The 114345-nt window shown below is 61.4% G+C and carries 106 protein-coding genes, 1 pseudogene and 1 riboswitch (2 of these 108 only partly in view); of the genes and pseudogenes, 55 read left to right on the top strand and 52 right to left on the bottom strand.

Features of this window, described 5'->3' with window-relative positions:
* Nucleotides 1-57, top strand: partial view of a polyribonucleotide nucleotidyltransferase gene (locus IPK17_RS17055; protein WP_343418894.1) — the final stretch only. The gene continues 2274 nt to the left of window position 1, outside the view; 57 of the gene's 2331 nt are visible here — the last part of the coding sequence; its start codon lies off the left edge, out of view; the stop codon is at nucleotides 55-57.
* A 107-nt stretch (nucleotides 58-164) separates the two neighbouring features.
* Here the strand turns inward: IPK17_RS17055 and IPK17_RS17050 are convergent, their stop codons facing one another.
* Nucleotides 165-1148: an aldo/keto reductase gene (locus IPK17_RS17050; RefSeq protein ID WP_343418893.1), complete on the bottom strand. Its 984-nt coding sequence runs from the start codon at nucleotides 1146-1148 to the stop codon at nucleotides 165-167.
* Between the two features lie 214 nt (nucleotides 1149-1362).
* On the opposite strand from IPK17_RS17050, the gene IPK17_RS17045 reads away from it, so the two are divergent.
* The 8 genes from IPK17_RS17045 (at nucleotide 1363) to IPK17_RS17010 (ending at nucleotide 9772) form a co-directional block, all read left to right on the top strand.
* Entirely contained in the window at nucleotides 1363-2646 is a 1284-nt protein-coding gene (locus IPK17_RS17045; RefSeq protein ID WP_343418892.1) for an AI-2E family transporter, read from the top strand.
* Between the two features lie 96 nt (nucleotides 2647-2742).
* Nucleotides 2743-2943: a hypothetical protein gene (locus tag IPK17_RS17040; RefSeq protein ID WP_343418891.1), complete on the top strand. Its 201-nt coding sequence runs from the start codon at nucleotides 2743-2745 to the stop codon at nucleotides 2941-2943.
* Nucleotides 2944-2950: 7 nt separating this feature from the next.
* Nucleotides 2951-3769, top strand: coding sequence for a class I SAM-dependent methyltransferase (locus tag IPK17_RS17035; RefSeq protein ID WP_343418890.1), 819 nt, complete (start codon nucleotides 2951-2953; stop codon nucleotides 3767-3769).
* A 158-nt stretch (nucleotides 3770-3927) separates the two neighbouring features.
* Entirely contained in the window at nucleotides 3928-5133 is a 1206-nt protein-coding gene (locus tag IPK17_RS17030) for a class I SAM-dependent methyltransferase (protein WP_343418889.1), read from the top strand.
* A 460-nt stretch (nucleotides 5134-5593) separates the two neighbouring features.
* Nucleotides 5594-7153 carry an L-glutamate gamma-semialdehyde dehydrogenase gene (gene pruA / locus IPK17_RS17025; protein ID WP_343418888.1) on the top strand — a complete coding sequence of 520 codons (1560 nt, stop codon included), beginning with the start codon at nucleotides 5594-5596 and terminating at the stop codon, nucleotides 7151-7153.
* A gap of 148 nt (nucleotides 7154-7301) precedes the next feature.
* A complete protein-coding gene (locus IPK17_RS17020) occupies nucleotides 7302-7775 on the top strand; it encodes a DinB family protein (RefSeq protein ID WP_343418887.1) in 474 nt (157 codons plus the stop codon).
* Nucleotides 7776-7890: 115 nt separating this feature from the next.
* A complete protein-coding gene (locus IPK17_RS17015) occupies nucleotides 7891-8418 on the top strand; it encodes a phosphoribosyltransferase (RefSeq protein WP_343418886.1) in 528 nt (175 codons plus the stop codon).
* A 160-nt stretch (nucleotides 8419-8578) separates the two neighbouring features.
* Complete coding sequence (locus tag IPK17_RS17010; RefSeq protein WP_343418885.1) at nucleotides 8579-9772, top strand: 30S ribosomal protein S1; 1194 nt, start codon at nucleotides 8579-8581, stop codon at nucleotides 9770-9772.
* Nucleotides 9773-9968: 196 nt separating this feature from the next.
* Here the strand turns inward: IPK17_RS17010 and IPK17_RS17005 are convergent, their stop codons facing one another.
* Together IPK17_RS17005 and IPK17_RS17000 are read right to left on the bottom strand one after the other, a co-directional pair.
* Nucleotides 9969-11078 carry a VHL beta domain-containing protein gene (locus IPK17_RS17005; RefSeq protein WP_343418884.1) on the bottom strand — a complete coding sequence of 370 codons (1110 nt, stop codon included), beginning with the start codon at nucleotides 11076-11078 and terminating at the stop codon, nucleotides 9969-9971.
* On the bottom strand, nucleotides 11075-12157 hold the full coding sequence (locus tag IPK17_RS17000; RefSeq protein WP_343418883.1) for a hypothetical protein: 1083 nt from the start codon (nucleotides 12155-12157) through the stop codon (nucleotides 11075-11077). Before IPK17_RS17000 ends, IPK17_RS17005 begins: the two co-directional genes overlap by 4 nt.
* A 131-nt stretch (nucleotides 12158-12288) precedes the next feature.
* Here IPK17_RS17000 and ppgK point away from each other — a divergent pair, with 131 nt between their 5' ends.
* Nucleotides 12289-13032 carry a polyphosphate--glucose phosphotransferase gene (ppgK, locus tag IPK17_RS16995; RefSeq protein ID WP_343418882.1) on the top strand — a complete coding sequence of 248 codons (744 nt, stop codon included), beginning with the start codon at nucleotides 12289-12291 and terminating at the stop codon, nucleotides 13030-13032.
* A 141-nt stretch (nucleotides 13033-13173) separates the two neighbouring features.
* Entirely contained in the window at nucleotides 13174-16308 is a 3135-nt protein-coding gene (locus IPK17_RS16990; protein WP_343418881.1) for a serine hydroxymethyltransferase, read from the top strand.
* 75 nt (nucleotides 16309-16383) lie between these two features.
* Here IPK17_RS16990 and IPK17_RS16985 read toward each other — a convergent pair whose 3' ends face one another.
* The 3 genes from IPK17_RS16985 to alr are packed head-to-tail and all read right to left on the bottom strand — an operon-like array spanning nucleotide 16384 to nucleotide 19776.
* Nucleotides 16384-16791 (bottom strand): HNH endonuclease, encoded by a 408-nt coding sequence (locus IPK17_RS16985; RefSeq protein WP_343418880.1) that lies wholly within the window; start codon nucleotides 16789-16791, stop codon nucleotides 16384-16386.
* Nucleotides 16788-17036 carry a hypothetical protein gene (locus IPK17_RS16980; protein WP_343418879.1) on the bottom strand — a complete coding sequence of 83 codons (249 nt, stop codon included), beginning with the start codon at nucleotides 17034-17036 and terminating at the stop codon, nucleotides 16788-16790. The genes IPK17_RS16985 and IPK17_RS16980 overlap by 4 nt, the downstream gene beginning before the upstream one ends.
* A 16-nt stretch (nucleotides 17037-17052) precedes the next feature.
* The gene (gene alr, locus IPK17_RS16975; protein WP_343418878.1) at nucleotides 17053-19776 is read right to left on the bottom strand and encodes an alanine racemase; all 2724 of its coding nucleotides are present in this window, start codon (nucleotides 19774-19776) and stop codon (nucleotides 17053-17055) included.
* An 80-nt stretch (nucleotides 19777-19856) separates the two neighbouring features.
* Here alr and tgt point away from each other — a divergent pair, with 80 nt between their 5' ends.
* Together tgt and IPK17_RS16965 are read left to right on the top strand one after the other, a co-directional pair.
* Complete coding sequence (gene tgt / locus IPK17_RS16970; RefSeq protein ID WP_343418877.1) at nucleotides 19857-20966, top strand: tRNA guanosine(34) transglycosylase Tgt; 1110 nt, start codon at nucleotides 19857-19859, stop codon at nucleotides 20964-20966.
* 51 nt (nucleotides 20967-21017) lie between these two features.
* Entirely contained in the window at nucleotides 21018-21956 is a 939-nt protein-coding gene (locus IPK17_RS16965) for a phosphate ABC transporter substrate-binding protein (RefSeq protein WP_343418876.1), read from the top strand.
* 458 nt (nucleotides 21957-22414) lie between these two features.
* Here IPK17_RS16965 and IPK17_RS16960 read toward each other — a convergent pair whose 3' ends face one another.
* The 3 genes from IPK17_RS16960 to IPK17_RS16950 form a co-directional block, all read right to left on the bottom strand.
* Nucleotides 22415-23302 (bottom strand): PIG-L family deacetylase, encoded by an 888-nt coding sequence (locus tag IPK17_RS16960; protein ID WP_343418875.1) that lies wholly within the window; start codon nucleotides 23300-23302, stop codon nucleotides 22415-22417.
* Between the two features lie 192 nt (nucleotides 23303-23494).
* Nucleotides 23495-25381 (bottom strand): alpha/beta hydrolase, encoded by a 1887-nt coding sequence (locus tag IPK17_RS16955; protein WP_343418874.1) that lies wholly within the window; start codon nucleotides 25379-25381, stop codon nucleotides 23495-23497.
* A gap of 17 nt (nucleotides 25382-25398) precedes the next feature.
* Nucleotides 25399-25647 carry a hypothetical protein gene (locus tag IPK17_RS16950; RefSeq protein WP_343418873.1) on the bottom strand — a complete coding sequence of 83 codons (249 nt, stop codon included), beginning with the start codon at nucleotides 25645-25647 and terminating at the stop codon, nucleotides 25399-25401.
* Nucleotides 25648-25767: 120 nt separating this feature from the next.
* Here IPK17_RS16950 and IPK17_RS16945 point away from each other — a divergent pair, with 120 nt between their 5' ends.
* The 12 genes and pseudogenes from IPK17_RS16945 to uvrA all read left to right on the top strand — a co-directional run bounded on the left by IPK17_RS16945 (nucleotide 25768) and on the right by uvrA (nucleotide 38579).
* Nucleotides 25768-26409, top strand: coding sequence for a helix-turn-helix domain-containing protein (locus tag IPK17_RS16945; RefSeq protein ID WP_343418872.1), 642 nt, complete (start codon nucleotides 25768-25770; stop codon nucleotides 26407-26409).
* A gap of 18 nt (nucleotides 26410-26427) precedes the next feature.
* Nucleotides 26428-27495, top strand: coding sequence for a potassium channel family protein (locus IPK17_RS16940; RefSeq protein WP_343418912.1), 1068 nt, complete (start codon nucleotides 26428-26430; stop codon nucleotides 27493-27495).
* Between the two features lie 79 nt (nucleotides 27496-27574).
* Nucleotides 27575-28054: a DinB family protein gene (locus IPK17_RS16935; RefSeq protein WP_343418871.1), complete on the top strand. Its 480-nt coding sequence runs from the start codon at nucleotides 27575-27577 to the stop codon at nucleotides 28052-28054.
* The gene (locus IPK17_RS16930; RefSeq protein ID WP_343418870.1) at nucleotides 28054-28632 is read left to right on the top strand and encodes a putative glycolipid-binding domain-containing protein; all 579 of its coding nucleotides are present in this window, start codon (nucleotides 28054-28056) and stop codon (nucleotides 28630-28632) included. The genes IPK17_RS16935 and IPK17_RS16930 overlap by 1 nt, the downstream gene beginning before the upstream one ends.
* 368 nt (nucleotides 28633-29000) lie before the next feature.
* Entirely contained in the window at nucleotides 29001-29426 is a 426-nt protein-coding gene (locus IPK17_RS16925) for a hypothetical protein (RefSeq protein WP_343418869.1), read from the top strand.
* A gap of 21 nt (nucleotides 29427-29447) precedes the next feature.
* Nucleotides 29448-29561, top strand: a riboswitch (glycine riboswitch).
* A gap of 75 nt (nucleotides 29562-29636) precedes the next feature.
* Nucleotides 29637-30029: a glycine cleavage system protein GcvH gene (gene gcvH / locus IPK17_RS16920; protein ID WP_343418868.1), complete on the top strand. Its 393-nt coding sequence runs from the start codon at nucleotides 29637-29639 to the stop codon at nucleotides 30027-30029.
* A 272-nt stretch (nucleotides 30030-30301) separates the two neighbouring features.
* On the top strand, nucleotides 30302-31636 hold the full coding sequence (gene gcvPA, locus IPK17_RS16915; protein ID WP_343418867.1) for an aminomethyl-transferring glycine dehydrogenase subunit GcvPA: 1335 nt from the start codon (nucleotides 30302-30304) through the stop codon (nucleotides 31634-31636).
* A 2-nt stretch (nucleotides 31637-31638) separates the two neighbouring features.
* On the top strand, nucleotides 31639-33114 hold the full coding sequence (gcvPB, locus tag IPK17_RS16910) for an aminomethyl-transferring glycine dehydrogenase subunit GcvPB (RefSeq protein ID WP_343418866.1): 1476 nt from the start codon (nucleotides 31639-31641) through the stop codon (nucleotides 33112-33114).
* 341 nt (nucleotides 33115-33455) lie between these two features.
* Complete coding sequence (locus IPK17_RS16905) at nucleotides 33456-34226, top strand: DUF3048 N-terminal domain-containing protein (RefSeq protein ID WP_343418865.1); 771 nt, start codon at nucleotides 33456-33458, stop codon at nucleotides 34224-34226.
* Nucleotides 34207-34899, top strand: a complete 693-nt coding sequence (locus IPK17_RS16900) for a DUF3048 C-terminal domain-containing protein (protein ID WP_343418864.1) — start codon at nucleotides 34207-34209, stop codon at nucleotides 34897-34899. The genes IPK17_RS16905 and IPK17_RS16900 overlap by 20 nt, the downstream gene beginning before the upstream one ends.
* A gap of 107 nt (nucleotides 34900-35006) precedes the next feature.
* Nucleotides 35007-35543, top strand: a complete 537-nt coding sequence (locus tag IPK17_RS16895) for a Uma2 family endonuclease (RefSeq protein ID WP_343418863.1) — start codon at nucleotides 35007-35009, stop codon at nucleotides 35541-35543.
* A 137-nt stretch (nucleotides 35544-35680) separates the two neighbouring features.
* Nucleotides 35681-38579: pseudogene (uvrA, locus tag IPK17_RS16890) on the top strand (excinuclease ABC subunit UvrA).
* A 64-nt stretch (nucleotides 38580-38643) separates the two neighbouring features.
* Here the strand turns inward: uvrA and IPK17_RS16885 are convergent.
* The gene (locus tag IPK17_RS16885) at nucleotides 38644-39051 is read right to left on the bottom strand and encodes a hypothetical protein (protein WP_343418862.1); all 408 of its coding nucleotides are present in this window, start codon (nucleotides 39049-39051) and stop codon (nucleotides 38644-38646) included.
* 95 nt (nucleotides 39052-39146) lie between these two features.
* Complete coding sequence (locus tag IPK17_RS16880; protein ID WP_343418861.1) at nucleotides 39147-39659, bottom strand: WD40 repeat domain-containing protein; 513 nt, start codon at nucleotides 39657-39659, stop codon at nucleotides 39147-39149.
* A 542-nt stretch (nucleotides 39660-40201) separates the two neighbouring features.
* Between IPK17_RS16880 and IPK17_RS16875 the strand changes: the two genes are divergently transcribed.
* Nucleotides 40202-41485 (top strand): Glu/Leu/Phe/Val family dehydrogenase, encoded by a 1284-nt coding sequence (locus IPK17_RS16875; protein WP_343418860.1) that lies wholly within the window; start codon nucleotides 40202-40204, stop codon nucleotides 41483-41485.
* Between the two features lie 137 nt (nucleotides 41486-41622).
* On the top strand, nucleotides 41623-43740 hold the full coding sequence (locus IPK17_RS16870) for a tetratricopeptide repeat protein (protein WP_343418859.1): 2118 nt from the start codon (nucleotides 41623-41625) through the stop codon (nucleotides 43738-43740).
* A 116-nt stretch (nucleotides 43741-43856) separates the two neighbouring features.
* Here the strand turns inward: IPK17_RS16870 and IPK17_RS16865 are convergent, their stop codons facing one another.
* Entirely contained in the window at nucleotides 43857-44273 is a 417-nt protein-coding gene (locus IPK17_RS16865) for a DUF1573 domain-containing protein (protein ID WP_343418858.1), read from the bottom strand.
* An 85-nt stretch (nucleotides 44274-44358) separates the two neighbouring features.
* Nucleotides 44359-44835: a c-type cytochrome gene (locus tag IPK17_RS16860; RefSeq protein WP_343418857.1), complete on the bottom strand. Its 477-nt coding sequence runs from the start codon at nucleotides 44833-44835 to the stop codon at nucleotides 44359-44361.
* Nucleotides 44836-45021: 186 nt separating this feature from the next.
* Here IPK17_RS16860 and IPK17_RS16855 point away from each other — a divergent pair, with 186 nt between their 5' ends.
* Nucleotides 45022-46260, top strand: coding sequence for a glycosyltransferase (locus tag IPK17_RS16855; protein WP_343418856.1), 1239 nt, complete (start codon nucleotides 45022-45024; stop codon nucleotides 46258-46260).
* A gap of 364 nt (nucleotides 46261-46624) precedes the next feature.
* Nucleotides 46625-47323, top strand: a complete 699-nt coding sequence (locus IPK17_RS16850; protein WP_343418855.1) for a hypothetical protein — start codon at nucleotides 46625-46627, stop codon at nucleotides 47321-47323.
* 108 nt (nucleotides 47324-47431) lie between these two features.
* Here the strand turns inward: IPK17_RS16850 and IPK17_RS16845 are convergent, their stop codons facing one another.
* A complete protein-coding gene (locus IPK17_RS16845) occupies nucleotides 47432-48199 on the bottom strand; it encodes a class I SAM-dependent methyltransferase (protein WP_343418854.1) in 768 nt (255 codons plus the stop codon).
* A gap of 75 nt (nucleotides 48200-48274) precedes the next feature.
* On the opposite strand from IPK17_RS16845, the gene queG reads away from it, so the two are divergent.
* From queG to IPK17_RS16825, 4 genes are all read left to right on the top strand, one after another.
* Nucleotides 48275-49405: a tRNA epoxyqueuosine(34) reductase QueG gene (queG, locus tag IPK17_RS16840; RefSeq protein ID WP_343418853.1), complete on the top strand. Its 1131-nt coding sequence runs from the start codon at nucleotides 48275-48277 to the stop codon at nucleotides 49403-49405.
* 47 nt (nucleotides 49406-49452) lie between these two features.
* Nucleotides 49453-49671 (top strand): heavy-metal-associated domain-containing protein, encoded by a 219-nt coding sequence (locus IPK17_RS16835; RefSeq protein WP_343418852.1) that lies wholly within the window; start codon nucleotides 49453-49455, stop codon nucleotides 49669-49671.
* Nucleotides 49672-49824: 153 nt separating this feature from the next.
* Nucleotides 49825-50373, top strand: a complete 549-nt coding sequence (locus tag IPK17_RS16830; protein WP_343418851.1) for a PadR family transcriptional regulator — start codon at nucleotides 49825-49827, stop codon at nucleotides 50371-50373.
* Nucleotides 50374-50391: 18 nt separating this feature from the next.
* Complete coding sequence (locus tag IPK17_RS16825) at nucleotides 50392-51132, top strand: CPBP family intramembrane glutamic endopeptidase (RefSeq protein WP_343418850.1); 741 nt, start codon at nucleotides 50392-50394, stop codon at nucleotides 51130-51132.
* 55 nt (nucleotides 51133-51187) lie between these two features.
* Here the strand turns inward: IPK17_RS16825 and IPK17_RS16820 are convergent, their stop codons facing one another.
* Nucleotides 51188-51676 (bottom strand): DUF5995 family protein, encoded by a 489-nt coding sequence (locus tag IPK17_RS16820; protein WP_343418849.1) that lies wholly within the window; start codon nucleotides 51674-51676, stop codon nucleotides 51188-51190.
* A gap of 256 nt (nucleotides 51677-51932) precedes the next feature.
* Here IPK17_RS16820 and IPK17_RS16815 point away from each other — a divergent pair, with 256 nt between their 5' ends.
* Together IPK17_RS16815 and IPK17_RS16810 are read left to right on the top strand one after the other, a co-directional pair.
* Nucleotides 51933-53060 carry an aromatic ring-hydroxylating oxygenase subunit alpha gene (locus IPK17_RS16815; RefSeq protein WP_343418848.1) on the top strand — a complete coding sequence of 376 codons (1128 nt, stop codon included), beginning with the start codon at nucleotides 51933-51935 and terminating at the stop codon, nucleotides 53058-53060.
* Between the two features lie 4 nt (nucleotides 53061-53064).
* Nucleotides 53065-53736, top strand: coding sequence for a hypothetical protein (locus IPK17_RS16810; RefSeq protein WP_343418847.1), 672 nt, complete (start codon nucleotides 53065-53067; stop codon nucleotides 53734-53736).
* Nucleotides 53737-53770: 34 nt separating this feature from the next.
* Here the strand turns inward: IPK17_RS16810 and IPK17_RS16805 are convergent, their stop codons facing one another.
* Entirely contained in the window at nucleotides 53771-54382 is a 612-nt protein-coding gene (locus IPK17_RS16805; RefSeq protein ID WP_343418846.1) for a Uma2 family endonuclease, read from the bottom strand.
* A 232-nt stretch (nucleotides 54383-54614) separates the two neighbouring features.
* Between IPK17_RS16805 and IPK17_RS16800 the strand changes: the two genes are divergently transcribed.
* Genes IPK17_RS16800 through IPK17_RS16790 form a run of 3 tightly spaced genes read left to right on the top strand, consistent with a single transcriptional unit; the run spans nucleotide 54615 to nucleotide 56593 of the window.
* On the top strand, nucleotides 54615-54791 hold the full coding sequence (locus IPK17_RS16800) for a hypothetical protein (RefSeq protein ID WP_343418845.1): 177 nt from the start codon (nucleotides 54615-54617) through the stop codon (nucleotides 54789-54791).
* A 33-nt stretch (nucleotides 54792-54824) separates the two neighbouring features.
* Entirely contained in the window at nucleotides 54825-55976 is a 1152-nt protein-coding gene (locus IPK17_RS16795; protein WP_343418844.1) for a sensor histidine kinase, read from the top strand.
* 5 nt (nucleotides 55977-55981) lie between these two features.
* Nucleotides 55982-56593, top strand: coding sequence for a response regulator (locus IPK17_RS16790; protein WP_343418843.1), 612 nt, complete (start codon nucleotides 55982-55984; stop codon nucleotides 56591-56593).
* On the opposite strand, the gene IPK17_RS16785 is transcribed toward IPK17_RS16790, so the two are convergent.
* The 12 genes from IPK17_RS16785 to IPK17_RS16730 form a co-directional block, all read right to left on the bottom strand.
* Nucleotides 56559-57608, bottom strand: a complete 1050-nt coding sequence (locus IPK17_RS16785) for a beta-galactosidase (RefSeq protein WP_343418842.1) — start codon at nucleotides 57606-57608, stop codon at nucleotides 56559-56561. The two genes, IPK17_RS16790 and IPK17_RS16785, sit on opposite strands and share 35 nt — an antisense overlap.
* A gap of 110 nt (nucleotides 57609-57718) precedes the next feature.
* On the bottom strand, nucleotides 57719-58675 hold the full coding sequence (locus IPK17_RS16780) for a glycoside hydrolase family 43 protein (protein WP_343418841.1): 957 nt from the start codon (nucleotides 58673-58675) through the stop codon (nucleotides 57719-57721).
* A 75-nt stretch (nucleotides 58676-58750) separates the two neighbouring features.
* Nucleotides 58751-59608, bottom strand: coding sequence for a site-2 protease family protein (locus IPK17_RS16775; RefSeq protein WP_343418840.1), 858 nt, complete (start codon nucleotides 59606-59608; stop codon nucleotides 58751-58753).
* 483 nt (nucleotides 59609-60091) lie between these two features.
* A complete protein-coding gene (locus IPK17_RS16770) occupies nucleotides 60092-60307 on the bottom strand; it encodes a CsbD family protein (RefSeq protein WP_343418839.1) in 216 nt (71 codons plus the stop codon).
* Between the two features lie 199 nt (nucleotides 60308-60506).
* On the bottom strand, nucleotides 60507-61799 hold the full coding sequence (gene nrfD / locus IPK17_RS16765) for an NrfD/PsrC family molybdoenzyme membrane anchor subunit (protein WP_343418838.1): 1293 nt from the start codon (nucleotides 61797-61799) through the stop codon (nucleotides 60507-60509).
* Nucleotides 61799-62638 carry a sulfate reduction electron transfer complex DsrMKJOP subunit DsrO gene (dsrO, locus tag IPK17_RS16760; protein WP_343418837.1) on the bottom strand — a complete coding sequence of 280 codons (840 nt, stop codon included), beginning with the start codon at nucleotides 62636-62638 and terminating at the stop codon, nucleotides 61799-61801. The genes nrfD and dsrO overlap by 1 nt, the downstream gene beginning before the upstream one ends.
* A gap of 11 nt (nucleotides 62639-62649) precedes the next feature.
* Nucleotides 62650-63837 carry a cytochrome c3 family protein gene (locus tag IPK17_RS16755; protein WP_343418836.1) on the bottom strand — a complete coding sequence of 396 codons (1188 nt, stop codon included), beginning with the start codon at nucleotides 63835-63837 and terminating at the stop codon, nucleotides 62650-62652.
* A gap of 13 nt (nucleotides 63838-63850) precedes the next feature.
* Nucleotides 63851-65284: a cytochrome c3 family protein gene (locus IPK17_RS16750; RefSeq protein WP_343418835.1), complete on the bottom strand. Its 1434-nt coding sequence runs from the start codon at nucleotides 65282-65284 to the stop codon at nucleotides 63851-63853.
* Complete coding sequence (locus tag IPK17_RS16745; RefSeq protein WP_343418834.1) at nucleotides 65281-65679, bottom strand: hypothetical protein; 399 nt, start codon at nucleotides 65677-65679, stop codon at nucleotides 65281-65283. The genes IPK17_RS16750 and IPK17_RS16745 overlap by 4 nt, the downstream gene beginning before the upstream one ends.
* Before the next feature lie 209 nt (nucleotides 65680-65888).
* A complete protein-coding gene (locus IPK17_RS16740) occupies nucleotides 65889-66569 on the bottom strand; it encodes a response regulator (protein WP_343418833.1) in 681 nt (226 codons plus the stop codon).
* Nucleotides 66566-66880: a sensor histidine kinase gene (locus IPK17_RS16735; RefSeq protein WP_343418832.1), complete on the bottom strand. Its 315-nt coding sequence runs from the start codon at nucleotides 66878-66880 to the stop codon at nucleotides 66566-66568. Before IPK17_RS16735 ends, IPK17_RS16740 begins: the two co-directional genes overlap by 4 nt.
* Nucleotides 66877-68322 carry a histidine kinase gene (locus tag IPK17_RS16730; protein WP_343418831.1) on the bottom strand — a complete coding sequence of 482 codons (1446 nt, stop codon included), beginning with the start codon at nucleotides 68320-68322 and terminating at the stop codon, nucleotides 66877-66879. The genes IPK17_RS16735 and IPK17_RS16730 overlap by 4 nt, the downstream gene beginning before the upstream one ends.
* Nucleotides 68323-68478: 156 nt before the next feature.
* Here IPK17_RS16730 and IPK17_RS16725 point away from each other — a divergent pair, with 156 nt between their 5' ends.
* The 10 genes from IPK17_RS16725 (at nucleotide 68479) to IPK17_RS16680 (ending at nucleotide 78118) form a co-directional block, all read left to right on the top strand.
* Nucleotides 68479-69000, top strand: coding sequence for a cytochrome c maturation protein CcmE (locus IPK17_RS16725; RefSeq protein ID WP_343418830.1), 522 nt, complete (start codon nucleotides 68479-68481; stop codon nucleotides 68998-69000).
* Between the two features lie 11 nt (nucleotides 69001-69011).
* The gene (locus IPK17_RS16720) at nucleotides 69012-71111 is read left to right on the top strand and encodes a heme lyase CcmF/NrfE family subunit (RefSeq protein WP_343418829.1); all 2100 of its coding nucleotides are present in this window, start codon (nucleotides 69012-69014) and stop codon (nucleotides 71109-71111) included.
* Entirely contained in the window at nucleotides 71108-71758 is a 651-nt protein-coding gene (locus IPK17_RS16715; RefSeq protein ID WP_343418828.1) for a cytochrome c-type biogenesis protein, read from the top strand. Before IPK17_RS16720 ends, IPK17_RS16715 begins: the two co-directional genes overlap by 4 nt.
* Nucleotides 71759-71840: 82 nt before the next feature.
* Nucleotides 71841-72467 carry a TlpA family protein disulfide reductase gene (locus IPK17_RS16710; protein ID WP_343418827.1) on the top strand — a complete coding sequence of 209 codons (627 nt, stop codon included), beginning with the start codon at nucleotides 71841-71843 and terminating at the stop codon, nucleotides 72465-72467.
* A complete protein-coding gene (locus tag IPK17_RS16705; RefSeq protein ID WP_343418826.1) occupies nucleotides 72464-72877 on the top strand; it encodes a hypothetical protein in 414 nt (137 codons plus the stop codon). The genes IPK17_RS16710 and IPK17_RS16705 overlap by 4 nt, the downstream gene beginning before the upstream one ends.
* The gene (locus IPK17_RS16700; RefSeq protein WP_343418825.1) at nucleotides 72877-74475 is read left to right on the top strand and encodes a c-type cytochrome; all 1599 of its coding nucleotides are present in this window, start codon (nucleotides 72877-72879) and stop codon (nucleotides 74473-74475) included. Before IPK17_RS16705 ends, IPK17_RS16700 begins: the two co-directional genes overlap by 1 nt.
* A 75-nt stretch (nucleotides 74476-74550) precedes the next feature.
* The gene (locus tag IPK17_RS16695) at nucleotides 74551-75312 is read left to right on the top strand and encodes a cytochrome c biogenesis protein (RefSeq protein ID WP_343418824.1); all 762 of its coding nucleotides are present in this window, start codon (nucleotides 74551-74553) and stop codon (nucleotides 75310-75312) included.
* Between the two features lie 13 nt (nucleotides 75313-75325).
* Nucleotides 75326-75469, top strand: a complete 144-nt coding sequence (locus tag IPK17_RS16690; protein ID WP_343418823.1) for a hypothetical protein — start codon at nucleotides 75326-75328, stop codon at nucleotides 75467-75469.
* A 196-nt stretch (nucleotides 75470-75665) separates the two neighbouring features.
* On the top strand, nucleotides 75666-77459 hold the full coding sequence (locus tag IPK17_RS16685; RefSeq protein WP_343418822.1) for a FeoB small GTPase domain-containing protein: 1794 nt from the start codon (nucleotides 75666-75668) through the stop codon (nucleotides 77457-77459).
* A gap of 233 nt (nucleotides 77460-77692) precedes the next feature.
* Entirely contained in the window at nucleotides 77693-78118 is a 426-nt protein-coding gene (locus IPK17_RS16680) for a FeoA family protein (RefSeq protein ID WP_343418821.1), read from the top strand.
* 28 nt (nucleotides 78119-78146) lie between these two features.
* Here the strand turns inward: IPK17_RS16680 and IPK17_RS16675 are convergent, their stop codons facing one another.
* The 7 genes from IPK17_RS16675 to IPK17_RS16645 all read right to left on the bottom strand — a co-directional run bounded on the left by IPK17_RS16675 (nucleotide 78147) and on the right by IPK17_RS16645 (nucleotide 86245).
* The gene (locus IPK17_RS16675) at nucleotides 78147-79145 is read right to left on the bottom strand and encodes a D-2-hydroxyacid dehydrogenase family protein (protein ID WP_343418820.1); all 999 of its coding nucleotides are present in this window, start codon (nucleotides 79143-79145) and stop codon (nucleotides 78147-78149) included.
* A gap of 6 nt (nucleotides 79146-79151) precedes the next feature.
* On the bottom strand, nucleotides 79152-80240 hold the full coding sequence (locus tag IPK17_RS16670) for a serine hydrolase domain-containing protein (RefSeq protein WP_343418819.1): 1089 nt from the start codon (nucleotides 80238-80240) through the stop codon (nucleotides 79152-79154).
* A 322-nt stretch (nucleotides 80241-80562) separates the two neighbouring features.
* Nucleotides 80563-80919 (bottom strand): STAS domain-containing protein, encoded by a 357-nt coding sequence (locus IPK17_RS16665; RefSeq protein ID WP_343418818.1) that lies wholly within the window; start codon nucleotides 80917-80919, stop codon nucleotides 80563-80565.
* On the bottom strand, nucleotides 80916-81368 hold the full coding sequence (locus IPK17_RS16660) for an ATP-binding protein (RefSeq protein WP_343418817.1): 453 nt from the start codon (nucleotides 81366-81368) through the stop codon (nucleotides 80916-80918). Before IPK17_RS16660 ends, IPK17_RS16665 begins: the two co-directional genes overlap by 4 nt.
* Nucleotides 81369-81387: 19 nt before the next feature.
* Entirely contained in the window at nucleotides 81388-84837 is a 3450-nt protein-coding gene (locus tag IPK17_RS16655) for a tetratricopeptide repeat protein (RefSeq protein WP_343418816.1), read from the bottom strand.
* A 20-nt stretch (nucleotides 84838-84857) separates the two neighbouring features.
* A complete protein-coding gene (locus IPK17_RS16650) occupies nucleotides 84858-86093 on the bottom strand; it encodes a PP2C family protein-serine/threonine phosphatase (protein WP_343418815.1) in 1236 nt (411 codons plus the stop codon).
* Nucleotides 86081-86245, bottom strand: a complete 165-nt coding sequence (locus tag IPK17_RS16645) for a hypothetical protein (protein ID WP_343418814.1) — start codon at nucleotides 86243-86245, stop codon at nucleotides 86081-86083. Before IPK17_RS16645 ends, IPK17_RS16650 begins: the two co-directional genes overlap by 13 nt.
* A gap of 161 nt (nucleotides 86246-86406) precedes the next feature.
* Between IPK17_RS16645 and IPK17_RS16640 the strand changes: the two genes are divergently transcribed.
* A complete protein-coding gene (locus tag IPK17_RS16640) occupies nucleotides 86407-87750 on the top strand; it encodes a cytochrome P450 (protein WP_343418813.1) in 1344 nt (447 codons plus the stop codon).
* Nucleotides 87751-87991: 241 nt separating this feature from the next.
* Here IPK17_RS16640 and IPK17_RS16635 read toward each other — a convergent pair whose 3' ends face one another.
* Entirely contained in the window at nucleotides 87992-89059 is a 1068-nt protein-coding gene (locus tag IPK17_RS16635; protein ID WP_343418812.1) for an SIS domain-containing protein, read from the bottom strand.
* A gap of 269 nt (nucleotides 89060-89328) precedes the next feature.
* Here IPK17_RS16635 and IPK17_RS16630 point away from each other — a divergent pair, with 269 nt between their 5' ends.
* The 5 genes from IPK17_RS16630 to murQ all read left to right on the top strand — a co-directional run bounded on the left by IPK17_RS16630 (nucleotide 89329) and on the right by murQ (nucleotide 94354).
* Entirely contained in the window at nucleotides 89329-90309 is a 981-nt protein-coding gene (locus tag IPK17_RS16630) for a nucleotidyltransferase domain-containing protein (RefSeq protein WP_343418811.1), read from the top strand.
* A 122-nt stretch (nucleotides 90310-90431) separates the two neighbouring features.
* Nucleotides 90432-91163 (top strand): GntR family transcriptional regulator, encoded by a 732-nt coding sequence (locus IPK17_RS16625; RefSeq protein WP_343418810.1) that lies wholly within the window; start codon nucleotides 90432-90434, stop codon nucleotides 91161-91163.
* Between the two features lie 136 nt (nucleotides 91164-91299).
* Entirely contained in the window at nucleotides 91300-92493 is a 1194-nt protein-coding gene (locus IPK17_RS16620; RefSeq protein WP_343418809.1) for a serine hydrolase domain-containing protein, read from the top strand.
* A gap of 79 nt (nucleotides 92494-92572) precedes the next feature.
* Nucleotides 92573-93457, top strand: coding sequence for an N-acetylglucosamine kinase (locus IPK17_RS16615; RefSeq protein ID WP_343418808.1), 885 nt, complete (start codon nucleotides 92573-92575; stop codon nucleotides 93455-93457).
* A gap of 21 nt (nucleotides 93458-93478) precedes the next feature.
* Nucleotides 93479-94354 (top strand): N-acetylmuramic acid 6-phosphate etherase, encoded by an 876-nt coding sequence (gene murQ, locus IPK17_RS16610; RefSeq protein ID WP_343418807.1) that lies wholly within the window; start codon nucleotides 93479-93481, stop codon nucleotides 94352-94354.
* A gap of 257 nt (nucleotides 94355-94611) precedes the next feature.
* On the opposite strand, the gene hutH is transcribed toward murQ, so the two are convergent.
* From hutH to IPK17_RS16535, 15 genes are all read right to left on the bottom strand, one after another.
* Entirely contained in the window at nucleotides 94612-96162 is a 1551-nt protein-coding gene (hutH, locus tag IPK17_RS16605) for a histidine ammonia-lyase (RefSeq protein ID WP_343418806.1), read from the bottom strand.
* A gap of 4 nt (nucleotides 96163-96166) precedes the next feature.
* On the bottom strand, nucleotides 96167-96733 hold the full coding sequence (locus IPK17_RS16600) for a methyltransferase family protein (RefSeq protein WP_343418805.1): 567 nt from the start codon (nucleotides 96731-96733) through the stop codon (nucleotides 96167-96169).
* A 75-nt stretch (nucleotides 96734-96808) separates the two neighbouring features.
* Nucleotides 96809-98101, bottom strand: coding sequence for an imidazolonepropionase (hutI, locus tag IPK17_RS16595; RefSeq protein WP_343418804.1), 1293 nt, complete (start codon nucleotides 98099-98101; stop codon nucleotides 96809-96811).
* Between the two features lie 269 nt (nucleotides 98102-98370).
* The gene (gene hutU / locus IPK17_RS16590) at nucleotides 98371-100026 is read right to left on the bottom strand and encodes a urocanate hydratase (RefSeq protein WP_343418803.1); all 1656 of its coding nucleotides are present in this window, start codon (nucleotides 100024-100026) and stop codon (nucleotides 98371-98373) included.
* Nucleotides 100023-101531 (bottom strand): glutamate formimidoyltransferase, encoded by a 1509-nt coding sequence (gene ftcD / locus IPK17_RS16585; protein ID WP_343418802.1) that lies wholly within the window; start codon nucleotides 101529-101531, stop codon nucleotides 100023-100025. Before ftcD ends, hutU begins: the two co-directional genes overlap by 4 nt.
* Before the next feature lie 139 nt (nucleotides 101532-101670).
* Entirely contained in the window at nucleotides 101671-102621 is a 951-nt protein-coding gene (locus tag IPK17_RS16580; RefSeq protein WP_343418801.1) for an isocitrate/isopropylmalate dehydrogenase family protein, read from the bottom strand.
* The gene (locus IPK17_RS16575; RefSeq protein WP_343418800.1) at nucleotides 102621-103139 is read right to left on the bottom strand and encodes a LeuD/DmdB family oxidoreductase small subunit; all 519 of its coding nucleotides are present in this window, start codon (nucleotides 103137-103139) and stop codon (nucleotides 102621-102623) included. The genes IPK17_RS16580 and IPK17_RS16575 overlap by 1 nt, the downstream gene beginning before the upstream one ends.
* Nucleotides 103140-103230: 91 nt before the next feature.
* Complete coding sequence (locus IPK17_RS16570) at nucleotides 103231-104487, bottom strand: 3-isopropylmalate dehydratase large subunit (protein ID WP_343418799.1); 1257 nt, start codon at nucleotides 104485-104487, stop codon at nucleotides 103231-103233.
* A 148-nt stretch (nucleotides 104488-104635) separates the two neighbouring features.
* Nucleotides 104636-105790 (bottom strand): homocitrate synthase, encoded by a 1155-nt coding sequence (locus IPK17_RS16565; RefSeq protein ID WP_343418798.1) that lies wholly within the window; start codon nucleotides 105788-105790, stop codon nucleotides 104636-104638.
* A gap of 252 nt (nucleotides 105791-106042) precedes the next feature.
* Entirely contained in the window at nucleotides 106043-108346 is a 2304-nt protein-coding gene (locus IPK17_RS16560) for a [LysW]-lysine hydrolase (protein ID WP_343418797.1), read from the bottom strand.
* The gene (locus IPK17_RS16555) at nucleotides 108343-109146 is read right to left on the bottom strand and encodes a [LysW]-aminoadipate kinase (protein WP_343418796.1); all 804 of its coding nucleotides are present in this window, start codon (nucleotides 109144-109146) and stop codon (nucleotides 108343-108345) included. The genes IPK17_RS16560 and IPK17_RS16555 overlap by 4 nt, the downstream gene beginning before the upstream one ends.
* A complete protein-coding gene (gene argC, locus IPK17_RS16550; RefSeq protein WP_343418795.1) occupies nucleotides 109143-110168 on the bottom strand; it encodes an N-acetyl-gamma-glutamyl-phosphate reductase in 1026 nt (341 codons plus the stop codon). The genes IPK17_RS16555 and argC overlap by 4 nt, the downstream gene beginning before the upstream one ends.
* Complete coding sequence (lysX, locus tag IPK17_RS16545) at nucleotides 110165-111046, bottom strand: lysine biosynthesis protein LysX (protein ID WP_343418794.1); 882 nt, start codon at nucleotides 111044-111046, stop codon at nucleotides 110165-110167. Before lysX ends, argC begins: the two co-directional genes overlap by 4 nt.
* Before the next feature lie 2 nt (nucleotides 111047-111048).
* Nucleotides 111049-111222: a lysine biosynthesis protein LysW gene (lysW, locus tag IPK17_RS16540; RefSeq protein WP_343418793.1), complete on the bottom strand. Its 174-nt coding sequence runs from the start codon at nucleotides 111220-111222 to the stop codon at nucleotides 111049-111051.
* Between the two features lie 335 nt (nucleotides 111223-111557).
* Nucleotides 111558-112406: a DUF5996 family protein gene (locus IPK17_RS16535; RefSeq protein ID WP_343418792.1), complete on the bottom strand. Its 849-nt coding sequence runs from the start codon at nucleotides 112404-112406 to the stop codon at nucleotides 111558-111560.
* A gap of 122 nt (nucleotides 112407-112528) precedes the next feature.
* On the opposite strand from IPK17_RS16535, the gene IPK17_RS16530 reads away from it, so the two are divergent.
* Nucleotides 112529-113308 (top strand): pirin family protein, encoded by a 780-nt coding sequence (locus tag IPK17_RS16530; RefSeq protein ID WP_343418791.1) that lies wholly within the window; start codon nucleotides 112529-112531, stop codon nucleotides 113306-113308.
* A gap of 270 nt (nucleotides 113309-113578) precedes the next feature.
* Here IPK17_RS16530 and IPK17_RS16525 read toward each other — a convergent pair whose 3' ends face one another.
* A protein-coding gene (locus IPK17_RS16525; protein WP_343418790.1) for an N-acyl-D-amino-acid deacylase family protein crosses the window boundary here: on the bottom strand, nucleotides 113579-114345 show its 3' portion. The gene runs 853 nt beyond the window's last position; the window shows 767 of its 1620 coding nt (coding positions 854-1620); its start codon lies off the right edge, out of view — the gene reads right to left on this strand; the stop codon is at nucleotides 113579-113581.

Below are 114345 nucleotides of genomic sequence, written 5' to 3'. Positions count from 1 at the left end.
CCAGCGAACGTGGTGATCGCGGCGGACGTCCTCCCCGCGACTAAGCCTCACCCCTAGCCCCTCTCCCTTGGGAGAGGGGGAAACTGCGCCGCCTAGCTAGGTGGAGTAAAATGGAGCGCGCCATCGATCACTCGATGGCGCGTTTTTTGTTTGGACGTTGGGCCTTACTGATGCCCGACGATCGTATGCGGGATATATGGTTCTTCGAGGTAGGCGACCTCATCGGCAGTGAGCTTGAGCGCCAGCGCGCCGATGGCTGTGTCGAGATGACCCAGTTTCGTCGCGCCGACGATGGGGGCGGCTACAGGATCTTTTTGCAGCAGCCACGCCAGCGCAATGTGCGCGCGGGGCACGCCGTGCTGATCAGCAAGTTCGGCCACACGATCAATGATGTGCTGGTCGGTCTGAGCCGTCTTATCGTATTTGCTCTTCGCAATCTGATCCGTTTCTGAACGCAAGGTGCTCTCGGTTGCACTGTCACGCGTCAGGCGACCAGAGGCCAAGGGGCTGTAAGGGATCACGCCGATCTTTTCCTCACGACAGAGCGGCAGCATTTCCCGCTCTTCCTCGCGGTAGATGAGGTTAAGGTGATCCTGCATCGAGACGAAGCGCGTCCAGCCATGTTGATCGCTGGTATAGAGTGCCTTTTGAAACTGCCACGCCCACATCGCGGAAGCGCCGATGTACCGCACTTTGCCCGCCCGAACGAGATCGTTCAAGGCTTCGAGTGTCTCCTCGATGGGGGTTTCATAGTCCCAGCGGTGGATCTGGTACAGGTCGACATAATCGGTCCCTAGGCGGCGCAGGCTGTGGTCAATCTCACTCAGAATTGCTTTGCGCGACAGCCCCGATCCATTCGGGTCTTCACGCATTTTGCCGTGTAACTTCGTTGCAATGATCACGTCGTCGCGCTTGGCGAAGTCCTTCAACGCCCGCCCGAGGATTTCCTCGCTCCGACCAATCGAGTAGATGTTGGCGGTATCAAAAAAGTTGATCCCCAGTTCGAGCGCATACTGGATGATCGGACGGCTGTTTTCCTCATCAAGCACCCACTTGTGAACCCAGCGGGTCGCGTCGCCAAAACCCATACAGCCCAGACAGACGCGCGAAACTTTCATCCCGGTTGAACCTAAGCGCACGTAATCCAAGTTTCTCTCCAATCAATGACTATTTTGGAACAGCCTATAGCTTAATACGCAGCACGGTTGTAGCGCTGAACTTGCGCCGCGTCAAACGTCGCTAACTGCTGGTTGCTGAGCTGAAAGCCTATCTCGCGCAGGGGTGAGAGCGCGACGTCGCGCAGTCATTCGGGTTAGAATAGAGTGATGCACGTTCTCATGTCACTCAACAGGAGCGCCCCGTATGACCGTCATCTCGTCGCCCCCGCCCGTAAGTTCGCCGCCGTGGTCGTCCGCCACCAAGCGCATTGTCAGCCTGATTCTGCTGGCGCTCGTCGGGATTGTGCTGTGGCAGGTGCTCGACGTTCTGCCCATCGTCGTCGTGGCGACCGTGCTGGCCTTCCTGCTCAGCCCGCTCACGTCGCTGATTCAGCGCTTTCTCTCCGGTGGTCGCGCCCCCGCCATTCTGCTGACATTCGTCATCGTGCTGGTCTTGCTGGCGCTGGTGCTGCTGGTGATCTTCCCCGTGATCTTCAACCAGTTCCGCGACTTCGCCACCGAATTTCCCGCTTTCATCGACCGCCTGCAAACCGATCTCGAAGCCTTGCTCAGCCAGCCGATCACCTTTCGCGGTGAACCCATTATTCTCAACGGTGTGCCGCTCATCCCGCTGGATGAGATTCGCGCGGCGCTCGGCTCGTCGGAGGGCGCGGAGTTTGTGCCGCTGGAAAGCATCGATCTGCTCGGCACGCTGCGCGGTTTTGTCTCGTCGCTGGCGGGGCCGGCCTTCAGCGTGGTCGGGCGGACGTTCACGGGTGTGCTCAACGTCGTGTTTCTGCTCACGCTGGTCTTCTACCTGATTCGCGACGCGCACAAATTCACCAATGGGTTGGTCGGCGTCACGCCAGAGTCGTATCGCGGCGATGTTCGGCGCATCCTGTTTGAACTCAAAGAAGTATGGAATGATTACCTGCGCGGGCAGTTGATCCTGTGTCTGTCAATTGGCATCCTCGTGCTGATCGCGGCGCTGCTGCTCGGCGTGCCCAACGCGCCCATGCTGGCGCTGATTGCGGGCATCACCGAGTTGATCCCGAACATTGGCCCGCTGATCGCGCTCATCCCGGCGGCGCTGTTCGCGCTCTTCTCGCAGTCGGCGACGCTGCCGTTCCTGTCCGGCGCGACCTTCATGCTGGTCGTGATCCTCGTGTGGGTCATGATCCAGAATATCGAGAACATTTTCCTCGTGCCGCGCGTGATGGGCGATTCGCTCAATCTACACCCGGTGGTCATTCTCGTAGGGGTGATCGTGGGCGCGAATATCGCCGGGCTGCTCGGTGTGCTGCTCGCCGCCCCGGTGATCGCCTCGATCCGCGTGTTCGCGCAGTATTTCTACGGCAAGCTGATGGATCGAGATCCGTTCCCGCCACCGCCGTCTGTCAAAACTCGACCGCTCGGAGTGGTCGAACGGCTGCGCGGCGAAATCAAGCGGCTGTCAAGCCGGGGACAACGCGCTAAAATAGCAGACTAGTGAAGCTCGACCCCCTCACCCCGACCCCTCTCCCACGCAAGCGGGGAGAGCGGAGGAACGATGGGCAAATCTGCACCTATTTATGGAGGATAAACCATGTCGAATAATGATGATGTGAATGTCGAGACGCTGGCGGAAACCGAAAGCTATGCCGCATGGCTGTCCCGCGAAAACGATGGTGAAATGGTCTACCACGTGGAACTGGGCGCGGTGACGCTGCATTTCTACCGCGAAGAGTGGGAAGAAGTCGTCGCGCTGATCGAAGCCGCGAACAAAGCGGGTTCGGGGCGGCGCTAAGCGCAGCATGACGTTGTACGAACGCCCGCTCATCGAAGCGATCGCCAAGCATCTGCCGCCGAGCGCCGCGCTGCTCGAACTGCTCGACCTGAACGGTGGCGCGATTGGCGCGATCCTCAGTGAAGCGCGCGCGGACCTCGACGTGATCACCGCCGTGCCCGCCGACGATAACAGCGTGGACGCGGTGGTCGCGTTTGACCGCGTGGTGGACGCGCCGTTCCTCGCGACGGCGCGGCGGGTGCTGCGTCCCGGCGGACGCTTGATCGCTGTGACCAGCGAGGGCGAAGCGCGCGCCAAACACGTCGAAGTGCTGGAAAACGCGGGCTTTCATCGCATCTTGGTGGAGACGGCGGTCGAAGTGGCGACGCCGCTCGATGGTGTGCTCCCGGTCGGTGTGCTGCTGCGCGGCGAGAAGCCGCACACCACCGACGATACGTTCGAACGCATCCGCGTGGCCTCGGATCAGGATGCGGCGGAACTGGATATGAACACCTATCGCGGGCGCTACGTGTATCTGCTCATCAAGCAGACGCCGAATAAGCCCATGTGGGCGATGCGCCCCGAAGAAGCGATCCACTGGGAGGCGGTGGGCATCGGCGATGTACTGCTGGCGTTCACCAGTCTGCCCAAGTCGGTCAGCTTTATGCAGCCCGCCGTGCTCAGCGGGTGGATTGCGGGCGTCAACAAGGTGGCCAAGTTCAAGCGCGATACGGTCGCGGGCTGGGCGACGCATGTGCTGCTCAATCCGTCGCTGGAACGCGTCGCCGGGCTGGAGGTCAGCTTCCGCGTGATCGATCCGCAAACGGCGGAAAAGCCGGATGAGTAATTACCCCTCACCCCCGACCCCTCTCCCACGCAAGCGGGGAGAGGGGCGCAAAGAATCCAACCCTACCCCTAAATCCCCTCTCCAGAGGGAGAGGGGACTTTGGGATCGCCGCATTGATCCCCCTCTCCACCCGGAGAGAGGGCAAGGGGGTGCGGTCAATGTTCACCCTTGAGTCGGTCGAGTGGCTGGCGTCGCCGGAGGGCGAGCGGGTGCTGGCGCGGCTGGCGGGCGAGAACCTGTCCGACGACCACACGCTGCGCCTGATCACGTCCCTGCGGCGCGATCTCTCGGCGGAGCGGGCGGGCGCGGCGCTGGAACTGGCGCGGCTGCGCGTCAAGGCGGTCGACAAGTTCGGCGCGGATGCGAGCAGGATGTTTTTCACCCGCGACGCGCTCGAACAGGCCAGCGATCCGCTGGTTCGACGCTGGCGCTCGCGGGTGTGGATCAAGTCGGATACGCCTTATCCGATGCTCGATTTGTGCTGCAGTATCGGCAGTGATACCGCGGCCTTAGCAGCGGCGGGTTTTTCTGTCATCGGCTACGACATCGACCCAATACGGGCTGAGATGGCACGCCTCAACCTCGCGGCTTTGGGTCTCGTGGCGCGCATCGAAGAATCCGACATCACTACACTCGTGCCAGAAAATTACGCGATGGCGTTTTTCGATCCCGCCCGCCGGGATGAGCATGGGAACCGCATCTATAATGTCGAAAAATACACCCCGCCGCTCTCTGTCATTGATCGCTTTACGCTCGGTCCGTGGGCGGTCAAACTGTCACCGGGGCTTCAGCGGGAGCAAGTTCAACCGTGGCTGGCACGCGGCGCGTCCTTGCATTTCGTCTCGGTACACGGTGATCTGAAAGAGGCGACGCTCAGTTACTGGGGATTAGATGGCCTCGATCATTCGGACTGGGCATGGTTGCTCACCGAGGACGCCGACTTGCATTGGGTCATAACAGGGGACATGCCGCCAGTTTCCATCAGTGAGCCGCATGCATGGCTGATCGAACCCGATCCCGCGCTCATTCGGGCGGGGCTGGTCGCCGATGCGGCGCTCAAGTTCAATGGGACGCAGCTCGACGAATCGATTGCCTATTTCACAACGGATACCAAGCCGGAGTCGCCGTGGGTGCGGGCGTGGCGCATCCTCGACTGGATGCCGTTCAATGGCAAGAAGCTCAAGGCGTATCTGCGCGAACGCAATGTCGGCACGGTGACCGTCAAGAAGCGCGGCACGGCGGTCACGCCGGAGACGCTCATCCCACAGCTCAAGCTGAAGGGCAGCGAGTCGCGCACGCTGGTGCTCACGCGCTATCAGGGGCAGCAGATCGTCATCATCTGTGAGGATTATCAACCGGAGTGAGTAGGCGCCGAGAATCGAAAAGGACGAGGCATGCCTCGTCCCTACGAAATGCTGCTGCGATGGCTTAACAATAGAGCGGGATGTGCGACCTGTGTGAATGGCGGCTTGAGTTCAGCGAGTTGCCATGTACAATGTGGTCTGCGATGTCAGGGTGCTCAGCGAGTGATGATGTGCCGCGCTCGTTGCGATGTGAGTGTGATGTTTCAGCGACGTGGCTGCGATGTGGCTGCTTTGGGTGTGTGATGTCAGCTACGATGGGGCTTCCATGCAGCAGAGATGTGGGTGCAGGGTATCTACGACGTGAAAACGGTGTCCACACGGGTCACTCATCGCGCTCTATTGTTAAGGTGATTGCTTCATGTTGTTATAATACGCCCAAAGTCTGCAAAATAGAATTGACAAATGTCATTAATTTTGTGAATTTTTCGTAAAGAAACCAAAATACACAAAGGGGATCTCAATGTTGACACCATTCCGCAATGAAGCACTGACCGATTTCACGCTGCCCGAGAACCGCGCCGCCTTCGAAAAGGCCATGGTCAAGGTCAAAGCGGAGCTGGGTCGAGAGCTGCCAGCGGTTATCAACGGTCAGGAAATCTGGAACGGCGAAGGCTTCGTCTCGATCAATCCGGCGCGTCCGGCGGAAGTGGTAGCACGTTTCCCGAAGCTCGGCATTGAACACGCCGAACAGGCGATCAAGGCGGCGGCTGAAGCCTTCAAGACGTGGCAGTACGTCCCGGTGCAGGAACGTGCAGGCTACATTCTGCACGCGGCGGGCGAGATGCGCCGCCGTAAGCAAGAATTCAACGCCGTGATGGTGCTGGAAGTCGGTAAGTCGTGGGCGGAAGCCGACGCGGATACCTCCGAATCGATTGACTTCCTCGAATATTACGCGCGGCAAGCGCTGCGCATCGCGGACAGCAGCGAGATGCTTATCCCGTACCCCGGCGAACAGAATGGACTGTATTACATTCCGTTGGGCGTTGGTGTGGTGATTTCGCCGTGGAACTTCCCCAACGCCATCGCCACGGGCATGACGGCGGCGGCGCTGGTGACGGGCAACACGGTCTGCTTTAAGCCCGCGGAGCCGAGCAGTTGGATCGCGGCGAAGATTTGCGAACTCTTCTGGGAGAGCGGCATTCCGCTCGGCGTGCTCAACTTTCTGCCCGGCAAAGGCTCAGTGATCGGCGCGCACATGGTCGAGCACCCGCAGACGCGCTTCATCGCCTTCACGGGGTCGAAGGAAGTCGGTTTGCGCCTGTTCGAGCAGGCCGGACAGACCAAGCCCGGTCAACTGTGGCTCAAGCGCACCATCCTCGAAATGGGCGGCAAGGACGCGGTCGTCGTCGACGAAACGGCCAACCTCGAAGCGGCATCGGTCGGCATTGTGCAGAGCGCCTTCGGCTTCCAGGGGCAGAAGTGTTCGGCGGGGTCGCGCGCCATCATCGTGGATTCGGTCTACGAGCAGGTGGTCGGGCGGGCGGTCGAACTGGCGAGCAAGCTGACGGTCGGCGCGCCGGATACGTCCGCGTGGATCGATCAGGGCCCGGTCGTGGATGCGAATTCGTTCAAGAAGATTCTCGATTACATCGAACTCGGCACGCAGGAAGGCAAGCTGCTGTTGGGCGGGTCGCCGATGGATACGCCGGACAAGGGCTACTTCATCCCGCCGACGATCTTCGGAGATGTCGACGGCAACGCGCGCATCGCGCAGGAAGAAATCTTCGGGCCGGTGCTGGCCTGCGTCCGCGCCAGCGACTATGACCACGCGCTGCAGATTGCCAACAGCACCGAATTCGGCCTGACGGGCGCGTTGTTCAGCCTCAACCGCCAGCGACTGGAACGCGCGCGCCGCGAATTCCACGTCGGCAACCTGTACTTCAATCGCAAATGCACCGGCGCGATGGTCGGCGCGCATCCGTTCGGCGGTTTCAACATGAGCGGCACGGACAGCAAGGCGGGTGGCCCGGACTACCTACTGCTGTTCACGCAGGCCAAGCTGGTCTCCGAACGGCTGTAGAATCTAACCTCACCCCCAACCCCTCTCCGAGCGGAGATTGAGGGGAGGAAATCTAACTGAACCCAGCGATTTGTAGGGGCGCACGGCCGTGCGCCCCTATTTGTCAGAACTCAGCGACCGCCGATAACTACTACCCACAGGTGCGCCCATGACCCCTGAAGAACGCCAACCCCTGATCGCCAAAATTCGCAGCTTTCCCGACGTGCTTGAGCTCACTGTGCGTAACATGACGCCCGAGCAGCTCACCGCCGAGGCGCTCCCCGGCGAATGGACGATTGCGCAGGTGGTGCATCACCTAGCGGATGCGCACATGCACGCTTATGCGCGCTTCAAGCACATTCAGGTCGAGGACTACCCGACCTTCAAACCGTACGAGCAGACCGATTGGGCGGAGACGCCCGAAGCACGTGACCTAAACATCGCCGACTCGCTGGCGATTCTGCGCGGGCTGCATCACCGTTGGGCGCGGCTGATGGAGTCGCTGACTGATGAGCAGTGGGCACGCAAGGGGCTGCATCCTGATCTCGGCGAGATCAGCGCGGAAGGGTTGCTGATCGGCTACGTGAACCACAGCCAGAATCATCTGCTGCAAATTGGCAAAACCTACGAGGCGCTGAAGTAACCAGACCACGCCAACATTAAGAGAGTCACGCAATCAACAGTGGATGGTTCACACAGCCTACCGGATTATGATAGAATAGCATTCTATTTTCCCGCTGGTCTCAAAGGAATGCAGTATGGATAGACCGGAAGGCTCTAGGCGACACGAAAGACTCACCTGGGAAGATGTCGACAAACTGGTCGATGTGCTGATCCCACAAATCCGAGCGGTCGGGTTGTTCACGGGGATGATCATGATCACGCGGGGCGGCGTGATCCCCGGCGGGATGCTGGCGGAAGCGCTCGGCATTCAACATTTGCTCACGGCGGCGGTCGACTTCCCAGCGGTGCAAACGCAGGGAGCGCCCGGACTTCTGGCCTGGCCTCAGTTCTTGCAGTTCCCGGAAGCGTCGTTGCTGGCGAATCGCCGCATTCTCATTGTGGATGATGTGTGGGGGAGTGGTCGGACGAGCATTTCGGTGCGTGAACGCGTGATTTCCGCGGGCGCAACCGGGATGACGTGCGTGCTGCACTATAATCCCTATCGTTCCTTGTTCACGCATGAACGACCGGATTTCTACGGCGCAAGCACCGACGCGTACATCGTGTATCCCTGGGAAGTGGATCGCGGGACGCGGGGAATTGCGCTGCCGGACATGAATTAGAAAACAGAGAATGTTTACGTCGTTCCGACACAAGACTGATATAATCAGCATAACATTTTCGTGAGTCATAATGTAGCGCGCGTGGGCGCTTTCGGGTTACAGACGGCAGTAATGTCTGTGTAGTGGTGTATTGGGTAATCTCTCGTAAGGTGAGTTTTCGATGGATATTTCAAAGCCCGGGGTGGAGCAAGATCAAGATTTTGCCAATGAATTTCGCGCTCTGCTCGATTCGTCGCTCGGTAGTTACAATCCGCCGCAGCGCGGTGAAATCCGCAATGCGACGATTCTGCAGATCGACGAACGCGAAGTCATTGTGGACATGGGGGCGAAGCGCGACGGGATTGTCCCGATTCAGGATCTGGAACGACTCGATCCGAAAGTGCGCGGCGACCTGCGCGTAGGCGCAGAAATCCCGGTGTATGTCATCAATCCGCGCGATCAGGACGACAATCTGATCGTGTCGATCAACATGGGTTTGCAGCAGTACGACTGGGAAAAAGCCCGCTCGCTGCTGGAGACCGAAGACATCGTCAAGGTGTCGGTTAAGGGGCACAATCGCGGCGGTATCCTCGTCCAGTGGAACCGTCTCGAAGGCTTTATCCCCAGCTCGCATTTGATGTCGATGGGCGCGTCCGGCGGGCGCGAATCGTGGGATGATCTGCTGAGCGCTGAACTCAACGTCAAGGTGATTGAAGTTGATCAGGCGCGGCGCCGTCTCATTTTCAGCGAACGCGAAGCGCAGCGTGAATGGCGCGCGCAGCAGAAGGCGCGCTTGCTGGCGGAACTGAAGGAAGGCGATATCGTCAAGGGCACGGTGACGGGCCTGCGCGACTTCGGCGCGTTTGTCAACCTGGGCGGGGCGGACGGCCTGATCCACGTCAGCGAATTGGCGTGGCATCGTGTCGATCACCCGCGGGATGTGCTGCGCGTTGGCGAAGAGATTCAGGTGTACGTCCTCAGCCTCGACCGCGGCGCGAACCGCATTGCGCTCTCACGCAAGCGTCTGCTCGACGACCCGTGGGAAGCCGCGGCGGAGAAGTACCACGAAGGCCAGTTGGTCGAAGGTACGGTCACGAATGTCGTCGATTTCGGCGCGTTCGTCGCGCTGGACGATGGGCTGGAAGGTCTGCTCCATTTGAGCGAAATGGGCGACGGTTCGCTGAAAGAACCGCACTCGTACGTCAAGAAGGGCGACCGCCTCAAGCTGCGTATCAGTCACCTGGAACCGGAAAAGCGCCGCGTGGGCTTCACGCAGCGCTGGGGTACGGAAGGCGGCGACCTGCCGCCGGAAGCGATGGCAGGCGCGGCTCCGACCGAAGCGCCGCCAGCCGAAGAACCTCCGGCTGCCGAGTAAGCAGAATCAAATCAAAACCCCTCTCCGCGAGAGGGGTTTTTGTTTGCCTAGATTCTGACCCCACCCCCGGCCCCTCCCCGAATTCAGGGAGGGGAGCCAACAGCGCTCGACAAACCGAAACAGTTTTCGTAGGGAAGCGATTTATCGCGTCCGTTGGCGTATGTCCAGGCTTTTGGGAGTGTCTCTTTAACACTGCTCAGGGGCAGGTTGGCGTCCACTCCAAGCCACCGTACACCGTGTCGATGATGGCATACAAGGTCGGATCGTACTCGGCGAGTTCGTCACGGGTGTTGATCGCGTTGTGAATGCCGTTGGTCGGAATCGCTTCCAGATTCGTGTTGAAGTAGTCCTGTACGCCTTCCGCCCAGTATTCTTCGAGGGTGCTGATGGCGTAGGTGTCCGCCCACAAGCCCTCGGCTGTTGCCGCCTGATAGGCGAGATCCAGCGCGGCGTTGAACTGCGGATCGACGAGGGCAATGCCCATGTCTTTCATGGTATGCGCGAACTCATGTACAAAGATGTTCTCGCCGAGGTAGGGATCCGTCGGGTAGCAGAGCACATTCTCCTCCGCGCCGGACATGAGCGGCACTTGCACGTTGCCGCCAAAACCGCGGGAGCGGGCGTTCCAATCCATGTTGGGGTCATCGCGCAGGAAGGCGTATTCGGGCAGATCGGTAATGCCCTCGTCTTCTGCCACGATGCCGATGATCAGCTTATGTTCAAGCATCTGCTCGACAACCTGCGGATGCGCGTCCAGCATGACCGCGACGACGCCCCAGGCCGCTTGCAGCGCCGCTTCCGGCACACGCGCCGAACTCGCGATCGGGATGCCCGCGTAAGCACACATGATTGCGTAGAACGGGTCGAGATCGTCGGCGGGTGTGACCGGACGTACGACGCAGCCTTTCGTCGGGTCGAAATCGGCGACGGTTCGGAGCGCTTCCGGGCGGTAGGTGAAATCGAGCGGCGAAGTGGGCGCGGCGAAGGGTTCGCCGATGATCACCACCGGGTCACCGCTGGTGCTGGCGATCACACGTGTGATTTCGTCGCCGTTCGCCGCGCGGATCACCCACTCGTGTCCATCATAGGTGGGCTGTGACATCGTCATCCCGGCGGCGATCTCGGTGTAGAACTGTTCCTGACAACTGTAGTTGATCCAGAACAGGCTGACCGAGTCGGTGCGGTAATTTTCGAATTCCAGCGTCACGTCGGCGTTCGTGCCGTTGCTGGAGCAGGTTTGCGCGCGGACTGGAGCAGAGAGGCTGCTCATGATTAGGAGCAGGGCACAGGTGATGAGAATTTTCACGCTGACTCCTCGGTAGGTATCGCAGGCGGAAAGATGAGATAGCTGGCGAACACGCCAGTCGCACCGCACAGCAAGGGCATCCCGGCCCACATGTGAATCGTCCACCACAGGCCGCGGCGATACAGCTCGATCCCCACCTGATTCAGCAGAAGCATGAACAGCAGGAAATAGACGAACGGCACGACGAAACTGAATAGGCGCAGACGTTCTAAGCGCGCGGCGGAGGGCTTGTAAAAGTAGAGCAGCGCATCGGCGAGGAGGCCCGTCAGCGGGGCGACCAGCAGCAGCCAGCGGAAGTTCGGCTCGGCGCGCATCTGCATCAGGAACATCAGCGTGCTGTTGATCGTGAGGATCACGGTGATGCTCCCGACGGGCAGTGACCAGCGGCGCAGCGCGAACAGAATCACTCCCATGAACATGGCCGATGCGACAAGCGCTGACCCGACACCGTAGCCATCGACCCAGCCTTGCCCGCGCGCCATCGGTGCGATCAGCGCGTTGGCGTTGCTGAAGGGGCTGATGAACATGGTGAAAAACGTCAGGGCGGAGAGCATGTACGCCAGTGTCAGCACGAGCGGCAGTAAGTCGCGCCAGCCGCGCGCGTGTTTACGCGCATACGCGGCGCGGATTGGCCCCGACCCAAAGATGAACGAACCCAGCGCGAGGATCAAGTGCGCAGGGCTGAGCAGCGCCTCGGTGTTGGCTTCGAAGCCGAACGCCTGATGCCAGAACATATCGAACACGCCGCCGAAGCCGAAGATCAGCACGCCGAGCAGTGAGACCATGTAGCCGGTGGGCAGCGCGCGCCACCAGTTATAGCCTTTGGCGACATTGCGAAAATGGGTAATCACGAGGAACAGGCCGACCGCCGCATAGCCGGAATACAACACGCCATGCCACGGCGTGAAAAACGTGCTGTCGACGCGCCCGTGATTGTGTGCCCAACCGTCGAGGAACAGCCCGCCGACGAACCACGCGCCCAGCAGCGTGACAATCAGGTCAAAGCGGACGCTGCCCGGCGGGCGCGCGGTGCGGCTGATGCGCGTCGGAGTCGAGAGCGGCTGATCGAGTGTGGCCATCGGCAGATCCTTTCGCATGGGTGACTATCGATTATACGCACAATGCCCGATAGGGGTGCAAAGTTCGTTTTTGCCGATTTTCGGGGGATTTGGCGATAATAGAAGTGGCTCTATCAAGAGGAGAGGATGACATGGCGATTCTCGGAATCGATATTGGCGGCTCTGGCATCAAGGGCGCCCCTGTAGATACCAACACAGGTACATTGCTGGCAGAACGTATTCGCGTTGAAACTCCGCAGCCTGCGACTCCGGAAGCAGTCGCCGATGGCGTGGTCGAGATCGCGCGTCACTTTAAGTGGGAAGGCTCGATTGGCTGCGGGTATCCCGGCGTGGTCAAACACGGGCGCACGCTGAGCGCGGCGAACGTCGACGCCGGTTGGGTGAATCTCGACGCCGAACACCTGCTCACGCAGAAGACGGGCTGCCGCGTCACGCTGATCAACGACGCAGATGCCGCGGGGCTGGCGGAAATGCGGTTTGGCGCGGGCATGAACAACCCGAACCCGGTCATGATGCTGACCATCGGCACGGGTATCGGCGCGGCGCTGTTCGTTAACGGGCATCTGGTGCCGAATCTCGAACTCGGCCACCTGATCATTCGCGGCAAGGACGCCGAAGATCGCGCGTCCGACCGCATTCGCTTAGAGAAGGAATTGAACTGGAGGCAGTGGGCGAAGCGCTTTAACGAATATCTGGCTTATTTAGATCTGTTGTTTTCGCCCGACCTGTACATTCTGGGCGGTGGCGTCAGCAAACGATTTGATAAATACAAAGAGTTCTTGCAGGCGAACGCCGAGATCGTCCCAGCGAAGATGCTCAACGAAGCGGGCATCATTGGCGCGGCCATGAACGCCGTCGAACACGAAACGCATTAGGAGCCGTGAGCCCGGAGCAGTTAGCTTGCAGCCCTTAGCGTGAGGCTAACTGCTCAACCTCCTGTTCGTCGCCCTCACAAGTATTTTGGGTGAGCCTCTGTTAAAATAAGCCTATGCCGTATGCTTATTAGGACTGCACCCATGCCCAATCACAGAGACTTTCTTTTCCGCGGCGAGCTCGCTGAGCTTGATCCCGATGTAGCGGAGCTGATCCGCCATGAAACCGCGCGGCAAGAGCGGTACTTGATCATGATTCCTTCTGAGAGCACCGTGCCGCAGGCCGTGCGCGAGGCGCTCTCCTCCTCCTTCCACAACATTTACGCCGAGGGCTATCCCCTCGACGAAACGCGCACCATGTCGCAGGCGGAAATCCTCGACTACAACGCCCGCCTGCCGGAATATCGCCGCGTGGCGGACAAGCGTTACTACAAAGGCACGGAATACGCCGACATCGTCGAAGCGTTGGCGCGGCGGCGCGCCGCGGAACTTTTCGCTACGCCGCAGTACCCCGCTGAAAAGCTGTACGTCAATGTGCAGCCGCTCTCTGGTGCTCCGGCCAACAGCGCGATCTTTACGGGCTTGATCAACGTGGGCGACACCATCATGGGGATGGACCTGCTGCAAGGCGGCCACCTGACGCATGGCAGCCCGGTCGCGCGCAGCGGCAAGCAGTATAAGGTCGCGAGCTATGGCGTCGACCCGGTGACGGAACGCCTCGACTACGACGCCATTCGCAAGATCGCACTGGAAGCCCGCCCGAAGATCATCATCGCCGGGTTCACGAGCTATCCCTTCGCGCCGGACTGGCAGGCCTTCAAAGACATCGCGCAGGAAGTTGGCGCATATTTGATGGCGGACATCGCGCACGTAGCCGGGCTGGTGATCGCGGGGGTGTACCCGTCGCCCGTCGGCATCGCCGATGTGGTCAGCTTCACCACACACAAAACGCTGGCAGGCCCACGCGGCGCGGTCATCATCACGCACCGCAGTGACGTGTCGAGCAAGGTGGATCGCGGTGTGTTCCCCGGCGAACAGGGTGGCCCGCATGTCCATGCGATTGCGGCGCTGGCCGTGTCGCTGCGCCTCGCCTACACTGATCAGTTCAAGCAGTTGCAGAAGCAGACGGTCGACAATGCAACGCGTTTAGCGGCCAAGTTGGAAGCCCGTGGTCTGCGCGTGGCCTATGGCGGCACGGGCAGCCACATGATTTTGGTGGATACCAAGAACGTGGTCGGCAAAGATGGCACGCCGTTGAGCGGTGACATCGCCGCGCGCATCCTCGACCTCGCGGGGATCGTGTGCAATCGCAATACCATCCCCGGTGACAGCAGCGCGCTCCGGGCGTCGGGCATTCGCCTGGGCACGCCGTGGATCACGCAGCGCGGTTTTGGCGACGCGGAGATCGACCAGTTGGGCGATTTGATCGCCGATTTGCTGCACGCCTGCGAACCGTTCAGCTACACGGGCAAGAAGCGCCCGGAACCGCGCGCCAAGGTCGATTTTGACGTGCTGCAGCGCGTCAAGAGTGGGGTGCGTGACCTCTCCGCCAGCGTGGGCATCGATACCAGCGCGGGCGACGAAGATTACCCGCATTTCTACTACATGGATCGCGTGGCGGATGTCGAAGACTGGACGACGCTGGCGATCCGTGACATTGGTCAGGCCGATGCGGGGCGCTTCCTGCAGTTCGCGCTGACCAGCGATGTGCTGGCGCTCAAGGCGGGCGAACAGCAGCCGACGCAGGTGCTGGAAGCCGATGGCTCGGTGATGGCACGCGGTGTGGTCGAACGGTTGGCGGAAGGCGGCTACCTGCTGCACGTCGAGTCGAACGGGTCACGCGTTGCAACCTGGCTGCGCGCGCTCTCCGATGGTTTTGTGCTGTGCGACCCGGTCGATCCGTATGCGAAAGCGCCCGGCCCGGTCGATGTATCAAGCTATGGGCAGACGGATCGTAACCGCCTGACCGTCCAACTGGCGGACGTGTACGCGCCCAAAGCCTACTATGTCGGCTTGAATGGCGCGCAGTTCGCCGGGACGAAACCCGCCGCGCTGCCGATCTTCCAGTGGACGGAACCCGCCGAAGGCGAGCCGAAGTCCACGCCGGTCACCGCGCTGCACAAGGAACTCGGCGCGAAGATGGCGCCGTTCGCGGGCTATGAGATGCCGCTCTGGTACAGCACAGTCAAGGCGGAACACGCAGCAGTGCGGACGGCGGCGGGCATCTTCGACGTGACGCACATGGGCGTGTTCGACGCGACCGGTGCAGGTGCGGCGGCCTTCCTCGATGCCGTGACGACCAATGACGTGTACAGCCTCGCGGTCGGCGAATCGCACTACACCTATCTGCTCGATGTGGACGGCGTGCCGCTCGACGACCTGATGATTTACCGCGTGGCGGACGAGCACTACCTGATCGTCGTGAACGCCTCGAACAACGATAAGAACTGGGCGTGGTTGAACGCGGTCAAGAACGGCGAAGTTGCCATCGACCGCGCCAACCCCGAACGGCGCGTCGCCGGGACGGATCGCCTCGTGCTGCGCGACCTGCGCGCGGAGTCGAGCGGGGCGGATCGGCGCGTGGATGTGGCGCTGCAAGGCCCGAACAGCAAGACGGCGCTGCTCTCGCTGGGCGCATCGGACGCCGACAAGAAGAAGATCAACGCGCTGCCGTGGGCGGGCGTGACGACGGCGAAGGTCGGCGAATACAACCTGATCATCAGCCGCACGGGCTACACGGGCGAACGGATCGCCTTTGAACTGTTCGTGCATCCCGATCAGGCGGCGGCGCTGTTCCGCGGCTTGATCGCGGCGGGCGTCACCCCGGCGGGCTTGGCCGCGCGCGACAGTCTGCGCACGGAAGCAGGGTTGCCGCTGTATGGTCACGAACTGGGCGGTGAACACGGCCTCAACCCGGCAGATGCGGGCTTCAGCAGCTACGTCAAGCTGAGCAAGCCGTTCTTCGTCGGCAAGCTGGCGTTTGCGCAGCATGAACAGACGCGCACGAGTCAGGTGGTGCGCTTCCGCCTGAATACGCTTGGCGCGCGCCCGCCGCACCCCGGCGATCTCGTCATGGATGCCAACGGGAAACTCGTCGGCTTTGTGACGTCGTGCAGCATCGACAGCGAAGGTTACCAGTTGGGGCAGGCGCTGCTCCATGAGGACGTGACTGCCGACGGCACGGCGATCCATGTGATGGTCGGCGCCACAGCGAGTCGGACTCCGGTTGCCGCTACTGCAACGGTCATCAGCCGCTTCCCAAGCAAGAAGAAGGCGTAAGTAAAAGCATCGGCGGGACGCGAGCAATCGCGTCCCGCCGAAGGAAAATAGCTGAAGATCACTAGACCTGTCTGCTTACGGATAGGTGCCCACTTTGATAAGGATATCCCGTTCCGTCAAACGATCTGGGGCATTCATTTGCAGCAGTTGAACCGTTACCCGCCCTTGTGCGGTAATGGGGTGGATGCGGTTGCCCACATGCTGGAAGTGTTCTTTCCAATGATCTCTGCGCGGATTAAAGAGCGGGACTATGCTGTCGTCTAGCGGGTCAAACGAGGCGAAATCGCTGCCTTTATGCCGGTTGCAGTCAAAGCAAGCTAAGCACAAATTGCTTTCATCGGTTTTGCCACCATGCTTTTCGGCACGAATGTGATCGACTTCATGTGGCATATAGCCATCGTCAGCGTGGAGATGGCAGTATTCGCAGCGGTGTTGTGCTCGCTCAAAGACCTGTCGGCGTAGTGTTTCGGAAATGTAGGTCATGGTTCGGACAGTTTAAGCCGCGCGTGTGCCTTCAACATGCGGACGAAGTGTTCCACAGACGCGAATTCATCCAACTCAACTTTCCCCTCAGCGCTCAGTTGACCCTCATCGTTCGCCGCCAATAAATCGCGGATGCGCTGCTGCGTTTGCTCGGACGGGCGAAACGCGATGATCGCTTCGAGCGATGGGGCAGATACTAAGAACTCGAAGACTTCTTCATGCGGCGAGACGCGAGTCACAGCCATTAGCCACTACTCCACACTAAGACGCTGAACTTATTGTACGCCGGAAACTTCCGGGACGACTGAAGACGAGGCTTTTATCATCCACCGGAAGTATCGCCTCGAAACCTATTTCCAGTGCCTTAACGTTAGAGTGCTGCGCTCGAAACGTGTGGTTTCGGCTGGTTGGGCTGACCACCGGGATCGTGCAGCTCACCGTCGCGGGGACGCGCGGCAGAATCCCGCACACCACCTCATAGTTGATCGTCCCGATGCGCTTGGCAATGTCGTCAGCGCTGAGCACGGCCTCGCCTTGCTGACCGAGCAGCACCACTTCATCGCCAATCGCCACCTCGGGAAGCGCGCTCACGTTGAGGATGGTCTTCTCCATGCTCACGCGCCCGATGATCGGCACAAGCTGACCATGCACCAGCACAAAGCCCCAGTTATTTGGCGCGCGCCGCAGCCCATCGGAATAGCCGACCGGGATGACGGCGACCTTTTCGTCGTCCTGCGCCGTGTAGGTGTTGCCATAGCCGACGGCGTGTCCCTTGGGCAGCGTTTTCACCTGCGCGATGGTCGTCTTCCACGACATCACCGGGCGGAACTCCGGCGGCAGCGGAACGAGTTCCGAGGGAGCGAGACCATACATGGCCAGCCCGACGCGCACTGCGTTGAAGTGATTCTCTTTGCTCGCCAGCGTGCCAGCCGAGTTGGCCGCATGCACATACTTGAAGCTGAACCCGGCGGCGCGCAGCGGCGTGAGCACCCGCTTGAACGTTTTGGTCTGTTCGGCGGTGTAGTCGACGCTTTCGTCGGCCATCGAGAAGTGCGTGTAAATGCCTTCGACTTCCAGATGATTCAGGTTGAGCATCGAACGGAAGAAGGGCACGGCATTGGTCGCCAGCACGCCGAGCCGCCCCATGCCCGTATCCACTTTGACGTGGACGCGCAGCACGCCGCCCGCTTCCCGCGCCGCGCGGTCGTAGGCGCGGGCGAGTTCAATGTCGTAGAGCGTCACGGTGATGTTCTGGCGCACGGCCTGCCGGATGGCTTGCACGGGCGTATAGCTCATGACGAGGATCGGCGCTTCGATGCCCGCGTCGCGCAGTTCGACGGCTTCGCTCACCGAGGCCACCGCCAGATATTCCGCGCCGTTGAGCAGCGCCGTCCGCGCGACCGAGACTGCGCCGTGCCCATACGCGTCGGCTTTGACGACCGCGAATAGCGTGACCGTGTTCCCGATGTGCGTCTTGATCTGGCGGACGTTGTTGGCCAGCGCGTTCAGGTCAATGTCGACCCAACTGGGGCGCGAATGGGCCATGAACGGCTGCGCCTGTTCGATGAACATGCTGCGCGGGAGCTGTTTCGCATCTTCAGGATTGGCGAGCAGCGCGGAGGTCACGAACTCCATGCGCGCGGAGGGCCCGCCCTTGATCAGTACAATGTCGCTGGAGGTCAACTGCATCTCGTTTTTGAGGCGTGCGACCGTGTCTTCGATGCTGTAGGTGATCACCACCTGCCGCCGATCCATGCCTTGATCGAGCGCGGCGCGTCCGGCGAGCGCGGCGTCCGGCCCTTCGGTCACAAACGTCTTGATGAAGCTGGCGGCGCGCTGCCCGACGAGGCGGTGCCCGCGCTGCGTATAATTGCCGAGACCGTCCATATCGCCCATGACGAAGATCGCGCGGCGCTGTTCGTCGGTCACGCTTTCCAGCCAGTCGAGCGCGGAGAGCGTCGACTGTGGATCGGCGCTGTACGAATCGTCGATCAGCAGCGAGCCGCCGACGCCGTTGAGCGGGTTCATGCGCCCGGGCAGGGGCGTCAAATTGGTGAGCGCCTTGAGCGCATCGGCGGGATCGATGTCGTAGTGGATGCCGACCGCCAGCGCCGCGAGAATCGAGTAGAGCTGGTGCTTGCCGAGCAGCAGGCTCCAGCGCCCGATGTAGCGGTTGCTGCCGAAGCGCACGTCAAAGCCCGTCCCCGTTGCGCCGACCACCACGTTATAGGCGGTTAAGTCCGCGCCGAAACCTTCGATGCCCATCGAGAGCACGCGAGCGCGGGTGCGCGTCGACATGCTGCGCACGCGGTCGTCGTCATAGTTGAGGATGCAGGTGCCTTTGGGCGACAGATATTCGACCAGCAGGCCGTTTTCCTGCATCAGGTGTTCGGAGTTTTCGAACAGGTCACCGTAGGCGGTGCCGACCTGCGTCACCACGCCGACCTGCGGCTGAATCGCCGAGATCATGTCCGCCATTTCGCCGGGTTGCGTCGCGCCCAGTTCCAGCACGACCATTTTGTGTTCCGGTGAGAGGCGGGCGAGGGTCTGCGGCAGGCTCATGCGTCCGCCACCGTCAGCACTGCTGCGCTGTACGGCAAAGCGCGTTTTGAGCACCTGCGTGATCGCTTCGACGGTGATGCTTTTGCCCGATGAGCCCGTCACGCCGATGACCTGCACGCCGAGCTTGTTCAGCACGTAATGCGACCACTTCATCAGGGCGACCTGCGTGTCACGGACGAGGATGATCGACACCCCTTCGACGTCAAAATCTGGCGGGCGCGTGCACAGCACCCCGGTCGCGCCGCGTTCGACGGCCTCCCGGATGTACTGGTGCCCATCGCCGCGGTCGGACTTGAGCGCGACGAACAGATTCGAATCGGTCGTGGTGCGCGAATCGAAGGAAAAGTCATTGAACAACTGCGCACCGGGTTCGCCAAAGGGCTGGCCGTTGGCCGCTTCGAGTAGGTCGTATAAGCTGATCATCGCTTCTTGCCAGTTTTAACCATGAGGCGAAACTTCTGATATAATCGGCCAACGCGTCTTTTTCTGGACGATTGCTTCCTATGTCATTTTATTTTGAAATCCTCAAAACCAAAAATAAGGCGCGCGCCGGGATCCTGCACACGCCCCATGGCGACATCCCGACGCCAGTATTTGCCCCCGTTGGGACGGCGGCGACGGTGAAGGCTGTGCCGCCGCGCGACCTCACCGAAATGGGCGCGACGCTCGTCCTTTCCAACACGTATCACCTGCATCTACGCCCCGGTTCGGAATTGGTGCGCGATATGGGCGGGCTGCACGCGTTCATGGGGTGGAACGGGCCAATCCTCACCGACTCCGGTGGATTTCAAGTGTTTAGCCTCGCCGACATCAACAAGATTGATGAAGACGGCGTGACCTTCCGCAGCCATCTCGATGGCAGCAAGCACCGCTTTACGCCCGAAAGCTCGATCAAGATTCAAGAGAATCTCGGCGCGGACATCATCATGTGTTTTGATGAGTGTCCGCTCCCGACGGATCGACGCATTGTCGAACGCGCCGTGGATCGCACCATGCGTTGGGCGACGCGCTGCCGCGATGCTCACCCCGATAATTCCGTGCAGGCCGTGTTCGGCATCCAGCAGGGCGGCATCTTCGAAGATTTGCGCCTGCAGTGCTCCGAACACCTGCGCACGCTGGATTTCCCCGGCTACGCGGTCGGTGGTTTGGCGGTCGGCGAGAGCAAAGGACAAATGTATTCTACGCTCGATTTCGCCGTTCCCATGCTGCCCGATCACAAACCTCGCTATTTGATGGGTGTCGGGGCGCCGGAAGATTTGGCCGAAGCGATTGTGCGCGGCATCGACATCTTCGACTGCGTGCTCCCCACCCGCATCGCGCGGCACGGCGCGGCCTTCACCTACGATGGCACGATCAACATGGGCAACCTCGCCCATGCGCGCGACGGTCGCCCGATTGATCCCGAATGCGACTGCTACACCTGCCAGCATTTCACCCGCGCCTATGTGCGTCATCTGGTCAAAGCCAAAGAGCTGTTAGCCCACTACCTCCTGAGTGTGCATAATATTCGCTTCCTCATTCGGCACGTGCGTGCCATGCGGAGCTCAATTCTGGATGGCTCAATCGACCAGTATGTCGAAAGCTTTTTGGGACGGTATCTCGCAACTGGCTAAACGATGACATCGAACTCTGCTATGCAGACAACTCAGGAACGCTAAGCGCGTATGGAAAAAGCCAGACGCGCTCTTGTCGTTGCCGCCTTGACGTTGGCAAGCTGCAGCGGGCAGATGCTGCCCGCCTCGACCCCGACGACCGAAGTGACGGCGCTGCGGATCTATGTGACGACGCCGCTAATCCCGCTGATCAACACGCTGACAGCGGCCTACAGCCGTGTCAATTCGGCGGTGGTCTTTGAAGTCAACACCGGCAATTACGAAGCGATGGTGGATCAAGTGCTCCTGCACGACGATGCCTATCTGCTGACGAATTACCTGCCGCCGGAAGAACTCGGCCCGATGATCGCGCTGCCGATTGGACAGGACGGCATCGCGGTGATCGTACATCCGGCGAACGTGGTCGGCAACTTGACCGTCGCGCGCCTGCGCAGCATCTATCAGGGCTGGATCAACAACTGGGCGGAACTTGGCGGCGCAGATCTGCCGATCACCGTGATCAGCCGCGAAGATGGTTCAGGGACGCGGTTGGTGTTCGAAAATCTGGTGATGGGGGATCGGCGGACGACGACGACCGCGCAGATCGCGCCGTCCAGCGCGGCGGTCGTGACAAGTGTGGCGCGCACGCCGGGCGCCATCGGCTATGTGTCGATGAGCTACCTCAACAGCAGCGTGTACCCCCTGCGCATCGAAAATGTTGCGCCGACCCTCGAAAATGTCGCCAACAATGCCTACCCGCTGCGCGCGCTGGTCTACTTCGCGGGGCTGCAGGAGCCGGAGACCCACTTTCGCAATTTCATCGGTTGGGCGCAGAGCCCCGATGGGCAGGCGGTGATCGCGCAGAACTACGCGCCGTTGTTAAATGAGGACGTGCGCCCGGGGGGCCGGCGGGGGGGGGCCCCCCCCCCCCCCCCGGGGGGGGGGGGGGGGGGGCCCCCCCCAAAACCCCCCGTGGATCACGGGGAGCGCTCGCAGCGACCACGCCCATGATGGTGTTGAAGCCCGCGAACAGCGACAGCAGAATCAGCACCCACATCGACATAAAGGCGATATCACGGTAGAAGCGCAAGCGGGTGCGCCGCTTTTCCATCTCAATTTCGGGGATGCGAATGCGGTAGAGCGCGCCCGCTGCTTCACTGTTCTTCGGGTTGACGCGCAGCACATTATCCAGACAGATCGAACTCTGATCGAGCGAATCGACGGCGACGCTCATCCACAGCCACGCATCTTCAAAATCACTGTCTTCTTCGATGAGATCGCGCAGCAATTCACGCGCTTCGCGGCGGCGATTCGTTTTGACGAGTTCAATCGCGTCGAGCAGGCGGTCAATGCGCGCGGCGGCGTCAGTGGATTCAGTCACGGGAATTGGCTCATTTCCCCAGCAGCCTCACCCCCTGACCCCCTCTCCGGGAGGAGAAGGGGAAACTGACCGGGGGAAGGGTGCGCATTTAGTCAGCAGCAGCTTGCAATTGGCGTCGGGCATCGACGGTGACACCCGCGAAGAGATCGGTTTCGTCGACGCGATTGTGCGCCGGGGCCGGCACGACGCGCGTAAAGCCCTGATGCGGCGCGAACCAGCGGCGGAGCGTCAACGGCATGCGCCACGTCGGGCCGCCGCCTAACTGGCTTTTGTGGCACTGGTTGGCTTCGTCCCAATGCGTGAAGTAGCGGCTCACGTCGAGATTGGTGTGCGTCGGTTCGACGTTTTCGAGAATCTTGACCAGATCGAGGTCTTTATTGCGTCCCAACTTGCGCGGGTCAATGCCGCGCAGGCGCAGCATCGTGATGCCGAGCTGAAGCTGGCGCTTGGGAATGCTGGAGTAGTACAGTTTTTGCGGCTTATAGCTGGGCTGCCCGGTGACGAAATTTGCATCACCCGCCAAGTGGAAGGCTTTGGTCGCGGCGCGCTGAATGGCAATGTGATCCGGGTGGCCGTAACCGCCATACTTGTTGAAGGTCACGACGACATGCGGCTGCACCTCGCGGTAAATTTCCACGCAGCGGCGCGTGACTTCGTCGACGTTGGCCTGCCACAGACATTCGGAGTCTTCGCAGGTGGGCGAACCCATCATGCCGCTGTCCTTGTAGCCGAGCTTGAACACTTCGGTGAGGCGCAGCTTCTGAGCCGCGCATTCGAGTTCGGCGAGGCGGAGTTCGGCAATCGAGTTGTAGCCTTGCAGCAGTTCCGGCGCGACGGTGCCGCGCTCCCCGTTGGTGGCGCAAATCAAATAGACGTCGACACCGGCATCGACCCACTTGGCGATAGCACCGCCAAGCCCAAAACTTTCATCATCGGGATGCGCGTAGGCGATCAACAGACGAGGTTTAGGATTCATGACCGTTCCAATAAGCTGAAGAGACGTGCGTCTCCCCATTATAGTCCAGCCTGCGTGGGATCAATATGGTATTGATTCGGGCTGTAGGTCGATGAGAAACATCGGCGGGGGCACTGTACACTGTGCCCCCGCCGGAGATATTCCGTCACCTACTTACCTCCACCCGAAAAGGGGTGAGCGCGGAGGTTTGAATTACGACGCTTGAATGGTCGCCAGCACGGGCAGGAAGATGCTCGCGAACAGTTGATCGCGCTCGCTGGGCAGCACCTGCAGGACCGCGAGCACGACTGTGCCGCCGTCGCTGGTCACGGCGACATCGAAGCTGAAGCCCTGCGTTGTCACCTGATAGAACGTCCACTCGTAGCTGCCGATGGTCTCGGTCGCGCCTTCTTCCAGAGGTGATCCGGTCTGCGAAGACAGGAGATCAACCGCCTGCTGCGGCGTGCCGGGGAACGCCTGAAGGATCAGCCCGCGCGTCGCCGACGCCGAGTCGATGTAGATGCCTTGGCCGCGATCTGCCCACCCGCTGGGAATCTCGCCCGTCAAGCCCATCGCTTCATTGGTGAAGGGCTCGAAGGTAACGTCAGTGACAGGCACCGCGAACTGCACGGGCTGCAGGTCGGCGATACAGGCGTCGTCGGGCGCGGTGGTTGGGTCGGTGATGAAGGCCGCGGCCATCGATGCGCCGCACGTGTTCGAATTGATCACGCTGTGGCCGACGGCCGGATATTCGTAGACGTAGCTGTTGCTCAGGTTCGCGGCGACTTCTTCGGCATAACTGAACGGCGTCACCGGGTCATACTGCCCACCCATGACCAGCGTCGGAATGTCGCTCACGACGGGTTCTTTGACACTGTCGTCGAGCGCGGGCACATCCCACGCCTCACACAGCGCAAATCCGGTCGTCTCCATCAACACTTCGAGATCGGCCTGCCCGCGATACTGCGGCGGCAGCGCTTCATAGGCCGCGAGCAGCTCTTCCGGCGTGCGCCCGATCAAGTCATCGGCACAGAACACCGAGTAATTCATGCCCCGTGACAATGCGTTGTAGGCGGGCAGTACCAAACCGCTCAATTGCGCCATCAGGTCGTAGCTGCCCGTGCTGACGTCATAGATCGTCTGCGGGAGGAGGGGCAGCAGCGAGGCCTGATACAGGAAGATGGCGAGATTGCCAAGCAGCGCATCGCCCGTGAGATACGCATCATAGGTTTCGCCGCTCAGCGGGTCGGTGATGCTGATCACCTGCGGGTTGGCGTTCAGTTCGTCGATGGTGTCGAACAGCACCTGCTGCAGATCGGGATAGGCGGCGTCACAGGCGGCGTCCGCGCTGCACGCCTGAATCAGGCGGGTGAGCGAATCCGTCACCGTGTCGAAAATGTCGATGAAGAAGCTGCGCGTGGTCGGCAGCACCGAGTCGATCACGACGCTGCGCACGATTTCCGGATAGTCACGCATGACGGCCTGCGCCAGCAGCGACCCATACGACACGCCCACCAGATTCACCTGCTCGTAGCCGAGCGCTTCGGTGAGGGCGGCGACATCCGCGGCGTTTTCGAGCGTGTTATACGCGGCAAAGTCGATGCCCTCCGCGGCGAGGCGCGCGCGGCACGCCAGCAGCGCGTCATACACGGCTTGTGCTGATGCTTCCGGATCGGGTTCGCGTTCCAGCCACGCCAGCATCGTCTCGGCATATTCCGGGCATTCGAGCGCGGGCTCCGATAAGCCCACGCCGCGCTGATCGAACACGATGAAGTCGCGCGTGTCATCGGCGAGGGTCGAGAAGCCGCCGAAGAGCGCAAATTCGGCATTCTCCGTCGTCTTTTCGCCGGGGCCACCGGAGAGCAAAATTACGGGGGCGGCATCCGGGTCACTGCCGCGCTGAATCACCACCGACAGGCGGATCGTGTCGCCGTCGGGCTGTGCGTGGAACTCGGGCACGACTACGAAGCCGCACTCGACGCTGCCGTCGGCGTCAAACGGACAGTCGGCAGGCTCAAAGCGCGGCACTGCGTCGTCTTGCGCGGCGACGGGGATCACCGCCAGCAGCAGCGCCGTGATGATGAAGATCAAGCTTTTCATGAGTCAAGACTCCCTGATTATTGAACGAGATCAGTCAAGATACGGGCGAGCACCAGAATCAGCGCGATGCCCACCACGGCATACGCCAGAATCTGGCTGCGTTTCGGACTGTTGGTTTCAATCCGGCGGGTTAAAGCGATCCCGCCGCCGATGACGCCCCACAGCAGGGCATCCAACAACTCTCCAGTGAGGAGATTCACCGCGGCCAACAGTAGAAAAATGATGATCAGCACCGGAGTAGCATCGGTCGGTGATTTGGTCTGCATTGCTCCACCTTGTCCAACATCCATCGTGCGTTTAAAATTCTTTTGCAACGTCAGCATAGCATGATCTGATTTTGACTGTCAAGACGTTGAAAATGATTTTTCAATGAGAGGTAAGCCCCGATGACTGATGAGCCAATCCGTCCCCAATCTGAGCACCTGATCACGGATCTGGAAGCCCTCAAGGTCTACTTTGACCCGGTGCGCCAGCGGATTTTGCGCGAACTCGTCGGCGAACCGCGCAGCATCCACGATATCGCCGCCGTGCTCGATGTGCCGTTCACGCGCCTGTACTACCAAATCCACCAGCTGGAAAAGCACGGCTTCATCCGCGTGGTCGAAACGCGCCCACTGGCGGGCGCGGTCGAAGAGAAGTTCTATCAGGTGACGGCCTATACCTTTCCGATTCACCGGTCGCTGCTCACGCTGGCGACGCCGGAAGGCGAGCAGGGCATGGAATACGTGATGAATGTCGTGCTCGACGAAACGCGCGCTGACCTGCGGACCGCGCTGCGCAGCGGCCTGATCAACATGGAGGTCTACGCGCCGCATCCGGACGCGCTGCTGTTCCGCCGCACGCCGCTCTACCTCACGCGGGAACAGGCGCAAACCTTTTTTGAGCGCTTATTGGATCTGGAAAAAGAGATGTTCGCGGCGCAGCAAATACCGGGCGCTGACAAACGGAGTTACAATTTCATCGTGGGTCTTCATCTATCGTCTGTAACCGCGGATGATCAGCCCGCGTCGGATGCTGAAGCTCAGTAGGAGAACCGCTTGTCGCAGATGCGCTTAGTCACCCCGCGGGGACGCCGCCGCATCGACCGCTTTGGTCGCATGCTGCGCGCGGCGTGGCGGGACACTTCGGCGCTGTGGCACGAGTTTCGCCGTCCCATCACGGTGTTCCTGCTGGCGACCATCGTCGGCGGTGTGATCTACGGCGAATTATGGGCGCTGGCGGGTCACGAACGCATCCCGCTCGTCGATCTGCCCTATGCGATGATTTCGCTCATGGTCTTCAATCCGGTGATCGATCTGCCGGACGAGCCGCATTTGATCGCGTTCTGGTATGTCATGCCCATCCTCGCCATTTACATCGTCGGGCGCGGCGCATCTGACTTTGTTCGCCTGTTTTTTGACCGTACCGAGCGCCGCAGCGCGTGGGAGGAGGCCGTCGTGTCGACCTATCGCAATCATGTGATCGTGCTGGGGATCGGGCATATTGGGCTGCGCGTGCTGCGGTCGCTGGCCGATATGGGGATTGAGGTGGTCGCGATTGACCTCGACCGTCACGAGCGGCTGGAACACGAGCTGACGCGCCTGAGCGTGCCGCTCATTATCGGCGATGGCCGCGCGCGCCACACGCTGGAACGGGCGGGGTTGCCCTTCGCCCGCGCGTTGATCGTCGCGACCTCCGAAGACTTCCTCAATCTCGAAGTGTGCGTACGCGCCCGGGAAATGAATCCGCAGGCACGGATCGTCGTGCGCATGTGGGATGACGAATTTGCCGCCCATCTCAAGAAGTCGCTCAACGTCGAGACGCTCAGCTCATCGGATCTGGCTGCGCCGGCTTTCGCCGGGATGGCGATGGGCGTGGATGTCGCGCCGACCTTCAACATTCACGACAAGGATTACAGCCTCCTGCGCTTACAGGTCGAAACCGAATCGCAGTTGGCCGGCAAGACGATTGATGACATTCAGAGCGAGCACGATATCGACATTGTGCTCCACGAGCGCAACAAGAACGTCGACGTGCATCCACCGGGCGATCTCACGGTCGAAGTCGGGGATAATCTCGTCATTTTCACTATCCATCACCAGATCCCCGAAATCCTCGCCCTCAACGCCAGATAGCGGTTGCTAGAAATAGAACTCATGTTCTATAATGTGCGTATATTGTGATTACGCTGCGCGCACCGTGCCCGGAGGCAGCATGACCGATCAACTGGTCGATTCGTGGATGATCAATCACCGCATCAACCTTTACCTGCTGGACGCCATCCCCCCGGATGCGCTGTCCGCTGTGCCCGTCGGCATGAAGGGGCGCAGCGTTGCCGAAATCTTCGCGCATCTGCACAAGGTGCGTGGGATGTGGCTCGAACCCGCCGCGCCCGATCTGGCGGTCGGTTTGCCCAAGCTGCCGACCAAGACCAAAGCCGACAAAGACGCGCTCACCAAAGACGTTCTCCGCGCTGCGCTGACACAGTCCGGCGAACGCATGGGCGCGCTATTTCAGCGCGGCGTGGAGCAGGGCAAGCTGCCCAACATCAAGCCGCATGTGGCGGGCTTCCTCGGCTATTTGATCGCGCATGAAGGCTATCACCGCGGCGAAATCGGCATGACGCTCACGCTGGCGGGGCAGCCCCTGCCGGATGAAGTCGCTTATGGGTTGTGGGACTGGGAGAAACGTTAATGGATCGCAATCTCTTGTGGACGCGCTGGGACAACACCGGTACAGAACTGCTCAATATTTCAGCGCGGGCGAACTGCTACGTGATCAAGAGCACACTGCTCGGCGTGATCGAAGGCGAGCCCATGCGCGTGATCTATCGCCTCTGCTGCGATGCGCACTGGCACATGCGCGAATTGGACGTGTACAAGTTCGTCGACGCGGGCGCGACAGTTGAGAGCGTGCACCTGCGGCGCGCGGAGGACGGCCGCTGGCACACCGCCGACGGCGAGCCGCTGCCGGAACTCGACGGCTGCCTCGACGTGGATCTGCGCGCGACACCTTTCACCAACACGCTGCCGATTCGCCGCCTCGGTTTGCAGCCGGGCAAATCGGCGGAGATCAACGTGGCCTATGTCGATTTTCCAACGCTGGAAGTCAGCCCATCACGCCAGCGCTACACGCATTTCGGGCGCATTGACGGGGTGCAGCACTACAAGTTCGAATCGCTGGAAGTGGATTTTGAAGCGGTGCTCCCGGTCGATGATGACGGCATCGTGCTCGACTATCCGGGGTTGTTTCGACGGATTCAATCGGCGTGACTGTAAGTTGATGCCCGCAAAGTGCTGCTGAAGATCGACAAGTGTGGTACTGAAGCTTTGACAAGTGTTCCTGCGCCACAAAAAATGTGAGGCGGAGACTGTGCGCGTCATCTCCGCCTCACTAGGCGAGGCTTTCGATAGGGGAAGAAGGTGCGGAAGTTTAGGAAGGCAGCGCACGAACTCCATGGGTTAAGACCGACATGGAAGTCGTCAAACTTGAATTTTTAGGCGACACCTATATAGTATGAGAAATCCTTCACGATCCCATGTGACACTTGTATCGCTTCATAGAGACGTTTGTCATATTAAGTAGACGGCGGTATCATCCCCGCCATCTTGTTCGCCTCAGTGCCCCGGAGTAAGACCCCATGCGCCAGTTTTTGACCGTTGACCGCGCCCACATCAACCATGACAGCCGCCTTCTCTCCTTGACCTCCAGCGCCGACCCCGTGCAGCAGACGCAGATCTCCATGCGGCGCGAGGGCGATCATCTGGCGATCTCCGTAAGCCTGAACGCGCTCGAATTTGCCCTGCGTCCCCGCTTCAGCGAATTCACCCGCATCCTTTCGCACATTCAACCGGTTGACGGCTTGAACACCACCCGGCAGGTTGGCACGGGGAACGCCTTCCTCGCACTTGGTCTGCATACCGACGGTTCGCTCATCGTGCGCCCGACCTTCGTCGCGGATGCGACCGGCTACCTCAGCTTCAATCTCAAGCTGACGGCGGATGTCACCAAGACCCTGACCGAGTGGATTGGTGGTAATGCGGCTCAGTTGCCAAAACAAGTGTAGTTCTGTAGAATTTCATCAATTCACGATGGTCGCGGAGAGCGCCCGCCCTTGATGGGACGGGACGCCGAAGGTGCAAGTCATCCGTCACGCTGGACGGATGGCGAAACTCTCAGGCTACAGGACGCGTCCATCGCATGAACTCTGAAGTCCGTTCGCGACAGAGGCACACAGCACCCTAACCTGTGTGCTTTTTTATTTCTAGGAGAGATCATGGCTTTCAACATTCCGTCCGACCTGAAGTACTTGAAAAGTGATGAATGGATTCGCATCGAGGGTGATACGGCTACGCTCGGCATTTCCGATTTCGCGCAAGACCAGTTGAACGACATCGTCTTCGTTGATCTCCCCGAAGTCGGCACGAACCTGCCCAAAGGCGGCACCTTCGGCGTCGTCGAATCGGTCAAGGCGGCTTCGGACCTGTTCAGCCCCGTGGAAGGCGTGATCACCGAAGTGAACGACCTGCTGCGCAAGAGCCCGGAAACCATCAACAGCGACCCGTATGGCAATGGCTGGATCGTCAAGCTCAAGGTAACGGGGTCGGTGGATAATCCGGATCTGCTGGACGCCGCCGCCTATACCGCGCATGTCGACGCGCGCGCGTAAAGCCAGTTAATCTGAGCATACCGCGCCCCTCTCCTCTAGGAGAGGGGTTGGGGTGAGGTTACCCAACGGACGCGGTTCAAAGGGTATGTAAAAAAGCGTTTGCGCTACCCCTCACCCTGCTTGCTGCGCAAGCCCCGGGGCCCCCCCCCCCCGCCCCCCCCCCCCCCAAGGGGTGAGGGGGATTAGACACCCTCTTCATCGCGTCCCGACGAACGAATTCCGACTGCCGGGACGAGGCGTTCCTCGTCCTCAAGATAGTTGTAGAGGCATCCATGAGCTATATCCCGCATACCGATGTAGAACGTCAGCAAATGCTGTCGGCAATCGGCGTACCGACCATCGAGGACTTGTTCGAAGCAGTCCCCGCGGCCTACCGATTCCCGAAACTCGATCTCCCGCCCGCGCTCAGCGAAATGGAAGTCCTCGCGGAGCTGCAATCGCTGGCGGAGTCGAATGACAGCGCCTACGATTTCAGCCTGTTCCGCGGCGCAGGGGCGTACCATCATTACACGCCCGCCGCGGTCAATCATATGCTGCTGCGCGGTGAGTTTTACACCGCCTATACGCCGTATCAGCCCGAAGTCAGTCAGGGCACGCTGCAGGCCATCTTCGAATACCAGACGATGATTTCGCAGCTCACGGGCATGGACGGTGCGAACGCCAGTCACTACGACGGCGCGACCAGCCTCGCGGAAGCCGTCACTGTGGCGCTGGAAGCCAGCCGCCGCAAGAAGAGCAAAGTCATCCTCAGCCCGTACATCAACCCGCAGTATCGCGCGGTCGCCCGCACCTATCATCAGGGCAACGACGTGACGTTTGTGGGCGATGAAGGCGCGGCGGAACTCAGCGACCTCGTCGCCATGATCGACGACAACACGGCGATGTTCGCTGTTGCGTATCCCAACTTCCTCGGCCAGATCGAGGATTTCAAGGGCCTGGCGGATCAAGTTCATGCGGCGGGCGCGCTGCTCGTGTTTGTGGCGAATCCGCTGGCGCTGGCGCTACTCAAGAGCCCCGGCGAACTCGGCGCTGATATCGTCGTTGGCGACGGCCAGACGCTCGGCATTCCGTTGAGCTACGGCGGGCCGTATGTCGGCTTCTTTGCCACCAAATTGGCGCAGATGCGCCGCATTGCCGGACGCATCGTCGGCGAAACGGTCGACAAGACGGGCAAGAAAGCCTATGTCATGACGCTGCGCCCGCGCGAACAGGACATCCGCCGGGAAAAGGCGACCAGCAACATCTGCACCAATCAGGGCTTGCTGGCACTGGCGGCGACCGTCTACCTGTCGCTGATGGGCAAGCACGGCCTGAAAAAAGCCGCGGAACTCAACTACCACAAGGCGCATTACGCGGCCACCCAGATCGCGAAGATCCCCGGCTACGAAGTTGACCAGTCCAAACCGTTCTTCAACGAGTTTGTGGTCAAGTGCCCGCGCCCGGTCCGCGAAATCAACGAGGTGCTGCTCGCCGAAGGTATCATCGGCGGGTACGAATTGGGACGCGACTACCTGTACCTGTATGACCGCATGCTGGTGTGCGTCACCGAAATGAATACGAAGGCCGAGATCGACGTACTGGTCGATATTTTGGGCGAGGTGAAGTAACGATGGATACGATTTACGACATCAGCGTCAAAGGCCGCGTCGGCGTCAAGCTGCCCGACTGCGATGTGCCCACCAGCGCGCTGCCCGCTGATCTGCTGCGCGATGAACTCGACCTGCCCGAAGTGAGCGAACTGAAGGTGGTGCGCCACTTCGTCAACCTGAGCTCGCTCAATCACAGCATCGACAAGGGCTTCTATCCCCTCGGCTCATGCACCATGAAGTACAACCCGAAGATCAATGAGGATGTCGCGCGCCTGCCCGGGTTTGCGCATCTGCACCCGCTGACCGATGATGAATCGGCCCAGGGGGCGCTGGCGTTGATGTACACGCTGCAGGAATGGCTGGCGGAGATCGCGGGGTTTGACGCGGTCAGCTTGCAGCCCGCTGCGGGCGCGCAGGGTGAACTCGCGGGCATCCTCATGATCCGCAAGTATCATCTGGATCGCGGCGATACCAAGCGCACCAAGATCCTCGTGCCGAACAGCGCGCACGGGACGAACCCGGCGACCGTCAGTATGGCGGGGTTGGAAGTGGTCGAACTGCCCTCGGATGAAAATGGCGATGTCAGCCTGGACGCGCTGCGCGCCGCCTGTAACGACACCGTCGCGGGCATGATGATCACCGTGCCGAGCACGCTCGGCCTGTTCGAAGCGCACATCGTCGATGTCATCAAGCTGGTGCATGCCTGCGGCGGCCTGATGTATATGGACGGCGCGAACATGAATTCGCTGCTCGGCATTGTCAAGCCGGGCGAGCTCGGCTTCGACGTGATGCACTACAACCTGCACAAGACGTTCTCCACGCCGCACGGCGGCGGCGGCCCCGGCTGTGGCGCCGTGGCGGTCAACACCAAGCTGAAGGATTTCCGCCCCGGCCCCGTCGTCGAAATCACCGAAGCGCCGACCGCGGACGAAGAAGCGCCGCTCTACGGGCTGGTCATGCCGCCCAAGTCGATCGGCCGCCTGAAGGCGTTCCACGGCAATTTTGGCATGCATGTGCGCGCCTACGCCTACATCGCGACGTATGGCGATCAGCTCAAGGAAGTGTCCCGGCATGCCGTGCTCAACGCGAACTATGTGCGCGCCAACCTGCGCGGCGTGTACCCGATGCCGTATGATCGCATTTGCGCGCATGAGTTCGTCATGGAAGGGCACTTCAAAGAAGCGCCGGATGTGCACGCGCTCGATATCTCCAAGCGCCTGATGGATTACGGCATCCACCCGCCGACCAACTACTTCCCGTTGATCGTGCCGGAAGCCCTGCTGATCGAGCCGACCGAAACGGAAGATAAGGCGACGCTCGACCAGTTCATCGACGTGATGAAGACCATCGCGCAGGAAGCGAAGACGCAGCCCGAACTGCTGCACGATGCGCCGCACGTCACGCCCGTGGGGCGCGTAGACGAAGTGCGCGCCGCCAAGCAGCTCGTGCTGTGCTGCCGTCCCGTCCCCGAATGGGAGGCTGTGCCGTCGCGGTAAAGTAGGCTCAACATAGTCACCAAATCAGGACGAGGCGCTGAGCCTCGTTCAAATTTGGTGAAAAGAGCTAACCTCACCTCCGACCCCTCTCCGAAAAGAGGAGAGGGGAGTGAAAGCGCTTAAGTCCCCTCGCCCTTGGGAGAGGGGATTTAGGGGTGAGGTTAGATAATAGGTCGCTTCTGAAATGACCTCATGCTTCGTCCTCTTTGTTTCACACCTTAGTTCGCCCTACGCCTTCTCAACGCTGACCAAAATCCCCTGTGCAAGCCCAAACGCGCGGCGTATACTTCTCCCCGCTGCCCAAACGGGCACTTTTTGTTCATTGGATCGTAAGGAATCGTATGCACCGGACAAGACGTTTTTCGCTCGTCATGGCGGTCACGGTCATCACGCTGGTGGTCGCGGCGTTTTCCGTGAGCGCGTCCGCGCCTCAGGACATTGACGCGTATCAGGATCCGCTGCCGGGGACGAACACCCCATCGCCAACCGCCATCTCCTTCGCGACGAACACCCCGTCTGGCCCCACGGCGACGCCGACCGAAACGCTCACGCCGTCCAACACGCCGACGTTTACGCTGACACCCACGCCGACCCTGACGCCCACAGCGACGTTCACGCCAACGTTCACGCCGTCCAACACCCCGACGGATACGCCCACCTTCACGCCCACGCCGACTCCGGTTGGGCCGGTGTCCTACCCGGAAGGCGTGAGTCCGCTGACGGGCTTGCCGTACCCGAACGAAGAGGCGCGCAACCGCCGCAACCTGATCGTCAAAATCAGCAACTACCCGCCGATTGTGCGCCCGCAGAGCGGCATTAATCAGGCGGATGTCGTCTACGAATACGAAGTCGAAGGCGGCGTGACGCGCTTAGCGGCGATTTTCCGCAATAACGCGCCTGATCATGTTGGCCCCGTGCGCAGCGGTCGCCTGATGGATATGGAACTCGTGCCGATGTACGAGGCGCTGTTCGCCTATTCCGGCGCGAGCGAACCGGTACAGAATCTGCTGCTGCATCAGGATTGGTCACTGCAAATTATCTCGCCGTCGATTGGCGATAACTGCGAAGAGGCGGGTTTCTGCCGCTTCCCCAATGGCGATCTGCCCGTTTGAGCACACGCTGTATCTCGATACGAATGTGCTGTGGGATCGCGCGACGCGCCGTGGCGTGAATACGGGCTACCGCGCGCGTGGTTTCGCGTTCAGCGAGACGCCCAGTCCCGGCGGCGAACCCGCGAACGACTTGCATGTCGAGTACTACGGGCAAATCGATGTGCGCTGGCAGTATCGCGAAGAGACCAACACGTATGTCCGCTACACTGACAATGCGCCGCACTTTGACGCCGCGGACGGTGAGCAGTTGTGGGCGGATAATGTCATCGTGATCGAAGTGCCGCATGAAGAACGCCCCGACCTATTTGAGTCGGAGAGCCGTTCGGCGTCGCAGCAAATCAATTTGTGGGATACCGGACGCGCGTATTTGCTGCGCGATGGTCAGTACTGGGAAGGCTATTGGCGGCGGCGCGACCGCGAACCCGGCACCGCGCTGGAGGTCATGTTTGGCGACAACACGCCGATCATGATGCGCCCCGGTCGGACGTGGGTGATGGTCACGCGCTGGATGAACTACGTGACGATCAGCACCGAGCGGCCGAACATCGAAGCGACGGCGACGATCATCGCCCTGACGCCGACCAATACGCCGTGGCCGACGCCGATCCCGCAGACGCCGGATCCCAACGCGCAGGCCGCCCCGGTCGAGGCGACGCCGACGCCCGCGAGCTAAAAACAGGACTGAGGTTCAAGGACTGAGTAGGGACGAGGCATGCCTCGTCCTTTTTGATTGCTGCCTGTATCAAAACGCCATTCCCATATAATGTGAACAGGGGGACTATGACAGCAGACAATTTTGCGCGTTTTGTTAGCGCACCAGAAAACTCAGATCGACGATTTGAGTTGATTGATGGGCAGTTGGTTGAGAAATTGCCAACGATGCTGCAAGGGGTGATTAAGGCGCAGCTTGGCGGTGAACTCGGCATCTATTTGCGCGAAAATCCAGTCGGTTGGGCCGGATTCAGTATCGAATATTCACTGCCTACCGATCCATTAAATGTGAGATCTCCGGACATATCTTTCACCCTCAAGGAAGGGCGAACACTTTTACGTGAGGGCTTTGTTCCGTACATGCCCGAAATTGCTGTTGAAGTTCAATTGCCGGAACAAAGCGATAGGTTCATGCAAGAGAAGGGCGATTACTATCTGGCACACGGGACGAAAATCGTGTGGATCGTCTATCCGCGCCAGCAGCTCGTTGAAGTGCTGACGCCAAGCGAGCGCCATCTCCTGACCATCAACGACATGCTGACGGGCGGTGGCGTGCTGCCGGGTTTCAGCGTGCCGATCCGCGAGATTTTTCCAAAAGTGGAGTAGCCTTTTCCATCCAATTGACTCCATCACATCCAATGCCCCTCTAATCATTGAGGGGTAGAATAGATGTTTGCAACACACCTTCCACAGGACTACAATTGTTAGAACGAATGTACACATTTTCCACTGGGGCAAGCTAAATGGCTCAGCAGGACAAGATCATCGTGCGTGGCGCACGAGAACACAATCTGAAGAACATCGATGTCGAGATTCCGCGTAACCAGCTCGTGGTGATCACGGGTTTGTCAGGGTCGGGTAAGTCCTCGCTGGCGTTTGATACCATCTTCGCGGAAGGTCAGCGGCGCTACGTCGAGAGTCTGAGCGCGTACGCGCGCCAGTTCCTCGGGCAGATGGAAAAGCCGGATGTCGACCAGATCGAAGGGCTGAGCCCCGCCGTCTCCATCGACCAGAAGGGCGTGAGCCACAACCCGCGCTCAACAGTCGGCACGGTGACGGAGATCTATGACTATTTGCGTCTGCTGTACGCCCGCATTGGCGTGCCGCACTGCCCGGTCTGCGGTGAAGAAGTCGTCGCGCAGAGCGCCCAGCAGATCGTCGACGAGATCAAGGCGATGCCGGATGGCACGCGCATTCAGGTGCTCGCCCCGGTGATCAAGAATCGCAAGGGCAATCACGAAAAGGTCTTCGAAGATGTGCGCAAGGGCGGCTTCGCCCGCGTGCGCGTCGACGGGGTGGTGCGCGAACTGGAAGAAGACATCTCGCTGGATCGCTACGGCATCCACAACATCGAAGTGGTGGTCGACCGTCTGGTGATTCGCCATTACGACGACGCGGAGTCGGAGGATGCGCGCTCAGCGGAGACGCGCCTGACCGACGCGGTCGAGACGGCGCTGGAAATGGGCGGCGGCGTGATCACCGTGAGCAATATGAGCTACGACCCGCCGCTGGACACGCTCTACAGCGAACATCTGGCGTGCGTGAATGGTCACGGCAGCATCCCGGAGATCGAACCACGCTCGTTCAGCTTCAACACGCCGAAGGGCGCGTGCCCAGAGTGTCAGGGGTTGGGCTTCCGGTTAGAGATCGATCCGACGCTGGTCGTGCCGAACCCTGATCTGACGATCAACGAGGGCGCGATTGAGGGTAACGGCTGGAACATGGAAGATGGCAGTTGGGGCGGCAACATCATGCGCTCGGTGGCGCACGAGTTCCACGTCCCGCTGAACACGGCGTGGCGCGAATTGACCGACGAGCAGCGCAACCTGTTCCTGTATGGCACGGGCGGCAAGAAGATCCGCGTGCGCTACACGTCGAGCAGCGGCGATCACCGCGAATACACCACCGCGTTCGAGGGCATCATCAACAATTTGCAGCGGCGCTACCGCGAGACGGAATCCGACTACATCCGCCAGAAGATCGAAGAGCTGATGTCGCAGATCCCGTGCAGCGCGTGTAACGGTCACCGTCTGCGCCCGGAATACCTCGCGGTGACGGTCGCCGGGCAGGCGATCCATCAGGTGAGCCGCCTCCCGGTGACGCAGTTGGTCTCGTGGGTGACGGATCTGCGGGGACGCAATGGCACGCCTGCGCTGCTCAGCGACCGTGAGCAGGAGATCGCCGTGCAAATCCTCAACGAGATCGAGGCGCGCGTGCAGTTCCTGAACAATGTCGGCTTGGGCTACCTCAGCCTCGCGCGCTCGTCAGGCACACTGAGCGGCGGTGAAGCGCAGCGCATTCGCCTCGCCACGCAGATCGGCAGTCGCCTGACGGGCGTGCTCTACGTGCTGGACGAGCCGTCCATCGGGCTGCATCAGCGCGATAACGGCAAGCTGATCGAGACGCTCAAAGAGCTGCGCGACCTCGGCAATACGTTGCTGGTGGTCGAACACGACGAAGAAACCATGCGCTCCGCCGACTACCTGATCGACCTCGGCCCCGGCGCGGGTGAGCACGGCGGCCATGTCATCGCGGCGGGCACGCCAGAAGAAGTGATGCAGGTCGAAGATAGCCTGACGGGCGCGTACCTCTCTGGTCGCCTGTCGATTGATGTGCCCGCCAAGCGGCGCCCCGGCAACGGCAAGTCGATTGTGGTGCGCAACGCGCGTGAGAATAACCTCAAGGGCGTCGATGTCGAGTTCCCGCTCGGTAAGCTGGTCTGCGTGACGGGCGTGAGCGGCAGCGGCAAAAGCTCCATCATGGTGGATGTGCTGTACCGGCGCATCGCGCAGGTACTCAACGGCAGCCGCGAGAAACCGGGCGCGCATGAGCGCATCGACGGGCTGGAGCAGATCGACAAGATCATCAACATCGATCAAAGCCCCATCGGGCGCACGCCGCGCAGCAACCCGGCGACCTATACCAAGATGTTCGACCTGATCCGCACGCTGTTCGCGGAACTGCCGGAAAGCAAGATCCGCGGCTACACCGCCGGGCGCTACAGCTTCAACGTGAAGGGTGGGCGCTGCGAGAAGTGCGAAGGGCAGGGCGTGCTGCAAATCGAGATGCAGTTCCTGCCGGATGTGTACGTGACGTGTGACGTGTGTCACGGCGCGCGCTACAACCGCGAGACGTTACAGGTTAAGTACAAGGGCAAGAGCATCTCCGACATCCTCAACATGACGGTGAGCGAGGGCGTAGAGTTCTTCACCAACATCAATGCGATTGCGTCGAAGCTGCGCACACTCGATGAGGTTGGCCGGCTATATCCGCATCGGTCAGCCCGCGACGACGTTGAGCGGCGGCGAGGCGCAGCGTATCAAGCTGAGTCGCGAACTGTCGAAGCGCGCGACCGGGCAAACGCTGTACATCCTCGACGAGCCGTCGACGGGGCTGCACGCCGCCGATGTGAAGCGCTTGATCGGCGTGCTGCAAAAGCTGGTCGACAACGGCAACACGGTGCTGGTGATCGAGCACAACCTCGACATCATCAAGGTGTCGGACTGGATCATCGACATGGGGCCGGAAGGCGGCGACGCGGGCGGCTATGTGATCGCCACCGGGACGCCGGAAGAGGTCGCGCTGGTGGACGAGAGTTATACCGGGCAATTCCTGCGCCATTACGTCGGCGAGAAGGTGTAGCGAGTACACCTCACCCCCAGCCCCCTCTCCTCTTTTCGGAAAGAGGAAAGGGGGCTGGGCGCTGCTACTGCTCCTGCGGAATTGCCCTTGCGACCGCGATCAGATCGGCGGCGCAGGCGGGCGGGATACTCCCGACGGGCAGTGCCTCGACTTGTGCCACGAACTCGCGCAGTTGATCTGCTTGAGCGGCGTTGGGAAGGGGCAGCGGCGCATCACACAGCGCGGCGATGGAGCGCAGACGCTCAAGGGACGGATCGGGGACGACGATTTGTAAGGGCAAATCGGCAGGATTTGTGTCATCGCCATCTATCGCTGGCATTGCTTCCGAATCTGCGGGTGCGCCAATAGCAACCTGACCGCCATAGGGACTCCAATCGGCTGACAGCAGCGGAACAGTCGTCGTAAAAATCGGTGTAATGCTGCCCGACTCCCCGTCGACAAGATAAGCTGTTCCATCGACACTCGTCGCCAATATTTGCGTTTCATCGGGACTCCAACGTGCAGATGTCAGCTCGTTGGGAAAACCTGAGTATGTATGTAGACGTTCACCTGTAATCGGATCGAAGGTCACAACACGGTAGAAATTTCCTTCGCGTCGCGTCTGTTATAGGCTGCAAGGATAATGCTACCACCTGCGCTCCACTGGATTGAGTGTCGAAAACCGGGAATAATGTTTGAAATCAGCGACTGGCGCTGTGTCAGATCATAGATTTCAAGCCTATACGTAAATCCGAGGGCAAGATACTGCTCATTCGGGCTGAATTCCACATGCGGGACATCTTCGGGCGCACCCGGTAGCGAAAATAATGGGTTACCACGCGCATCGCGCATAACCATCTCATCAATGCTACTCACCAAAAGGTACTGACCATTGGGACTCCAAGCGACACGCCAAGCAACGATAAGGTCGCGATCAAAATAGACTAAACTGCCTGTGTGCATATCCCAGATGTTCAATCCGGTAAAACGATCGACAGTAGCAATCTGTGACCCGTTTGGCTGGAGCGCTGCATCCTCAATTGGGCCGGTGAGTTCGCCCGGAACGTCCATGATAATCAGGTGTGTCGCCGGATCGATCACCGTTAATCCGCCTTCGCGCAATGTGACCAGTATTGCACTCGGGTTTTGAGACCATTCCACCTGAGAAACAAGGAGCGCTTCATCTGTGTCACGCGCTTGCGTCCTGACCTGTGAGCAACACAACACACACAATAAGAGAACAAGGCATCGAAACGTTTTCATGTGGCCCCTGTTGGTTTAGTCGCGAGCGCTGGAAAGTTGGTTCATTCCGGATGAGCTTGATGATCAAGCTTTGGTGAGCTCCCTGTGAAGCAATACGCCCCTGACTCTGCTGCGAATAGCGTAGCAGCACAATAACGTTCGCTCTATGTTTCCCCTACGCCACAGAGTTATCTCGACTTCGTACTAAATTTCACTAATTTTCTTTATGATGCAATGTGCCTAAATGTATTCCCTCAACGGATGTGCAACATATATGAGAGGTGAGTTAAATCACTTCTCGCTGAACAAAAGCTCATATATACTGACCAATAGATAAGGGATTTGATCCCTACAAAATAGACAAAACGAAACCGGTCGCATCCGGAAAAGGAGTATTGGTAATGGTGGTCGCATATAACACCCCCCCACAGGAGCAAACACCGAGCGTTTACGGTACCGCGCTGGCGCAATTTGATCGCGCTGTCCGCTACCTGAACCTTGATGATGGGGTGGCCGATTTCCTACGCTATCCGCGCCGCGAGTTCTCGGTGAACTTCCCGGTTCGCCGCGATAATGGGAAAGTGGAAATGTTCACGGGTTATCGTGTTCACCACAGCACCGTGCTCGGCCCGTCGAAGGGTGGCCTGCGGTACAGCCTCGCCGTGAACCTCGACGAAATTCGCGCGCTGGCCATGTGGATGACGTGGAAATGCGCGCTCGTCAACATCCCCTACGGCGGCGCCAAGGGCGGCGTGGTCGTCGACCCCAAGACGCTCAGCCGGGACGAACTCGAACGCTTGACCCGTCGCTATACAGCCGAACTCATTCCTTTAATCAGCCCCAAAATGGACATCCCCGCGCCGGACATGGGCACGAACCCGCAGGTCATGGCGTGGATTATGGATACTTACAGCATGACCGTCGGCTATTCGGTCCCGGCGATTGTGACCGGTAAGCCGATCAACATCGGCGGCAGCCTCGGTCGTAACGAAGCGACGGGCCGCGGCGTCATCGCGTGCATGGTCGAAGCGCTCAAGGGCCACGGTTTCGGCAAGCCGTCCAGCGAGACGAGCATCGTCGTCCAGGGCTTCGGCAACGTCGGTTCGAATGCGGCTTCGTTCGCGCACTCGCTCGGCTTCAAGATCGTCGGCGTGAGCGATGTCGGCGGCGGCCTGTACAATGCGAATGGTCTGGACATGCCCGCAGTGCGCAGCTACTACGCTGAACATGGCACGCTGGAAGGCAGCGCGCTCGGCGACGAAGTCACGAATGCCGAACTGCTGGCGCTGCCGTGCGACGTCCTCGCGCCGTGCGCGATGGAAGGCCAGATCACGGGCAAGAACGCCAATCAGGTCAAGGCGAAGATGATCGTCGAAGGCGCGAATGGCCCGACGACGCCAGACGCCGACGACATTCTCAACGACAAGGGCGTGTTCCTCGTGCCGGATATTCTGGCGAACGCGGGTGGCGTGGTCGTCTCCTACTTCGAGTGGGTGCAGGACCTGCAGGCGTTCTTCTGGGATCAGGAAGAGGTTTACCGCCAGCTTCAGCGCGCGATGGCGCGCAGCTACTACGCGACGGAAGCGACCGCCGAAGAATACGGCGTCGACATGCGTACCGCCGCGCAAATTCTCGCCATTAAGCGGGTGGCCGATGCTCTCGAAACGCGCGGGATCTACCCGTAAGCGAGACGCTCCGGCTAACCGGACAAACTAGACTTATTTCCCCCAGACGGGCTGAGCGATCAGCCCGTTTTGATTTTCACCCCGCCCCGCCGCTACAATAGGTTGGGGATTCGCACTGCGAAAGACATGGCGACGAGATGAAATGGACTGAGAACTTGCTCAAAGCGAATGGCGGCGATGGCGCGCGTAAGGTGCAGGATGCCCTCGACGCTGGGCGCGCCGCGGTGTTCGCCGAGGATGAGGCGAAGGCGCTCGCCCAGTATCGCCGCGCGGTCGAATTGGCGACCGCCACGCCCGGCCATGCCCGCCAGCGCGACTTCATCGTCACGGCAGAGATGGCGCGCGCAAGCTGCTTGCTGCGCTTGGGACAGTTGGACGAAGCGGAAGCGGTCATTGCGGCGCAGTACAAAACCGCCGAAAACGATCACCAGCTAGGACAAATCGTGCTGGCGCGCGGCAAACTGACCGCAGCGCGCGGTGAATCGCCCCGCGCGGATTTTGAGCTGGCGCTGCGCCATGCGCGCAACGTACGGGTTGATGATCTGGAAGGGCGCGTGCTCGGCGCACTGGGCGAGATGTATCTGGGTGAAGCCAACGCGAGTTACGCGGCGCATCTGCTGCGTGACGCGGTCGCGAAAATCAATGCGGCGGGCGATGTCGAGCAGAGCAGCCGGATCGTGGGCTTGCTCGGTCAGGCGCTGGTCGAAAGTGGACACGAGGTCGAAGGGCAGCAATTGCTCGAACGGGCGCTGAATCTCGCCAAGAATATCGGCAGCCGCCGTGACGAACGCCAATGGTCGGCGGTGCTCGGCAAACGGTCGGCGCGCGAAGGACGGCATCAGGAAGCCAAGCAGCTCTATGGGCGGGCGCTGGCGCTCTCCAACCCGGATGTGCCGACCGTCGATTATGTGCTGCTGTTGTGTGACCTGAGCCGCATCTGTCTGAGCCTGCATGAAACTGGCGAAGCGATCACCTATGCGCAGACGGCGGCGCGAGCGGCAGAAAAACTCAATGTCGAGAAGGTCACGCGGATGGCGCGCGGCACGCTCGGCGTGGTGCTGCGCGCGGCGGGTAAGCATCTCGACGCGCTGCCGCATCTCGAAGCAGCCAGCGCGACCGAACCCGTCGACATCGAAGTGCTGCGCAGTCTGGCGGCGGCGCAGGCCAACAGCGGCGCGACCGACGCGGCGATCCGCACGTATCAGCGGGCGATCAAGGCGGCAGAAGCGGCGAAATCACCGTTGGAATTGGCGCAGGCGCGGCGGGATCTCGGCTTGACGCAGGCGAAGTTGGGCGATTTGCTCTCGGCGATCCATGAATGGACGGCGGCACTGGCGATCTACGAGGAGCACAAAGCGGCGGCGCAGGCGGCGCGGCTGCTGTGTGATGTGGCAAATGCGCGTAAGTCGCTGGGGCAGTACGCGCGCGCCATGAAAGACTACGAAGAAGCGCTGGTGCTGCTCAACTCGGTCGATGAGACGGATCTGGAGTCGCGCGGGCTGGTGCTCTCCAATGCGGCGAATGCGTATGCCGATGTCGGCGACGTGGAATCCGCGGACGCGTTTTTCAACGAGGCGATCACGATTGCGGATCGCCTCGGCGATAAGATTGGGGAGTCGACACGGTCGGGCAACTACGGTTGGTTCTTGCTGCATGTGGGGCGACCGCGCCGGGCATCATCGACGATTGAGCGGGCGCTCCAGTTGAGCCGTGAACTCAATCTGCCGCTGCATTCCGCGGTGCAAACGGATAACCTCGGTCTGGTGCATGACGCGCTCGGCGATTATGCGACCGCGCTCGATTATCATCAGCAGGCTGTCACGCTGCTCACCGAGTTGAACGAACCGTATTGGCTGGCGACCGCGCGCATTAATCAGGCGAACACGTTGATCGCGTTGGCGCACATCGACCCGGCGGCCGAACTGCTGGATCTGGCGCTCACGACAGCGCGGGAGACCGAGCGTGTCGAGCTGATCACGGCGGCACTGACCGGGTTAGCGCAGGTCGCGCTCGGACGCCATGACCCGGTGCTGGCGGACACCTATCTGCACGAGGCGATCACCTTGGCGCGCAAGAACGATCTGCGGCGTTTGTTGGCGGAAGCTTTAACCGCGCGGAGTCGGCAGCAAGCCATGACCGATCACCCCGCCGAAGCGGCGGCGAGTTGGGATGAGGCGCACAAGCTCTACACGATGCTGCACATGCCCCAAGGGAAGATCCAACCCGCATGGCTGGCCGGGGAAAAGCGGAGTTAGGTCGCTGCCCCCTTGACCCCACCCCAAATCCCCTCGCCCTTGGGAGAGGGACGCGCCACACCGCAGTTTCGGCGCCCTTCGCCGCTTCGAAGCAGGCTGGAAAGGAGAAGTACCGGCTACTCAATCCAATTGGACAAGCTCGTCAGCAGAATGGTGCTCTGCGTCGGGTCGTTGGTCGGCACGTGGACGCGGAATTCGTGTGGCCCGCCCATCATGTTGTGCATGGTGTAGCGCAGCGTGATAGTCGTTTGCTCACCGGGGCGCAGCGTCATCTGGCTGACGATGGCGCGCGGTGGGCAGCAGCCCTGCACCAGTTCGACGCGCGGTTCTTCCAGAATGCGCAGCGTCTGACTGCCGGTGTTCTGGATGGTGTAGACGCTTTCCGCCCACGCTTCCATCTGCATATCACCATGATCAATCACGGTAGTAGCGACTTCGGCGTGGGGTGCGCCCTGCACTTCCGGCACGTAGGGCGGAGTGCTCTGGCTGGTGACGAGCACCAATCCAATGAGGATCACCGTTACGGCGATCACCCCGACGGCGATCAGGACCGTGTTCTTAGGCAGGCCTCGCGGAGGGGGCGGTTTTAGCTTTTGCAGACATGTCCTAAACTCCTATTTACGGCTGCGTCTGGGCAACCAAAGCTTCTTCTTCGTTGGTGACGCGCTGCTGGTAGATGCGCTGCTCTTCCGTCCACATCGTTTTGATGTAGGCGATGATCAGCGCGGCTTGGTCACGGGTATACAAACTGTCCCAGCGCGGCATGGTGTAAAAATTGTTGGGGTCGGCAAAGCCGCCGTCGGTGATGTAACGGAGCAAAAGCTCGTCGCTGTGATGCCACGTATGCCCGGTTGGGTTGTGCGGCGGCGCACCGAGACGCCCGGTCTCGTCCGGTTCGAATGGCGCATCGGGGAACTGCCCCTCACCGTCGACGCCGTGACACGCGGCGCAGGTCTGTTCGTAGTAGGTGCGGCCCTCAGCGATTTGCTGCGCGTTGTACGTGACTCCCTTGATGGTGCTGCCGGGATCACCCGGCGCACAAGCAGCGGCGAGGAGCAGGATCAACGAGGCGCAGCCCAGTAGAACTTGGCGCATGGTCAACCTCGAATATAGTATGTGAATCCGTTGATGGATACGCCCTTAATATGACATAGGCAATTCAGTTTGTATCGTGACATGTGACAGGAATTGGCTATACTAATCGACATATTTAAGCTTTTGTGCCTCGGTTTTGGTCTCTCAGTTGAACTTTTAGCCGCAGCCCGAGTAGTAAGTGTTGATATGGCAACCTTCTGGTGTGTTTCCGCGCCCCTCTTCAGTCACACGGATTGGGGCGGTTTTTTGAAGACCGCGCAGGCGTTAATGCGGCGCGGGCATGATGTCATATGGGTCAGTCAGGCGGGGATCGGCGGGGCGGTGACCGAACGCGGCGTTCCGTTTGCGACCGTGCCCAATACGGGGTGGCTGTGGCCGCCCCCGCCCGCGCCCGATCTCACGACGATCCCGCCGCAGGAAGCGGTCATGCTGCGCTACCGCCGCGCGCTGGATACGTGGCTGACCGAAGATTTGGTCGGTGCAGGGGTGGAGTCGCTGCTGGCGCTGGCGGCAGAACGCGGCCAGCCCGATGTGATCATCACCGACCCGTTTTTGAGCGCGGCAGCTCTAGCCGCAGAACGGCTTGATGTGCCGCTGGCGGTCGCGGGCTGGCCGGCGATGCGCGATCTCAACGCGGAGTCGCTGTACTACGTGCAGAAAGAACTGGCGCGGGACAGCGTCGAACGGTTGGAACGGCTGTATGCCCGCTTCTGTGTGACGGGCACGAATTTCGCCAAAGGGGCGACACCGTCGATCGTCAGCCCGCATTTGCATCTGAACTATTTCACGCCGGATTGGTTCATTGCCGATCAGGCGAATTTGCTGGAACAGAACGAGTTCTTCGGCGGGCTGCCCGATGCGCCGACCGATGCGCCGCCCGCGTGGCTGACGCAGATCCCGGAGAGCGCGCCGCTCGCCCTGATCACGCTCGGCACGACGTTCACGGGCGATCTCGGCTTCTTCGCGTGGTCGGCGCAGGCAGCGTATCGCGCCGGGCTCGTGCCCATTGTGGTGATTGGCTGGAATCCGGTCACGCCGGAGGAGAAAGCCAAGTTGAAAGCGGCGCTCCCGCCCTCGACGCGCTTGCTCAACTGGGTGAGCTTTGCGCATGTGCTGCCGCGTACCCGTGTGATGGTGCATCACGGCGGTATGGGGACAACGCACGCCGCGCTGATCTACGGTGTGCCGCAGTTGGTTGTGCCGCACGCTGCCGATCAGCAGGGGCAGGCGCGGCGGGCAGCCCAAGCGGCGGTTGGCATCAAGCTGACCGCGCACGAGGTGCGGCAGGGACTGCTGATGCAGGGCGTCAAGGCACTGGCGACGGATGAAAACGTGCTGGCGACCGCGCGACAGTTTGCCGCCGATATGCAGTCACGCGGCGGCGTTGACCGGGCGGCAGAGGTGCTGGAGGGGCTGGTTGGCTAACCTCACCCCCACCCCTCTCCTAGAGGAGGTTCCCGAAAGAAATCCACGAATAGATGTAGGGGCGCACCTGTGTGTGCGCCCGAAAACGGGCAGACACACAGGTCTGCCCCTACACACGGACTTTCGGAAAGCTGCTTAAGCCATTGTCAGAAAGCTGCCAAAAGAGAAAGAGGCTTTCCTCGTCCTTTGGCTGATAGGCGTTCTAGAGTACGATGCCTGAAGATGAGTTCAGTAGGACAGCGTGAGGTCTGTTTGGAGACAGCGGACGCCATGAATGGCGTCCCTACACAAAGACAGTTCTTCTCGTAGGGACGCGATTTATCGCGTCCGCAAAACTGTAATTTGGAATCAGAGGAGATGGGGTATGAGTAAAGGGTTGTTGTTACTGGTGATGCTGGTTGGACTGGCAGCGGTTTTCCCGGTGAGCGCGCAGGATGCGGCGACGTGTCCCGGTGACCTGACCGCGGTAATTGAGTCGCTGAATGCGGATTATGAAACGCCGGAAGACGCGCTCCGGGCACTGATCACTGCGCGGGAAGCGCTGCAGGCGGCAGAGCTTAACTGCGCGCGGGCGGGCGTCGTGCTGGTCGAAGAAGAATATGCCCCGGCGGAAGGCACGTTCACGCTGAATTACCCGAACGGTTGGGAAGTTGGCATCTTCTCGCCGAGCGAGACGGGCGGCGTGCTGTTCCTCGGCAATACGCCACGGGCGCAGGACTATTTGCAGGTCGAACAGCCGACGCCGGAAGAGGGCGCAGTCGCCCTGCAAGTGCTCATCGGCACGCCGACCGATCGGCAGGATGTCGGCGGGCTGCAGAGCGTGGTCGCGGACTTCGAACTGCTGCTGCGCGGCCTGTACCCTGACAGCAGCACGACCGAATTCTTCACGCTGGATGGGCGCGAGGCGGCGCGGATGTCGTATCGGGGCACGGCTTTTGACGGCTTCCTCGTCGCGCTGACGATGGACAACGGGCGCTTTGTGGCGATCCGCGGCGTGACTTCGACGGGCAACCTCGACGCCTTGCAAGCGATCGCGCAGGCGGTCGCCGTCTCTACACGGTAAAGAAAAACGAAAAGATCTAACGCAAAGACGCTAGGGCGCGAAGACGCAAAGTAAATGACCTACTTTGCGCCTTACCGTCTTCGCGTCTTTGCATTGAATCTTGCACTTTTACATCGGCTTTTTGCCGAGGATGATGATGTAGGCGTGATCCAGCGTCGCGTCGGGCGTGCCCGCGCACTGGAAGTTCATCCACTCTTTGACCGGATCGGGCGCTTGGATCATCATGATCTCCAGCCGTTCGCGCACCTCGGGCGGGCAGTCCTGCCGTTCGACCCACTTGGTGAAACTCGCCTCGCGGCTGATGCGCTCCCAATGCTCGACGGTCAGCCCGGCGTCGAGATACAGCCCCTGCCATTCATAACTGTTGAACACACGGTTGTGACTCGGGTCGCGCAGCCGTTCAAAGGCTTCCAGATATTCGGCGGCTTTGTCGTCGTCCGGGTTCAGGTGATCTTGCACCAGCAGCAGACCGCCCGGCTTGAGCACGCGCGCGGCTTCCTGCACGAACTTGAAGGCGTCGGCGAAATGATGTGGCGCGACGCGGCAGGTGACGAGGTCGAACGTGGCGTCGGGGTAAGGCATGTTTTCCGCATCGACGTCGGCGAACTCGATCTTGGTCACGCCTTTGCTCTCGATGAAGGCTTTGGCCTCCGCCAGCATGGGCGGCGCGAAGTCACTGGCGATGACTTTGGCGACGTGCGGCGCGAACTTGAGCGCGGTATGGCCGCCGCCCGTCGCGACATCGAGCACGACCCAGTCCGGCTGCGGCTGGGCGAGCTCGATCAACCGATCCAGATCATGTCCTTGCGAATGGGTCTCGCTGGTCACGTAGCCATGCGCGTATTGGCTGAAGCGCTGCTTAACATCCCCTGTCATGCTGACCTCCGGTGTGCAAAAATGAATTGACCGTATTGTATGCCCGAAGCGAGCGGGAATTCATCGCCAAATCGTATGACTGATATTCTGTTTTCCAGTGAACGCCTCAAAATGCGGGCGCTGGAACTGGGCTTTAACCTCGTGGGGATCACGCAGGCGGAACCGTCGCCGACGCTCGATGCCTATTTGCGCTGGATCGATGCGGGCATGCACGGCGAGATGGCGTACATGGCGCGACCGGATCGGCAGGCGCGGCGGCGCGATCTCAGCGTGATCATGCCGGGCGTGCGCTCACTGGTGATCGTCGGGCTGGATTATCGCAGCCATGTGCCCCCTGATCTGCTGGCCGATTCGGCGCGCGGGCGCATCGCGTCGTATGCGTGGGGTCTGGACTACCATGAGGTGATCACGCCGCGCCTCGACACGCTGGCGGCGTGGATGAGCGCAGAAGCACACCACCGCGCGTATGTGGATACGGGCGCAATTCTCGAACGGAGCCACGCGCAGACGGCGGGTATGGGCTTCATCGGCAAAAATACCATGCTGATCCATCCGCAGCGCGGCAGCTTCTTCTTCTTGGGCGAAATCCTCACCACGTTCGCGTTCGACACCTACGACGAGTCAACGCTCGCGCCGACGATGTGCGGCACATGCACGCGCTGTCTGCGCGCATGCCCGACGAACGCCTTTCCGCGCCCGCATGTGCTGGACGCGCGCCGCTGCATCAGCTATCTGACGATTGAACACAAAGGCTGGATTGACCGCGACCTGCGCCCGCTGATGGGCAACTGGGTGTACGGCTGCGATGTATGTCAGGAAGTGTGCCCGTTCAATCGCTTCGCGTCACCAACTCACGAAAGTGCGTTCTATCCGAGTGCGTGGGATCGGGTTGCGCCGCCGCTGCTCGATCTGCTGGCGCTGGATGCGGAAGGCTTTGCGGCGCGGTTCGCCGGGTCACCGATTGCGCGCATCAAACGGGAGCGGTTGGTGCGCAACGCGTGTATCGCCGCGGGAAATTGGGGTTTGGACGACGCCATCCCCGCGTTAAGTGCGCTGCTGACCGATGCGAGTCCCCTGGTGCGCGGACATGCGGCGTGGGCACTCGGTCAAATCGGCGGGATGCGCAGCTACGCTCGTCTATCTGAACAACTGTCACATGAAACCGATGATCAAGTGCGGGCAGAACTTCAGTCCGTTTTGCGATAAGATTGAGGCGGTTCACGACGTCTGAATTATGTAGGAGGGAGACTCATATGGAAAGCAAATCGTTTGTTGTTCCCAACATTGGCTGCGATGGCTGCGTCAAGACCATCGTCAACGAACTGTCTCAGAAGCAGGGCGTGTACACCGTCAAAGGTGACAAGCTGACCAAGGTTGTGACCGTGGAGTGGGATACCCCCGCGACGTGGGATGGCATTGTCACGACGCTCAAGGAAATCGACTACGCGCCGGAACAGTCGTTGATGCCGTAAGGCCGATTGCCCAAAGCTCAGAGAGGCGATCTTTTAAGATCGCCTTTTTGATTCACGCGTTGTGTGAAAAATGTAAATTTCCTGCTTTCGAATTGACTCCCGCCCTATGTATCAACTATGATATATCAAGATTGATATATAAGGATTTGAGTAATGCTGAAATTCGCACTGCTTGGCGTCCTGAACTATTCCCCGATGAATGGCTACGAACTCAAGCAGTTCATGGACAGTTCCACCGGGCATTTCTGGTACGCCAAACTGAGCCAGATCTACATGACGCTCAAAACGTTGGAAGGGGACGGGCTGCTGATCTCGGAAGTGCAGCCGCAGGAAGACCGCCCGGATCGCCGCGTGTACACCATCACCGAGGCGGGGCGCGCGGCGCTGCGCCGCTGGTTGGCCGAACCGTTGACGGAAGTTGAGCCGACGAAAGAGCCGCTGCTGCTCAAGCTGTTTTTTTCCGCGCAGATCGACAAGGACGCCCTGTTGACCCAGCTCCATCTGCAGCGCACACTGCATCAGCAGGCGCTGGAGGGCATGGCTGCCAGCGCGCAGATCATCAAGCTGGCGGTAGAGCAGAATCCCGCACTGGCGAAAGACGCGCTGCTCTGGGAGGCTGTGCGGCAGGCGGGTGAGCGGTCAGAACGACTGTACGTCGAATGGCTCGACGACACGATCAAGCTGGTGCAAGCACAGTTCTAGTGACCACAAGGAGACCGTATGACCACCATCAGCGCCAACACGCAGACGAATCACCGGGCGCGCAGCCTGTTTTTGCTCGTCGTCGCCGCCGCCAGTATTGGCTTGCTGGTCGTGCTGCGTCCGCTCATCCAGGCGGCGGCTCTGCCCGAGCTGCATCCCGTTCTCCGCGTCGATCTGGATATTAAGTATCAGGTGCTGGCGCTGGCCCTGGCGCTCGTCAACCTGCTGATCACCTATGTGTTGTTCCCAACCAACTTCCGGCGCTTTGCCCGCATGGGCAACAGCCAAGTGCATCCTGTCCCGGTCAAGGCGCTCGGCATCAACGCGAAGGACACGTGGCGCGGTGTCGGGATCAACTTCGCGATCGTGATCACCCTCGTCACGTCGGTTTTTCTGTATCTGAATGTGCTCAAGGGCGATCTGTCAGCCGTCGGCAGCGCGGTGATCGACTTTGCCCCGTTCATTCTGATCTTCGCGGCCTTGAACGCCTTCACCGAGGAAGCAATCACGCGCTTCACGGTCGTCGTCGGCTTCGAAGGCGTGGTGCCGCGCTCGGCGGTCGCGCTGATTTCGGCGCTGCTGTTCGGGCTGCCGCACTACTTCGGCACGCCGGGCGGCGTGGTCGGCGTGCTGATGGCTGGGTTCATCGGGTGGCTGCTGGCGAAATCGATTCAGGAGACGGAAGGGGTGTGGTGGTCGTGGTTCATCCACTTCTTGCAGGACGTGGTAATCTTCATGGCGTTCTTTGCGGTACTGTAGCGGCGGCCAACTCAGCGGGCAATCGGCACAAAAAAGGGGTAGAAGTTTCTACCCCTTAAGCGGCCTGTTCCGCACGGCGATTCAGCCGCGCGCAGCGGATTCCCTCCGCTCGTTTGATGGTACGCCGATCCACCTGAAAGCGAATCGCTTCGGCTTCAAACTGACTGCGGCTGCGGAGCAGCGCTTCCGTGTGCTTCCACACCGTTTCGCTCCACCCGTCGATCAAGTCTTCGAGCACCCACGCATCGAGGTCCAGCGCGCAGCCGCGTTCACTCACGCGCTGATACACGTCCATGACCAGCGTCTTGATCGCGGCGATGACCGCGTCAAAAGTACGGCGGTCGCGCTGCCGACCCTTCGGCGTGAGCGTGTCGCCGTTCACCGCGAGATTGTTCGCCAGTTCGAACACCAGATCATGGTTGATGTACGTATTCAGGCCAAGGAGCAGCGGCTGCAGCGGATCATCGACGGTGGGCACCGCCGCGTGTTCCCATGTACTGATCAATTTCTGAATCGATTCAACCGTCTTTAGCTGAGCGAACATGCGCGTTTACGTCCTTCATTTCACGATACCCCTATTAAAGCGTGGACCAGCCGATCTGAACATCCGAAGATGGACAGAATTCCACCTGCGACTAAAGGCGGACAGGCGAACAAACATTCAGCAAACATACACTTTACAGAGGGGTGGGGTGGGGTAGAATTCAGACTGAGAAAGTGGCTATGTGAGCCACTTGGGGAGAGTTAACTAAGTCTGATACGCGGGTGTCCGTGGCGTTACGGGACACAAGAGGAGTCCAATGCAGAAGTTGTGGACGAATGAGTCTTTTCAGCCGGAAGTTGCCAGCGCCCAAACCCTCGACGCCAGCTGGTACCTCGATCCACAGGTTTTTGAACGTGAACAGGATGCCATTTTCGCCCGAACGTGGCAAGCCGTCGCCCGCACTGATGAACTCGCCAAGCCCGGCGATTATCTGACCAGCGAAGCCGCTGGCGAACCCATCGTCCTCACCCGAGATCAAACCGGAAAATTACGCGCCTACTACAACGTGTGTCCGCACCGCGCCGGGGTCGTTGCGCGCGGTAAAGGCAACCGCAAGTCGTTCCAATGCCTGTATCACGGCTGGACGTTCAACCATGACGGTCAACTGCTGCGCGCGCCGGGCATGGAAGAGACGCCGAGCTTTGATCCGGCCTGCTTCAGTCTGCACGAGATTCGCACCGAAACCTGGGGGCCATATGTCTTCATCAATCTCGATGATGACGCGCCCGCGCTCGCCGCTATGTGGGGCGACGAATTCACGCGCGTGAGCGGTATCCGCTGGGATGGTTGGACGCTCGTCGAACGCTGCGAATACCTGATCAACTGCAATTGGAAAGTCTACCTCGATAATTACGCGGAAGGCTATCACGTGCCGATGGCGCACCCCGGCCTTAACCGGGAGATGAACCTCGACGAGTACTACGTGGATACGTACCGCTTCTTCAGCATTCAATGGGTGCCAGTTAAGCCCGCCAATCAAGGCAACCCGAATAAGCGGCGTTACGTCAACCCGCTGCCCGAAGACAAGATCCGCTATCACGTCATGTTCCCCAACTTCATGATCGACGAGTACCCGGACAACCTGTCGGTCAACATCGTGCGCCCGCAGGGTCACGACAAGACGCTGCTGACGTTCGAGTGGTACTTCAAGCACGACATCGATCAGGCCGGTATAGAGACGATGGTCAAGTTCGCGGACGAAGTCCAGTACGAGGACATCGAAATCTGCGAATACGTGCAGCAGGGCTTGAAATCACGCTCCTACAACCGGGGGCGCTTCTCCGCGCGGCATGAAAACGGCGTGCATCACTTCCAATCGCTGGTGCACGAATACCTGAACAACGACGTGATCCCGCTGTGCCGCGAAGCCACTCCCATCAAATAACGCCATGTCGACATTTGATGTGCAGCCGCATCTCGCGGCGATTGCTGCGCGCACTACAGCGGCGCGTCAGCCCACGCCTATGCAGATGGCCTATGCGCTCAACGAAGGGCATCCGCTGGCCGTTTTCTGCGCGGACGCGGGTATCACGCTGGATTGGCCGGGGGTGCTGCGCGTGAACGACCCGGAGATCGCCAACGTTAGCCTGATCGCCCATCGCGGTGACGCCCGGCTGACCGCGCAGCGCGTCGAAGCCTGCTTCACGCTCGGTCAGCGGGTGGCGCTGTGGGATGCGCAGGCTGACCCGGCGCTGATCGACGCGCTGCTGAACACGATCATCTATCTGGGCAATCTGGCGGCGCTGGATACCGATCTTGAACGCACGCTTGCCGCGGTGATGACGCCGCTCCGCGAAGGCGCGGTGCTCCGCTACTACCTCGCGGACAGCCTGCTGCGCCAGTGGATTTGGGCGCAGGTCGTGCGTCCGGAGGTCGAGCGTTTGGTCGGCGGTGATGTGATTGAGCCGCGCCAGCTGCTGCGGGCGGAGACGCAAACGCGCGTCCGGCTCGGTGCGTGGCTGACGAAGGTCAAGCGGCGCGGCCTGCCCTACGAAATTCAGCAGATTGGCTTCAAGGGTAATCGGTTGGATGGCTTTTGGGTGAAGCTGCAAGCGCTGTAAACAAACCGGGACACGCTTGTGTCCCGGTTTTGTTTTATTCGGGGGTTCCGCTTGGGGCGGGAAAAAGCGGTGGTGGATTGCTGACATCAACCTTTTCGTAGATGTCCGCTAATGTGAGCGTACATTCGATTGATGCGAGTGTCAGCGTGCTCTCTAGACTATCGAAGTCCTGCAATATCCACTCGTCGTCCGCTCGACGGTAGTGTTCGACATGCGGTCGATCTTGGGCAATGAGGACGTATTCCTGAAGCGAGTCCAGCGCCCGGTAAAATTCAAACTTTCGCCCGCGATCATAGACCTCAGTCGAGGGGGATAACACCTCGAAGATCACCGTGGGATTGAGGAGTGTGTCGAACTTGTCATCCTCTAGCATCCGCTCCCCACAGACTACGACGACATCGGGATACGCGTACGAAGCGTTGCCTTTGAGCTTGACGCGCAAATCACTCGCATAGGTTTTGCACGGACGTTTGCGCAGTTGACTGTGTAAACTCGACGCCGTATTGATGACGATGGTGACGTGTTCTTCACTCGCGCCCGACATCAACCGGATTTCGCCGTTGATCAGCTCGTGCCGTTCCTGACTCGCGCGCTCATAGGCGAGATATTCTTCGGGAGTCCACACGCGTTTTTCGACCGCAACCATCGCTGTTCCTCGTCTCCACTTGATTACATTATAGCATTATCGTGATCAAGCTGGACGTGGACGTGCGCATAAGGTATCTGCCGGTTCTTAACACAGATGTTGCTGTGCTGCTATAACCGCATCCCTCGAACGGATGACCTGAGGATCCTTCATGGGGGATGCTGCCCACGCTGAGGTGATCTAGCCTTGAAGCTACCGGATACATGGAGCTTAAGGGTGAAAATCGCAGAACTTGACGGCGAGTCAGCGGTGGGTGATTGTGGCGTTTGTCGCGGTGATTCTGATGCTGGCGACAACCTTCTTCCTGCAAGGCGATGTGCGCACCTTTGCCTATGTCGTGATCTCGATGGGTGTGGCCCTGTACGCCATTTTGTCACCTAAGAAGCCGGATCCGCAGCAGAAGCGGTAAAATTATCGCAGTTACGAGCGGAGACAGCAGATCATGGACGGCAAGACGCTCAAAGATGCGTGGGTGCGCTGGTCAGGTGTATGGCATGTGGTGTTTTTCAGCCTGTGCACCTTAGCGCTGGGACTGGTCGTCCTCGATCCCAGTTCGACCAACGACCCGATCCTGCCGATTCTGCTCACTGGGCTGCTGATGGCGTGGTACGCGGTGTCGCTGCGCCTGTCCACGCTGCCACCGCTCGGGTGGGTGGCGTTTTTCGCCGTGGGTTGGGCGATCTGGTACGCGTTGGCGGGCTACAACCCCGCTTTTATGCTGGTGTTGAGCGGCCTCTTCCCCCATGTGTTCATCCTTACCGGACTGCGGTTAGCCGTCGGGCTGGCGCTGATGCTCAATACGCTGGTGCTGCTGCAGCTCCAGCGCATTAATGCCGACCTCACGGCGACGTGGATGCTGATTATGTCGGTGGCATGGGCGGGCGGCGCGCTGTTGGGCTATTACATTACAGCCATCATTCGCCAGAGTCAGGAGCGCCAAACGCTGATTGAGCAATTGAAGGAGGCGCAGACGACTATTGCCGCCATGGAGCGGCAGGCGGGGATCGCGCATGAACGGCGGTTGGCAGGTGAACTGCACGATACGATCGCGCAGGGGTTGATCGGCATTGTGACACATCTGGAAGCGGCGGATGCCGCCGCCGATGATGCGGCGGCTCAGCGCTACAGCGACGGTGCAAAGCGCATGGCGCGCGAAAACCTGCGCGAAGTGCGGCACTTCATCTGGGAACTGCGTCCGCCCGCTTTAGAAGGCCGCAAGTTCGAGGAGGCGTCAGGTCCTAGCTGGGCACACATGCACGGTGTTTCCGCCGAGGTGGTGATCACCGGTTCGCCGCAGCTTCTGTCACCCGCGCATGAACTGGCGCTGCTGCGCGTCACTCAGGAGGCGCTGGCCAACGTTGGCAAACATGCGCACGCGCACTTCGTGACGATCACACTCTCCTACGTGCCCAACGCTGTTCTGCTGGACATTAATGATGATGGCCAAGGGTTAACGCTGCCGCTCAACGTGGTTGGCTATGGGTTGATCAACATGCGGGAGCGGATCGAGACGTTAGGCGGTACACTTTCCATCGAAAGCTCACCCCACGACGGGACGACGCTGGTCGTGGAATTACCTCTCAACGGAAAGTGATGGGCATGGCGATTCGCTTGTTGATCGTGGATGATCACCCGGTGGTGCGGGTAGGCATGCGCGGCATCTTTGGCGGCGATGAGCGCTTTGTGATTGTCGGCGAAGCGGAGGATGGTCAATTGGCGGTCAAACTGGCCGCCGAACTGCTGCCCGATGTCATTTTGTTGGATTTGCGTATGCCCGTGCTGGACGGCGTGAGCGCCATGCAAAAGATCCTCGATGCGCAACCGCAAGCTCGAATTCTGATATTGACCACCTATGACAGTGATCAGGATATCCGGCGGGCGCTGGATGCGGGCGCGCTCGGCTATCTGCTCAAAGACTCGCCGCGCGAAGAACTCTACCGGGCGGTCGTTCTGGCGGCTGAGGGTAAGCCTGTGCTGAGTATGAGCATCTCCGGTCGCTTGTTCGCCGGGGGCGACGATGCTCTGACGGAGCGCGAGATTGAAGTGCTGGCCCATGCCGGCAAGGGCGAAACGAACGCCGGCATCGCCAAGCGCCTGCACATCAGCGAGGCGACCGTCAAGACGCACCTCGCCCCACTCCCCCCCCCCCCCACCCCCATCCGGCGATGCTTAAAATTCAGCGGATGTAGCCGGACTTCCGCGCCAGCTTGATCGCGTCGAGCACGTGACCGTTGGGCTTGCGTTCGCCGTTCTTGCCGATCACCCACAAGCCATTGGCGAGGTGCTTGGTCTCGTCCACCCAGTCATACATCGAAATCGTCGGCGCCCACGTGAACACGGGGATGTTTGCGCCACCCGCATTGGCGAGCCGCGTCTCCGCCAGCATCCACCAGAACCACTCGGCTTGCTGCCAGCCGCGCGGCGGCCCGGACGTTTCCGTAAACCAGATCGGGAATTCCGGATAGCGTTTGCGCGCATTCAGCGCCAGTTGATGGAACGGCGGGAGCGTCGAGTCGCGGTAGTGGTTCAGGCCGATGACGCTGACGTAGCGGGGATCGCCGCCGAGTTCGGGGTCGCGCCGACCGATCACCGTGTCGATGACCGCGGCCTGATAGTCTTCGGAGCGCTTGAGCGTCGCATGCCACGGTTCGGGGATGATGAGCAGCGCATCCGGTTTGACTTCCAGTACGGCTTTTGACGCTTCAATGATTAGGCGGCAGATCTGGCGGCGCAGGCGCGTCGCGTTCTCTTTCCGGCGCAGGAATGGTCGCCATTTGCCGAGGCGCCCCGCCATTTCGACCATCAGACTCGGCTCGTTGGCGATGCACCAGTGTGAGAGCTGCGGATAGCGCAGCGCAATCGCGCGGGCGAATTCGGCAAAGTGGGCGGGCGCTTCCGGGCTCATGAGGTCGAGCCAGTCGGGATAGCCGTAGTGCCAAAGGTCGAGATAGAGTGTGAGATGCGATTTCTCCGCGACCGCCACCACGCGATCCAACCACGTCCAGTCGAAGGTGTGTGGGGCAGGGTGCGTCACATACCAGCGCGCCGCGTCGCGCACGCCGACCATGCCGAGATCAACCAGCAGCTGGTAATCCGTTTCCAAAAACTCGTCATGGCGGATGAGTTTGACCTCATCCTGACGATACAATTCGCCATTTTTCATGCGCTGAAAGTCAGAATTTTCGAGGAAAGCCCATAGTTCGAGCGGGCATTCATTGGGCAGCATCAGATTCTCCAAAAAAGGGCGCAGGAGACTGCGCCCGCCAAATACCAAGTTAGTTTACTGCGATTGCTTTTTTGCTGCGCCTTGAGATATGCACATGTGATTATGTATTTCTATTTCAGCCACGGGATCGGCTGCGGCGTGAAGGTCGGCGCGTGCAGTACGGGGGTGTCGCCGTCCCATGTCAGGCGGTCGATGCGCATGAGGCGGGCGGTGCGCTCGACATCCCAGCCGTGATAGACGACGATCTCCTGCCCATCCGGCGCGGTGGTGAACGAGTTGTGACCGGGGCCGATCACCTGACCGGGGACGGACTTCAGGAGCGGGGTTGCCGCCTCCGGCGGGCGGTGATACGGGCCGAGGGGGTGATCCGCGACGACGTACGCTACGCCGTAGTTCTCACGTTCCCACGCGCCGCCGCTGTAAAAGCAGTAGTAGCGCCCATTGTGCCGCCGGACCGCCGCGCCTTCGATGGTGTGCCACTCGTAGACCGCGCCGTACATGCTGCGTTCGGACTGGAACAGATGCCAATCGGCGTGCGGCCGCACCACGACCTGCGGATCGCCGGCCAGCGTCTCCATGTCGATCAGCTTGTCGACGACGATGCCCGTGCCGACGCGGTACTCGCCATCCAGCGTGAGGAAGTCGCGCGCATAGAACAGATACCATTGGCCGTCGCTATCGCGGAAGGGATGCGGGTCGATGGTGAACGGGTCGTCCGGTGTGAGCACAACGCCGCGATCAAGGAATGGGCCGGTCGGTTGGTCGCTGACCGCAACGCGTAGTTGGTGGTCGCGGTCGTCAAGGCCACGCGCAGAGAAGTACAGATAGAAGCGTCCGTCGTGGAAGGCGACTTCCGGCGCCCAATACTGATCCGCGCCGGGGATGGGGGGCAGTGCGTAGCCCGCCGCTTCCCAATGCACGAGATCGGGCGAGTGCAGCACGGGGAACTGCCAGCCGTCGGCGCTGGGAGCAGCCGTGCCGTACGCGTAATAGTGTCCGTCGTGGCGCAGCACAAACGGATCGGCCATGTAGTGCGGATACACGGGATTGGTATAAGTTGATGGCATGCAGACTAGTCTCACTGGTTGAAATTAGTCTACAAGCTTACGAAACGGCTGAATGCGTGTCAATTGCTGGCTTAGTTACACCAGCGCCCCCGCTGCAACCCACAGCGTGAGCGTGACCAGCGCGAAATAGATGACGAGATGGATCAGTACCTGCCGATTGCTCATCGCCTGCTTCGATTGCGCGTTTTCCGGCTTGTCGTGCGCCTGCTTGTTGAGGATGCCCACGGCGAACACCAGCAAGAACGCGACCCAGCCAAAATGAATGATGGTGTTTGAGAACACCATCGCCCACGAGAGCATGCCGGGGATGCGCAGCACGAACAGCAGCACCAGCAGTACGCCGAGCAGCAGCGACCCGGTCACGAACTTATCTTCGTGTTCTTCCAGTGAGTTATAGATCACGTTGAAGAGCTGCCCGGCGTCGAGTGTCCACAGCGGAATGAGGTTCATGCTGGCGAGCAGACCGTTCACGTAAACGAGATCGCGCGCAAAGACCTTCACTTCCGGCGCGGCGGGCAGGGCCTGCGCAGCTACGCCGAACAGCATCAGCAGCACGTTGACGGCTGGCCCGGCTTGCAGCAGCCAACCGATGGTGTCCCAGTGCAGTTGGTCGGAGCGGACGTTTTCCTCTTTGTTAATCGGCGCGGCGACTGCGCCGAGCGGAAACAGGAACAGCAGGTGAAAGCGAATATTCGCCAGTTTGAAGACCAGCGCATGCCCGCATTCATGCAAGAACATGCTCAGGAGCATGGCGACGGTCAAACTCCACGACCAGCCGAACAGGAAGTGGAATAAGACCACGAACAACCCGACCGCGAGCACCTGCAGCGGCCACGGGCGCTGCAAATCGATCAGCCACCAGACGAGTGATTGACCTTCGGGAATCCGGAGTCTCGCGATGCGGCTCTTGGGCTGTTCGGCTGCGTGACTCATAAGCTACCTTTACAATCTTCATTTATTTGATGATACCGAGGTAAAAATGCTTGACAAGTCACCTTAAGTACCAGTGACGACAAGGATCAGTTAATGCAGGTATTCGACAAGACCTATGCCAGAGTCCGAAATCCGACAAAACAGGCCAAGGCAGGCCAATCGCTACGTAGAAGGAGTCTTTTTGGGGACAGCGGACGCAATGAATTGCGTCCCTACGAGAAAAGTGTGGTTGTGTAGGGACGCGATTGATCGCGTCCGCAAAAGCCCAAGACCGACAGGTAACTCGTTTTCACGGCATTCTCCGCACTTACTGGCCGGCCTTGGCCTTTGGCTGACAAACGGTCATTGGCTTAGAAATTATCCCGGTGAACCCCAATAATGGCCGCTGCGTCCAACGCGGCTTAATCGATAGTCGGCGACCTGTCCCGGGGAATCAAAAAGGGGCACACACCGCGCCCCTTTGTCTGTTTCACGTGCTTGTGGTTACCAGCGCACGCGCCGGGACCAGTTGTCGACCTCACGCTGTGCATCTTCGCGTGCCATGCCGTATTTCTGCTGGATCTTCCCGACAAGCTGATCGCGCTCGCCGTTTATCTCCATGATTTCGTCATCGGTGAATTCGCCCCATTCTTCGCGAATCTTCCCGCTGATCTGTTTCCACGCACCCTTGATTTGATCCCAAGTTGGACTGTTGGACATGATGTCCTCCCTACTTCCGTCAAGTGTTACGATGTGTCTATCTTAGGGGACAGCCATGAGAAGCAGATGAACACGAGGTGATAGGATTACAAAAAAGATTACGATATGTTGCTCACATCTCTGGAAAGGAAATTCCTTGCGCACCGGAAACAAAAAGGACGAGCTTGGGCTCGTCCTCATTTTGGTACTTCAAGGCTGCTCAGTGAACGTGTTCTTCGGATGGGAAGACTTTTTCACCCGATTTCAGATCACGGGCATCCGGGTAGAGGCGGAGGAAGCGCACGCCGAGCGTGAACGCCGTCCACGCGTAGCCGACGATGCCAATCGCCACGCCCCATTCGACGAGCGCGGGTTGGTACTGGTTAATTGGGAACACCTGACTCACGCCGGGCGACCAGTCGAGCGGAATGACGAAACCGGAGAGCGTCATGTTCCAGCGGTTGATCACCAACCCGGCGATCACCATCAGCGCGGCGATAATCAGCGCGTAGCGGTTGCGGCGTAGGCGACCCCACAGGAAGAACATCGCCGGAACGAGCGCGCCGAACAAGACTTCGCCGAACCAGAACGTGAAGTTGTAGGGCGTGTTCTGCGCGAGGATTTCCACGCCGAGCTGCTGCTCGGGCACGTAGCTGTAGTAGTTGGTCGCCGCCCAGCTCCACAATTTGAGGTACAGGTAGGCGAGGCACATGATGCCCGCGAACTTGGCCACGTTTTCGAGGATGTCGTTCGGGACTTGTTCACGCCGCATCAGCTTGCCAGAGAGGATCGTCACCAGAATGGTGAGCGAAACGCCCGCCGCAATCGCCGAGAGGATGAACAGCACCGGCGCGGACGGCGAATACCAGAACGGACGCGCCGTCAGGATGCCGTAGGTCGCGCCGAGCGATGACTGATGCAGCAGCGACAAGCCCATGCCGAGCGTCGCCGCCACGGGCATGATGCGATGCAGCACATGCGCCAGCCAGTTGAGCACCTTGAACTTCTTGAGCGGCGTGCTTTCGACGATGATGGGCACGAGCTCGGTGACGAGCACGGTGGAGTAGAGGATCACGCACATCGTGATTTCCCACAACACCGAGTGGACGTTCCAGTAGATGATCGGGTGATAGAAGCGGTCAAAGCGCCCGATGTCGATGAACAGCGCGATCATCGCCGATGAGTAGCCGAGCAAGCCGACGAGCACGGCGGCGCGCGCAATCGCTTCATAGCGGCGCAGACCGAGGAGATAGACCGCTGCCGACAGGGTGAACGCACCTGCCCCCAACCCAATCGACGACAGGTCGACGGTGATCCACAAGCCCCACGGCAGTTCGTCAGAGAGATTGGACACGCCGAGGCCGTTGATCAGCACCTGCAAGCCGCTGTACAAACCGACCGCCAGCATGACCACGAGGAAGACCATCCAACCCAGAAACAGCGGCGAGAAGCCTTTCTGCTTCGGCGGGACGGGGATCGGCGCGACCTCAACCGGATGTGTGACTGTAGCCATTAGACTAATCCTTCCGGCGGAATATAGTAAACGCTGGGATCGGTGCCGAGGTCTTCGCGCAGGCGCAGCGTTGGCTGGGAGGCGATGATCCGTGAGACTGCGCTCTCCGGGTCATTCAAGTTGCCGAAATGGCGCGCATTCACCGGGCAGATGTTCACGCATGCGGGCGTTGCCGCTTCGTCCACACCGGGCATCAGGCCGTTGGCCAGCCCGGCGTCGATGCGATGCACGCAGAACGTGCATTTCTCGACCACGCCGCGCGGGCGGCGGGTGACTTCCGGTTCGCCCCATTCCGGCGTTTTGGTGTTGACATCGGTGCGCTCAAACCAGTTGAACTGGCGCGCGCCGTAGGGACACGCCGTCTGGCAGTAGCGGCAGCCGATGCACTTGGCGTAGTCCATCGCGACGAGGCCGTCGTGGCGGTGGTAGGTCGCGCCGACCGGGCACACTTCGACGCAGGGCGCGTGCTGGCAGTGCAGGCACGGGCGGGTGACGTGGAAGGTGTCGCCGAGCGGCGTCTGATCGACAATGTGGATGTTCCAGCGCATGTCGTCGGCTGTGTCGTTGGTCGCTTGGCACGCCCAGACACAGTAATCGCAGCCGATGCATTTGCTCAGGTCGATCACCATGCCCCAATGATAATTTGAGTCGCCGCCGTGGGGCGCGGTCGCGCGGTTCTGCAATATGTCGCGCGCGAAAGTGTCGAGCGGTTCGGCGAGCGTCGCCGCGAGCACGAGGCTCGCGCCGCCGCCGATCAGCAAGGTCATGAATTCGCGGCGCGAAAGGATATTCAGCTTGGCCGCTTTTTCCTCACGCGGAGGTGTTGGCGTTTGAGACATACGCGCCATCCTTATTCGGACTTATCCGGCTTGGACGATTGAGCCGCACGGTTGCCCCGCGCGATGAACACAGCGGCAAAGGTCACGCCAAAGCCGAGGCCGAGGATCAAGCCTTGCAGCAGCGGAACATAGCTCGTTTGCGCGCTTTCTTCGACGGCAGCTTCCAGCTCGTTTTCACTGGCGACTGCGCCGGGTTCGTTGGTTGGCGCCATTTCGACCACCACCGTGCGATCCGCCATGAGCTGCGCCCATTCCCCGCTGGCGACCATGTCTTCGTGACAGGTGGTACAGGGGGTCGCGCTCATCTTCATGGTGTGACCCGTTTGCAGGTCGAACACGGAGACGGTATCGGAAATCAAGACCGCGCTGCCGTCGGGTTCGCCCGTGTACATGTGACAGTCCACGCAGGCGACAGGATCCGCCGCGTCTTCACCCCAGTGCACGCCGTGAATGAAGCGATCTTCGACGTTGTCGTGGCAGTTGGTGCACAACTCATTGCTGTCATTGCCAGCGCGGAGCTGTTGGCTGTGCGGTGAGTGACAGGTCGCGCAGCCGAGCGGGCCGATTTCATTGTGTGCGCTTACGCGCCATTCGTCGAGCGTGTTATCGTGGCAGTCGCCGCACACCCCAGCGATCAATTCCGGTTGTTCGACGACGGGCTGCACGGCGTGCGAACCGTGACAGTCGGTGCACACGGCGGCTTCCGTATTGCCAGAGAGAATCGCGCGTTCGTGCAGACCGTTTTCCAGTTCAGCGACTTTGTCGGCGTGGCAGCGGCCGCACAGCGACACGGCGTAAATGGCGTATTCGCGGCTGTCGGCGGGCGATGGGTTGTTGTGCGGGAAGGCTTCCTGACCGTGGCAGTCGGTGCAGCCGAGTTCCCCCTGCGGGTTACCCGCGCCGTGCACCGAGTCATGGACGGTGTTCGGGTCGACATACAGGTTCTGGATTGTGCCGTCGCCGAGCGTGACCGTTTGCCACGGCTGGCTGTGACACACGAGGCAGTAACTGTTGTTGCCGGTTATTTCGGATATCGGTTCCAGATCATAAATCTCGGTGATTATGGGCGTCGCATCGGGCGTCGGCTCCGGGGTCGCTTCCTGGGCTTGCGCGATCAGGAGCGGCGACAACCCGGCGGCGATCAGTGTGAGGCCGATGCCGACGAGGGCGATAATCCACGAGCGTTTGGTAGCAGACATGGCAAGTTCTCCGTTACTGCGCCGCGTACAAGTTCAGGGCTTCGTAGACCGCATCGAGGAGCGCGTCAGAGTAGGCATAGTTATGGATGCCGTAGCTGCCGTCGCGTTCCACGAAATCGAGCGCGGTGATCACCCACGCCGGAGTCGTGTCGGTGATAGCGGCGCGTGCCGTGTCGATGCGCGTGTGCGTGTTATTTTGAATGTCGTCGATCAGTTCCTGCATGAGCGCGGGCGAACTGACTTCAGTGTGACAGCCTGTGCAGCTATCCTGCAGCGCGGCCTCGGTCAGCGCGACGGCGGGCGTGATCGGCTGGAGCGCATGGCTGACGCGGTCGCCACCGCCATCAACAGGCACCGTGACCGTGTGGCAGGTCGCGCAGGTGGGACCATCTTCGGCGAGGTAGTGGATGCCCGGTTCCGCCACAACTTGATCGATGACGGGCAGGCCTTCCCACATCTCTCGCACCGGGTCGGGGTCACCTTGCGCCGGGCTCTGGTTGTGGCAGCTTGTGCACAGCGCGTAGCCATCCATCACTAGTTGATCCGGGAAGGTTTCTTCGGTGTGCGGGTTGTGGCAGTCGGTGCAGTCGGTTTCGTTCTGCGCGTGCGCCGAGCCGACCCACTCGTTGTACTGCATGTTCATCTGCCGCGCGTGACCGGACGCCCACCAGTGGTCGGTTTGCGTGAGGGTGACGAGCGTGAACGTGTCGGTGAGGGTTGCGCCGGGATAGTAGCCGACCGGGTACGGGCGACCATCGGCGCTGGTTCCGCGGCTGTGGCACTGACCGCACACCTGCGAGTCCGTGCCGGGCTGAATCGCCGCGCGGATCGTCGTCAGTTCTTCGTCAGACGGGTTGCGCCCGGCGTCGCGCGCTTCCTCAACATGATTTTCGCCGCCGCCGTGGCAGGCTTCGCAGTACACGCCGTCATCTTCCCAGCGGTCACGTTCGAAGTTATAGCCCGTCACATGGCAGTAGGCGCAGCTCTGTTCCCAGTCGTACGCGGGGTCTTCCCACGAGTCAGCGAGCGTGAGCGCGCGCCACGCGCCCGCGGCTACATCCCATTCCGCCGGGAGCACGCGGTACTCGTTGCGGTCGACTTCGTAGAGGTAGCGCTGCACATATTTGCCGGTGCCGACGACAAAGGCCACATCATCCGCCGTGAACGGACGAGCGGCATCTTCACCGGGGAATTGTACGGTGCGCACGTCGTCGCCCGCGTCAAAGCTGGCGAGGATCGCGTCTTCATCATCAGAGAGCGTGCGCGCGTGCGCCGTATCATCATGCACGCGCACGAGGTCCCGGTGACAATCGGAGCATTCGCTGGAACCAACGTAATCAGGCGGTTCGTCTTGCGCGGTGGCCGGTTGGCTGTTGATGGCCAGCAGGCTGAACCCGGCGACGAGCAGGATGATGCCTGTCAGGGTAAGTAGTTTAAGTCTGTTCATGGAAGACTGCCTTGGTACGTGCCGAAACGATAGTTTGGCGACATGGAAATCTCGACACCGGCGACGCGATAGGCGAGAGAATCGCCATCTTCACCGATGGGGAGCGCGTCCGTAATGGTGGCGGCGTGAGGGTTGATCACCGCGTCTTCGATCACACGGGGGGTGAGGTCATCGGACCACAGGCTGTCGGCGTCAATGTGACAGGTGTAACAGCCATCAGTGGCCGCATAGACGGCCTCGGGTTGCTCAGAGGGAAGTTCGTGGAGAAACCGGGGGATGGACACCGCGGACAGCAGCACCGCGCCCACCAGGGCGACCATGCCACCGACAAGGGAGAGACCATATTGTACGCGCTTCATGCGCCCCCACTCCGAGATGTTACGGACACTACTCATTGTCCCCCCACGCTACCCGTTTGTAATCGTTCACGGGGATGAACCGGGATCGTTCCCCAGTATGATTTCCGTTAATGTTCACAAGGCTTCCGTTCGAAAATCGGTTATGCTCCAGCCTCACCCCTCACTCCCCTCTCCCGTGGGAGAGGGGGAAGACAAAGAGTTGCTATAAACCCCTCTCCGTTCGGAGAGGGGCAGGGGTGAGGTGTTTACTCCACCAGCTTCAGGCGCATGGCGAGCAGGGCCGCCTGTGTGCGATCTGACACGTGGAGCTTCTGCAAAATATGCTGCACATGCGTTTTGACGGTCGGCAGGCTGATGGTGAGCGTCTCCGCGATCACGCTGTTGGAGAAGCCTTGCACCATCAGGCGCAGCACGTCGGATTCGCGTTCAGAGAGCGGCTCAATCGTCACATCCGAGCCGTCGAGATCGGTTGGCGGCGGCGTGGAATCGGACGTCGCGTGGGAGAGCGCTGCCAGCAGCAGCGTCCGGTCGATCAGGTCGTCGCCCGCCGCCGCCGCGCGCACCGCCCGCACAATCTGATCCGGGTCGGTTTCCTTTGATAGGTAGCCCGCCGCCCCTCCGCTGATCGCTCGCGCGAGGTAGGCCGGGTTGGCGTAGGTCGTCAGGATGATGACGCTGGTTTGCGGCGATACGGCTTTGATATTGGGCAGGCTCTGTAAGCCGTCCCCATCTTTCATGCGAATGTCGAGCAGCATCACATCGGGATGCAGCGTTTCCGCGAGCTGAATGGCGGCATTGCCGCTCTCCGCCTCGCCGACGACTTCGATGCCGGGGCGGGTGAGCAGCGCCCGCAAACCCTGCCGCACGATGCCGTGATCGTCGACGATAGCCGCGCGAATGGTCTTTTCACCGGTGGGCGTCGTCATACACTTTCCTTTTCTACTGGCTCAGGGGTATGGTGCGGGTCACACGGGACGAAAATATGGACGCGCGTGCCCGACCCCGGTTGACTGTGCAGGTCACAGCGGCCATTCAGCAGGCTGGCGCGTTCGTGCATGGTGGTGATGCCTAAACCGCGGCCTTCGCCCACCAGCGCTTTCGGGTTGAAGCCGAGACCATCGTCGGCGATTTCCAGCGTGATGCCATCGCCGTTGTGCAGAGTCACGCGGACGTGCCGCGCCTTCGCATGCTTGCGCGCGTTATTGAGCGCTTCCTGCGCAATGCGGAAGAGGGTCACTGCGACGGTCTTCTCTGGTTCGGCGGGCAGCGGCGAGAGGTCAAGCGTGAGTTCCCACCCGGCGGCGCGGGCGGTCTGCTGGGCGATTTCCTGAATAGCGGCAGTGAAGCCGAGATCGTCGAGCGTGGCCGGGCGCAGCCTTCGATGATGCGCCGCCCTTCGACGATCGCCTCGCTCAGCGCGTCGCAGCCGCGCACCAGCCCGGTTTTCGCATCGATGGCGGTGTGCGGGCAGATTTCGCGGCAGCTCGTCAGGTAGAAGCGCGCGCCGACCATCTGCTGAATCAGCCCGTCGTGCAGGTCGTAGGCGAGCAGCTTGCGCTCTTCTTCCTGCGCGCGGATCAGCCGTTCGATTAGCTTGTGCTCGATCATACGCTTGTTCTGCAGCTCAACCGCCATATGAATGAAGCTGCGCGTGAGTTCCCCGATCTCGTCGTGGGGCGGGTTGTCTGGCAGTTCCGGCGCTCGACCCTCGCGCCCAAAGGTGAAGGTCATCTCTTGCAGGCGCTTGATCGGCTCAACGAACACGCGGCTCATGATGATCGCCAGTGCAATCGCGACGGTGACGGCGATGGCCTCCAGAAAGAGAGCGATATGGTAGAAGTGATCGACCGATTCATAGAGGATGCTGGTCGGCGTGTGCCGGAAGATCACCCAGAACGTGTTATCGGCGGGCGTCACCGTATCATAGATGTAGACGCTGTCCGTGGTTTCGAGCGTGCCGCGTTCGCCGGTGAGCAGATTTGGAATGTCAGAGTAGAGGCTCTGCGGCTCGACATCGCTTTGATAGACGAGGAAACGCCCTGCTTGATCGACCATGGCCCATGTGTCCGCGCCGGGATCATCGGGGAGCGAGCGCAGCATCCAGCCCGCGTGCAGGTCGATCACGAGTACGCCATCGGGCAGGCGAATCGCATAATGAATGTAGGGTGCGCCCGACGTGTCCTGCGTCTGGAACGGTGAGACGTACACGCCGTCTGCCGCTAACTTCATGGTTTCGTCAAAGTACGGGACGCCGCTCCGGTTCTGTAAGTCGGTGATGGTGCGCACGCGGTCATTGTCGGCGCGGACGCCGATGCGCTCGTTGCCATCAGTGCCGATCAAACGAATGGCGTAGTACATGGGACGCACTGATGCTAGCACCAGCAAATCCTGCCCGACTTCATGCGTCCACAGTTCAATCGCTTCCGGGCGGTTTTGCTGGCGCAGCATGTTCAGGCTGCGGAGCGCGCTCAAATACAGCGCGTCGCCCTTCACCTGACTGAGCGCACTGTCGATGCTTTCCGCCTGTAGGCGCACCTGATTGATCGATCGTTCCAACGCCTGACCGGACAGGGCATTACTCGTGAAAAAATGCCCGTAGATCCCGGTTGCGGTGAGCGGTATCAGCGCCAGCAGCAGGAAAGCTGCTATCAGCTTCAAACGCAGACTGTTCAGTTGCATGGACTTACTCCTCTTTCTTTATTCTGCGTTGGTTTTCGTTTTATGACGGGTGATACCCGTCACCCCGTAACAATGTGTTCTGTCCTCAGTTTTCTGCGACGAAAAAGGTAAGCTAGGTACATACAAATCTGCCCAAAAATTCTATAGAGGTGAAACGTGGCTGAAATCAGTTGGGAAAAGCCCGCCGCTTCGTCCGTGACGCTGCCCACCAAGGGGAGTGAGCGCTGGAAATTTATGATCGGAGCCGTGCTGCTGCTCGTCGCAGTGGTCTACCTGGTCATTTCTGGCACCATGAACGGCGCGCAGTATTTTATGACCGTTGATGAGTTGGTGAATAATCCTGATTTGGTGGGGAAAACGGTGCGGATTTCCGGCGCTGTCGATGGCAACACGATTGCGTATGACGGCGAGAACCTCGTGCTCGACTTCACGATCGCCAATATCCCCACGGAGACAACAGATCTCGCGCTGACGCTGCATCAGGCGGTGTCGGATACGGCGGCGACGCGCTTGACGGTGCATATGGAAGGCGAAGTCAAGCCGGATCTGCTCCAGCATGAAGCGCAGGCGATTATGACGGGTGTGGTGGGCGCCGACGGCGTGTTCTATGCCACCGAACTGCTCCTCAAGTGCCCGAGCCGCTATGAAGAAGGCGTTCCCGAGCAAGTGGAAAGCTAGGGGAGAAACCCATGTTAGCAGAAATCGGTTTGATCGCAGCCCTGTTCGCGTTTATCGCGGCGCTGTATGCGATCATCGCAGCGGTTTACGGTGAGCGGTTTGCCCGCAGCGAGGCGATGATCCGCAGCGCCCGCAACGCCGTGATCCTCAACTTCATCCTTGTAACGATCGCCTGCGTGGCGCTGGAGATTGCACTGCTCACCGAGCAGTACCAGATCACGTATGTGTGGCAGGTCACCAGCCCGGATATGCCGGAGTTCTTCCGGATTACCGCGCTGTGGGGGTCACAGTCCGGGTCGATTCTGTTCTGGTCGTTCCTGATGAGCACCTTCACCGCCGCTTCCGTACTCTTCAACTGGAAGTCACAGCGGCGGTTGATGCCCTACGCGATGGCCTACATGATGGCCACCGTCGCCTTCTTCCTCGCCCTGACGATCTTCTTTGAGAATCCGTTCGAACGGTGGTGGGCGCTGCCCAGCGGCGATGTGGTCGCTTCAGCGTTCATCCCGGCAGGCGCGACTGTGCCGTCGGCGGCCATGCTGGCACAGAGCGCGAACGGTCTGAGCCCGCTGCTGCGGCACTTTGGCATGGCTATTCATCCGCCGGCGCTGTATCTCGGCTTCGTCGGGTTCATCATCCCGTTTGCGTATGGGATGTCCGCGCTGGCCTCCGGCGACCTGTCGACCAACTGGATCAAAGTGTCGCGGCGCTGGGCGCTGATCGCGTGGTTGTTCCTCTCGCTCGGCCTGGTGCTGGGCGGGCGCTGGGCGTATGACGTGCTCGGTTGGGGCGGTTACTGGGGCTGGGATCCGGTCGAAAACGCGGCCTTCCTCCCGTGGTTGATCGGTACGGCGTACCTGCACAGCGTCATGATTCAGGAAAAGCGCGGCATGCTCAAGACGTGGAACATGTTCCTCGTGATTGGCACGTTCAGCGCAGTGATCTTCGCAACGTTCGCCACGCGCTCCGGCCTCGTCGACAGCGTGCACAGCTTCGCGCAAAGCCCCATCGGCTTCCCGATGCTGGTCTTCTGGGCGTCGCTCACGCTCATCGGCACGGCGCTGATCATCTGGCGGCGTATGCGCGGTGAACTGAAAGACGAAAACCCGTTCCGCAGCGTGTTCAGCCGTGAAGCTCTGTTTGTGCTCAATAACTTCGTGTTCGTAGCGTTGTTCGCGGTGATCTTCTGGGGCAGCTTCGGCGCGCCGATCATCGCGGAAAACTTCATGGGCACGAATATCACGCTCGGCGCGGATTACTTTAATTCGGTGACGCCGCCGCTGTTCCTGCTGATGTACCTGCTGATGGGCGTCGCGCCGATCTCGGCGTGGGGCGTATCTGCCGTTTCACGTATGGGGCGCGCGCTGCTCATCCCGGTCGCGCTGACCATTCTGTCGCTCGGCCTGTTTGTGGTCGGCGGCGCGACCAGCCCCGGCGCGCTGCTCGGTTACGGGCTGGTACTCCTGGCTGGCTGGGTCGCACTCTACGAAACCTATCGCGGCGTGCTGGCGCGCCGTCAGGCGCATGCCGCCCGAGAAAACGTGCTGCAATCGGTCGTGGCCCTGGTGACGCGCAACCCGCGGCGCTACGGCGGCTACATGATCCACCTTGGCATTACCGTGATCGGCCTCGGCGTAATCGGCTCGATGCTGTTCCAGCAGGAAACGCAGCAGACGCTGGCGGTTGGCGAAACCGCGCAGATCGACAGCTACACCGTGCGCTATGACGGCCTGCTGCGGGATCAGCTTGCGGAAGATGGCCGCGTGATGGACATCGCCGAACTGACGTTGTTCCGCGATGGCAACGAAATCGCCCATCTGCGTCCGCGCCGTGATTTCTTCCCCGAAGCGACGGACATGAACTCGACGACGATTGCCGGGTCCTACAGCACGCTCGAAAACGACTTCTATGTGCTGCTGGTCAACTGGGAACCGATTTCGGCGGGTTCGGCGACGTTCAAGATTTACATCAATCCGTTGGTCAATCTGGTGTGGTGGGGCAGCATCATCCTGATCTTCGGGACGCTGCTGGCAGGCTACCCGCGGGAAACGCTGCCGGCCCGTGTGCGCGAGAAGCTGCAGATCGCCGCGCCGCAAGGAGCCGTCTCATGAGCCGCTTTTTCGTGCATGAAGATGCTGTGTTCGCCAACCCGCTCACGCTGACGGGCAAGGACGTGGAGGGGACGCATGTGCTGCCCCTCGCCAAGCCCGCCGAACGCCCGTCGAAGCGGCAGCGGCACATTCTGTCGCTCCAAAAGCTGATCGCGGAGATCCGCTCGTCCGGTCACATCGTTAAAACGTTGATGTTCCTCGTCCTCGCGCTGAGCGTCGCTACGTCGGCGTATGCGCAGGAGACGACGGTCAGCACGGTCACGGATGATCAAGTGAACGCCATTGCCGAAAAACTGTACTGCCCGGTGTGCGAGAACATCACGCTGGATACGTGCGGCACGGCGGCGTGCGCCGATTGGCGCTACGAAATTCGCTTGCAGTTGGAACAGGGCAAGACGGAAGCCGAAATCATCGAAGACTTCGTACGGCGCTTCGGCGACCGCGTGGTCGGCACGCCGCTGGACCCGACATTGCGCGCCATTTCCTTATATACGCCGTGGCTGCTGGTCGCCGTCGGGTTGATCGGCGCGGGCATTGTACTGGCGCAGCGGCGCTCGAAGGCGCAGCTCGCGACGGCGAACGGCACGACCGCTCCCGACGCGCAGAACCGCTACGCCGATCTGTTCGAGCAGGATTTGTCCGGTTAACGCATGACCCGGTTGGGCGGCGCCCTGGCGCTGCCCGACGGATCTGAACCAAATAGAACGCACTCCTTCAAGGAGGATTAGATTGGCTTCAACACTGAACAACAAGCATCAAGAACCCGTCCTCGTGGTTGACGATTTGACGCCGGACGTGGAAGCAGAAACCCCGGTCGAAGCGCCGCGCAAGCTGGGCCTCGGCTCGATTGTCCTGATCATCGGCGTCATCGCGATATCGCTGGTCTTCGGCATCGCACTGGTGAGCCAGCGGCAGACGCAGCCGGACTCGGGCGTCGCGCCGACCTTCTCGTTCGAAACCTTTGACGGTCAGAGCTACAACCTGACCGATCTGCGCGGCAAGATCGTCATGATCAACTTCTGGGCGTCGTGGTGTGGCCCGTGCCGCGCCGAAGCGCCGGAACTCCAATCCGCGTGGGAATACTATCAGGACAGTGGTGATGTGGTTTTCCTCGGCATTGCTTACGCCGATAACGGCCCGCGTTCCATCGAATACATGAACGAGTTCGGCATCACGTACCTGAACGCGCCGGATCTCGGCACACGCATCAGCGAAGCGTATCACATTCAGGGTGTGCCCGAGACGTTCATCATCGATAAAGACGGCAATATCGCGCAGTTCATCTACGCGGGCATCAGCCGTGACCGCCTGATCACGATCATCGACGGGCTGCGGGCGAAGGAGAGTGCAGGATGAGCGGCGGCGGATTAATCATCGGCATTGTCATGCTGCTGGCCGGGTTGGCGTATTTGGCGCTCCCGTTTGTGCGCGGCAGCCGGGGTAGTTGGGAAACCGAACAGGAACGCGAACGTCTGCGCATGATCGCCGCCTACGAGCGCGCGCTCGTCACAGTGCGTGACCTCGACGAAGACTATCACGTCGGCAAGCTGACGCAGGAGATCTACGAGGCCGAGCGTCAGCGTTGGACGGAACACGGCGCGATGCTGCTGCAAAAACTGGAAGAAACCGCCGCGGGTGACGCCAAACAGAACAGCAAGCGGCGCAAGACGGTCGAACCGACTGTCTCGGAAGAAGACGCGGTTGAACAGGCGATTGCGGCGTACGTGCGTGCCCGCGAACAAACCAAGGTACAGGAAAAGAACTGATGCGTCAGCGGATCGGATTCACTCTCATCGCTCTTCTCGCGATCTTTGCGGCGGCCTGTTCTGGTTTGGGGAGCGAACCGCGCATTGTCGCGACCACGCCGCCTCAGGACGAAGCCGCTGCTCAGGATGAAATCGCCTCGACGATGCAGTTGGGCGGCGAGATTTGGGCGAATAACTGCGCGGACTGCCACGGTCGGATGGGCGAAGGGACGGCGCAAGGCGCGCCCCTGCCGGATTTGACCGATAAGACGGACAGTGAAATTCTCGCCGTGATCACCAACGGCACCAGCCTCAACGGCATTGATATGCCCGCTTTCGGCACGCGGCTTTCGGAAGCCGAGCTGAACGCGGCCATGACCTATTCGAAGATGATGTCGCTGGCGATTCAGCGCGGCATGGTCAATGCGACCGCCGAAGCGAACGCGGAAGTCGTCGCGCCGAACGCGACCGCCGAAGTCGCCTCGCTTCCGGTCGAACAGCCGGGCGTGGTCACGGGCGTGCTGACAAACGGCACGGCGGGCACGGCGCTGCTGCCCGATCAAACGGTGACGCTGCATGTGGTCACCTCGGACATCACCGAACAAAGCTTTGACTTCACGGTGGGCGCGGATGGTGCGTTCCGGTTTGAGAACGTCCCGTTCAGCCCCGATTACCAGTACGTCGTGACCGCGCCCTATGGCGATGTGCAGTACGTGAGCGAGATCGCCGCCGCCGATATGGCGACGCTGGCGCTCGACCTGCCGCTGAGCATCTATGAGAGCGGCGCGACTGCCGAAGAAGTCACGATCACCGGCATGAGCCTGCAAATCGGCGTCGCCAGTGGGCTGCTGCAAGTCATCCAGATTGCCAGCTACACCAACAATTCGGATCGCGTGTACTTCAGCGTGAACGATGGCGTCGGCACCTCGGTCGGCCTGCAAATTCCGCCGGACGCGACCATGCTCGACAACGTGAGCAGCCGTTACACGGTCATCGACAACACGATCTACGACTCGCGCCCCATGCTCCCCGGTGAAGCGCACCTGATCCACGCTTCGTATACGCTGCCGTACACCGACAGCGCGACGGTCGTGCAGGCGCTCACCTTCCCGCTGGCGGGTAACCTGAGCATCGTCGTTGCGTCGGATGGTTTGAGCGTGACGGGCGAGGGCATCACTACGCAGCCGCCCGTCACCTCGGGCGGGCGGGAATACGCCGCGTTTGGCGGTGACCTAAGCCTCGCAGCGGGGTCGACGCTCAACTTTGTGGTGAGCGGTCAGCCGACTGCCGTCGCCAGTGCGGAGAGCGCCAGCACGAGCAGCAGCGCGATCCAGCCGATTGCCTACATTCTGATCGGCGCAGGCGTCAGCGCCCTGTTGATCTCCGGCATCCTCATCCTGCGGGATCGGATGCGTGGACGCGCACCAGTGACAGCTCCGGTTGGCGCGGTCACAGGCAAGACGGCGAAAGCCGAGAGCAAGGCGGAGATCGCCGCCTTGATGGAGCAGATCGCCCAACTGGATGCTGAACATCAGGCGGGGACGATCAAGACTAATGCCTACAACCGGCAGCGCGCGGCGCTCAAGAACCAGCTCGCCGCGCTCATGAATACCAAGTAACGCACATGGGGCGGTGTCCGCATCGCCCCGGTCAAAAACATCGCTTAGTTTGAACCGTAGGGGGAACACCATATCATGAATCTGGCACAACGTTTGCACCTTGCGCCTACCAGCGAAGTAGGCAGCAGCGTCAGCATCAACCGGAGAGATCAGACTCTCCGCATTCTCACACTGCTGGCGGTGCTCGGTTTCGCCGTGTGCGCTTACCTGGCACTCGGTTTCGCGGGCACGGATGTGAATCAAGGCAATGTGCAGCGCATTTTCTACTTCCATGTGTCGGCCTTCAGCGCGGCCTCGTGCGCGTTGTTTATGGCGGTGGTCGGCGGTATCGCTTTCCTGCGCACCCGCAACGCCGCGTGGGATCGCCTGTCGCTGGCGGGTGTCGAAGTCGGCCTGTCGCTCTCGCTGGTCACGCTGATCACGGGCATGGTGTGGGCGCGCCCGACGTGGAATACGTGGTGGACGTGGGATCCCCGCTTGACGGCCTGCGCGATCATGACGCTCACCTATGCAGCCTATCTCATGCTGCGTGGTGCGATTGAAAACCCAGACAAGCGTCGTCTGTTAGCCGCCGTTTACGGCATTCTGGCGTTCGGCATGGTGATCGTCACCTACGCGATCATCCGTATCCGCCCTGACACCATTCACCCGACGGTCATCGGGCCGAGCGCGCAGAACGCGCAGGGTGGTTTCAGCATGGCGCAGTCGATGGGCATCACGCTGGGGATCAGCAGCCTGGTGTGGTGCTGTTTCATCGCTCCGGCGCTGGTATGGTGGCGCATCCGTCTCGAAAACCTGTACGAACGCGCTCAACAGCTGCGCGTTGAGCTGATGTAAGGGAGAACCAATCATGATCAATACTGATGCGTATCTCGCGTTAGGGCTGGTCGTCGTGGCGACGATCCTCGGCGGCTACATTGGCGTGCTGGCGCTGCGGTTCCGGCAGGCGGGCAAGCTGATTGACACGCTGGTCACGCTCAAAGAGGACAAGTAACGCGCGTCGCGGGTCTGCAATTGTAAAGGACGAGGTTTAGCCTCGTCCTTTTTGATCCAGGTTTCGCCACGTAAATTTAACCGACATTAACTTTTTCCCCGCCGATCCACTGGCGAAACCGTGGCAATTGTCACTACGGCGCTCGGACGGGATGGCGGATACTGAGGGCTAGATTGAGCACCAAACGAGAAAACTTATGGCTGTTTGTCACCCTGTCGAGCAAAAAGTCTGGGACGGGACGCGCGTTGTCCTCGTCGGCAATCCGAACGTGGGCAAGTCGGCGATTTTTGGGGCGCTCACCCATCAGCGCGTGATCGTCTCCAACTATCCCGGTACGACGGTGGAGATCACGCAGGCGGCTTTACCCAACGGCGCCGTGTTGATCGATACGCCGGGGACGAACAGCCTGACCGCGCAAAGCGATGACGAGCGCGTGACCGCCGACTACCTGAGCGCAAATCACGCCGAGATCGGCGCGGTCGTGCAGATCGCCGACGCGAAGAATCTCCGGCGGGCACTGCTGCTCACGGTGCAATTGTCGCAGTTGGGGCTGCCGCTCGTGCTTGTGCTCAACATGATGGACGAAGCGGTGACCAACGGCGTGCACATCGATACGGACCGCCTTGGCGCAAAGCTGGGAATTGATGTGGTAAAGACGGTGGCGGTGCGTGGCGAAGGCATCGATCAGGTGTTGGCGGCGCTGCCCGCGGCGCGCGTGCCGCACGTCGAACTGACAGCGCTTCCGCATGACGGCTATCCGCCGCGCGCGCTCAAACTCAAACGTGAACTGCACACAGTCGCGGATTTGCTCCACGAGGTAATTTCGCACAGCGCGCCCGCGGATCGCCGCTGGGTGCGGCAGTTGGGGCGCTGGATGGTGCATCCGGTGCTCGGGTGGACGTTCCTGCTCGCCGTGCTGTGGCTGGTGTACAAGTTCGTCGGCGAATTCGGTGCGGGGACGCTGGTCGGTTTCCTCGAAGAGACGGTCTTCGGCCAGTGGATCAACCCGGCGGCGACCAGCCTGATCGATACCGTGCTGCCGATCCCGTTCATTCACGATCTGCTCGTCGGCGACTACGGCATCATCACAATGGCGCTCTCGTATGGCATCGCCATTGTGTTTCCGATTGTGGCGACCTTCTTCCTCGCCTTTTCGATCCTTGAAGACACAGGCTATCTGCCGCGCTTGGCGATCATGTTCAACCGCGTGTTCAATCTGCTGGGCTTGAACGGGAAAGCGGTGCTGCCGATGGTGCTCGGTCTCGGCTGTGACACGATGGCGACGATGTCCACGCGCATCCTCGAGACGCGCAAAGAACGCTTACTCGTCACACTGCTGCTGGCGCTCGGCGTGCCGTGTTCGGCGCAGTTGGGCGTGGTGCTCGGCATGGTGAATCAGGTGAGCACGGCGGGGATGCTGCTGTGGGCAGGCGTGGTGATCGGCACGATGTTCGTGGTCGGGTGGCTGGCGGCGAAACTGCTGCCGGGAGCGCGCAGCGATTTCATTCTCGAACTGCCGCCGCTGCGCCTGCCGCAGATCGGCAACATCACCGTGAAGACGGTGGCGCGGGTCGAGTGGTATCTCAAAGAAGTGCTGCCGCTGTTCGTGGTCGGCACACTGATCCTGTTCGCGCTCGACAAAACTGGGGCGCTGGCCGTCGTCGAACGGCTGGCCGCGCCGCTGGTAGTCAATGCGTTGGGGCTGCCCGCCGCCGCGACGGGCGCGTTCCTGATCGGTTTTTTGCGGCGTGATTACGGCGCGGCGGGCTTGTTCGCGCTGGCGCTGGCGGGCGAACTGAACACCCAGCAGATGATCGTCAGCCTGATCGTCGTCACGTTGTTCGTGCCGTGTGTCGCTAACGTGCTGATGATCGCCAAAGAGTACGGTGCGAAGATCGCGCTGTATGTTGTGTTGACGGTGTTCCCGCTGGCGTTCGCGGTCGGCGCGCTCGTCAATGTGGTGCTGAACTGGCTGCACATTCAGTTGTAATGACGCGCCGGGGTGGGTGAATCTGGAAGCGTGGATGAGGCATGAGGTCATTTCAGAATCGGCAATTTGTCTAACCTCACCCCTAAATCCCCTCTCCTCTTTTCGGAGAGGGGACTTAAAACTCTACTTGGCTCCCCTCTCCTTTGGGAGAGGGGTCGGGGGTGAGGTTGGGTAGTTTCGCGGATTATGAAATAGGCTCATGCCTCGTCCCGACAATGGCTATGGGGTGAACGATGACAACCTGTCCCTTATGTGGCTTTGAATTCGACGGCACGGCGCTCTCGTGCCATGCATCCTGTGCGTTCAACGAGCGCTGCGCGGTGATTTGCTGCCCGAACTGCGGTTATCAGATGGTCGACGAGCAGCGCTCGGTGGTGGCGGATCGGCTGCGGCGCTGGTTGGCACGGCGCAATCCGCCCGTTCGTGAGATTGGCGAGGTGTGCGCGCTGACCGAACTGCGTCCGGGGCAAACGGGGCGGGTCATCGAGATCGATGCGGAGAACCCCGTGCGCTCCGAACGGCTGCAGGTGCTCGGTTTTGTCAAAGATGCTGAGGTTTACTTGCTGCAAACCAAGCCGACCTACATTGTGCGGGTCGGGTTCACGGAAGTCTCGGTCGAACAGAGCATCGGCGCGGGGATCAAGGTGCTGGTCGGGTAGAAGCAACCCCACACCGTTTCGCTGGCGCTCAACTTCCCTCGCCGTCCGCGGGTTGGAGGCGGCCTTCGCTGTCCGGTTTTGACCCCCCCGGGTGACGATGTTGGTCGCCGTTCGCATGCCTGACCAACTGCTCGAAGGCCGCCCCAAAATAGGCTTCGTAGCTGTCTTTCTCCACATAGCCGATGTGCGGCGTCGCGACGACATTCTCCATGTGCAGCAGCGGATGATCGACCACGGGCTCGCTCTCGAATACATCGACGGCGGTGTAACCGGGATGTCCCGCTTGCAGTGCCGCGACCAGCGCCCCCGGTGCGATCAGGTCGGCGCGGCTGGTGTTGACGAGCAGCGCGGTTGGCGGCATCGCCAGCAAATCGTCGAGTGTGACGATGCCGCGCGTCTCCGGCACCAGCTTGATATGTAGGCTGAGCACGTCCGCCCGTTCGAACAGTTCACGCTGACTGCTCACGGTGGCGTAGCCGTCCGCCTGCGCCCGCGCTTGTGAGCCTTCCCGTCCCCACACGAGCACGTGCATGCCGAAGGCGCGCCCGTAATTCGCCACCAATTTGCCGATGTTCCCATAGCTGAAGATGCCGAGCGTCCGTCCATGCAGGCCGATGCCAAATTCCCGCTGCCAGCGCCCCGCCTTGAGGTTGGCGACTTCCTGCGGAATGTGGCGCGTCGCGGCCAGCACGAGCGCCCATGTGAGTTCGGCGGTCGAATAAGGCGATCCGCCGCCGACCAGCACCGGGATTTTGTGCTGCGTGCAGGCGGGCACATCGATGTGCGGGATGCCGCGCCCGGTCTGCGCGATGACTTTGAGCTTGGGGAGGCGGTCAAGGAGTGCGCTGGTAATCGCCGTGCGTTCGCGGATGAGCACGAGCGCGTCCGCGTCCTGGAAGCGCTCCGCCAGCGCGTCTACGTCAGTCACGCTGTCGTTGTAAATCGTGACCGTGTGAGCGTTGAGCTGCGCGAAGCAGTCGAGCTGGCGCACGGCGTCCTGATAATCATCGGGGATGACGATGTGCATGCTTGTTCACTCCAGAACTGCGGCGAGCGCGGCTAGCGCTACCGCGTATACGTCCAGATCAGCATTCGCGGATAGCACCATGACGGTGACATCCGCGTCGGGCAGGTAAACGCCGATGCTCACGAAGCCGAGCACCGCGCCAGAGTGTCCCCACGCCGTCCCATAATCGGTTGCCCACTCGGCGAGCCCGAGACTGTAGCCGTCGCCCACATCGTCAGGCTGAAAGTCGAGCAGCGTGGCTAGGGAGTCGGCGTTGAGCAGCGTCCGGTCCGCCAGCAGCGCCCGGTAGAAGGTGGTCAGGTCGCCCACGGTCGAAATCAGCGCGCCGTCGCCCAAGCCCCAGCCATCGTTGATGGCAGTCACGTTGTCGAGATCGCTGTCGCCGAACCAGTCTTCCCAACCGTCAACGAGTGTTCCGCCCGCCGGAGCGTCCTCGAAGAACTGCGTGTAGGTGTCCGCCATCCCGAGCGGATCGAGGATGCGCTCACGTACCAGCGCGTGCAGCGGCTGACTCGTCACCGCTTCCAGAATCAACTGCAGGAGGATGTAATTCGAGTTCGAGTAGTAGTAGTCGGTGTCCGGCTCGAACATGGCGGGCAGATCATAAGCATAGGTGATCGCTTCGGCGGCGGTCCACGGGTGATCTGGTTCGATCTCGACCACCGACCAGAACTCGTCCGTCTCCAGATAGTCGCTGATGCCGCTGCGCATCGCCAATAGCTGGCGCAGCGTGACCTGATCAGCATTCTCGACGTTGGCGACGACCTCGGCGGGCAGATAGGTCGCCGCCGGGTCGTCCAGCGCGATCACGCCGTCTTCGGCCAACAGCAAGGCCACGACCGCGACAAACGTCTTGGACATGCTGCCGATGCGGAAGCGGTCGTTCACGTCCGCGGCGCGGCGGCCATCGGCGCTGCCGCCTGCCGCCGACCACACGCCATCCGGCGTGGTCACCTGGACCACCAGCGCGGGATCGGTTTTGTCAGCGTAAGGGGCAATGACGGTGCTCAGAACGTCCGAGTCCTGCGCGGTCAGCGGCGCGACGCACAGCAGCAGGGTGATCACGAGGCACAGCAGGGTGATGCGTTTGGTCACGTTGGGACTCCGTTGAAGTTCGTGAAACCTCACCCCTGCGCAATCGTCGTTTCTGTCTCCCTCCTGCACTTCCCAGGGGCGGGGCAGTTGTAGGACGAGGCAATGAGGGTGTTAGAAAAGTCAGGATTCCCCTCCCCCAAACCCTCTCCCCCGCGTTGGCCCCTCCCCGAGGGGCCAGGGAGGGGGCCAACAACGCCTACCAAGCCGAATACATCTTCGTAGGGACGCGATTGATCGCGTCCGCTGTGACGGATAGCCCAGGCTGTCCCGACCAAGGACAGGCGTCGCCCATCAGCTCTCGATGAGGAGGCAAGAGACGAAATCATGCTGATTTCAAACTCGCGAGCGCGGCATCTTCGGTATCGAACATGGTGACGTAGCTTGAAAAGCGCACGAGGTCGAAGACCTTTTTGTAGTGCGCGCTCACCCCGGAGACAAGAATTGTCTGCCCGGCCTTTTTCGCCTGCATGACCACAGTGATCAGCACGGAAATGCCCGACGTATTGATGTACGCGGCTTGGCTCAGGTTGAAGAGAATAGTGGTGTAGCCTTCCGCAACTGCGCTGCGATACGCTTCCTTGATCGCGGCGTCGCCATCCGAATTCACGTCGCCTTGCAGTTCGATGATGGCCGCGTGATCGCTGCGCCGGGTGACAACTTGGAGCGTGGCTGGAGTCATGGTGTGTCTTCCTCGGACTGCAAGTGAATCACCATGCGAAACTGATTGCCCGTGCCGAGATCCGGCGGGACAAATTCGGCTTCGTCCACCAGCGACTTGATCACGAACAGCCCGAGCCCGCCCGCGGGCAGCGCCCCATCGATTTGCGCGCCGATGTCCGGCAGCTCAAAATCGGCGGCGGTCGGCGTGCCGTCGCGGCCTTCGTCCGCCACATCGATGGCGAGGCGATCGGCGTGCGCGGTCATCGATACGTAGATGCGCGTCTCACCATCATAATGGTTGCCATGCTCAAAGGCGTTGATGCACGCCTCGGAGACCGCCGTTTCCAGATCGAGAATGCGCTCGGGCGTGAAGCCCATGCGCTGGGCCAGATCACCCGCGCAGCGCATCGCGATCTTCTCGTAGCCGGATTCGCACGGAATTTTCAACTCAATTGTTTTTAAGGCCACTGAAACTGACTCCTGATGCTCACCACGTCCCTGCCTGCCACATACCAGTAAATACCTGACTCTCGTCCAGCCCGATTTGCATGAGGATGCTGACGGCCTGCTCCAGCGCGGTCATCGCGCTGGTTTCGTCGCCGGACTGCATATACGCCTGACCGAGATTATCATAGACGCACGCCAGCCCGTGCAAATTCCCCACCTGCTCGAACAACGCCTGCGCCTGCTGTAAATGGTCGATGGCCTGCGCGAGATTGCCGAGCCGTTGAAACAGCAGTCCGAGGTTGTTGTGAATGCCCGCCAACCCCGCCGGATTTTTCGATGCCTGCCACAGATCGAGACTCTCGGTATAACAGCGCATGGCTTGCGCGTAGTCGTCCTGCTTCCACGCGATCATGCCGAGCGTTTGCAGCGCATACGCCAGATTACGCTGATCGTCCTGCGCTTGCGCCATGCGCAAACCCAACTGCGCGACCGCCTGCGCTTCGGCGAGTTCGCCCTGGCGATAGTGAATCTGGCTGAGACCAAGATACAGCAGGCAGGCTTCTTCCGGTGGGAGTTCGGTCGGCTGTTCCGCGAGTCCCAGTTCGTAACACTGTGTCGCCTCGGTATAGCGCCCCCACTTATGCAGCACCTGACCCTGCTTGCGCTGCAGGCGGATGCGCCACGTAGCGTAATCCGCTCGGGCGAGCACGCGCATCCCGGCGGCATAGGCCGTGTGCGCCGCCTGATATGCGCCCGCCGCCTCGTGGAGATCCCCCAAGCCTTCGTAGAGCGGCGCGATCTCGCTCGGCGGGAAGCGTTCGCCTTCCGCGATCAGCAGCGCGCGCTCGTAATAGCCAATCGCTTCGTGATTGGCGTGCAGCGACAGCATGTAGTGCGCCGACTGGATGCAGTAGTAGATCGCCCGGTCGGCGGTGCCCGCTTTCTCATAGTGATAGGCTAAATCCGGCGCTTTGACGATCATGTTGTCCGCGTGAACGTGCTCAATCGCCGCGCCCGCGCGGGCGTGCAGTTCGCGCAGGCGTTCCTGTAACTGCATCGAATAGGCCGCGTCGCGCAGCAGCGCATGGCGGAAGATGAAATGTGTCTCGCTCTGCGCCACCCAGATCGCTTCGTCGGCGGCCTGCTTGACTTTCTCGCGCACATCGCTTTCGCTGCTCATCTGTTCGAGCACGGGCACATCGAACTCCTGACCGAGCACCGAGGCCACCTGTACAGCGGTGCGCAGCGCGGGGGAGAGACGATCCAGACGGGCAATCAACACGGCGTTGAGGTTGACGGGCATGTCGTCGATGTCGGCGTCGGTCAGCGTCCATTCGCCATTTGCCGAGGTGAGCGCCCCGCGTTCGTGCAAATCCAGCGTGAGTTGTTCGGTGAAGAAGGGGTTGCCGTTGGCCTTGCTCAACAAGTACGCGACGGTGCTGGCGCTCACCTTGCCGTTGAGCAGCGTCGCCGCCAGCGCCGTCACGCCGCCGCGATCCAGTTCGCGGACGGGGAACAGCGTGATGGCGTGCCGATCCGCGACCGTGTGGTCAAGCTCGCGGCTGTCGATGAGCACGGCGAGTGGGTAATTCGCTGCGCTTTCAATCCACAGTTCGAGCACTGTGCGCGAATCGGGGTCGAGCCACTGCGCGTCCTGCACGTGCAGCACCAGCGGCTTGACGAGGCTTTCCGCCTGAAACAGCGTGTTGATCGCCGTGAGCGAGCGCTCAAAGCGCACATGCGGATCGGCGCTTTCAAACGGTGAGTTCGGCCAGTGCAAACCGAGCAGCGCGCCAAGATACCAGCGCGCCTCGTTGAGCGCGGCGATCATCGCCGGATGCTCGCTCAGCCCGCGGATGAGACGGTCGAGGCGGCGCTCGAACAGCTTCTTCTTCAGGATGTCGTTGATGGCGAGGAAGAAGCTGAAATAGTCGTGGAGCACGGGCATGACCGCGTGCAGGGATTCGTGCACGAGTTGATCCGTCGGGAAGCGATACCATGTGATCGCGGCGCCGAGGTGTTCGCGCGCGGCAGTGATGAGATGTGTTTTGCCGATACCGGCTTCGCCATAGACCCAGGTCGCGCCGACTGGCAGACCATCGATGATCGGGGCGATCGCGCCCAAGAGGTGCGCGAGTTCGGCGCTGCGTCCGACCAGCGGGCGCACAGGCTGCACTGTGCCCGGTTCGGCGTAGGCGACGAGACGCGCTACCGGGAGCGGTTCGCTGCGGCCTTTCACCTGAATCGGTGTGAGCGGATCGGTGATGAACTCGGCGGCGACCGCGCGCTGCACCCGGTCGGTGATGAGCACCGTACCTGAGGCGGCGTTGGTCATTAAGCGCGCGGCGAGGTTGACCGCGTCGCCGATGACACTGTACACGCGGCGCGTCTCCCCGCCATAGGCTCCCGTGCGGGCGATGCCCTGCGCGAGGCCGATGCGCACCGAATGGATGTAGCTCAATTCAATGGGCAGCTTGCGCAAATCGAGCGCGGCGGAGGCGGCGCGGACAGCATTGTTCTCGTGCGCGGTGGGCGCACCAAAGGCCGCGTAAAAATGACTGCCTTTATCCGCGGCGGTGACCTGCAGCAGCGTGCCGTCGTAGCCCGTGACAATCGACTGTACCCAGCGCACATAGGCGTCGAGCTTGCGCTCGGCGTCGGGATCGCCGTCGTAGTCGATGCCCGTAAACGCGCAGAAGAGAGCGACGGTCGGGCGCAGTTCGGTGAGCAAGGCGTCTTCGCGCTGAAGCAGCGCGGGAATGATCCACGAACGGATGGCGTTCGCGGTGAGCGCATCGGGCGGAAGTTCCGGCCACGGCGCGGGCTCGGCGGCGCTGGTCAGCGCGCGGATGACAGCGAAGCGGTAGGTGGTGTCCTCGTTTTGCCGCCATTCGGTGACTTCGCACGCTTGGAAGAGCACATTGGCGGTCGCTTCATCGATCACGACTTCACCGCGCGCGGCGTGCCGTTCGCCCTGCGCCATGCGGTTGAGCGTTTCGCCCGCCAGCACGTCGAGGCAGAGCACGCCCGGGTCGCCGACGAGGAAGCGCTGCACTTTGCCCGTCGCCACCGCCACTTTGAGCGAGAGACTCGCGGTTTCGCCGTTGGGCAAGCTCACTTCGGCGAAGGTCTGCATGGCGTCCTGTAAACCGAAGGCGCAAGTGAGCGCCCGCTGCGCCGCCTCGCGCAGCGATCCGTCGCCGCTGGGGAACCAGCAGGTGAGCGCGTCGCCGTTGAAGTTCGTGATCGTACCGCCAAAGCGATCCATCTGGCGGATGAGCGCGTCGTACACGCGGTTGAGCTGGCGCGTGAGTTCTTCCGCGCCGAGCCGTGGGCCGAGCGCCCGTGCGAGCGCTTCGGTCAGCGGGGTGAAGCCGGAAATGTCGGCGAACAGCACTGATCCGGCGGCGCTGGACGGGATCGACATCCCGCGCGCGAGGCTGTGCCGCCGATCAATGGGGAGGAAGCTGAGGAGGGAATTCAACTGCACCGGGTATCCTTCACTGGAAGTCAGGAAGCCGTCGCGTCCGTGACCTGCAGCACGACGATGGTCACATCGTCCTGCTGGCGTTCGCCTTCGACAAACGTCTGCATGTCGTTGAGCGTGGCTGAAACCAACGTGCTGGCGCTCACGTGCTGGCGCGCGTGCTGTTCGACGGTCTTCTGCGTCATCTCGAAGCCGAACATCTCGCGGCGCGGGTTCAGCGCTTCGACCAGACCATCCGTATAGATGAATAGGGCATCGCCCGCCGCGAGCTGAATCTCGCAGGTGGTGTATTCGCAGTCCAGCACGAGGCCGAGCGGCATGCCGAAGTTTTCGAGTTCGGTGGTGCGCGCGTCATGCCACCAGAACGGGTGCGGATGCCCGGCGCTGGCATAGCACAGGGTGCGCGCCTGGGGGTCATATACACCGTAGAACAGGGTGACGAACAACCCACTCGGGATGGTCGCGACGATCACCTCGTTGACTTTGCGCAGCACTTCGGCGGGCGATGGGTTGCGCTCGGCCTCGGCGCGGAGGGCGGCGCGCGTCGCCGACATGACGAGCGCGGAGGGCATGCCTTTCCCCGCGACATCGCATACCACTACGGCGATTTGTTCGCCCTGCGACCGATCAATGTAGAACACATCGTAGAAATCCCCGCTGGCTTCGTAGGCGGGCTGCGAGAAAGCCGCGACATCGAGGCCGTGGACGACAGGAAGTTCTTTGGGCAGCATGGAGACCTGCACTTTGCGCGCGAGGTCGAGTTCGCGGCGCAACCGTTCACCTTCGTTGGATTCCAGTTCGCGCAGGCGCTTCAACTGGCGTAAGTCCTGTTCCCGCAGCACGGAGACGAGCAGAATCAGCAGGGTGACCGCCAGCCCGGAACCCCAGACAAAGCCGAACGTCACGGGTTGGATGCCCTGCACGATGGCCATGAGCGCCATGAGCGCGAGACCGATGAAGGCCGCTTGCACCGTCGAACGTACATCGAGCAGAAGTGCCGCGATCAGCACGGCGACGACATAGGCCGAGGTCAGGCTGACGCTGATGCCCCGGTAGATCAGAATCAACCCGGTCAGGAAGGCAATGATGGCGATCAGGGTGATCCAGGCGCCGATGGTGTAGCGCTGCGTGAGGCTGAACCGGTAGCCGAGCCACGCGCTGAAGGCCGTCGCCGCAATCAATGCCGTGCCGACCGGGCCGAGCGAAATCGCCGGGTCGGGGAAGGCGATCGAGGTGATCAGGCTGATCACGGCGGCCACCCGAGAATCCCCGCGAGGGCGAGCGCGAGGCTGGCCAGTACGCGCGCGGTCCGGCTGTGCTCGGGGTCAGTGATCGATGGGTGGGGATGAGTCAGCCGCAGATACTGCTGGCGCAAGCGAGTCAAACGCGAGACGCGAGTATCGGGTGTCATTCGGCAGCCTGCACATGCATCGGGTTGTCGGATCCTCTACTATGACACGCGCATTATAACTCGAAACGTAAATTTCAATGAGCCGTTAAGCTTGGAATTGCCGATTTTTCGAATAAGATGAGAATATTCCTATCTGCCCGTGCTGGATGAAAGGTGTTTTCGTGCAGTCGATTGCCTCACGTCCCATTCCCCGTGCCAAGTCGCTGCCGTATCTCGGCGTTGCGCTGGACTTGCGCGTTGATCCCCTTCGTCATTTTTTGAACCTATATCACGAACTCGGGCCGATCTTTCAGATCACGCTGCTCGGTCGCCCCATCATCGTCATGGCGGGTCTGGAGGCGAATCGGTTTCTCGCCCGTGACGGTGAGACTTATTTCACCAGTGAGCCGCTGTTTGGCGGACTCGCGCAGGAAATGGGGTCAGATGCGTTCCTCGTGGCGCTGGATGGCCCGGCGCACCGGCATCAGCGCAAGATTCAGCAGCGCGGCTTCTCGCGCGATACCATGCAGAACAATCTTGGCGTGGTCAAGCAGATCACCTATGACTTCGTGCAGACGTGGTCGGTTGGTCAGCGCTTGCCGTTCTTTCCGACGCTCCAGCGTATCGTGACCGATCAGCTCGGGATGCTGACGGGCGGGCGTGTGTGCGGTGACCTGTTTGACGACCTGTGGGCGCTGCTCAATACGAATATGAATGTGCAGGTCTTGAAGACGCATCCGAAGTTCTTCCTCAAGCTGCCTAAGTATGTCCGGTCGAAGCAGCGTGTTTTCGCCTTTGCGCGCGAAGTACTGGAGTGGCATCGCGCCAACCCACCCGTGGATCGCGAACCACGCCTCATTGACGATCTGGTCGCTGGGGTGGACGAAAACGGTCGACCCTATTCCGATGCGATGATTATGTCCGGGATCGCGGGGGCGTATTTCGCGGGGATGGACACGGTGGCCTCCACGCTGAGCTTTATGCTGTATTCAGCGCTCAAAGTGCCGGGACTGCTCGAGCGCCTGCACGCGGAAATCGATGGTGTGTGGGAGAGCGAAGGCGGACTCACCCCAGCGGCGCTGCGCAAGATGGATGTGCTGCACGCGACGGCGCTGGAAACCCTGCGCCTGTATCCGATTGCGCCGTTCACGCCGCGCACGTCGACCAAGGCGTTCGAATTTGAGGGATACACTGTCCCCGCGGGCAGCGAAGTGTATGTCGCCAATGGGATTCCGCATCTGCTGCCGGAATTCTTCCCTGACCCGGAAGTCTTCGACGTGGATCGCTACTCGCGCCCGGATCAGCCGAAGACGCCGCACGCCTTCGCGCCGTTCTCGCTGGGCGCGCACACCTGCCTCGGCGCAGGCGCGGCGGAAGTGCAGATGATGACGCTGATCGCCACGCTGCTGCGCACGGCGCAGCTCGGGCTGGGTCAGCCGAACGAGGTGACGATTTTCGCGAACCCGCTGCCGAACCCCGGACGCGAATTCGCCTTCCGCTTCGATGGTATGCGCAAGCCGCTGTAGCAGCTTCGATCCCACCCCGAATTCAGGGTGGGGTCGAACGCTGCGGACGCAATGAATTGCGTCCCTACACCCAAGAACCATGTCTCGTATTGCGCGATTTATCGCGTCCGCCCTGCTGCTCGGCATCCCTCCGTGGCGGACGCCCAAAGGCCTTCGCCTGCGCCCTCTGGAGAGGTTAGATGGGCGGAATGCATTTGGCCTCTCTCCACCCGGAGAGGAGATTTCAGGGTGAGGTAGTGCTTTACCGCTGCGTGCCGTGATGCAGCTCGCGTTCGACGACTTCGCAGATGGTGTGCCACGCCAGCAGATGCAGCTCCTGAATGCGCGGGGTGATGGCGGCGGGCGCGATGAAGCATACGTCGCTGCAGGCGGGTAGCTGACCGCTCGTGCCGCCGGTAAAGCCGACCGTCGTCGCACCGATGGCGCGGGCATCGGCTAAGCCCTTTAGCACGTTAGGCGAATTGCCACTCGTCGTGATGCCGATGGCGACATCGCCGGGGCGGGCCAGCGCGCGAATCTGCCGCCCGAACACATCCTCGAACGCCCAATCGTTGCCGACCGCCGTCAAAATCGACGTGTCGGTCGTGAGCGCGATCGCCGCGTAGGGCTGGCTTTCCAGCAGGAAGCGCCCGACGAACTCCCCGGCGATATGCTGCGCGTCGGCGGCGCTGCCGCCGTTGCCGAAGAACATCAGCTTGTGGCCGCTCTGCAGCGCCGTGCTCAGGATGCGCGCGACCTGTGCCAGCACGGGCAGCGATTCGGCGAGCAGGCGTTCGTGCGCGGCGAGGCTGTCGCGGAAGATGCTCGCCATGTCGGCCTGCAACTGCGACGTGTCGGGGGCGTCGAGGCTGAGCCAGAAGCTTTCGATCTCTTCGGCGCAGCCGTCGCCACCCCGCGCTTGGAGCACGCGATGCGCGGCGGCACGGGCAGCATGGGTGCCATCGGCGGGCGCGAAGCCGAGCGCGGCGGCGGCGATAGCCGGGGCGTCGCGGTCACTGTCGCCGATGTACCACACGTCCGCCAGCGTCAGGTTATGCCGGGCGACCAGCGCTTTTAGCCCGGCCAACTTGTCCTTCGCAAATTTCGTGACATCGGTCACGTTGAAGCGCGCGGCGATGCGGTCGACGAGTTCCGTCTCCTCGCCCGTCAGAAAGGCAATTGGCAGGCCCGCGCGCGCCATCCGTTTGACGGCATCCAGATCGCGAAAGCTCAACTGCTTCTCTTCTGTGCCCGCCGCCGATACGCCGATGCGGCCGTCAGTCAGCACGCCGTCAATGTCAAAGACCAGCAGTTTGGGTTGCTGGATCATCTGGGGTTTCCTTCCTCTGAGTCAACCCCGCATAGCAGCGGCTGCCGCCGTGACGAGGCGTATGTGGATCACGTTTCGAGTATAACGCATGGCAAAGCCGGTCGATTCGTCCGTAGGCGATCTGCTGCACCGGTTCTCATGCGTTTGGGGGATGCTAGGAGGGACTCTATTCCCTATCTCACTTATCTTAATATGTATAGAATTATATAGGTAAAGTATTCACGTATGTGCTATCTTGTTGAGGTTTCACTGTATTAAAAGGGGGCCGCTTGGAATTCCGGAATCCCGAAGAAGAACTCGTCGTCCTGTGCGCGCAAACCCCGCTCATGGACCCCACGAAGGCGCAAATTCAAACCCTGCTGGAACAGCCGATCAACTGGTCGGCGTGCCACGAATACGCGCAGAGTCAGCACGTCACGCCGCTGTTTTTCCACACGCTGTTCACGTATTGGAAGCGGACGCCGCCCACCCCATTCATCGATGAACTGCGCCAATGGTACCAGAAACACTCCATCCGCAACTTGATGGTTACGGCGGAGATGCTCAAGTTCAAGCAGTTCGGTCTGGAGCTGGACGTGCCGCTGCTGGTCGTACGCGGGCCGGTGCTGGCGCGCTTGACCTATGGCGATGTGCGCCTGCGTCAGTTTGCCAACCTCGACCTGTTCGTCCACGCCGAAGACGTGGATCGCATGCGCGACCTGCTGCTGGAGAACAACTACGATGCCATCACGCCGGCGCCGCCCGCCGAACCGCGCACCGATTGCGCGGTATTCGCCCACCGTTCCCGCCTGTTCAACGTCGAGCTGCACTGGCAGTTGTGGCCGCCGCACTACGACGCGCGCGTGACGCTGGACGGGGCGTGGGATCGGCTGCAATCGGTCGCCTTCACCGAACGCGAGTCTATGTCCACGCTGGCGGGCGGTGATCTGCTGTTGTACCTGTGCGGGCACGGCGCGGTCCATGATTGGTCGCGGCTCTCCTACTTGTGTGACGTGAATCAACTGCTGCTCAGCCGCGTGAGCTTCGACTGGCCGGGTGTTGCCAAGCAGATCAGCCGCGCGCAGGATGGGCGCAGTCTGCTGCTCGGGCTAGCGCTGGTGCGAACAGTGTTTGGCACGACGCTGCCCGCCGAAATCGCCTCGATGTGTGACCGCGATGGTCAGCTCAACAAACGGCTGACCGAGGCGTGGGAACGCATGCGCGAACGAAGCAATCAGCCGGGGACGGCGCGGTCGATCCACAGCAACTAGTTGCGTTCCCGACTCGATAGTGCTACAGTGAAAGCGTGGTCTAGTCCACACTATACCACGCGAATAATTATTGGTTAACGCTAAGCGCGCCGAGCGCGTCAGATAAAATTGGAAGATCCTTCATGATCAATCCTCAATTAGCGAAACCGCTGTATGAGCAAATCAAGCTGTATCTGCTAACGCGCATTGAGCAGGGGGAGTATCTGCCGGATACGCGTTTGCCCTCCGAACGCGATCTCGCGGAACAGTTCGGCGTCTCGCGCCTGACGGTCAAGAAGGCGATCAGCGACTTGCTGCAGAGCGGGCAGGTGTACGTGCAGATCGGCAAAGGGACGTATGTCAGCCGCGCCAAGATCGACCAGTCGCTCGACTCGCTGACCAGCTTCTCGGAAGACATCGGCAAGCGGCAGCAGCGACCGGGCAGTCGGGTGCTGGAAGCGCGGGAAATTCAGGCATCAGTGGAGGAAGCACGCCATTTACGGGTCGCACCGGGCGCGCTGCTGTATTTGCTGCGCCGTGTGCGCCTTGCCGATGACAAACCCATGGCGATTGAAAGCTGCCGCATTGTCGCGGCATTGTGCCCCGGTTTGCTGAGCGAACATGATTACGAACGCGAATCGCTGTATCAGGTGCTGCGCGGCGAATACGGCATTCGCCTGGCCTACGCCGAACAATCCATCGAGGCGCGCTTAGCCGGGACAGACGAAGCGGCGCTGCTGCAAATGGAGGCGCGCGCGCCGATCCTCGACATCAGCCGCGTGACGTACACCGACACGAATCAGCCCGTCGAATACACGCTGTCGGCGTACTGCGGCGCGCGCTACAAATTTCAGGCGATTTTACGCCGCGTGTAAGCGTGCTAAATAGTCGAATGGGGTGTAGGGGCGCACAGCCGTGCGCCCCTACGAATAGCACCCACTTATTTACAACGCCTTGCCGTACGGAAGACTCAGTTGAACTCTCCGACAATGGTGACTTTCAGAGGATGGTATGAGCGATTTGCAAGCTGCGGTACAGCCGATCATCGATGCCCACTTGGGCAACACGTTTCCGGCTTGCGTAATCTGCGTGAAGCACAAAGGCCACATGGTGCTGCATGAGGCGTGGGGACATATCGACCCGGAGACGCAGCGCATCCCGGTGACGACCAACACGCTGTTCGACCTCGCCTCGGTGAGCAAGTTGTTTACGGCAACGGCGTTTCTCTCGCTGGTCAGCGCCGGTCGCGTCCAACTGGATGACCCGCTGGTGAGCGTCATCCCCGAGTTTGGCGCGATCCATCCCCGTCCCATCGATGGCGGGCAAGACCCGCACAGCAAACAGCGCCTCACCACGCCGACGGAGTTGGCCGGCCAGACGGTTGACCCGACGCAGGTGACATTTCGCCATCTGCTCACGCACACCAGCGGCTTGCCCGCGTGGCGTGACGTGTATAACACGGCGGGACCTGCACCGACCCCGCCCGACATCCCCGATCCGCTGGCGCGGGCGGAACGCTGGGCGAAAGGGCTGCGGGCAATCTGCAATTACCCGTTTGTCAATCACATTGGCGCGGCGGTGCTCTACAGCGATATTGGCCTGCTGCTGATCGGCGAAGCGGTGAACCGCCTGCACGGTGGCGCGGATCTGGCGGCGGCGGTCGAGGCGCGAGTCATCAACCTTTTGGGCGAGCAAGTGGTGTACAATCCAGTACGTGAACATAGTATCAGCCGGGAGCGCATCGCGCCCACGGAGGACGATCCGGCGTGGCGTCAGCGCCGCGCGTGGGGCGAAGTCCACGATGAGAACGCCTGCGGTATTGGCGGCGTCGCCGGGCACGCCGGGCTGTTTGGAACGGCGCAGGCCGTCGCAGCGCTCGGTCAAGCCTGGTTGGATGGCGCGAATGTCTTCCACATCGATCCGGCGCTCGCCGCGGAAGCCAAGCGCCAGCACGCCGAAACTAACGGCATGCGGCGTGGACTTGGCTTTATGCTGCGCGCTGTCAGCGATTCGTCCGCAGGTGAGCGGATGAGCCTCGATAGCTACGGGCACACGGGCTTCACCGGCACATCGATCTGGATCGATCCGCACGCCGAACTGGTGGTTGCGTGCCTGACCAACAGCGTGTACCCGGGTCGCCTGCGCCCCGGCACGCACCAATTCCGCCGCGCCATTCATGACGCGGTGTTTGCCACTCTGAACTAAGCGGTCTCCTCCCTTTGTATGCTGGCAGGCGCCCGCCGCAGATCAACGAAGCATGCAAGAACCAGAGGCGGATGCCCAGATGAGCTACTACTTGGGAATCGATGGCGGGGGGAGCAACCTGCGCGTGGCGCTGGTGGGCGAGTCGCTGAGCCCGATAGTCGAGGCGCGCCGTGGGACGGTGAACCCGAATGTCGTCGGCTTTGACGAGGCTAAGGCGCTGATTCAATCAGCGGTCGAAGAAGTTATGATCGCGGGCGCGCCCTTGCGCGCGGTGGGCATCGGCATCGCGGGCGCGTCGCTGGCGCACGACTGGATGCGCAGCGTGATCACCGAAGTGCTGCCGGATGTCCCCGTCACGACCGCGCTGGATGTCGAGATTGCGCTCGTCGGGGCGCTGGGCGCGCATGAAGGCGTGCTCGTGCTGGCCGGGACGGGCAGCGTGGCCTTTGGCGTCAATGCCGCGGGCGAAACGGCACAGGCGGGCGGTTGGGGCTATCTGCTCGGCGATGAAGGCAGCGGTTACTGGTTGGGCGTACAGGCGCTCCGCGCGTTGACCCAGTGGTCGGATGGTTTCGACCTTGGGGCAGAGACGCTGGCGCGCCGGGTGATGGCCTATCTTAACCTGTCCAGCCCGCGTGAAGTCATTCGTTGGGTGTACCCGCCGACGATCAAAGAGATTGCCGCCCTCGCGCCGCTCGTGCTGGATGCTGCCGACGAAGGCGATCCGTATGCCGCGCGGATTGTGCTCGGCGGCGCGTGGTCGCTGTCGTCGCTCGTGACCACGGTGATCCGCCGTTTGGACGTGCCGACGCTGCCCATCGCCTTTGCGGGCGGGTTGCTCACCGCCGACAACCACCTGAGCCGCGATCTGTGCAATTTCCTTAGCTTGCCGACGATCCCGCAGCCCCAATATCCGCCCGTGATCGGCGCGGCGCTGCTGGCGAAGATCAAGCTGAATCAATGACTTGTCTGGAAAGGAACCAATGTGCTGACCGAACAGAAAAACCCGAACACGCTCAATATTGACCAGCTCTCCACGGCGGAGATCGCCGGACGCATTCACGCGGAAGACCGCACGGTGCTCGACGCGATTGAGCGAGCGATGCCGCAGATCGTCGCAGCGATTGACGCGATCTACGAGCGGATGCGCGCGGGCGGTCGGTTGTTCTACGTCGGCGCGGGCACGAGCGGTCGCCTGGGCATTCTGGATGCGGTCGAGCTCGTGCCGACGTTCAGCTCACCGCCGGAACTCGTGCAGGGAATACTCGCGGGCGGTCTCGATGCGGTCACGCAGTCAATCGAAGGCGTAGAAGATGATCGGCAGGCCGGGATCGACGAGTTGAAGGCGCGCTCCCTCACCGCGGGCGATGTGGTGCTCGGCATCGCCGCCAGCGGTCGCACGCCATTCGTGCTCGGCGCACTGGATTACGCCCAGTCGGTCGGCGCGCGCACCATCGCGATTGCCTGCAATGAGCCCGCTGCGGTGCTCGATGCCGCCGAAATCGCGATTCCGCTCGTGACCGGTCCGGAAGTGGTCACGGGCAGCACGCGCATGAAGGCGGGCACGGCACAGAAAATGACGCTCAACCTGATGAGCACGGCGGTCATGATCAAGCTGGGTAAGGTATACGGCAACCTGATGGTCGACGTGCAGGTCAAGAATGCGAAGCTGCGCGAACGCGCCGAACGCATCGTCAGCGAGATTGGTCGCGTGGACATTTCGCGGGCGGCGGCGCTGCTCGACGAGTCGGGCAACGAGGTCAAAACGGCGATTGTCATCGCGCGGCGGGGCGTGAGCGCCGCCGAAGCGCGCGCGCTGCTCACTGCGGCGGGCGGCGTTTTGCGTCCGGTGATTGATTAATCAACAAACCTCACCCCCGACCCCTCTCCTAAAGGCGAGGGGAGACAGATAAGCGTGTTTGTGTGGAGACGAGGCACGCCCGTACGCACGTAAATTATCGTGAAAGCGGGTTACTGGGCGGTAATGGAATATGGCGGACGCAATGAATTGCGTCCCTACACAAAGATGGGTTTTCTCGTAGGGACGCGATTTATCGCGTCCGCTGTCCAATTATCATACAGAGCTATCGGCTTGCCATATCCGCCCCGAGCGTAAGGTCACAGCGCCCCGTTCGCTGCGTGGGCAATGGCGCCGGATGACACCAGCACGCGCACCGTTTCCATGTGCGGATACAGCAGCGTGTCGCGTTCGATAAACGGCACGCGCGAGCGGATCAGGTCATAGACGGGCCGTGTACCGCGCCCCAGACTCTTGTCCGCGCCGACCACCTCCTTGCGGAAGTCGATGCCCTGCGCCGCCGCCATCAATTCGATTCCCAGAATGCGTTCGACATTGTTATTGATGCGCCGCGCTTTGAGCGCCGCCGTGCAGCCCATGCTGACATGATCCTCGACGTTGGCCGAGGTGGGAATCGTGTCCACGCTGGCGGGATGCGCGAGGACTTTGCTCTCGGTCGCCAGCGCCGCCGCCGTGTACTGAACGATCATGAAACCAGAGTTTAGGCCGCCTTCGCGGGTCAAAAAGGCGGGCAGCACATGCGTGTTGACCGATTCGTCAATCAGGCGGGCGATGCGCCGCTCGGAGATGTTGCCGAGTTCGCTCATGGCGAGGCCGAGGTAATCCATCGCAATCGCCAGCGGTTCGCCGTGAAAGTTGCCGCCGCTCAACACGGTGATCTCATCGCCGTCGATGAAGATCAGCGGGTTATCGGTGACGGCGTTCAGCTCGATCTCGAACGCCCAGCGGCAGTACGCAACCGCGTCGCGTACCGCGCCGTGCACCTGCGGGATGCAGCGCAGCGTGTAGGCGTCCTGCACGTTGAGCGGATCGTAGCCGCGCGTGAAACCGCTGCCCGCCAGCAGCGCGCGCAGATACGCCGCGCTCTCCTGTTGGCGTGGGAACGGGCGCAAGCGGTGAATGCGTTCGTCAAAGGCCAGCGGCGTGCCGTGCAGGGCTTCGAGACTCAGGCTGCCCGCGATGTCGCCCGTCTGCATGAGCATTTCGGCGCGATACGTTTCCAGCACGCCGAGCGCGCACATGATTGAGGTGCCGTTGGTCAGCGCGAGTCCTTCTTTGGCCGCCAGCGTGACCATCGCCAAGCCCGCGCGCTGCATCGCGTCTGCGCCGCCGATCTGCGCGCCCTGATATTCGGCTTCGCCCAAGCCGATCAGCACGAGACTCATGTGCGCGAGCGGGGCGAGATCGCCCGATGCGCCGAGCGAGCCTTTTTCGGGAATCCGCGGATGCACGCCGCGATTCAGCATATCGATGAGCGTTTGCAGCGTGGCGAGGCGAATGCCGGAATAGCCGCTGGCCAGCGTGTTGGCGCGAATCAGCATGATGGCGCGGGTCGTGGGGATGTCGAAGATATCGCCGACGCCAACCGCGTGGCTGATTAAGATGTTGCGCTGGAGCGTTTCGACGTCTTCTGGCGAAATCACGCGGTCTTTGAACGCGCCGAACCCGGTCGTGATGCCGTAGGCGATTTCGCCGCGCTGAATCAACGTTTGCACGGCGGCAGCGGCGCGATTCACGGCGTTTTTGGCGTCAGCGCTCAGCACGACTTCGGGTGCGCCGGGCTGCCCATAAGCGACGGCGATCACCTGTTCAATCGTCAGGTGTCCACCGTCGAGGATGATTTGAGTCATAGATTTAGAGGTACCTTCTTACTCGATTCACATAGTCTGTGTAGTCACGTCCATAGTGCTGACGCAGATACGCTTCTTCGCGGAGCACCTGTCGATGAAATAACCATGTAGCCCCGGCAGCGTAAACCAACAGTATCCAGTTGGGTTGTATCAAGAATTGACCGATCATCACCATAAAGAACGCGACGTAAATCGGATTGCGGCTCAGTGCAAACGCGCCCGTGGTCACAAGGTTGTCGGGACGCTCGGTGTCGATGCCAACCCGAAAACTCATCCCAAACGAGACCAGACTCCAGAGCATCAGCAGCAGCCCGACTGCGCACAAGCCGACGCCGACCCACGCGAGGATGTCGGATTGGAAAAATCGCTGCGTGCTGAGTGCGGGCCAATTGAGGGACGGCACAAATATCATGTAGAAGTAGAGCAGGGCAAAGGGGGGAATCAAGAAGTCCGTTTTGTCGATGCTCCCGAAGTGGATTGCTCGGGTGCCCTGGCGCTGCATGACCAGACTGCGTGCCAGCACCATTCCGAGCAGTAACACAATCGTCAAGGCCGCGAAATACTTTTGCATACTGATTCTCCGCGCAAGAGATCTTGTCGCCTCCTCTCTGCCCCGCGCGGGGCAGAGAGGAGGCTGGAATCTTGGCTAGACAACTTCCCCGCGCTTGATCACGGTGTGCACGAGATTGGTGCCGAATTCGTACATCAGCGCGCGGTAGTCGGGCGCATCGACGATCAATACGTCCGCCTGTTTGCCGACTTCCAGCGAGCCGACGCGGTCGCCCAGACCGATGGCGTGCGCGGCGTTGATCGTCGCGGCGTTGAGCGCTTCGGCAGGTGACAGCTTCTGGTAACGGCAGGCGATAGCCATGACAAACGGCATCGAGTAGCATGGCGCGGAACCGGGGTTGAGATCGGTCGCCAGCGCGACGATGGCGCCTGCATCCAGCATCCCGCGCGCATTGGCGTAGTGCGGACTGCCAAGGTTGAAGTTGACCGCCGGGAGGATTACGCCGATGGTGTCAGAGGCGGCCAGCACGGCGATCTCCGCGTCGGTCGTCACGTCAAGATGATCGACGGAGACCGCGCCGATCTCTACCGCCGCCGAGACGCCGCCCAACGCCGTAAATTCATCCACATGCGCTTTGATTTGCAGACCGTAATGTCGCGCCGCCGCCCACAGGAGCTGCGCGTTATCGACGGAGAACACGCCGTCTTCGACGAACACGTCAACGTAGACTGGTACACCCCCCCATGCCGAGCGCGAGGTGAAACGCGCCCCGGCATCGCGGATGCGCCGAATCCAGTCGGCGACGGCGGGCAGGGAGTCGACAATCACATGTTCGAGATAAGCATCATGCACGGCGCGGTGTTCCGGCGGGATGGCGTGCGCGCCCAAAAAGGTCGGCACAATGTCGAGCGGGTGCGAGGCGGCGAGCATCTCAATCGCGCGGAGCTGCTTAAGCTCATGGAAGGTGTTGAGGCCATAGCCCGTTTTGATTTCGGCGGTGGTCGTGCCGTGGCGCAGCATGGTATCGAGCCGCGGCAGCGATTGGTCGATCAGTTCGGAGAGCGAAGCGGCGCGGGTTGCCTGCATGGTGCTGACGATGCCGCCGCCCGCCGCGAGAAGCTCCATGTAGGTTGCGCCTTGGATGCGCTGCTCGAATTCGTCAAGGCGGTCGCCCGCGTAGACCGCGTGCGTGTGGCAGTCGACAAAACCGGGACACACGACTTTGCCCGCCGCGTCGATCAGCTCATTGGCGCTGTAGGTGGCGAGAATATCCGCCGTCGTGCCAACCGCAGCGATGCTGCCGTCTTCGATGACGAGCGCCCCGTCCTCGATCAGCCCGAGGTCGCGCATGGCGGCGCCGCGCTTGGGCTTGCCGTCTGGGCTGGCGCAGGTGATGAGCTGCTTGGCGTTGTGGATGATCGTTGTCATAGTCTCCTGCCCCCGTGGACGAGGTCCGCTCGTCCCTATAGCACAATATTCAACCCTAAATCCAAACGCAGCAACCATTTGGAGTGTTTGTGTCAGAAGGACGAGGCATGAGGGTGTTTTTAAAGGTCGCTTTCTGACCCCACCCCCGGCCCCTCCCCGAATTCATGGAGGGGAGCCAACCACGCTCGCCAGACCGAATTTGTTTTCGTAGGGACGCGATTTATCGCGTCCGCTGTGAGAAGGGCGTCCACACCTTGCCGGATCGGTCGTCAATCTTTCAGCATCGGTATTTTGACCCCGTGTTTGCGCGCAAAGTCCGTTGCTTCGGGATAGCCCGCGTCGGCGTGCCGCACGACGCCCATGCCCGGATCGGTCGTCAACACGCGCTCTAACCGCCGGAACGCGGCGTCGCTGCCATCCGCGACGATCACCTGACCCGCGTGCATGCTGTAGCCGATGCCCACGCCGCCGCCATGATGCAGGCTGACCCACGTCGCGCCGCCGATGGCGTTCACGAGCGCGTTGAGCAGCGGCCAATCGGCGATGGCGTCGCTGCCGTCACGCATCGCCTCGGTCTCGCGGTTGGGGCTGGCGACCGAACCGCTGTCGAGGTGGTCGCGCCCGATGACAATCGGCGCTTTGACTTCGCCGTTGGCGACCATCTCATTGAAGCGGATGCCTGCTTTGACCCGTTCGCCGTAGCCGAGCCAGCAGATGCGCGCGGGCAAGCCCTGAAACGTGATCTTCTCCCGTGCCATCGTGATCCAGCGGCGCAGATGGTCGTTTTCGGGGAACAGCTCCAGAATCGCGCGGTCGGTCGCGTAAATATCCTCCGGATCGCCCGAGAGCGCCACCCAGCGGAACGGGCCTTTGCCCTCGCAGAACAGCGGGCGGATGTAAGCGGGCACGAAGCCGGGGTAATCGAAGGCGTTGGTCACGCCCGCATCCAAGGCGCGCTGGCGCAGATTGTTGCCGTAGTCGAAGACAATTGCGCCTTTGGCCTGCCAGTCAAGCATCGTTTGCACGTGGGTCGCCATGCTGGCCATCGCCCGCGCGGTATAGGCGTCGGGATCGGTTTCGCGCAGAGCTTTCGCTTCATCCAGTGACAGCCCCGCCGGGATATAGCCGTACAGCACATCATGCGCCGAGGTTTGATCGGTCACGATGTCGGGCACGATGCCGCGCATCGCGAGTTCGGGCAGCACTTCTGCCGCGTTGGCGATCAAGCCGACCGAGAGCGGTGTCCTCGCGCTGACGGCTTCCGTCACCCACGTCATGGCTTCTTCGAGGTTGTCGGTGATGCGGTCGATCTGCTGTAAGTTGAGGCGGCGTTCGGCGCGCCAGCGGTCAACTTCCACGAACAGACCGACGCCCTCGTTGAGCGTCACCGCGAGCGGCTGCGCGCCGCCCATTTCGCCCAAGCCCGCCGTCAAGACGAACTTGCCCTTGAGCGACGGCCAGCCATGCTGCCGGGCGAGCGCGCCGAAGGTCTCGTACGTGCCCTGCAAAATGCCCTGCGTGCCGATGTAAATCCAACTGCCCGCGGTCATCTGCCCGTACATGATCAGGCCGTCGCGCTCCCACTTATCGAAGTTGGCCTGCGTCGCCCACGCGGGCACGATGTTGCTGTTGGCGATCAGCACGCGCGGCGCGTCCTCGTGCGTGCGGAAGCGGCCCACCGGCTTGCCCGACTGCACGAGCAGGGTTTCATCGGTTTCGAGCTTACGCAGCGAGTCGAGAATCGCCTCGAAGGCTTCCCAGTTGCGCGCGGCGCGTCCGCGCCCGCCGTACACAATCAGGTTGGCGGGGTCGAAGGCCACATCCGGATCAAGATTGTTCTGGATCATGCGGTAAGCCGCTTCGATCAGCCAGTTTTTGCAGGTCAGTTCTGTCCCACGCGGCGCGCGAATTTCCCGAGCGGTCATGCGTCGCCTCCCAACCCGCCGCGACCGTTGAGCGCGGCGCGAATGCGATCCGTGTAGCCCTTGGCTTCGGTCTCAAGCGCCGCGACGCGCCCGACCAATTCAGCCGCGGCGGCGCGGTCGGTCAGCGACTTGGCGTTGATTTTGACGTTCAGCCCGGCGGCGTAGATCGCCGTGTGCGCCAGCGAACCCGCCGATCCGGCGTCGCTCACGGCGTTGAGGTTGCCCGTCTCGGCGACTTCCGCCGCCAGCGCCAGCACTTTAAGCGCGGTTTCGGCAGCGTTGAGCGGCACGCGGGCGGCGTTCAGCGTCGCCTGTTCAATCGCGGCGGGACGTTCCGGCGCGTCTTTCGGCAGCTTCAGGGCGTCCATCACGGCGGTGAAGGCGTCGGCGTCGCGCTGCACACCCTTGTCGAGTTCCGCGCGCAGTGTTTCCGCCTGCGGGATGATCTCCAGCATGCGCGCTTCGACATCAGCGTATTTCTTTTTGCCAACCGTGACGCGGGCGACCATCGCCACGAGACCCGCGGCCATCGCGCCCGCATACGCTGCCGCCGAACCGCCGCCGGGGGTCGGGTCAGCGCTGGCTAGCGCGTTGAGGAAGGTCGAGTCGCTGCCCGTGTCGGTCAGGCGGTTTTCCAGCACCTGCTGCGGCGTGAAGTTGTCGATTTGCAGATACCACTGCGCCGCGTCGAACAGCGCCTGCTGGGGGATCAAGCCGATCAGTTCGGTGCTCTGAATGCCAACGCCGTAACGCTGCGCTTCGCGCCGCACCATCTCCACCACGCGGAAGATAGCCGTTTGCGTGTAGTCGGTCAGGTTCATCGAGACCTGCGCCTTGCCATCCACCAGCAGGCCGAGCGCCTTGACGAAGCGCAGCCCGCCCGTCTGGTGGCGGATAGCGCGGGCGATCTTCTTGGCGATGTCGACATCGGTGGTGGTCAGGTAGACGTTGAAGGCGATGAGCGGGGCGCGCGCGCCGATCACGGTCGCACCCGCTGTGCCGAGTTCGCTCGGGCCGTAGTCGGGGCGGCGGTTGGCGTCAGTCAGAATGGCCTGCTTCAAGCCTTCATATTCGCCTTTGCGCACATCGGCGAGGTTTTGATTTTCGGGGCGGGTGGCCGCCGCTTCGTATAAGTAGACCGGGATGCCGAGTTCGCCGCCCACGCGCTGACCCAAGTGTTTCGCCAGCGCCACGCAGTCGGCCATGGTCACGCCTTCGATGGGAATGAACGGCACCACATCGGTCGCACCGATGCGCGGATGCGCGCCCTGATGCGTATTCAGGTCAATCAATTGGGACGCCAGGCGAATTGCGCGGAAAGCGGCTTCGGCGACCGCCTGCGGCGCGCCAACGAACGTCACCACCGAGCGGTTGTGATCGGCGTCGCTCTCCCGGTCAAGTAGCTGCACCTGGGGGACGGCGGTGATCTCCGCGACGATGCGGTCGATCACGTCACTGCGGCGTCCCTCAGAGAAATTCGGAACACATTCGACGAGCTGTCTCATGAAAGCGGAGTCTTTCGGATATTTAAGTACTAAGGCAATTATAGCAAGAATAGAGCAGTTAGCTGTTAGCGATTAGCGGTTAGCCAAAACAAAACCGCCCACTCCGTTGATGAAGTGGGCGGCTCATGAGGGTGTGAAACTAATTCAAATGATGCAGAATGGCAGCGACCGTGTCCGTCGTCGACCCAGTGTGCGGGGTAGCGTACGTGACCGCGCGCAGCTTGGTCGCCGCGTCTGCATAGCCGAGGTGATCGAGCATGAGCGCCGCGCTGAGAATCGCCGCGCGCGGGTCGGCGATGCCCTGGCCTGCAATATCCGGCGCGCTGCCGTGTACAGGCTCGAACACGCCGAAGCGCCCCGCGCCGACATTGGCCGACGCGGCGATGCCTAAGCCGCCCGTCAACCCCGCCGCGAGATCGCTGAGAATGTCGCCGAACAGGTTGGTGGTGACGATCACGTCGAAGCGCGGCGCGTCCTGCACCAGCACCATTGCCGCCGTGTCGACCAGCAGTTCATTGACTTGCAAATCAGGGTACTGCGCGGTCACATCGAGCGCGACGCGGCGGAACAAGCCGCACGTTTCCTTCAGCACATTTGCTTTGTGCACGATGGTCAACTTACTGCGCCGACTCCGCGCCTGTTCGCACGCCGCCCGCACAATGCGTTCTGACGCCTTGCGCGTGATCACCCGTTCGAGAATGGCGGTTTCGCCGTCGTCCTCGAGGCGTTCGCGCCCGCTGTACATGCCTTCGGTGTTCTCGCGCACAATCAGCAGGTCGATTGCCTCGCGCTGCGCGGGGCGCAGGTTGGCGAACAGGTCAAAGCGGCGGCGGAGCTGCAAAATGGGGCTCTTGTAACCGTCGACTTTGGTCATAGGTGACTGCGTCGCGCCGAACAACGCGGAGTCGGCGGATAGGCACAGTTCAATCGTTTCGTCGGGGAGGGCGTTGCCCGTCTTCTCGAACGTGCCGAAGCCCGCATTGGCATACACAAATTCCAGCGGCAGATCGAGCGCGGCCAACACCTGATGCGCGGCGGGGATCACCTCAGCGCCGATGCCGTCGCCGTTGATGAGCACAATTTTAGGCATCAGCCTTCACCCTTGATGACGAGGTTCGGATCGACCGCGCCCTTGAAGCGCATTTGCAGCATGGGGACGAGCCCCCCCGCGTCGAGAATGGCGCGCACGGAGGGCGACAGCGTCGGGATCGGGAAGGCTTCAGCGCCCACATAGATCGTGTCGCCCTCGACGGTGATGGTGTCGCCTGTCTTGAGGTGCGCCGCTAATCCGGGCAGCACGACCGGGTGCACGCCCTGATTGATGCAGTTGCGGAAGTACAGCCCGCTGAATGATTCGGCGATGATCATGCTCACGCCCGACCACTTGAGCGAGGTCACGCCTTGTTCGCGACTGCTGCCGCAGCCCCAGTTCGCGCCCGCGACGATCACATCGCCGGGCTGGGCGTGCGCCGCAAAGGTCGGGTCGAGGTCTTCGAGCGCGTGGGCGCGAATCTCTTCCGGCTTTTGCAGGGTGTACGTGTATTTGCCGGGGAAAATCACGTCCGTGTTGACATTATCCCCGTAAACCCAAACGCGATGTGTGGTCATAGCTGCCCCTCACCCCCCAGCCCCCTCTCCCACGCAAGCGGGTAGAGGGGGAGTAGGGACGCGCAACGGCGCGTCCGATTGATTGTCTGTTTCATGCTAAGACTTCCTCCGGGTTGACGATGCGCCCGGCGACGGCGCTGGCGGCGACGACATACGGATTCGCCAGATAGATCGGCGCGTCGGCGGTGCCCATGCGCCCGCGGAAATTGCGACTGCCGCTCATGATGGTCGCTTCGCCGGAGGCGGGCACGCCCATGTGATTGCCCATGCACGGGCCGCAGCCCGGCGTCGCGATGGTCGCACCCGCGCTGATGAGCGTTTCGAGCACGCCCGTGCGCGCCGCTTGCAGCAGCACTTCGCTGCTGGCGGGGATGATGATGAAACGCACGGCGACCTGCCGCCCACGCAGCACTTCCGCCGCCGCCGCGAGATCGCTGTAGCGCCCGCCCGTGCAGGTGCCGATCAGCGCCTGCTGGATCGGCTGATTGGCAAGCGTGCTGACGGCGACGACATTATCCGGCAGATGCGGCAGCGCGACCAGCGGTTCGAGCGCGTCGAGGTCGATGGTGTGGCGGAGCGCATACTCAGCGTCGGCATCGGGGTAGAGCGGCGTGTAGTCGCGGGTGCGGCGCGCTTCCAGAAAGTCGAACGTGGTTTGATCGGGTGGGAAATAGGCGTTCATCGCGCCGAATTCCGCCATCATGTTGGGGATGACCGGACGTTCGTCAATCGGCAGATCAGCCAGCGCGTCGCCCGTGAATTCGATGGAGGCATACTGCCCACCGGACACGCCGAGATCGCCGAGCAGGCGCAGCGCGATATCCTTGGCGGTCACGCCCACGCGGCGCGTGCCGATCAAGCGCACCTGCATGCTTTCCGGCACGCGAATCCACAGCTTGCCCGTCGCCCACAGCGCGGCCATCTCCGTGCGCCCGACGCCCATACCAAACGCGCCCAACCAGCCGAAATGCGTCGTGTGGCTGTCCGACCCGAAGATGACTTCGCCGGGAAGGATGAGCGCTTCTTCGCTGATCACCTGATGGCAGATGCCGCGCCCGACCTCGAAGAAGTGGCGGATGCCCTGTTCGTGCACCCACTGGCGAATCTCGGCGTGATTCTGCGCGTGCATCGTGGTCGGCGCGGGCACAGCGTGATCGAGCGTGACGGCGACGCGGTCGGGATGGAGGATGCCCGGCGCGCCCGTCTCCTTGAAGATGCGGCGGATGGCGGCGGTGTTGTCGTGGCTGAAGACGAGATCGGGCTGCACGTCGAGCACAGCGCCGACGCGCGCCGCACTCACGCCCGCCGCCCGCGCGAGGATTTTTTCGGCGAAGGTGTAGCCGGTCATCGGCAAACCTCCAACAATTCACCCCACCCCCGGCCCCTCCCCGAATTCGAGGAGGGGAGCCAACAGATCTGTGTTTGCGCCCTCCCCTGAATTCGGGGGAGGGATGGGGAGGGGGTCAATGTAAGCGCAAATGTATATCGCATATTCATTAAAACACTCCGTTCGCGGCGGCGATCAACAGGTCATCGACTTCCGGCAGGCTGAGGGGCTGCACATCGGCGCGCGCCTTGATGGTCTGCGTCACCTGCTGCACGGTCGTGTCTTCCAGCGTCAAGCCGAGCTGATTGGCGCGGTTGCGAATGGCGTTCCACCCGGTCAGACGATGACCGATCGAGATGCCGCGCGTGATGCCGAAGTCGTCGGGGTTGATCGATTCGTAGGATTCGGGGTCGGCGAGCACGGCCTTGGCATGAATGCCCGCCTTGTGGATGAAGGCGCTCGACCCGGTGATGTAGTTGTTGAACGGGATGTCGATGTCGCAGATGTCCGCGATCAACTGGTCGAGCCGAGGCAGCAGCTTCAGGTTGTACTTGGCGACATACGACTTCTTGATCGTATACAGCCGCGCGACCAGCCCGCCGAGCGGGGTGATGCCGTTGCGCTCGCCGATGCCGAGGATCGTCGTGTCGATGTGCGTCGCGCCCGCTTCCAGCGCCGCGCACGCGTTGGCGATGGCGCAGCCGCTGTCATTATGCCCGTGAAACTCGATGTCCAGCCCGGTCAGCTTGACCAACTGCCCGACCAGCGCGGACACCTGACTCGGCAGCGCCACACCCACCGTGTCGGCGACGCCGAGGCGGTTGACGAGGCCGAGATCGGCGACGGCGAGGTACACGCGGTACAGGTCAGCAGGGCGGCTGCGGAACGAGTCTTCAGTGCTGAAGCGCAGCACGACATCCGGCGCTTGTTCACGGATATACGAGAGGACTTCGCCCGCCGCATCGATCACCTGCCGGATACTCTTGCCGTGGCTGTGCTGCATCAACTGCGGCGAGGTGCCGATCACCACATCGACGCCGTGCACGCCCGTGTCGAGCGCACGCATGGCGTCTTCGCGCTTGCAGCGGATGTGCGTGAGGATGCGCGTCTGCATCCGTTCGCTGCGTACCATCCGCGTGATCGCGCGCACGTCGGCTTCACTCTGCGGAGAGGCGAGCGGCGATGTCAATTCGATCATCTCCGCGCCGAACTCGTTCAGCAGGCGGACGATCTCCAGCTTTTCGTCGGTGGAGAAGGTCGCAGTGCTGAACTGTTCACCTTCGCGGAGGGTACTTTCAATCACGGAAAATTGCTCAAACGACATAGAAACTCCTGTAGGGACGAGATCGTGCTCGTCGTGTCTCGGTTGGCTGGCAAAGCGGGCGAGGTCGGCCTCGTCCCTACGTTCCTGAAATCTGTTTCGGTTTGTAGGGGCAAGGCGCGCCTTGCCCCTACAATGGCCTTTCATTTGCCGTAGGGGCGCACGGCCGTGCGCCCCTACAACCACCCCCTGCATAAGATCGGGCATCATGTTCCCCCTCGCCCTTGGGAGAGGGGGTTAGGGGGTGAGGTTGCTTTACAGACTCGACAACGCCCGCGTGAGCACGCGCACCGCCCGCGCATATTCGTCCAGATCAAGGTGTTCGTCGGGAGTGTGATCGAGCGCGGAGTCGCCCGCGCCATAGGCGAGGATCGGGCAGTGCCAGATGCGCCCGACGATGTTCATATCCGATGTGCCGGTCTTGTGCACGAACGCGGGCTGACCGCCTTCCGCGCGGATCGCGCCGCGCATGACCCGGCTCAACGCCGAGTCGCGTTCGGCGACGAAGGCGTGCTCCATGCCGAAGGTGCGGGTGATGTGCGGATGTTCCGCTTGCAGTGTCGCCGCGAGCTCGTGCGGATCGACATCCGGCGGCAGGCGAAAGCCGACCGTCGCGCTCGACCAACCGTACACGCCATCGCCGCCGCTCTGAATGCTTTGCAGCGTCGCGCCGAGGCGGTTGTAGATCCCTTTGCGTCCCTCATTGATCTGCTCGGCGTAGTCGCGCACGCGCTCCCAGAAGGCGACGGCGTGCTCGGCGGGAGTATCGGCTTGACCTGCGCTGTGGGCGAGCCCGCCCTCCCAGCGCCAATCGACCAGCAGGCGTCCCTTGTAGCCGAGCGTCAGCCGATCCCACGCGGAGGGTTCGCCGATGATGCAGTAGTCGGGGTGATAAGCGCCTGCCGCATGCCGCGCGCCCTTACTCGTCGGGCATTCCTCCTCGACCGCGCCGATCACGACCACGCGTAGGTCGTCGGGAATTTGTGCTAATGATGCGGCCGCGGCGAACGCGCACAGCGATCCTTTCGCATCGACCGCGCCGCGCCCGTAGAGCGTGCGGCCGTCAACGCGCACGGGCGGGTTGCCGCCAAACGTGTCGATGTGGCCGAGCAGCATCACCGTCCGTGATCCGTTCCCAATGATGCCCACCGCGTTGCCCGCCTCGTCTTCGAATGCTTGGTCGTAGCCGTGCGCCGCCATCCAGTCGACCAGATGCCGCACCGCCGCCGCTTCGTTGTACGATGGGCTGGGGATCGCGACGAGGCCGATGAGGAGTCGTTCGGCGTCCGACCCCACCCCCAGCCCCTCCCCGAATTCAGGGAGGGGAGACAAATGGGATGTGCTTGACTCCCCCTCGCCCTTGGGAGAGGGGGCTGGGGGGTGAGGTTGTGGCGGCGTGGCATCGCGCAGCACCTCTAAAACCGTGTCCGCGAGGCGATCGGCTTCGTCGTCGGTGAGGATGAGTGGCGGCAGCAGACGCAGCACGGTCTTGCCCGCGACGAGTGCCAGCACGCCGCGCGCTTGCAGCGCCTGAATGACGGGTGTGACGCGTCCCTTGAGTTCGAGGCCGATCATCAGACCGAGGCCGCGCACTTCGCGCACGCTGGCGGGTTGATCGGCGCGCAGACGGTCGAGCAAGCGCCCGCCGATCTGGGCGGTGCGTTCCGGCGCATTGAGGTCACGCAGGGCGGTCAGCGAGGCGATCGCCGCCGCGCACGCCAGCGGATTGCCGCCGAAGGTGCTGCCGTGCGTCCCCGCTTCGATCTGCCGACCGTTCCACGCGACCGCGCCCATCGGCACGCCGCCCGCCAGTCCCTTGCCGAGCGTGATCATGTCCGGCTGAACATCGGCGTGCTGGTAGCCGAACCAGCGTCCGGTGCGGCCTAAACCCGTCTGGATTTCGTCGACGATGAGGAGTGCGCCGCGCTGGGTGCACAGGTCGCGCAGGCCGCGCAGAAAATCGGGATCGGCGGGATACACGCCGCCTTCGCCCTGCACCGCTTCGACCACGACGGCGGCAGTATTCTCATTGATAGCGGCGTCCGCATCGGCGAGGTTGTTGTAGGCGATGTGGGTCACGCCTTCCGGCGTCCAACCCTCAAAGGGCTCACGATACGCCGGATTCCACGTCAAGCCGACCGCGCCGAGCGTGCGCCCGTGAAACGAGCGCTTCGCCGCGACGATGCCACGCCGCCCGGTGAGCAACCGCGCAATCTTGAGCGCGCCTTCCATCGCTTCCGTGCCGCTGTTGCACAGGAAATACCGCTCAAAGCCGGTGATATCGTGCAAGAGGGCATAGAGTTCGGCGCGGCGGTCGTTGTAGAAGATCTCCGCGCTGGTGATGAGCGTCGCCGCCTGCGCGCTGATCGCGGCGACGACGGCCGGGTGCGCGTGACCGAGCAGGGCGACGCCCATGCCGCTGGTCGCGTCGAGGTAGGCATTGCCCGCGTCATCCCACACGGTGCAGCCCGCGCCGCGCACCAACGTGAGCGGGCGCTTGCTGTACGTGCCGGAGGTGTGCTGATCTTCGATCTGCGTCGTCGTTAGCGTGAGCGTCACAGGCGGAACTCCGTGCCCGCGCCATCCAGCGCCGCGCTGATCGGGGCATGCACGCGGCCATCGCCGATGATCACGCGGGGGACGCCCGCCCGCAACGCTTCCTGCGCGCCGATCACCTTGCGCTTCATGCGGCCTTCCGCCCAACCGAGCGCCGCGTCCATGTCGCGCCCGCTGACCTGTGGCACGAAGCTGGTTTCGTCGGGGAACTGGCGGTACAGGCCGCGCACGCCGCTCAGGATCAGGTATTCGGCGGCGTTGATGCCGCCCGCCAGCGCCGCGCCCGCGCGGTCACCGTCGACATTCAGGAAACCATCGGCGCTGTTCGCCAGCGGCGGCACGACCGCGACTTCGCCCGCGGCCAGCGCCCGGCGGATCGGGGCGGCGTCGACGCGGCTGATCGCTCCGCTGTAGTCGTCGCGTACAATGCGCACACGGCCATCAACCACGGCGCGGACGGTGTCCTTGCGGTCGCCCCACAGCGGGACGTTCGCCCCGGTCAGGCCGTGCGCGGCGATGCCGTGCTGGCGCAGCAGGCTGACCAACTGCGCGTTGACGCGTTCCGCCGCTTCCACGAACACATCGCGGGTAGCGGGGTCGGTGTAGCGTGAACTGTGCCCGCTCGGCGAGGTCAACGTGCGGACGGGGAGGCCGCGTTCCGCGCACAGCGTATCCATCATGGCGCTGACGCCGTGCACGACGACGACGGGGCGCGTGCGGGCGATGCGCGCGATATCTTCGGCACAGCGTTCGAGATCGACGCCGCGCTGACCACCAACCTTGACGACGAGAACATTATTCATGGGTAGATTCCTGTGAAATTCAGACCGGCGCGTTCATCGAACCCGTGCATCAGGTTCAGGCATTGCACAGCCGATCCGGCCGCACCCTTCATCAAGTTGTCCAGCGCGGCGATCACCACAATGTGCCGCGGATCATCTTCGTCGACGGCGAAACCGACGTCGCAGTAGTTCGTCCCCGCGACGATGCGCGGTTCGGGATAGCGGTGCAGCCCGGTCGAGGCGCTGACGAGGCGGATGAACGGCTCATCGCGGTACGCGCCGCGGTACAGCTTCCACAGTTCCTTCTCGGTGACCGGTTGGCTCAGGTACACGTGCGCCACGACGTGCACGCCGCGCACCATCTCAATCGCTGTCACGCTGAAGTCAACGCGCACGCCGGAAATCATATTGATTTCGGCGGTGTGCCGGTGATTGGCGGGCTTGTAGGTGCGCACCGCGCCGCTGCGAATCGGGTGGTGCGAGCCGTCGTTGGGCTGGTTGCCGCCTTCCGACGAGCCGACGCTCAGTGCCGCCGACACACGTTCGATGAGGCCGGCGCGGGCGAGCGGCAGAATCGCCAGATTGACGGCGGTCGCATTGCAGCCGACGCCGCTGGCGTAGTGCGCGCCGCGCAGTTGGTCGCGCCGCACTTCCGGCAGCCCGTACACGAAGCGATCCAGCCATGCGGGCGCGGGGTGCGCGTCGCCGTACCACTTCTGGTAGGCGGCGAGGTCGTTCAGACGAAAATCCGCCGACAGGTCGATGATCGCGGGGGCGAGTGCCGCGTAGCGGTCGATTTCGCGGGCGGCGACGCCGTGCGGCAGCGCTAGAAACAGCAGGTCGCAGGCTTCGAGCGCGTCCGGGTGGATGAACGTCAGCTTGGATGCGCCGCGCAGATGCGGGTGGCGGGTGTAGACGTACTGCCCCGCGCCTTCGCGGCTGGTGATCTGCGTGACTTCCGCGTTCGGGTGCGCGATCAACAGGCGGAGCAGTTCGCCGCCCGTGTAGCCGCTCCCGCCGACAATGCCGACACGTAAGGTCATGCCGTCACCGCCTGCGCTTGTTCGAGCGCGTAGCGCACGACTTCGGCGGCAATATCGACGCCGGTCGGGGCGCTGCTGTTGCGGAATTCCATCGTGTGGTTGATTTCGTTGACGAGCAGGCCGCCTTCGGGCGTCTCGAACAGGTCGAGCGCCAGCACACCACCGCCGACCGCGGCCGCGGCCTGCTGGCAAATGGCGTCGATTTCCGGCGTGACCGGGCAGTTGCTGGCCTGACCGCCGCGCGCCGTGTTGGTGATCCAGTGCGGCGACGAGCGGTAGATGGCGCAGATGGTGCGGCTGCCGACGACGAACGCGCGGATGTCGCGTCCCGGCTTGTTGACGTATTCCTGCGCGTAGTAGAGGTGCTGCTGGTAGTCGCCCAGCGTCTCGCGGTGTTCGAGGATGGCTTCGGCGCTCCAGCGGTCGGTCACACGGGCGAGGAGGCGTCCCCATGATCCGGTCACAGGCTTGAGCACGGCGGGATAGCCGAGGCTTTCGATGCTGGTGATCGCCGTCTCCGGCGTGAAGCTCAGGCGCGTCTGCGGCTGCGGCACACCCGCCTGCGCCAGCACGAGGCTGGTCATGAGCTTGTCAGCGCACACGGTCGCGGTCGCATAGCGGTTGATCGTCGGGATGCCCCACGCGTTCAGAATGGCGGCGGCGTACAGCCCGCGCGACGTGCTGATGCAGCGTTCCATGACGAGTGCGTATTCATTCCATGCGACGCCGTTGGGCGCAAGCTGGTCTGCGCCGCGGTTGATGTCGAAGTGCAGGTCGCGGTCGAGGATGATGTCCGGTTCGACGCCCTGCGCCTGAAACGCGCTGATGAGCAGCTTTTCTTCCGGTCGAATGTGCGTGACGAGGACGGCGATCCGCATGACTATTCGCCCCAGTCTTCTTCGACTTCGGGCGCGAGCGCAACTTCGACCGGGTCGAGGCTGAGCACTTCGAGATCCGCGCCGCAGTCCGGGCAGGCGATCAGTTCGTTTTGCATGATGTTCGCGGCGAGCGCGAGTTCAGCTTCACATTCAGGGCAGATAGCGGTACGGGACATATTTGTGTTTCTCCTCTGGCACTTCACAACAAAAAAGCCGCCCCGTTGGGCGGCTTCGATTTGACATTGGACTGTTTCAGTACTCAATCAAGCGAAAAATCCCTAACGGTGGCGTTGGGTTGGGTTCTCTTTCGCTTTTTTCAGGCTGAGTACGTTTTGCACGAGCATGATTGACCTTAGTTTTGTGTCCGCGTATAAGATTACGGGATAATAGGAATCATTTCAATCAGATAGATCATACGAAATTGAATTGGGTAAATCATCTAAAGGATCGACCCCACCCCCGTCCCCTCCCCGAATTCGGGGAGGGGAGCAAGAAGAGACGTTGATTGCAACTACGGCAGCAGCGGCAGCAGCGCCGAGTAGAACTGGTCGCACATGCACTCGACGTACTGCTCAGGACGCGACAGCGCGGCAATCGCCGTATACGGCAGCACGATCCCGGTCCAGCCTTTGGTGTGCCAATAAGCAGGGGCAGGTAGACTTGGCGGCGTGTAGCTCGGTTTCATCGGGTAGGCGTAAGCGTAGAGATAGGGGAAATCGATCCCCGTGCTGTATGGCGCAAACCCGATGTTGATGTGCGCCGCCTGTTCGGTCGCTTCTGCTCCCGCGAAGATCAGCGTGGAGAGGTCAAAGTGCTCTCCGAAGACGACCGCGGGCGTCGTTTTGCCGTTGACGCGGCTCGCTTTGAAGCGCGCAATCCCCGTGAAGATGCTGTAGAGCGCAGCATTGTAGGCGCGCGCCGCCTCAAGGTCGATATGCAGCGGTTCTGTTCCCGTAATTTCATCATGCTTCTCAGCAATGGAGGGTTTTTTCACCGCGAGTGCTGCAATCATCTGCTCGACCAGATCGCCGTTACCCGTGAGCACATCTGCCAGTTCGTTTTTGCGCAGCTCGGCGAGGATCGCGGCAAACAGCGAACGCTGCGTGTGGCCGTGCAGCGGAATCGTCACTTCGGCGCCGTTCGGCTGACGCACGATGATGCGCAGATCTACGAAATCGAGGATGACTTGCGACCCACCGGGGAGGGTATCGCTCGAAGTGCCGTTCAGAACGACGCGCGTGCCCCATTCGGTGTAATTGGGATCATGGGGCAGCAGATAGAAGCGGAGATAGCTCAACAGGATATTCGCTTTTTGCAGCGCGCGGATCGTGTCGCCTGCGTGGTCGAGAGCTGGCAGCATCAGGGTATCCTCATCAGTTTATGCTATCGTAGAGGGAAGCGCGATGGCTGTCAAACGGATGCGTGCTTGACGGATTATGTTATAATCGGACTGTAGTCCGTTTTATTGTGGAGTATAGGCAGATGATGCGTTTTGCGCTGCAAGAAACCGAAATTAAGCCGGGGTTCCTGACGGACGCCCCGTTTCAGCATTTTCCCGCCGATGCCTTCCCGACCATGCACCCGGTACACTGGCTGCATTCGCATTTCGCGGTCGGCGGCTGGAGTCCGCTCCAGCGGTTGAGCGGCATGCTCACCGCGCACATGACGCAGATCGCGCCGCAGAATGGCTTCACCTGGCATCCGCACCGCGGGCTGGAGATTTACACGTGGATGCTCGAAGGGCAGGTGTATCACGAGGACAGCACGGGCGGTAAGGGGATTCTCGAAACGGGCGATATTCAGCGCATGTTCTCCGGTGACTACATCGAGCATCAGGAACTGAATCCGTTCGATGCGCCCGCCCGCGTGATCCAGATCTGGTTCATCGCTGACCGTCAGCATCGCGGGCTTCCGCCGCATTACCAGCAGTTGAAGCGCGGGGAACTGCCCACGCGCACCGTCGGCGACGCGACGGTCTACAGTCTGATCGGCGATGATGCGCTCATGGATTCGCATGTCGACGCGCGGCTGACGGCGGCGCTCGTCCCGGCAAACGGGGGCACGACGGTCGAGAAGCCGCGCGCGTGGGAAGATCTGTTTCTATATGTGACGGACGGGGCAGGCACGGTCAGCTATGGCGGGCAGACAACGCCGCTCAAGCAATACGATGTGATTCTCGCGACACCCGACCTCAACGTGGCGACGATCCGCGCCGAAAGCGAGATCGCGCTGCTGAGTTTCTATCTGCCGAAGTTTCTGTAGAGCTAACCTCATCCCGTTTCGCTGCGCTCAACTGCCCCTCTCCAGGGCGTGTCCCTCTCCCTACGGAGAGGGCCGGCTCAGCACCAGCAGGGTGGGGTTGTTTGTTGTGGGGACGCGGTCCGCGTCCGTCGCTCCGCCCCGCCCCTCCCGAAGACAGGGCGTTCGCAAACCACATGCGTTTCGTAGGGACGCGATTTATCGCGTCCGCTGATCTTTCTAACCCCTCATGCTACGCCCCTACAAAGACACAATGGCTTTTGCGAGGTGAGGTTAGTCCTTCATCCACCCCGGCCCGCGCACGACCTGACCCGGCTTGGCGTCGGTGTGTTCGCCATCGCGAATTACGGGTGTGCCGTTGACCAGCACATGCACCATGCCTTCGGCGAACTGGTGCGGCGCGGCGAAGGTGGCGTGGTCGCGTACGGTCGCAGCGTCGAAAATCGCAATATCGGCGAAGTTGCCGACCTGCAGCGAACCGCGCTTTTGCAGGCGTAGCACACTCGCGGGGAAGCTGGTCAGGCGGCGAATCGCTTCCGGCAGCGGGACCAGGCCCTCGTCGCGCACATAGTGACCCAGCAGGCGCGCGAAGTTACCGTAGGCGCGCGGATGAGGGTTCGACTTGAGGAACACGCCCTCGGGCGACATCGACTCGGCGTCTGAGCAGAAGCTCACCCACGGGAGCTGCACCTGCCGCCGGATGTTGTCTTCCGACATGGTGAAGTACATGGTGAAAATGCGCCCGCCGTCTTCGATGAGCAGATCAAAGGCGGTCTCGATGGGATCCGTGCCGCGCAGGGCAGCAACTTCCGCCAGCGTCTTCCCGGTCAGCGGCTTAAGTGCCTCGGTGGTGAAGCCCGCCAGCAGAATCTTGTCCGGCCCGTCGGCTTCTAGATACATGTTTTCCCAGCTCAAATCTTCGAGGATGCCCTGTTTGACGCGGGCGCGTGTTTCCGGATCGCGCAGGCGGGCGAGCAGCGCCGCGTCGCCGCCATCGTGCGCCCACGGCGGGATGATCGCGTTCAAGCCCGTGCCGCCCG

The organism is Candidatus Flexifilum breve (genome assembly GCF_016713355.1).
This window is presented reverse-complemented; position numbering and strand designations above follow the sequence as displayed.

What these genes read in the sequence shown, in the direction of transcription:
- IPK17_RS17030 (WP_343418889.1), top strand. Translation starts at nt 3,928, where the DNA reads ATGTTCACCCTTGAGTCGGTCGAGTGGCTGGCGTCGCCGGAGGGCGAG.
- IPK17_RS16790 (WP_343418843.1), top strand. Translation starts at nt 55,982, where the DNA reads ATGGCGATTCGCTTGTTGATCGTGGATGATCACCCGGTGGTGCGGGTA.
- IPK17_RS16645 (WP_343418814.1), bottom strand. Translation starts at nt 86,245, where the DNA reads ATGACACCCGATACTCGCGTCTCGCGTTTGACTCGCTTGCGCCAGCAG.
- IPK17_RS17045 (WP_343418892.1), top strand. Translation starts at nt 1,363, where the DNA reads ATGACCGTCATCTCGTCGCCCCCGCCCGTAAGTTCGCCGCCGTGGTCG.
- IPK17_RS16530 (WP_343418791.1), top strand. Translation starts at nt 112,529, where the DNA reads ATGATGCGTTTTGCGCTGCAAGAAACCGAAATTAAGCCGGGGTTCCTG.
- IPK17_RS16845 (WP_343418854.1), bottom strand. Translation starts at nt 48,199, where the DNA reads ATGACAGGGGATGTTAAGCAGCGCTTCAGCCAATACGCGCATGGCTAC.
- tgt (WP_343418877.1), top strand. Translation starts at nt 19,857, where the DNA reads ATGTCATTTTATTTTGAAATCCTCAAAACCAAAAATAAGGCGCGCGCC.
- IPK17_RS16755 (WP_343418836.1), bottom strand. Translation starts at nt 63,837, where the DNA reads ATGTCTGCTACCAAACGCTCGTGGATTATCGCCCTCGTCGGCATCGGC.
- IPK17_RS16895 (WP_343418863.1), top strand. Translation starts at nt 35,007, where the DNA reads ATGACAGCAGACAATTTTGCGCGTTTTGTTAGCGCACCAGAAAACTCA.
- IPK17_RS16690 (WP_343418823.1), top strand. Translation starts at nt 75,326, where the DNA reads ATGATCAATACTGATGCGTATCTCGCGTTAGGGCTGGTCGTCGTGGCG.
- IPK17_RS16745 (WP_343418834.1), bottom strand. Translation starts at nt 65,679, where the DNA reads ATGAGTAGTGTCCGTAACATCTCGGAGTGGGGGCGCATGAAGCGCGTA.
- IPK17_RS16555 (WP_343418796.1), bottom strand. Translation starts at nt 109,146, where the DNA reads ATGAATAATGTTCTCGTCGTCAAGGTTGGTGGTCAGCGCGGCGTCGAT.
- queG (WP_343418853.1), top strand. Translation starts at nt 48,275, where the DNA reads ATGACTGATATTCTGTTTTCCAGTGAACGCCTCAAAATGCGGGCGCTG.
- IPK17_RS16780 (WP_343418841.1), bottom strand. Translation starts at nt 58,675, where the DNA reads ATGCCATCAACTTATACCAATCCCGTGTATCCGCACTACATGGCCGAT.
- IPK17_RS16685 (WP_343418822.1), top strand. Translation starts at nt 75,666, where the DNA reads ATGGCTGTTTGTCACCCTGTCGAGCAAAAAGTCTGGGACGGGACGCGC.
- IPK17_RS16815 (WP_343418848.1), top strand. Translation starts at nt 51,933, where the DNA reads ATGCAGAAGTTGTGGACGAATGAGTCTTTTCAGCCGGAAGTTGCCAGC.
- IPK17_RS16680 (WP_343418821.1), top strand. Translation starts at nt 77,693, where the DNA reads ATGACAACCTGTCCCTTATGTGGCTTTGAATTCGACGGCACGGCGCTC.
- IPK17_RS16960 (WP_343418875.1), bottom strand. Translation starts at nt 23,302, where the DNA reads ATGAATCCTAAACCTCGTCTGTTGATCGCCTACGCGCATCCCGATGAT.
- IPK17_RS16875 (WP_343418860.1), top strand. Translation starts at nt 40,202, where the DNA reads ATGGTGGTCGCATATAACACCCCCCCACAGGAGCAAACACCGAGCGTT.
- IPK17_RS16905 (WP_343418865.1), top strand. Translation starts at nt 33,456, where the DNA reads ATGCACCGGACAAGACGTTTTTCGCTCGTCATGGCGGTCACGGTCATC.
- IPK17_RS16950 (WP_343418873.1), bottom strand. Translation starts at nt 25,647, where the DNA reads ATGCAGACCAAATCACCGACCGATGCTACTCCGGTGCTGATCATCATT.
- IPK17_RS16770 (WP_343418839.1), bottom strand. Translation starts at nt 60,307, where the DNA reads ATGTCCAACAGTCCAACTTGGGATCAAATCAAGGGTGCGTGGAAACAG.
- hutH (WP_343418806.1), bottom strand. Translation starts at nt 96,162, where the DNA reads ATGACTCAAATCATCCTCGACGGTGGACACCTGACGATTGAACAGGTG.
- IPK17_RS16935 (WP_343418871.1), top strand. Translation starts at nt 27,575, where the DNA reads ATGACCGATCAACTGGTCGATTCGTGGATGATCAATCACCGCATCAAC.
- IPK17_RS16850 (WP_343418855.1), top strand. Translation starts at nt 46,625, where the DNA reads ATGAGTAAAGGGTTGTTGTTACTGGTGATGCTGGTTGGACTGGCAGCG.
- gcvPA (WP_343418867.1), top strand. Translation starts at nt 30,302, where the DNA reads ATGAGCTATATCCCGCATACCGATGTAGAACGTCAGCAAATGCTGTCG.
- IPK17_RS16925 (WP_343418869.1), top strand. Translation starts at nt 29,001, where the DNA reads ATGCGCCAGTTTTTGACCGTTGACCGCGCCCACATCAACCATGACAGC.
- IPK17_RS16900 (WP_343418864.1), top strand. Translation starts at nt 34,207, where the DNA reads ATGGCGATCTGCCCGTTTGAGCACACGCTGTATCTCGATACGAATGTG.
- nrfD (WP_343418838.1), bottom strand. Translation starts at nt 61,799, where the DNA reads ATGGCTACAGTCACACATCCGGTTGAGGTCGCGCCGATCCCCGTCCCG.
- IPK17_RS16575 (WP_343418800.1), bottom strand. Translation starts at nt 103,139, where the DNA reads ATGACCACACATCGCGTTTGGGTTTACGGGGATAATGTCAACACGGAC.
- hutI (WP_343418804.1), bottom strand. Translation starts at nt 98,101, where the DNA reads ATGACAACGATCATCCACAACGCCAAGCAGCTCATCACCTGCGCCAGC.
- IPK17_RS16675 (WP_343418820.1), bottom strand. Translation starts at nt 79,145, where the DNA reads ATGCACATCGTCATCCCCGATGATTATCAGGACGCCGTGCGCCAGCTC.
- hutU (WP_343418803.1), bottom strand. Translation starts at nt 100,026, where the DNA reads ATGACCGCTCGGGAAATTCGCGCGCCGCGTGGGACAGAACTGACCTGC.
- IPK17_RS16805 (WP_343418846.1), bottom strand. Translation starts at nt 54,382, where the DNA reads ATGGTTGCGGTCGAAAAACGCGTGTGGACTCCCGAAGAATATCTCGCC.
- IPK17_RS16570 (WP_343418799.1), bottom strand. Translation starts at nt 104,487, where the DNA reads ATGACCGGCTACACCTTCGCCGAAAAAATCCTCGCGCGGGCGGCGGGC.
- IPK17_RS16615 (WP_343418808.1), top strand. Translation starts at nt 92,573, where the DNA reads ATGAGCTACTACTTGGGAATCGATGGCGGGGGGAGCAACCTGCGCGTG.
- IPK17_RS16625 (WP_343418810.1), top strand. Translation starts at nt 90,432, where the DNA reads ATGATCAATCCTCAATTAGCGAAACCGCTGTATGAGCAAATCAAGCTG.
- IPK17_RS16980 (WP_343418879.1), bottom strand. Translation starts at nt 17,036, where the DNA reads ATGGCTGTGACTCGCGTCTCGCCGCATGAAGAAGTCTTCGAGTTCTTA.
- IPK17_RS16930 (WP_343418870.1), top strand. Translation starts at nt 28,054, where the DNA reads ATGGATCGCAATCTCTTGTGGACGCGCTGGGACAACACCGGTACAGAA.
- IPK17_RS16535 (WP_343418792.1), bottom strand. Translation starts at nt 112,406, where the DNA reads ATGCTGCCAGCTCTCGACCACGCAGGCGACACGATCCGCGCGCTGCAA.
- IPK17_RS16830 (WP_343418851.1), top strand. Translation starts at nt 49,825, where the DNA reads ATGCTGAAATTCGCACTGCTTGGCGTCCTGAACTATTCCCCGATGAAT.
- IPK17_RS16730 (WP_343418831.1), bottom strand. Translation starts at nt 68,322, where the DNA reads ATGCAACTGAACAGTCTGCGTTTGAAGCTGATAGCAGCTTTCCTGCTG.
- IPK17_RS16705 (WP_343418826.1), top strand. Translation starts at nt 72,464, where the DNA reads ATGAGCGGCGGCGGATTAATCATCGGCATTGTCATGCTGCTGGCCGGG.
- IPK17_RS16635 (WP_343418812.1), bottom strand. Translation starts at nt 89,059, where the DNA reads ATGATCCAGCAACCCAAACTGCTGGTCTTTGACATTGACGGCGTGCTG.
- IPK17_RS16665 (WP_343418818.1), bottom strand. Translation starts at nt 80,919, where the DNA reads ATGACTCCAGCCACGCTCCAAGTTGTCACCCGGCGCAGCGATCACGCG.
- IPK17_RS16965 (WP_343418876.1), top strand. Translation starts at nt 21,018, where the DNA reads ATGGAAAAAGCCAGACGCGCTCTTGTCGTTGCCGCCTTGACGTTGGCA.
- IPK17_RS16600 (WP_343418805.1), bottom strand. Translation starts at nt 96,733, where the DNA reads ATGCAAAAGTATTTCGCGGCCTTGACGATTGTGTTACTGCTCGGAATG.
- IPK17_RS16740 (WP_343418833.1), bottom strand. Translation starts at nt 66,569, where the DNA reads ATGACGACGCCCACCGGTGAAAAGACCATTCGCGCGGCTATCGTCGAC.
- IPK17_RS17020 (WP_343418887.1), top strand. Translation starts at nt 7,302, where the DNA reads ATGACCCCTGAAGAACGCCAACCCCTGATCGCCAAAATTCGCAGCTTT.
- IPK17_RS16985 (WP_343418880.1), bottom strand. Translation starts at nt 16,791, where the DNA reads ATGACCTACATTTCCGAAACACTACGCCGACAGGTCTTTGAGCGAGCA.
- IPK17_RS16700 (WP_343418825.1), top strand. Translation starts at nt 72,877, where the DNA reads ATGCGTCAGCGGATCGGATTCACTCTCATCGCTCTTCTCGCGATCTTT.
- ppgK (WP_343418882.1), top strand. Translation starts at nt 12,289, where the DNA reads ATGGCGATTCTCGGAATCGATATTGGCGGCTCTGGCATCAAGGGCGCC.
- argC (WP_343418795.1), bottom strand. Translation starts at nt 110,168, where the DNA reads ATGACCTTACGTGTCGGCATTGTCGGCGGGAGCGGCTACACGGGCGGC.
- IPK17_RS16785 (WP_343418842.1), bottom strand. Translation starts at nt 57,608, where the DNA reads ATGCTGCCCAATGAATGCCCGCTCGAACTATGGGCTTTCCTCGAAAAT.
- IPK17_RS16775 (WP_343418840.1), bottom strand. Translation starts at nt 59,608, where the DNA reads ATGAGTCACGCAGCCGAACAGCCCAAGAGCCGCATCGCGAGACTCCGG.
- IPK17_RS16860 (WP_343418857.1), bottom strand. Translation starts at nt 44,835, where the DNA reads ATGCGCCAAGTTCTACTGGGCTGCGCCTCGTTGATCCTGCTCCTCGCC.
- pruA (WP_343418888.1), top strand. Translation starts at nt 5,594, where the DNA reads ATGTTGACACCATTCCGCAATGAAGCACTGACCGATTTCACGCTGCCC.
- IPK17_RS16870 (WP_343418859.1), top strand. Translation starts at nt 41,623, where the DNA reads ATGAAATGGACTGAGAACTTGCTCAAAGCGAATGGCGGCGATGGCGCG.
- lysW (WP_343418793.1), bottom strand. Translation starts at nt 111,222, where the DNA reads ATGTCCCGTACCGCTATCTGCCCTGAATGTGAAGCTGAACTCGCGCTC.
- alr (WP_343418878.1), bottom strand. Translation starts at nt 19,776, where the DNA reads ATGATCAGCTTATACGACCTACTCGAAGCGGCCAACGGCCAGCCCTTT.
- IPK17_RS16990 (WP_343418881.1), top strand. Translation starts at nt 13,174, where the DNA reads ATGCCCAATCACAGAGACTTTCTTTTCCGCGGCGAGCTCGCTGAGCTT.
- IPK17_RS17010 (WP_343418885.1), top strand. Translation starts at nt 8,579, where the DNA reads ATGGATATTTCAAAGCCCGGGGTGGAGCAAGATCAAGATTTTGCCAAT.
- IPK17_RS16715 (WP_343418828.1), top strand. Translation starts at nt 71,108, where the DNA reads ATGAGCCGCTTTTTCGTGCATGAAGATGCTGTGTTCGCCAACCCGCTC.
- IPK17_RS16810 (WP_343418847.1), top strand. Translation starts at nt 53,065, where the DNA reads ATGTCGACATTTGATGTGCAGCCGCATCTCGCGGCGATTGCTGCGCGC.
- ftcD (WP_343418802.1), bottom strand. Translation starts at nt 101,531, where the DNA reads ATGAGACAGCTCGTCGAATGTGTTCCGAATTTCTCTGAGGGACGCCGC.
- lysX (WP_343418794.1), bottom strand. Translation starts at nt 111,046, where the DNA reads ATGCGGATCGCCGTCCTCGTCACGCACATTCGACCGGAAGAAAAGCTG.
- IPK17_RS16945 (WP_343418872.1), top strand. Translation starts at nt 25,768, where the DNA reads ATGACTGATGAGCCAATCCGTCCCCAATCTGAGCACCTGATCACGGAT.
- IPK17_RS16825 (WP_343418850.1), top strand. Translation starts at nt 50,392, where the DNA reads ATGACCACCATCAGCGCCAACACGCAGACGAATCACCGGGCGCGCAGC.
- IPK17_RS16940 (WP_343418912.1), top strand. Translation starts at nt 26,428, where the DNA reads ATGCGCTTAGTCACCCCGCGGGGACGCCGCCGCATCGACCGCTTTGGT.
- IPK17_RS16720 (WP_343418829.1), top strand. Translation starts at nt 69,012, where the DNA reads ATGTTAGCAGAAATCGGTTTGATCGCAGCCCTGTTCGCGTTTATCGCG.
- IPK17_RS16855 (WP_343418856.1), top strand. Translation starts at nt 45,022, where the DNA reads ATGGCAACCTTCTGGTGTGTTTCCGCGCCCCTCTTCAGTCACACGGAT.
- IPK17_RS16795 (WP_343418844.1), top strand. Translation starts at nt 54,825, where the DNA reads ATGGACGGCAAGACGCTCAAAGATGCGTGGGTGCGCTGGTCAGGTGTA.
- IPK17_RS16955 (WP_343418874.1), bottom strand. Translation starts at nt 25,381, where the DNA reads ATGAAAAGCTTGATCTTCATCATCACGGCGCTGCTGCTGGCGGTGATC.
- dsrO (WP_343418837.1), bottom strand. Translation starts at nt 62,638, where the DNA reads ATGTCTCAAACGCCAACACCTCCGCGTGAGGAAAAAGCGGCCAAGCTG.
- IPK17_RS16580 (WP_343418801.1), bottom strand. Translation starts at nt 102,621, where the DNA reads ATGCCTAAAATTGTGCTCATCAACGGCGACGGCATCGGCGCTGAGGTG.
- IPK17_RS16835 (WP_343418852.1), top strand. Translation starts at nt 49,453, where the DNA reads ATGGAAAGCAAATCGTTTGTTGTTCCCAACATTGGCTGCGATGGCTGC.
- IPK17_RS16695 (WP_343418824.1), top strand. Translation starts at nt 74,551, where the DNA reads ATGAATCTGGCACAACGTTTGCACCTTGCGCCTACCAGCGAAGTAGGC.
- IPK17_RS17035 (WP_343418890.1), top strand. Translation starts at nt 2,951, where the DNA reads ATGACGTTGTACGAACGCCCGCTCATCGAAGCGATCGCCAAGCATCTG.
- IPK17_RS17000 (WP_343418883.1), bottom strand. Translation starts at nt 12,157, where the DNA reads ATGGCCACACTCGATCAGCCGCTCTCGACTCCGACGCGCATCAGCCGC.
- IPK17_RS17040 (WP_343418891.1), top strand. Translation starts at nt 2,743, where the DNA reads ATGTCGAATAATGATGATGTGAATGTCGAGACGCTGGCGGAAACCGAA.
- IPK17_RS16820 (WP_343418849.1), bottom strand. Translation starts at nt 51,676, where the DNA reads ATGTTCGCTCAGCTAAAGACGGTTGAATCGATTCAGAAATTGATCAGT.
- gcvH (WP_343418868.1), top strand. Translation starts at nt 29,637, where the DNA reads ATGGCTTTCAACATTCCGTCCGACCTGAAGTACTTGAAAAGTGATGAA.
- IPK17_RS16620 (WP_343418809.1), top strand. Translation starts at nt 91,300, where the DNA reads ATGAGCGATTTGCAAGCTGCGGTACAGCCGATCATCGATGCCCACTTG.
- gcvPB (WP_343418866.1), top strand. Translation starts at nt 31,639, where the DNA reads ATGGATACGATTTACGACATCAGCGTCAAAGGCCGCGTCGGCGTCAAG.
- IPK17_RS16565 (WP_343418798.1), bottom strand. Translation starts at nt 105,790, where the DNA reads ATGTCGTTTGAGCAATTTTCCGTGATTGAAAGTACCCTCCGCGAAGGT.
- IPK17_RS16750 (WP_343418835.1), bottom strand. Translation starts at nt 65,284, where the DNA reads ATGAACAGACTTAAACTACTTACCCTGACAGGCATCATCCTGCTCGTC.
- IPK17_RS17015 (WP_343418886.1), top strand. Translation starts at nt 7,891, where the DNA reads ATGGATAGACCGGAAGGCTCTAGGCGACACGAAAGACTCACCTGGGAA.